Here is a 94,481-nt window from a genome sequence, read left to right as displayed (position 1 = left end):
ACCGCCGACGTCGCCAACGACGCCTCGGCAAACTCACTCCAGTAGAGTTCGAAGCAACCCATCAGACGGCCACCCAGGCCGCCTGACCCACCCCTAGAAATCTGTCAAGCAAACTGGGGGCAGTCCCCTTCGACGGCGACCGCACCAAGTACATGTCCTACCTGGAGACCTACAACAACGGCCAGAACGCCTACCTCGATGGCTCCGGCAACCAGCAGCTCGCCTACGACGGTGACCTGTTCTTCGCGCTCCAGAACACCCTCGGCTCCACCAACACCTGGTGGATGGTGGAGGCGTACGCCCGCGGCCAGGTCAACCGCACCCGTACCGGCCCGGCCCGACCCAACTGGTCCTTCGTGAGCAACCACGACCAGGAGAAGAACCGGGTCAACCGGATCATGATGCGCGACCTCGGCATCACGCCCAACACCCAGTGGGGCAACCAGACGCCGCGCAGCTTCGCGGAGGAGTACACCCGCGAGGGCGAGCGGGCTGCCCTCGAGAAGCACTGGAATGACCTCTCCGCAATCAACAAGCGCTACACCCCGGTCAACGTACCCTCGATGTACGCGGTGATCCTCACCAACGCCAACACCGTCCCGACCGTCTACTACGGCGACCTCTACCGGACCGATGCGGCGTACTGGTCGACCCCGACGCCCTACCACGCCGAGATCACGGCCCTGATGAAGGCGCGCAAGGCGTACGCCCGGGGCGCCCAGCGGGTGGATCTCTTCCGCAACGGCGGAGCGCCCGGTCAGGAAGTGGTGGCCAGCGTTCGGGCCGGCGACGGCCGCGGCACCGGACTGGCGACCGTGCTGAGCAATGTCCCCACCGTCAACACCACCGTGCGCGTCTTCATGGGCGCCAACCACGCCAACCAGGCGTACATCGACGTCACCGGCAAGAACTCCGGCCGCTTGGTGACCGATGGCCAGGGCTACCTCACCGTTCCGGTGAAGGGCATCAAGGACGCCGACGTCAACGGATACCTCGGTGTCTGGGCTCCCGCCGGCACCGAAGAGGTCGTGGCGACCCACGGCGCGATCCACGCCAAGTGGCTGACCGCTCGGTCCCTGGTGGGCAACCCGACCAGCCCCGAACTGTGCACGCTGCGCAACGGCGGCTGCTTCCAGTGGTTCCAGGGCGGCCGGATCTATTGGTCCCCCACCACCGGCGCCCACGTCACCCTCGGCGACATCGACAAGCGCTGGGCCGCACAGGGCTGGGAGAACGGTGCGCTGGGCTACCCCACCAGCAGCGAACAGTGCCGTGACGGCCACTGCATCCAGACCTTCCAGGGCGGCACGATCACCTGGCGCCCCGACGGCAGGGGTGGATTGGTGATCTGGGGCCGGATCCTGGCCCGCTGGCAGGCCGAAGGTGGCGTCGGTGGCACATTGGGACTGCCGACCGGTGAGGAACGGTGTGGCTGGCGTGACGGCGGCTGCTTCCAGGACTTCGATCGCGGTCACATCTACTGGTCGCTGCCCACCGATGCCCAGTTCGTGCGCGGTGAGGTCTTCAACGGCTGGGGCCGGTTGGGCTGGGAGAACGGTCGGCTGGGTTATCCGACCACCGGCGAGATGTGTGGGCTGGTCCGCAGCGGCTGTTTCCAGCGCTTCCAGGGCGGCTCGATGTACTGGTCCCTCAGCAGTGGCGCCCACCCCTCGTGGGGCCTGATCGGCGAGGAATGGGGCCGGACCGGATGGGAACGCGGCCGCTACGGCTATCCGATCGACATGGAGCGCTGCACTGTCGGGGCTCGCGGTCGCGACTGCCACCAGCGGTTCCAGGGCGGCACCATCCGTTGGAGCGATGCCCGCGGCTTCTACTGATCCGACCGGAACGGCAAACGGCGGGTCACCCCTGGTGGGTGGCCCGCCGTTCGGCGTGGTGCAGCTGTACGCGAGGTCAGCGGCGCAGACCGAGCTTCTTGATGAGCGCGCGGTAGTTCTCGATGTCCTGCTTGGCGATGTAGTTGAGCAGGCGACGACGCTTACCAACCTTGAGCATCAGGCCGCGGCGACTGTGGTGATCGCCCTTGTGAGCCTTGAGGTGCTCGGTGAGGTGGGAAATCTCGGCGCTCAGCACCGCGACCTGGACCTCGGCGGACCCGGTGTCGCCGGGGGTCGTTGCGTACTCTTCGATGAGCTTCTTCTTCTCGGCGGCGTCCATGGCCACTCCTTCTGTCCGTTGCGCGGCGCTTCCTCCCCGGATCGGGGTCGGTGGTGGGCACCGGTGGAAGCTCTTGGGTTTCCGCGGCCGTCCTGACGGCAACCGGGCAAGCATAGCCGCGACTCCCGTGCAAGAGCGAATCGGGGAGCTTGGGACCCCATCACAGGGCGCTCAGACATGTGCGGTGGGCAACAGTGCGGCCGCCGTCGGATCGGCGCCGACCAACTCCCGGGCAGCGTCGACGTCCTTGCCGATCTGGGTGATGAGCTGGTCCAGACCGTCGAAGCGGGTGTTGCCGCGCAGCCGGCGCACGAAACCGACCTCCACCCCGATGTCATAGAGGTCCAGGTCGTCACGGTCCAGCACGTTGGCCTCCACGGTCGTGACCGGGACATCGTCGAAGGTCGGGTTGGTGCCGACCGAGATCGCTGCCGGCAGTGCGGTGGTGGGCTCCTCGAGGCGGCGCAGGAAGCCGGCGTACACACCATCGGCGGGCACCGCCCGGTCGAAGGGCACCGGCAGGTTCGCGGTCGGGAAGCCGAGTTCGCGGCCCCGTTGATGCCCCCGCACCACCTCCCCCTCGTAGGTGAACCAGCGGCCCAGCTGCGCGGCGGCTCCGACCACGTCACCCTCGGCGAGCAGGGCTCGGGTGCGGGTCGAGGAGATCCGCGCGCCGCCCTGGTGCACCATCACATCGGCGCTGACCTGGAAGCGACCCCGGCCCAGTTCGGTGAGCGTGGTGATGTCACCGGCGGCCTTGTGGCCGAATCGGAAGTTCTCCCCCACCACGACATGCTCTGGCCGCGCGTGCATCAGCCAGGTCTCGACGAACTCGGCCGGCGACAGCTGGGACAGTTCGGGGGTGAACGGAATCACCACGACCCGGTCGGCACCACTGCGCTGCAGCAGGTCGATGCGACGTTCCAAAGTGGTGAGCAGGCGAGGTGCCCTGGCGGGCGCCACCACGCTGCTGGGGTGGGGCCAGAACGTCATCGCGACCAACGGCAGCTCCGGCGCCAACGCCGCGGCGTGCGCCAACACGGCCTGATGGCCCTGATGTACGCCATCGAAGTTGCCGATCACGACAATGCTCACCCGAGGTCTCCCCTCTCCCGAGCCGCTGGGCCCGCGCCGGACCGGTCTGGTCCCCCGCCGATCCTAGGCCCGCGCACTCGCCTGATAAAACTCAGCATCAACCGGCGAAAACCGCCACCGCGACGGCTGCTTCCTCAGCGGGTTCGTAGAGCGCCACCAGTTCCCCGTCGTGACACAGCGCGCTGATGCCGGTCAGCGACAGGCTGGGCACGGCACGACCGTGCTGCACCCAGCTCAGCTGCTCCTCGGTGAGGTCGACCACCGGGAAGCAGCGGGCCGCCACCTCGGCCAGGCCCAGCAGCGCCGGCGCCTGATCGTCGACCTCGGGCAGCGCGACTGCGTCATCGAGGGTGAAGGGACCGCTTCGGATCCGCCGCAGCGCGGTCAGATGGCCGCCGCTGCCCAGATCGGCCCCCAGGTCACGAGCCAACGCCCGGATGTAGGTGCCGGCCGAGCAGTCCACCTGGACATCGCAGTCGAGCACCGCGACGCCGTCCTGATCGGCCGTGCGGACCTCCAGCAGTTCGAAACGGCCGATGTGGACGGCGCGGGCTTTCAGCTTGACGTCCTCGCCCTCCCGGGCCAGGGCGTACGCCCGCTTGCCGTTGACCTTGATGGCCGACACCGAGGACGGGATCTGGTGGATGTCACCGCGGTACCGCGGCAGCAAAGCCACGACGTCGTCTCCGGTGATCCCGGCCGCACCCGGGGTCTGGACAATCTCGCCCTCGGCATCATCGGTGCTGGTGGTGATGCCGAATCGAATGGTGGCCGCATACCCCTTGTCGTGGCCGCTGAGGTGACCCAGCAGGCGGGTGCCACGCCCGATGCCGCAGACCAGTACGCCGGTCGCCATCGGGTCCAAGGTGCCGGCGTGGCCGATCTTGCGCAGTCCCAGCACCCGCCGCAGCCGCGCCACGACCTGGTGAGAGGTGAGACCAGCGGGTTTGTCGATGACGACGACACCCGCGAGGGCCTCAGCCACGGGCATCCTCGTCGTCGGACTCGACGTCATCATCGTCGGCCTCGTTGGAGAAGTCAGCCTCGTCGGGCTCCTCCTCGCGGGGCTTGCGGTAGGGGTCGGCCTCCCCTGCGTACGTCGCGCCTGCCGAACGTTCGGCCACCTCGGCGTCACTGGTCCGGACCCGCACCAGCAACTCCTCCAGCTCCCGCGCGGTCTCGGGGACCTGGTCGGGCACGAAGGTCAGCGTCGGCGCGAACCGCAGCTTGAGCTGCTTGCCGACCTGACTTCGGATCAGGCCCTTGGCCGACTCCAGCGCAGCGGCGGTGCCGGCGAGGTCCGCGTCGTCGCCGAGCACGGTGTAGAACACCTTGGCGTCACGAGTGTCGCCGGTGAGCTGCACATCGGTGATCGTCACGAACCCGAGCCGGGGATCCTTGACGCGCCGCTCCAACATCTGGGCGACGATGACCTTGATCTGGTCGGCGAGCTTCAACACACGGGGACTAGGCATGTCCGCCATTCTTTCAGATCTGCTGTTTCAGATCTGCTCCGCTTCAGATGCGCGGCTGCGGCAGATCAACCCGTGGCCACCGGCGTACGTGTGACGAAACCTCAACTTGTTGAGCAAACTGGCCCCGATTCCCGGATCTGGGCACCAGACGCTCAACTTGTTGAGGAAACGTACGCCCAGGGTGCGGGTCCACGGGAACGCAAACGGCGCCCGCGGAAATCCGCGGGCGCCGTCTGTCGCTGGTGTCGACCAGATCAGTCGCGAGCCTTCTCGCGCATCTCGTAGGTCTGGACCACGTCGCCGACCTTGAGGTCGTCGTAGTTCGACAGGGTCAAACCACACTCGAAGCCCTCGCGGACCTCGGTGACGTCGTCCTTCTCGCGACGCAGCGAGTTGATGTCGGTCTCCTTGACCACGACTCCGTCGCGCAGCAGGCGTGCCTTGGCATTGCGTCGGATCTGGCCGCTGGTGACCATACAGCCGGCGATGGTGCCCACCTTCGAGGACTTGAACAGGTTGCGCACCTCGGCCTCGCCGAGCTGCACCTCCTCGTAGATCGGCTTGAGCATGCCCTTGAGGGCTGCCTCGATCTCATCGATGGCGGCGTAGATCACCGAGTAGTAGCGAACGTCGACATTGTCGCGATCCGCCATCTCGGTGGCCTTGCCCTGGGCCCGGACGTTGTAGCCGATGATGACCGCACCCGACGCCGCAGCCAGCGACACGTTGGTCTCGGTGATGGCACCGACACCACGGTCGATGACCCGCAGCGACACCTCGTCGCCGACATCGATCTTCGACAGCGACTCCTCCAGGGCCTCGACCGAACCGGCCGAATCGCCCTTGAGGATGAGCAGCAGCTCCTCGGCCTCGCCCTTCTCGAGCTGCTCGAAGAGCTGGTCGAGAGTCTTGCGACGAGCACCCATCGCCTGCTGCGCAGCACGCTGACGTGCCTCACGCTGTTCGGCGATCTGGCGGGCCTTCCGGTCGTCACTGACGACCAGGAAGTTGTCACCAGCACCGGGCACCGAAGTGAGACCCAGGACCTGCACCGGGAAGGAGGGCGGCGCCTCTTCCACGGACTCGCCCTGGTCATCGATCATGGCGCGGACGCGGCCATGGGCCGAGCCGGCAACGATCGAGTCGCCCACCTTCAGCGTGCCACGTTGGACCAGCACCGTGGCAACCGGGCCGCGGCCCTTGTCCAGGTGCGCCTCAATGGCAACGCCCTGCGCATCCATGGTCGGGTTGGCCTGCAACTCAAGTGCCGCGTCAGCGGTCAGCACGACCGCCTCGAGCAGCTCGTCGATGCCGTCGCCGGACATGGCAGACACGTTGACGAACATGCTGTCGCCGCCGTAGTCCTCAGGCACCAGACCGAACTCGGAGAGCTGACCGCGGACTCGCTGCGGATCGGACTCGGGCTTGTCGATCTTGTTGACCGCGACCACGATCGGCACATCAGCCGCCTTGGCGTGGTTGAGCGCCTCAATGGTCTGCGGCATCACACCGTCATCGGCCGCAACCACCAGCACCGCGATGTCGGTCGACTTGGCGCCACGGGCGCGCATCGCGGTGAACGCCTCGTGACCCGGGGTGTCGATGAAGGTGACCTTGCGGCTCTCTCCTTCAACCTCGGTCGCGACCTGATAGGCACCGATGGCCTGAGTGATGCCGCCGGCCTCGGACACCCGCACGTTGCTCTTGCGGATCGAGTCCAGCAGTCGGGTCTTGCCGTGGTCGACGTGACCCATGACGGTGACCACCGGAGGACGCCGCGCGAGGTCGTCCTCGTCGCCTTCGTCCTCACCGAACTCGATGTCGAAGCTCTCCAGCAGTTCGCGGTCCTCGTCCTCGGGCGAGACGACCTCGATCTTGTAGTTGAGTTCCGATCCCAAGATCTCCAGGGTCTCGTCAGCGACCGACTGGGTGGCGGTCACCATCTCGCCCAGGTTGAACAGCACCTGAACCAGCGCTGCTGCATCCACGCCGATCTTCTCAGCGAGGTCAGACAGCGAGGCGCCACGGCGCAACCGAATGGACTCACCGTTGCCCTGACGGACGCGTACGCCGCCAATCGTCGGCGCTTCCATCTGGTCAAACTCTTGACGACGCTGCTTCTTGGACTTGCGACCACGACGCGGGGCGCCGGGGCGACCGAAGGCACCCTGAGTACCCGAACCGCCACGGCCACCACGGCCACCACGACCGCCGCCGGGCGGCGGACCCATCCGACCGCCGGCACCGGGAGGCCCGCCAGCGGGACCGCCGCCACCGGGACGACCACGACCACCGGGACGACCACGACCACCGGGACCACCGCCACGGCCGCCGGGGCCACCCAACGTCGTCTGCTTGGGCATCATCGCCGGGTTCGGGCGAGGCATGCCGGAGGTGCCGCCCGGACGGGGCAGACCCGCGGCACCGCCGCCTGGACGATCACCGCTGGGACGCTCGCCCGGACGCGGCGCTCCGCCACGACTGTCGGGACGCTCGCTGCCAGGACGCGGGGCACGACGCTGCGTACCCATGCCCTGGGAGCTGGCAAACGGGTTGTTCCCGGGCCGTGGTGCACCGGTACGCCGATCGCCACCAGCCGGGCGGGCACCGGGCTTCGGTGCCCCGCCGGAGGCGGGCCGGGCGCCGGGCGCCGAGCCAGGTTTGGGGGCCCCACCGGGCTTGGCCGAGGGGGTAGCGGGCTTGGCTGCACCGGGACGAGCGGTCGACCCGGAGGGCGCGCCAGCACCGGCTGCCGGGGTCGATCCCGGCTTCGGAGCAGGCTTGGCTCCGCTTGACGTCGGCTTCGCCTCGGGCTGATCGGCCGGACGGCTCTCCGGGGTGGCACGCGGGCTGGGAGCGCCGCTGCTGCGGGGACCGGGGACACCGCCGGAACGAGGGCCCGGGGCACCGCTGCTGCGGGGACCGGGCAAACCACCCGAACGAGGTCCGGGCAGACCACCCGAACGCGGGCCCGGAACAGCGCCGGGCTTGGGGGCGCCGGGCTTGGGGGCACCGGGCTTGGGGGCAGCCTTCGAGGCCGAGCTGCTGCTCGGCTTGGCAGGCGCCTTCGTCTCGCTCGCGGCGGGACTGCTGGCGGGGGACGGCTGTGCTGCCGGCTTCGCGGCCGGCTTGGCGGCACCCTTGTTGGTGTCTGAGCCACCTTCGGCATCGAGGCGATCACGCAGTCGGCGTACGACCGGGGCTTCGATGGTGGAGGACGCTGAGCGAACGAATTCACCCATGTCCTTCAGCTTGCTGAGGACTTCCTTGCTTTCGAGTCCGAGCTCCTTGGCGAGCTCGTACACGCGGACCTTGGCCACTCTTCTCCTTCAGGCCCGCCGCAGGACTCGGTCGGGCCAGCTAGTTGATGTTGGTGCTCATTGCTGAGTACTCATCGAGTCGTCATGAGCGCTAACCCACTTTCTGACTTCAGTGCTCACTTGCTGGGCATCGACCGCATCGATCCGAAGCGCCCGCCCCCACGCTCGCCGCCGAAGCGCTTGTTCCAAGCACCTGGTCGTCGGGTGAAGATGGGCACCGCGACCCGGCAGGGTCTTGTCCGGATCCACGACCACTTGCGCGGCCGCCGGATCCCATACCAACCGGATCAATGCGGACTTCTCGGACCTCTGGCGACAGCCGACACACGTCCGCACCGGGAGATCCACCCAAGGAGTCTAGCGAATCGCGGGCGGTCGTGCAGTTCGGGACCGGTGACCGGCCCCCGGAACCCTCAGGCGCCGGGCACCTCGTTGTCGGGATGGATGTCGATCCGCCAACCCGTCAGACGGGCCGCCAGTCGGGCGTTCTGGCCCTCCCGACCGATCGCCAGGGACAGCTGGTAGTCCGGCACGACCACCCGCGCGGCGCGCTGCTGCTCGTCGACCACCGTGACCGACACCACCTTGGCAGGCGACAGCGCCTCCCCGACGAACGTCGCCGGATCGTCGCTGTAGTCGATGATGTCGATTTTCTCTTCGTTCAGCTCGTGCATCACGGCGCGCACCCGCTGCCCCATCGGCCCAATGCAGGCACCCTTGGCGCTGACATCGGGGCTCTTGGAACGGACAGCGATCTTGGTGCGGTGACCGGCCTCGCGGGCAACCGCCTTGATCTGCACGATGCCCTGCTCGACCTCAGGCACTTCGAGCCGGAACAGCTTCTCCACCAGCCCCGGATGGGTACGCGAGACAACCACCTGCGGGCCGCGGGCCTCGCGGCGTACGGCCACCACGAACACCCGCAGTCGCCGGCCGTGGGAGTAGTCCTCACCGGGCACCTGCTCGGCCAGCGGCATGATCGCTTCGATCTCACCGAGATCGATTCGGACCGTACGCTTGTCGGCGTCCTGCTGGATGGTGCCCGAGACAATGTCGCCCTCCACCCCGGAGAATCGGCCGAACTTGCGTTCGTCCTCGGCGTCACGGATCCGCTGCACGATCACCTGGCGTGCGGTCGCGGCAGCGACCCGGCCGAAATCGGCCGGGGTGTGGTCATACTCGCCGATCTGATTGCCCTCATCGTCGAGCTCGGGGGCGAGCACCGTGACCTTGCCGGACCGAGGGTCGAGGTCGATCCGGGCGTCGTTCACCGCACCGTCGGTCTTCTGGTAGGCGTTCAGCAACGCATCCCGCAGGGCGTCGGTGAGCACCTGCATCGGGATTTCCTTCTCCCGCTCGATGAGCCGCAGCGCAGCCATGTCGATGTCCATGTCACTCCTCCTCGACCGGGCGGTTCAGTTCCACCTGCACCACGGCCTTGCTGATCTGCTCGAACTCCCAGCGCTGCTGCTCGCCGTCGACGTTGAGCACGACGCCGGTCTCATCGGTCTCGCTGATGCGGCCGGTGACCTTCGCAACGTCCTCGGATCCGGGCGTCTGACCGTCCACTTCGACCAAGCGGCCCCGGTTGCGGCGCCAGTGGGCGGGCCGGGTCAGCGGACGGCTGGTGCCTCGGCTGGAGACCTCCAAGGTGTACGCCCGATCCCCCGCCACGCCGGAGTCATCAAGCGCTTCCGACAGGCCACGGGTGGCTTGGGCAATGTCGTCCAACAGGGGTCCGTGACCGTGGGGGCCATCGCCGTCAACAGTGATGCGCAGCACCGAACGCTTGCCCGCCGGCACGATCTCCAGATCGTCCAACTCCAAGGCGTACTCGGCCAACAGTGGCTCCACCACAGCAGCGATCCGTTCCCGATTCATGAGCGCCTCGCTTCAGTTGTGGTCGTCTGGTTGGCCCATTATAGCCAGCACAGCGAGGGCACGTGGCCGCCGCTACCCTTGCTGCCATGCTGACCCGCCGCGCGCTCCTGTGGACCGGACTCGCAGCGGTGTCCCTGACCGGCTGCACGGTCAGCGAACCGCGGGTGTCCGGTAGCCCCCAACCGGTGCCGACCCCCGATCCGCAGGCGCTGGCCGCCAGCGCGATCGAGACCGAGTTGGCGGCCCTCTGCCACGCGGCCGGCAGCGAATGGGCACCGGCCGGGGCGGCGTACACCGCGCGGGCATGGGCGCTGTCTGGCCCCGAGCCGCTGGCCCGGCGCGGCCTGACCCACTCCCCCGCACCGTCGACCCCTACCACCGACCGCACTCTCGCCGGGGCCCTGCGCGCCGCCGCTGAGAGCGGCCGGGGGCGCGCCCTGGAACACGGCGGACTGCTCCGGTTGCTGTACGCCTCCGCGGCGGCCTTCAGCGCCGGCGCCCTGTCCGCCTTGCCAGCCGCACCTTCCGTGGCGCTCCGGGACCGCCGCCAGCCCGACCCGCCACAGGTCAGCGCCGAGCAGGCCCTTGCCGACGTCGTACGCCAGCTGCACGCTCTGATCGCGGTGCTGCAGCCCGCAATCCCGGTCGCCACGAGCGAGGCGGCACAGGTGCTGCGACCGGCCCTTTCCGCAGCCCGCCAGCTGCGCGACGACCTGACCTTGGCTTTGGTGGAGGCCGGCGCGGAGGCCCCTGCCGCCGCCCCGGCATACACACTGCCCGAGTTGCGGACGCCGGACCAGGCGCGTCAGGCCGGCGCCGACGGTGCAGCGGCACTGCTGCCGTGGGTCGGCCGGTGGGTCATGACCGCCGAGGACCCGTCCGAGGCGATTGCCGGTCTGGCGCAATGGTCCGCGATTTCGACCACGCTCGGTGGGGCACTGCCGGTATGGCCGGGGTATCCCCCGTCGTGATCGGCCGCCGCTGCCCGCACCTGTGCGAGCCACCGCGGAACAGCCGCCCTCAGAAGAACAACACCACGGTGTCGTAGGCGAGCTTCACCGACAGGACCGCGATCACGACCAGGAACACCCGGCGTACGAATCCGTTGCCGTGCTTCAACGCCATCCGGGCACCGACGAAGGCGCCACTGAGGTTGGCCAGCGCCATCATGCCGCCGAGCAGCCAGAGCACCTGGCCATGGACCGCGAAGACGCTGATGGCTGCGATGTTGGTGGTCAGGTTGGCAAGCTTGGCCAGCACCGTTGCCTGCAGGAAGCCGTAGCCGAGCACGGCAACGATGAGGATGACGAAGAAGGACCCGGTGCCAGGCCCCAGGAAACCGTCGTAGAGACCCACCGCCAGGCCGATGCCGCCGGCAATGACGGCTGCGGTGACTCGGCTGTGCCGAGGTTCATGCTCCAGGCCCATCTGGGGTTTACGGATCGTGTAGGTGCCGACCGCCAGCAGCGCGACCAGCACAAGCGGGGTGAACCAGTCCTTGGGCAGGAAGCGCACCAACTGCGCGCCGAGTGCCGATCCGATCGCGGAGCCGGCCATCAACGCCAACGCCAGCGGCCAGTGGACCGCGACCTTGCGCAGGTAGGTGATGGTGGCGATCAGGGTGCCGGCAGCCGAGGAGACCTTGTTGGTGCCCGAGATTTCGGCCACGGTGGTCTCAGCGGGCAGCCCGATCAGCAGGCTCGGCAGCTGGATAAGTCCACCGCCCCCGACGACCGCATCGACCCAACCGGCGATGAAGGCCACCACCACCAGCCCACCGACGACCAGCGGACCGATCGCCAGGAGTTCGGCCATCAGCGCCCGTTGATCTCGGTCAGCACCTCGGTCACGGCGTCGGCGACTGGCACGTTGCGCTGGTCACCGGAGGTGCGGTCCCGCACCTCCACGACACCGTCGGCGAGACCGCGGCCCACCACCACGCTGGTCGGCATGCCGAGCACCTCGGAGTCGGCAAACTTCACCCCGGGGCTGGCCTTGCGGTCATCGAGCAGCACCTCGAGCCCGGCGGCCGCCAGTTCCTCGGCGATCCGGGTCGCCTCGGCGAGCACCTCCTCGCCCTTGCCGGTCGCAAGCACGTGGACGTCATAGGGCGCCAGCGCCCGCGGCCAGGCCAGGCCCTTCTCGTCGCAGGTGCCCTCGGCGACGGCGGCCACGGCGCGGGAAACGCCCAGACCGTAGGAACCCATCGTGACCGGCGCCTGCTTGCCGTTGTGGTCCAGCACCGTCAGGCCGAGCGCGTCGGCGTACTTGCGGCCGAGCTGGAAGATGTGGCCGATCTCGATGCCGCGGGCCAGGCTCAACGGCCCCGAACCGTCCGGGGCCGGGTCGCCCTCACGGAGAGTGACGACGTCGATGAGGCCGTCGTGGCTGAAGTCGCGGCCGGCGACCAGGTTGATGCTGTGATGGTCGGCCCGGTCGGCGCCGCTGACCCAACTGGAGCCGTGCGTGACGGCCGGATCGACCAGGTAACGGATCCGGCCCGGCGCCGGCTCGTCGCCCTCTCCGAGCTCGCCGATGCCCAGCACCTTGGGACCGATGTAGCCCTTGACGAGGTCGGGGTACGCCGCGAAGTCCGCCTCGCTGAACGGCACCGCTTCGGCGGGCTGCACGCGCACCTCGAGTCGCTTGGGGTCGACCTCGCGGTCGCCCGGGATGCCGATCGCCAGCGGCTCCTTGCTGCCGTCGGGGTAGACCAACATGAACACGACGTTCTTGAGGGTGTCAGAGGCCTGCCAGGGCCGATCATCCCGCGGCGCATGGTCGTTGAGCGCATCCACCACAGTGGCGATGGTGGTCGCCCCGGGCGTCTCGATGTCGGTTGCCTCGGGCGCGAAGGGCGCCCCACCCTCGGCCTTGATCGTCACCTCGGCTGCGGCGAGCGCTGCCGGCACTCGGTCCACCGCCTCGACATTGGCTGCGTAGCCACCGGGCGAGCGTACGAAGGTGTCTTCACCGTTCTCGGCCACGGCCAGGAACTCCTCGGACGCCGAACCGCCCATTGCGCCGGCATCGGCGTGAACGATGACGTACTCCATGCCGAGGCGGTCGAAGACCTTGATGTAGGCGTCGCGGTGCTTGCGGTACGCCTCGGCCAGGCCTTCCTCGGTCAGGTCGAAGGAGTAGGCATCCTTCATGACGAACTCACGACCGCGCAGCAGACCGGCGCGGGGCCGCGCCTCGTCGCGATACTTCGTCTGGATCTGATAGAGCACCAGCGGCAGCTCCTTGTAGGAGCTGACCAGATCCTTCACCGCAAGGGTGAACATCTCCTCGTGGGTGGGGCCGAGCAGGTATTCGCCGTGCTTGCGGTCCTGCAGCCGGAAGAGATTGGGGCCGTACTCGGTCCACCGATTGGTTGCCTCATAGGGTTCGCGAGGCAGCAGCGCCGGGAAGCGGACCTCCTGGCCGCCCATCGCGGCCATCTCCTCGCGTACGATCTCCTCGACCCGCTGCAGCACCCGCAGCCCCAACGGCAGCCAGGTGTAGATGCCGGGGGCAACACGGCGGATGTAGCCGGCCCGCACCAGCCACCGGTGGCTGGGCAGTTCGGCATCGGCCGGGTCCTCCCGCAGGGTCCGGAAGAACAATTCCGACATCCGGGTCAGCACGCGAGATCCTCCTGAGTTTGTGGTCGACGCCACACTATCGCCTAGAGGCCATGCAGGACCGGATAGATTCCGGCGGCCCCCCATGAGGTGATGGCCCGATAGGTGCGCTCCCCCACCTCCACCCGATGCCGGTGGCTCACCTCGGGCGCGCCGAGCGGATACACGCGCCACGGTCGGGCCTGGATCAAGGTCGGCACGTACGCCGCGTGCGCCAGCCACCAACCCGCTGTCGGGTCGTGCCGGAAGGTGATCCGGGCGATCGCACCCTCGCGGGTGCGGGGTTCCTTGGTCGACTGGGCCGCCATTGCGTTGCCGAGCCCGTAGAGGATCCAGGTCCCGTTGTGGTCCTCCCACGGTTGGACCGCGTGGGCGTGGTGGCCGTAGACGAGATCGATGTCGGGTGACTCGGCGAGCCGATGGGCGACCTCACGTTGCTGGCTGGTCGGCTCCGTCTGGTATTCCACGCCGGCGTGGACCGCAGCGATGACCAGGTCGGCGCCGGCCGCCCGGCAGCGGGCGGCATCCGCCGCCATCAGGTCAGGGTCGAGCCCGTTCCAGGCCCACTGCTTGTCGCGGTCCAGACGATAGCCGTTCAGGCCGTACGCCCCGGCGACCAGCCCGATCCGTACCCCACTGGCCGTGGTCACGATCGACGGCGTGGCCTGTTCCTCGGCGCTGCGGGCGGTGCCGGCATGGGCGAGACCGGCCCGGTCGGCAGCATCCAGGGTCCGTCCCAGCCCGACGTGACCGCCGTCCATAGAGTGGTTGGACGCCGTCGTGATGGCGTGGAAGCCGACCCGGCGAAGCCCGTCCAGGGTCTGCGGCGGCACCACGACGGCCGGGTAGTTCTCGAACGGGCCGTCCGGTTCGCCGACCGGCACCTCCTGGTGGGCCACAGCCAGATCAGCCTCGGTCGCCGGTGACAGAGCCTCCAACTGTGGTGCGAAGTCATGGCTGCCGCCGCCATCGGTCAGCGCCTGCTGCCACAACAGGTCGTGCCACAACATGTCGCCGGTGAGCGCCACGGTCACCTCGGGGCGGGCGGACTCGGCGCTGGGGAGCCGACGTTCAGTAGAGAATAGTGGCGAACTCGCCGGTCTCCTGGAAGCCGACCCGCTGATAGGTCTTGCGGGCGGGAGTGTTGAAGTCGTTCACGTAAAGCGACACCACCGGGATCTGTTCGCGGGCCATCCGCACCACCGACGCCATCGCCGGCGCCGCCAGCCCCTGGCCACGGTGGTCGGGGTCGATCCAAACGCCCTGCACCTGACAGACGGCAGCGGTCACCGACCCCAGGTCGGCCTTGAAGACCGTGGCTCCGTTGTCGACGATCCCGAAGGCGGAGCCGGTGGCGATGAGGTTGCGGACATAGAACTTGTAGCTGTCGGGGTTGTCCGGGGTGACCGGGCTGGTGCCAACTTCCTCGGTGTACATCGCCACCGCAGCCGGATAGTAGGCGGCCAAATCCTCGTTGCCCATCCGGCGTACCCGCGGATCACCCTCGATGTGGGGATCCTCCTCGATCGTCATGACCGGCTGGTGGGCGCGGATCTCCCGCGGGTTGAGCCAGCTGCCACCCCACCGGTCGATCAACATCCGGTGGAACTTCAACGCCACCTCGGCCGGGCCGGTGATCGAGGAGCAGCGTCGCTGCGGACCGCAGCGTTCGACGTACGCCGCCAGTGCGGCGTCGCTGGCTTCCACCGGCACCAGGTTGGCGCCGGCATGACACAGCGACAGCAGTTGCCCGTCCTCCTCGTAGCCCCAGATCTGGGCGCCGAGCTGAAACTCCTCCAGCCCGGCACGCCGGATCCGCGACGCAACGAACACGCTGTCGACCGGCTGCTGCAGCAGCACCCGGATGACGTCACGCAGATCGTCGTTGTTCAGGATCCTGACCGTGCCGGTCTGGCTGGGGGCGCTCATCTGGTCAGCTCACCGACACCTGCGGCTTGCCCTCACCCAGGTCCATCTCCTCGGCGATCCGGTTGGCTTCGGCGATCAGCGTTTCGACGATCTGGTCCTCGGGCACGGTGCGGATCACTTCGCCCTTGACGAAGATCTGGCCGCGGCCATTGCCTGAGGCGACACCCAGGTCGGCCTCCCGGGCCTCACCGGGACCGTTGACGACGCAACCCATGACGGCGACGCGCAGCGGCACCTCGACGCCGGCCAGACCTTCGGTGACGTCGTCGGCCAGCTTGTAGACATCCACCTGGGCGCGGCCGCAGGAGGGGCAGGAGACGATCTCGAGCTTGCGGGGCCGCAGGTTGAGCGACTCCAGGATCTTGATGCCGACCTTGACCTCTTCGACCGGCGGCGCGGACAGCGACACCCGGATGGTGTCACCGATGCCGCGCGAGAGCAGCGAGCCGAAGGCGACGGCCGACTTGATGGTGCCCTGGAAGGCGGGGCCGGCCTCGGTGACGCCCAGGTGCAGCGGATAGTCGCACTGCTCGGACAGCATCTCGTAGGCGCGCACCATCACGACCGGGTCGTGGTGCTTGACCGAGATCTTGAAGTCGTGGAAGTCGTGCTCCTCGAAGAGGCTGGCCTCCCACAGCGCCGACTCGACCAGCGCCTCCGGGGTCGGCGAACCGTACTTGGCGAGCAGTCGCTGGTCCAGTGAGCCGGCATTGACACCGATCCGCAGCGAGGTGCCGTGTTCCTTGGCGGCGGCGGCGATCTCGCCGACGCGGTCGTCGAAGGCCTTGATGTTGCCCGGGTTGACGCGGACCGCACCACAGCCGGCCTCGATCGCGGCGAAGACATACTTGGGCTGGAAGTGGATGTCAGCGATGACTGGGATCTGCGACTTCATCGCGATGATCGGCAGCGCGTCGGCGTCCTTCTGGGTCGGCACCGCGACCCGGACGATGTCACAGCCCGACGCGGTCAGCTCAGCGATCTGCTGCAGAGTCGCGTTGATGTCGTGGGTCTTGGTGGTGGTCATCGACTGCACCGACACGGGCGCGTCGCCGCCGACCTCGACCTTGCCCACCTTGATCTTGCGGGTGGGGCGGCGCTCAGCGAGCACCGGCGGCGGCGTGGCAGGCATACCCAGGTTGACAGTCATCGCATTTCCTTTGCTTGTTGACCGGGACGTGTGTCAGAAGAGTCGAATGGGAGAAATCAGGTCGGCGAGGATCAGCACCGCACCCGCGATGGCGACAAACCCGCCGACGACGTACGCCACTGGCAACAGTTTGGCGGTATCAACATAACCCGGGTCGGGCCGACCGAACAGTCGGGCGCCGACCCGGCGCAACCACTCCCAGATGGCGCCGGCGATGTGCCCGCCGTCCAACGGCAGCAGGGGTACGAAGTTGAACAGCGCGACGAACAGATTCACCGAGCCGAGCAGCCGGAACAAGGTCGCGACCTTCTCCTCGGTCTGCAGCAGATCGGTCACCGCCACGTCACCGGCTGTGCGGCTGGCTCCGACGATACTCATCGGTCCGTAGACATCACGGGGTTGGCCGGTCACCAGGTCGGCGGCGGTGTTGTAGACCTTCACCGGGAAGCTGACCAGCGCGACCACGCTGGAGCGGGTCATGTCCCACATGTCGTTGGCCGTGGTGATGGGGCCACCGCGGATCAGTTCGGTGGTCGGCGACACGCCCAGGAAGCCAGCCTCGACCATCTTGCTGGGGTCCCACAGGTCGCGTACGCCGGTGATGGCCGTCGGCACGGTGGGCAACGTGACCTGTTGGCCGCCGCGTTCCACCACCACGGTCGCCGGGGCGTCACGATTGTCGCGGATCACGCTCTGCATCTGCTCCCAGTCGCGGATCTGGATGCCGTTGAAGGCCACGATCCGATCGCCGGGTTGGATGCCCATCTGGGCTGCCGGGGTGGCCGGGTCCCCCGCCAGGCAGGTCTGCTCGGCGCGGCCCTGCGGCACGATGCATTCGCTGACGCTCTGGACGGTGGTCTGGGAGCGATAACTGCCGAAGGCCAGGTTGACGCCGAGCAGGATCACGAAGGCCAGGAAGAGGTTCATCATCGGACCGCCGGCCATGATGATGAGCTTCTGCCAAGTCTTCTTCTGGTAGAACAGCCGGCCGTCGTCCTCGGGCTTGATGTCCTCCCACTCGACCTCACGGGCCGAGTCGGCCAGCGACTGGACGATCCCGGAGTTGGACTTGCGCATGTGGCCCTTGTCGTCGGGCGGATACATGCCGACCATCCGGACATAGCCGCCCAGCGGGATCCACTTGAAGCCATACTCGGTCTCGCCGCGCCACCACGACTTGATGGTGCCGCCGAAACCGACGAAGTACTGGGTGACCTTGACCCCGAAGGCCTTGGCCGGCAACAGGTGACCGATCTCGTGGAGGGCCACCGAGGCCATCACGAGCGCGAAGAACAGGACGGCAGCGCCAATGAAGATGACCACCGTCATCGGCGCTCCCCGATGAGGTCGGCGGCCAGGACCCGGGCGGCGCCGTCGGCCGCGAGCACCTGCTCCAGGTCGGGGCTGGCGATGTGGTCGGGCGAGTCGACGTGGACCTCCAGCACCCGCTGGATGGTCTCGACGATGCCGGGGAAAGTGAGTTTGCCGTCGCAGAAGGCGTCCACGGCGACCTCGTTGGCCGCGTTGTAGACCCCGGGTGCGGTGCCGCCGGCGGCGTACGCCTCCCGGATCAGTCGGATCGCCGGGAAGACGTCGTGGTCGATCGGTTCGAAGGTCCACGAGGTTGCCCGGGTCCAGTCCAACGGTTGGGCGGCATCGGCCATCCGGTCGGGCCACCCGAGCGCCAGCCCGATGGGCAGCTTCATGTCCGGCGGCGAGCACTGCGCCATGGTCGAACCGTCGTGGAACTCCACCATTGAATGCACGATCGACTGGGGATGCGCGACGGTGTCGACCTGCTCCAGGTCCAGCCCGTAGAGCAGCGCAGCCTCGAGGACCTCCAGCGCCTTATTGACCAGCGTGGCGGAGTTGATGGTGATGACCCGACCCATCGCCCAGGTGGGATGCTTCATGGCCTGCTGCGGAGTGACCGTGAGCAACCGCTCGGCATCCCAACCGCGGAACGGGCCGCCGGAGGCCGTCACGACCACCCGGCGTACCTCCTCGGCCCGACCGGCGCGCAGACATTGCGCAATCGCGGAGTGTTCGGAGTCGACGGCCACGAGCTGGCCGGGTGCGGCGGCGTCGGTGACCAGTCGGCCACCGATCACCAAGGATTCCTTGTTGGCCAGCGCCAGCCGGGTGCCAGCCGCCAGCGTCGTCAGCGTCGGCACCAGCCCGGCCGAACCGGTGATGGCGTTGACCACCGTGTCGCACTCGTACGCCGCCACCTCCGCGACGGCATCAGGGCCGCCGATGATGCGCGGCAGCTTCACCTCGCCGGCATTCCAGCCCTGATCCTTGACGGCGGCATACAGGGCAAGTTGGACGTCCTGGATGGCGCTCGGGTGGGACAACGCCACGGTGGCGGGGCGGTGCTGCAGGATCTGGTGGGCAAGCTCGGCCGGCCGACTGCCGCTGGCCGCCAGCGCCGCCACCCGGTATTGGTCGGGCCGGTCAGCGATCAGTTCCAGCGTCTGGGTACCGATGGATCCGGTGCTGCCGAGCACGATGACACTGTCCACGTCGGACAGGATACTCACGGCGCCAGCCGATGCCGGCGCCGTGAGTCCGACTCAGCCGCGGGGCCCGACGCGCGGGTTGCGCCGTCCGTCGATCGAAGGCCGCCAGAAGGCGTACACCTGGTGTCCGACGGTATCGGCGATCCAGTTGCGCGGCGCCCGCTCACCTTCGTAGCTGAACCCCTCCTCAAGGCTGTCCAGTTTGCTCGGCAGCAGACCGTAGACCCGGTTGTTGCTCAACGTGCGGTTGGTGGTGCGGAAGGAGGTTTCGTCGTTGGGATTGATGAAGACCGTCGCAGTGGTCGCCTCGTTGACCACGACGTTGTCGCGATAGGTGTAGGTCTGGTCCGAGGTGAAGGAGCTGCTGTTGCGGGTGTGGGTCTCCCAGATCAGTTGCGGGTAGCCACCGGCGGTCTCCCGGTCCGGGTTGACGTAGTCGGGGTGGGTGTCGGGATATTCGACCTCGGGCACCGGCTTGGTCCAGAACGCATTGCGCTCGAAGTTGACCTCGGTGAAGCCGTAGTTGAGGTTGACCAGTCGGCCTCGGCCGCCGATGTCGATGTTCTGGTGCACCTCGATGCCATAGTCCCGCGGCCGCGTACACAGGGTCATCAGGCCGTAGTTGTTGTCGTGGCTGTAGTTGTAGCGCCACACCGTCTCGGGGGAATCCAGATCGGGGTCGAAGGCGCACCCGTCTGCCGTCCCGGCGGACCGGTTCTGGAACACCTCGTTCCACTCGACCACGAAACCGAGGACGCTGACGGTGAACACCGAGTTGCCCGAATGCACCCGCCCGGTCGTGTGGGAAACGATGTTGTGGTGGAAGCTGCCGCCCTCGGCCATCCGGATGATCACGCCGTTGCGGCCGGTGTCGGTGACCCGGTTGTGGCCGATGTCGACGCCGGTGTACTTGACCTGGTCCCAGGTGTAGCCGCGATAGACGGTGTCGGTGCCCGGGGGCAGCTCCTTGTTGCGCAGGTTGCCGTCGATCCAGATGCCGGTCTGGTCGACGCGCTCGACGGTGTTGTCGGTGATGCGGATGTCGTGGATGCGCGAGACCGCCTCGGGAGTGCCGTCCAGCACCACGCCGATTCCGCCCGAACGCTTGCCGTCGTTGGCCGAGGGCTCGATCCGGCCCGCGACGTCGTGGATGAAGTTGTTCTCGATCCGATAGCCGGTGTAGATGGGCTGGGTCGGGTCATCGATCGCGACCAGGACGCCGTTGCGCATGCCCTCGTCTTCGGCGTCGTTGGTGAGTTCGAGATCGCGGACATGGACGTGTTCGGCGTTGTGCACCAGCACGGTCGCGGCCAGCACATCATCGGCGGGCAGCTGGGCATCGATGCGGGGGCGACCCGCCGACCGAGGCCCGTAGGCGCCGATGACGATGGGGGCGTCTTCGCTGCCCGAATCGGTGATGACGAGGTTGCCGGTCCAGCGGTCACCGCGGCGCAGCAGGATGCTGTCACCGGGCTGGAGTGACTCCTGGTTTGCCCGTTCCAGAGTCGCCCAGGCTCGACCGGGACCGAGGCCGGTGGCGTCATCGGAGCCGTCGGCAGCAACGTGGAAGGTACGCCCGGTGGGCGCTTGGGCCTGAGCGGTGAGGGAACTGTTGGTGGCCAGACCGGCCAGGGCAAGGCCTGCTCCGGTCCCGGCCAAAAGGGTGCGTCGGGGGATGGTCATCGGTACTCCTCAGCGTCGACGAGTGGGGTGGACGATGCTCTTTCCCGACACAACCTCTCACCATCGAGGCCGGCCGGCAAGCCTTTTCCCAATTTTGCTTCCGCTCTGGTCAGCGCTCTGCCGTACCATGACGTCATGCCTGAGCTGCCCGAAGTCGAAGGTCTGGCGGAGTTTCTCCGCGGTCGTCTGGTGGGGAGTTCAGTTGCGGCCGTGGAGGTCGGCTCCATCAACGTTCTCAAGACCTACGATCCCCAGCCGACCGCCCTCAACGGCTTGGAAATCACCGCCGTACGCCGGCACGGCAAGTGGCTCGATGTCGACGCGGATGGCCTGCACCTGGTGTGGCATCTGTCGCGCGCTGGCTGGGTGCGGTGGTCGGAATCGCTCAACCCGAAGCCGTTGCGACCAAGCGGTAAGGCGGTGGTCGCGTTGCGGGTCCGCATCGATGACGGCGAAGCCCCCGAGGACGGGTTGCCTGGCTTTGAGCTGACCGAGGCCGGCACGACGAAACGGCTCGCGGTCCACGTGGTTGCCGACTCGACCACGATCCCCCAGATCGCCTCGCTGGGGCCCGATCCCCTGGCTCCCGACTTCGACCGGGCCGCGCTGGCCGGGATCCTGGCCGGGCGCAACCAGCAGCTCAAGGGAGTGCTGCGCGACCAGTCGGTGATCGCAGGCATCGGCAATGCCTACAGCGACGAGATCCTGCACGCCGCCCAACTTTCCCCCTTTGCGATCGCCAGCAGGCTCGAGGAGGAACAACTGGACCGCCTCGACCGCGCCCTGCACGACGTGTTGGACAAGGCCGTTGCCGTCGCGAGCGGCAAGCCTGCCAAAGAGTTGAAGGACGCGAAGCGGCGCGGGATGGCGGTGCACGGACGTACCGGCGAGACCTGCCCGGTGTGCGGGGACGTGGTCCGCGAGGTCAGCTTCGCGGACTCCTCGCTGCAGTACTGCGCCACCTGCCAGACCGGCGGCAAGCCGCTGGCGGACCGGCGTACGTCCAAGTTCCTGAAGTAGGAAGTCTCGGACGTGCGCCGGCCAGCGCGGGGCTGTCGCGTGCCCCCTCAGGTGCCCTTGACGTTGACGATCTGCCGCAGCATGTGGCGCACGCGGACCAGATCGGCCGCATCGGCCATCACCTGGTCGATGTCCTTGTACGCCGCAGGGATCTCGTCGAGGAAGGCTTCGGAGTGCTCGTACTCCACCCCGACCATCGCCGTCGCCAGGTCCTCCAGCGTGAAGGTCCGACGAGCCTTGCTCCGCGAATAGACCCGGCCGGCGCCGTGCGGCGCCGAGTGCAGGGCGAGCGGGTTGCCCAAGCCCTCGACCACGTAGGACGCAGTGCCCATCGACCCGGGAATCAACCCGAGCTGACCCTCCCGCGCTGAGATCGCGCCCTTGCGGGACAGCCACACGTCACGGTCACCGTGCCGCTCCGGCTCGGTGTAGTTGTGATGGCAGTTGATCTCCTCGACCCGCTCGATCTCCACACCGGTCCAGCGGGCAAGCTGGTCGACCATCCGGTCCATCATTTCTTCACGGTTGAGCAGCGCGTAGTGCTGCGCCCACTGCATCTCGCGGATGTAGTGGTCGAACTCCTCGGTGCCCTCGACCAGATAGGCCAGATCGAGGTCACCATCAGGGAGTTCGACTCCCTCCGCCAAGCACTGCTCCCGGGCGACCTTGGTGTGGTGGGTCGCAATCCGGTTGCCCACTCCCCTGCTGCCGGAGTGGAGGAAGAGCCACACCGCACCGGTCTCGTCGAGCGTCACCTCGAGGAAGTGGTTGCCCGAGCCGAGGCTGCCGAGTTGATGCCGCCACGCGCCCGCGTACGCCGAGGGGTCCAGGTCAATGGCCGCAGCACGTGCCTCCAGGTCGGCCAGCCGACGCTGGGTGTGCTCGCGCGTGATCTTCTGGTTTCGACCGCCCGCCGACAGCGGAATGCTGCGGGCAATCTCCTGACGGATCCGTGCCCGATCCTCGGGCAGGTCTTCGGCCTGCAGTTGCGTACGGACCGCCACCATGCCGCAGCCGATGTCGACGCCCACGGCAGCGGGCATGATCGCCCCCTCGGTGGGGATGACCGACCCGACCGTCGCGCCCCTGCCCAGGTGTGCATCGGGCATCAGCGCCAGGTGCGGGTGGATGAACGGCATCCGTGCCGTCCGCTCCGCCTGCTCCCGGGTCTGCGGGTCGATGATCGAGGCCCACGACAGCAGCCTCGATGTGATCTCCTCCATGATCCCTTCGTCCTCTCTGTGATGTCGCCGGCGGCGGCGTCTCAGGGTACGACGACCCAGAACGGGTCGCACCTGATTTCTCGGGACCCATGCAGAAACCGCTCTCATTCCTCACGCGCCGCTTGTCATGATGCGCGAGGTCAGCGAGACTGGCCACGATCACCGCGACGAAACGCACTGAAGCGACACCCCGAAAGGCTTGATCATGTCCACCATCAATCGCCGCACGCTCCTCTCCCTCACCGGCGCCGCCACGTTCGGCATGGCCGCCTGCAGCACCTCTGGTTCCGGCAACGGAGGCACCGGCGGCGGCGCAGGAGGCGGCGATGTCGCCCCTCCCAACCACGTGCCGTTCGGCGATGTGACGCCTGACCTGCCGGGGAATGAGGCCGGCGTCATCAACGGCTACCTCAGCTATCCGCAGCCGCCGGTGGTGCGCGACGGCTTCCCGTTGCCCGAGACCGCGCCGGTCACCGCGCTGATCCAGGGCGATCCGCCACCTGTCCCGCCGGAGAAGAACCCGGTGTATGACCACTTCAAGGAGCAGGCCGGCAACGACTTCGATGCCACCGCCATCATCAGCACCGAATACAACGACCGCTTCCAGGTCACCATGGCCAGCAACGACATCCCTGACCTGGTCCAGATCGGCAGCGTCCCCGAGGTGGAGAAGCTGCTCGAGGCGCGGTTCACCGACCTGACCGAGGTGCTGGCCGGCAGCAGCATCGAGCAATATCCGGCACTGGCCAGCTTCACCGACGCCAACTGGGACGTGGGCCGGGTCAATGGCCGATTGTTCGGCATCCCGCAGCCCCGGCCGCCGGCCGGTCGAGTGCTGCTCACCCGTGGCGACCTGCTGGCCGAGCACGGCATGAGCAATGCCCCCGAACTCAGCGACGGCGAGGACTTCGTCGAGCTGTTGACCACCCTCAACAACCCCGGCGAGCAGGTGTTCGCACTGGGAGGTGACCCCCGCGTCTGGCTGCTGCAGGCACTGCGGGAGATGCACGGTACGCCCTACGTCTGGGATGTCCGCGACGGCAAGTTCGTCCACGAGATGATGACCGAGGAGACAACCGCGGCGCTGTCGGAGGGCGTGAAGATCGTCCAGGCGGGCCTCACCCATCCCAACGCCTTCACCGAGCCCGGCGCCAACCACGGCTGGTATCGATCCGGCGTCACGCCGCTGCTGTTTCAGGGCTTCGTGATGTGGAGCAACTACGCGCGCTCCAACCCCGAATTCGACACCGGCGTCATCCGGCTGCCCAACTGGGACGGCGGCGGCAAGGCCCCGGTCTTCCGTGGCGCGGCCGGCTACGGCGCGTACGTGGCCATCGCCCAGCAGGAGTCCGAGGAGAGGCTGCACGAGATCCTTCGGATCGTCGATTACATCGCTTCCCCGTTCGGCACCCAGCAATACCTCGACATCGCCTACGGCCTCGAGGGCCAGACCTTCGAGTTCGTCGATGGCGAGCCAACCTTCATTGAAGGCAAGTCGGGCGAAGCGCTCACCGGAATCCCCTACATCGGCGGCGGCTCCCAGAACGTGCTCTACATCCCGGGCCGCTCGGACGTGGTGGAGTTGCAACACGCCTATCTGAGCGAAGCCATCCCCAGCGGCACCTCGAACGCCTCCTCCGGACTGTTCTCGGAGACCTCGTCCAGTGACGGGGCCCCGTGGAACCGTCGCCGCAAAGATCTGGAGCGCAGCATCCTGCTCGGCGAGCAGCCCATTTCGGCCTGGGAGGAGTTCACCGCGCAGTGGCGGGCTGATGTCGGCGACAAGATCGCTGGCGAGCTGGAGGAGGCCGCCGCCGCGGGCTGATCGGGGTTGAGCCGCCGGCGTACGCCTGAATCAACGAGCGTGCAGAAACGACGGGCAGATCGAGCACTGTGCAGCTGAGAAGCAGAATGCTTGATCTGCCCGTCGTTTCTGCACGGTCGAGCCCAGCAGGCGCTCAGGCCCGGCTGGTGACCTGGCTCAGATCACACCCAGCGCCAGCACGGCGTCGGCAACCTTGGTGAAGCCGGCGATGTTGGCGCCGGCAACGTAGTCGCCCTCTCGGTCGTAGTCTGCGGCGGTGGTGGCGCACCGATCGTGGATGCCGACCATGATCTCTTCCAGGCGGGCGGCGGTGTCCTCGAAGCTCCAGGCATCACGACCGGCGTTCTGCTGCATCTCCAGCGCGGACGTGGCGACACCCCCGGCGTTGGCCGCCTTGCCGGGACCAAAGAGCACACCGGAGCGCTGGAACACTTCGACCGCTTCCGGCTGGCACGGCATGTTCGCCCCCTCGGCCACCGCCAGGACCCCGGACTCCACCAAGGACTTGGCGTCGGCCTCGTCGAGCTCGTTCTGGGTCGCGCACGGCAGCGCCACCTCGGCGCCGACCTGCCAGATCTTGCCGCCCGGCCGGAACTCCGCACCCGGGCGACGCTCGACGTACGCCGCGACCCGGGCCCGCTCGAACTGCTTGATCTGCTTGAGCAGGTCGAGATCGACGCCGGCCTCGTCGAGGACGTAGCCAGAGGAATCGGAGAACGCGACGACATGGGCGCCGAGTTCCTGTGCCTTCTCGATCGCGTAGATGGCCACGTTGCCTGATCCGGACACCACGACGCGCTTGCCCTCGAGGGTCTGGTTCTTGGTGGCCAGCATCTCGCGGGCAAAGATGACCGCGCCGTAGCCGGTCGCCTCGGTGCGCACCAGCGAGCCGCCCCAGTTGACGCCCTTGCCGGTGATCACACCAGACTCGTAGCGGTTGGTGATCCGCTTGTACTGACCGAACATGTAGCCGATCTCGCGGCCGCCCACCCCGATGTCACCGGCCGGCACGTCGGTGTACTCGCCGAGGTGCCGGTAGAGCTCGGTCATGAAGGACTGGCAAAAGCGCATGACCTCGCCGTCGCTGCGACCGTGCGGATCGAAGTCGGAGCCACCCTTGCCGCCGCCGATCGGCAGCCCGGTCAGCGCATTCTTGAAGATCTGCTCGAAGCCCAAGAACTTGATGGTGCCGAGCAGGACGCTGGGATGGAACCGCAGCCCGCCCTTGTAGGGACCCAGCGCCGAGTTGAATTCGACACGGAAGCCGCGGTTCACGCATACGCGGCCCTCGTCATCGACCCACGGCACCCGGAAGATGATCTGCCGCTCCGGCTCCACGAGCCGGTCAACAACCGCCTCATCGACGTACTCAGGGCGCTTCTGGAGCACTGGACCGAGGCTCGCAAAGACCTCGCGCACGGCCTGGTGAAACTCGACCTCGCTCGGGTTGCGCTTCACGACCTTGTCGAACATCGTCTGCAAGCCAGCGTCCACTTGGGTCCCCATTCTGTCGGTAACCCTGCGAACGTTAGTCCGGCTGCCACCTCCATGGCCACCCGTTGCAAGGGACTGAGACGATCCGCCGCCGGGGAACAGGGCACGCCGGAGCGAAGGCGCGCGCTCCGATCCGCCCTTCGTTCCTCAGATTCGAGCGTGCGGACGGCCGCATTAGGCTGGTGGCATGAAGATCGCCATCGGTTCAGACGCATCGGGCCTCGAGCTCAAGCGCTCCGTCATCCAGCACCTCCGCGACAGCGGCCACGAGGTTCTCGACCACGGTTACGTGCCCGAGGAAGAGTCGACCGCGGAGTACTCCTCGGTGTACGCCCGCAAGGTCGCCCAGAGCATCCTGGACGGCGAGTCCGAGCGTGGCGTTCTGATCTGCGGCACCGGGATCGGCATCTCGATCTCGGCCAACAAGGTCCGCGGCATCCGAGCTGCGGTGTGCTCCGAACCCTTCACCGCTCGTCACACCCGGGAGAACAACGGCTCCCAGATCATCGCCTTCGGCGCCTTCGTGGTCGGTCCGGACATGGGCAACGCCATCGTTGACGCCTTCCTGGGCGCCACCTTCAAGGGCGAGACTGAGCAGATGTACGTGGAGCGTTTCCAGAAGATCGCCGCCATCGAAGACGAGCAGTACGCCGGTTGACCGCCTGCATGACCGCCGGGCCCCCGACCGTCACGGTCGGGGGCCCGGCGTCTCCTCAGCGTCCATTGGGCTCGAGGACCATCAATCGTTGCCGAGCTGCTGCTCGACACTGACCACTCCCTGCAGGCCATCGCGAGCCGGCAGCGCCTTCGCGCTCAGCGCTGCGTACAAACGGCACTTCGGGCACTCACCCAGTGAGGTACGCCGCCGCGATCAGGCGCCCTTGGCAGCCAGCTGACCGCAAGCGCCATCGATCTCCTGGCCACGGGTGTCGCGCACCGTCACAGAAATTCCCTTGGCCTCGAGGCGGCGGACGAACTCTCGCTCGTCCTCCTTGCGGGAGGCGGTCCACACCGATCCGGGAGTCGGGTTGAGCGGGATCAGGTTCACGTGCGCCCAATTCCAGTTGCCGCGGGCATGGATCAGGTCGGCGAGCAGGTCGGCGCGGAAACCCTGGTCGTTCATGTCCTTGATGAGGATGTACTCGATCGACACCCGGCGCCGGGTCTTCTCGGCATAGGCGTACGCCGCATCCATCACCTCGGCGACGCCGTAGCGCTGGGTGATCGGCACCAGCTCGTTGCGCAGTTCCTCATCGGGGGCATGCAGGCTCAACGCGAGGGTGACCGGCAGCCCCTCGTCAGCGAGCTGCTTCATCCGCGGCACCAGACCGACCGTCGACACCGTGATGCCGCGCGCGGAGATCCCCAGTCCGTCCGGCGCCGGCGCATGCAGCGTGCGGACCGCCTGCATCACGGCCCGGTAGTTGGCCATCGGCTCACCCATCCCCATGAAGACGATGTTGCTGATCCGCAGCGGCTTGCCACCAATCTCGCCGGCAGCCAACAGTTCTGCGCCGCGGTGGGCCTGCAGCACGATCTCAGCGGCCGACAGGTTGCGCTGCAGACCGTTCTGACCGGTCGCGCAGAAGGGGCAGCCCATGCCGCAGCCGGCTTGGGAAGAGATACACATGGTGGTCCGGGCGGCGGACTCGCGGCCGTCAGCGGTACGCCGGGCCGGGTAGTGCATGATCACCGACTCGACCAGGTCACCGCCCCCGAGTCGCCACAGGATCTTGACGGTGTTGCCGTCGTCGCAGCTGATCCGGCTGACTTCCTCCAGCAGCGGCGGAAAGAGCGTCTCGGCGACCTGGTCGCGCAGCCCGGCGGGCAGATCGGTCCACTGGTCCGGGTCGGCGGCAAGCCGACCGAAGAACTGCCGCGAGATCTGGTCGGCGCGAAACTTCGGCAGCCCGAGATCGATGATCGCCTGACGGCGCTGCTCCGGATCCAGGTCACACCAGTGCTGCGGCGGCCGGTGGGCACGCTTGCGCGGCGCCTCCATCAACGGCAACGCCTTGACGTTCTGCTCGGTCATGTCTCTCCCTCACGCCACGGGTGGCACCAACAACGTGGTCAGTACCCACGCCACCGGCGCTGCCAACAACAGCGAATCCAATCGATCCATGACACCACCGTGGCCGGGGAGGATCGAACTCATGTCCTTGATGCCGACGTCGCGCTTGATCAGCGATTCGACCAGGTCGCCACAGACCCCGACCAGGACCAGGGCGACACCCAACACCAAACCCACCCACCATCGTGAGTCAAGCAACCAGATCGAGCAAATGACGCCCACCAGCATGCCGCCGACAAGCGACCCGGCGAAGCCCTCCCAGGACTTCTTGGGGCTGATCGTGGGCGACATCTGGTGTTTGCCGAAGGGCAGCCCGACGGCGTACCCGAACAGGTCGCCGGCGACCACGATCAGCACGAAGGTGAGCACCCGCTCCGGACCGTCCGGATGGGCAATCATCAGCGAGGCGAAGGAACCCAACAGCGGTACGTACGCGATCACGAACAGGCTGGAGGCGGCGTCGCGGACAAAGCCGTCGGGGCCTTGCGGCATCCGCCACACCAGGGCGGCGATCATCGTCAGGCCGATGACCGCCAGCATCACTCCGGTCGATCCCAGCGTGGTGGGCAGCGCCGGTGACAGATAGGTAACCAGCACGATCAGGGCAGTGCCGACCACCACCGGGATGCGGGCCGGCCGCATCCCGAGTCGGGCGACCGCCCCGCAGACCTCCCAGGCGCCCAGCGACAGTCCAACCGCGACCAACAGCACGAAGACCCAGTCGATGAGCAGCAAGCCCACCGCCAGAACGGCAACGAGGGACACCCCCACGGCGATCGCGGCCGGGAGGTTGCGTCCGGCGCGTTGGCGTGGGGGTGGCGGCGGGGTCAGACCGCTCGGGTCTACGGGCGGGTGACCGGTGGCGTCAGCTGTCACTCAGACCTCGAGAAGCTCGGCTTCCTTGGCCTTGAGCGCTTCATCCACCTTCTCGGTGTGCTCCTTGGTCACGGCGTCGAGCTGCTTTTCGACGCGCGCAATCTCGTCCTCGCCGGCTTCCTTGTTCTTGACCAGCTTGTCGAGGGCTTCCTTGGCGGTGCGGCGGGCACCGCGGATGGAGACGCGGGCCTCCTCGGCCTTGGTCTTGGCGACCTTGACGTATTCCTTGCGGCGCTCCTCGGTCAGCTCGGGGAGGACCACCCGGATGCTGTTGCCGTCGTTGGAGGGGTTGACGCCCAGGTCGGACTCCCGAATCGCCTTCTCGATCGCATTGACCGAGCTCTTGTCGAAGGGCGTGATGAGCATCATGCGCGCCTCGGGCGCCTGGAAGGTCGCCAGCTGCTGCAGCGGGGTCTGGGCGCCGTAGTAGTCGGCCGTGATCTTATTGAACATCCCAGGGTGGGCCCGGCCGGTGCGGATGGCCGCGAACTCCTCGCGGGCGAAGTCGACGGCCTGGCTCATCTTGGCCTTGGCGTCCTTCATGATGTCGTCAGTCACGATTGGTCCTCTCTGAAGATGCTTCGACGGTACACGAGCCCGTCGCGATGGGGTTTTCTGGGGCGCCCTGGCTGGCTGGCGTACGCCGTCAGGGCCGGACGAAAGTGCCGATCTCTTCACCATTGATGACCCGCATGATGTTGCCGGGCACATCGAGATTGAAGAAGACCATGGTCAGCGCGTTGTCGCGCGCCAGGCTGACCGCGGTGGCGTCGGCGACCTTCAAGTCACGGGCCAAGAATTCGTCGCAGCTCAGTTCGTTGAACTTGACCGCATCAGGGTTGGTGCGCGGATCGGCGTCATAGACACCGTCTGCACCCTGCTTACCCATCAGCAGCACCTCAGCGCCGATCTCGAGGGCGCGCTGCGCGGCCACGGTGTCGGTCGAGAAGTAGGGCATGCCTGACCCGGCACCGAAGATCACCACGCGTCCCTTCTCCAGGTGCCGTTCGGCGCGACGCGGGATGTAGGGCTCAGCGACCTGCCCCATCGTGATCGCGGTCTGGACGCGGGTCTCCAGACCGGCCTTCTCGCAGAAGTCCTGCAGCGCCAGGCAGTTCATCACCGTGCCGAGCATGCCCATGTAGTCGGCGCGGTCGCGATCGATGCCGCGCTGTTGCAGCTCGGCGCCGCGGAAGAAGTTGCCACCGCCGACCACGATCGCGACCTGGACGCCAGAGTTGACGACCTCGGCCAGTTGCTGGGCGATCGAGCCCACCACGTCCGCATCGACGCCGACCTGGCCACCACCGAAGACCTCACCGGACAACTTCAGCAGGACTCGTCGGTATGCAGGCATGGCAGGACTCCTCGTGCATTGAGTTGGGTTCGGTTGCGGTACTGACGACGCCAGTCAGCGCTGAACATTACCACTAGCTCGTCGCCGCGTTCTCGACCCGGAAGGTGGTTGCGCCGCTCCACTTCGTGGCCGGGAAGTAGACCAGCTCGGAGCTCTCCCCATCGACAACAAAACCGGGGTCGGTGTCGACCAGTTCGATCGCACTGCCCTGGTCGGTCGCCGTCACCCCGGCGATCAGGTACGGGTGGGTCTTGCCGTCCGGCCGGGTCACCACCAAGGTGTGCCCGGCAACCCAGTCGGGCACGGTCTGGTCGGTCACCACCGCGTTGGTGGCATCGCCGTTGTTCGTACGCGTGGTGCCGGTCACCGTGCCGGTCACCGGCCCCTCGCCCACCAGTTCGGCACCCGCCGCGGTCAGTTTGGTGCCGCCGACCAGATGCAGTTTGGTGCCGCTGCTGGTGATGCGGGCGAAGCCAAGCTTGCCGGTCAGGGTCACTCCCCCGGCCGTCACGGTGGCATCGGAGTCCGGGGTCGAGATGACGACGTCGATGGTGCCGTCCAGGTGCACCACCCGGGCGGCGAGCGTGCCCTCGGGTCCGTCGTTGTCGAGTCGTTCGATTCGCTCGATGCGGGCCTGGCCGTCGGCCGGGGTCGGCTCGATGGCGGTGACGAAGTCGCTGGCCAGGTCGGCGCCCTCCCTGCGTACGACCAGACGTGGCAGCCAGTACTTCTCCGCTTCGTCGTTGGTGTCGGCGGAGGTGCCGTTGAGACGGGTTGCCCGCATCGAGGGCGAGATGCCCAGGAACAGTTCAGCGCTGCCACCGGCGGACCCGAAGATCCTGGCACCGGCGCCTGCCTGCCCGTCCTCGGTGGTGGTGGTCAGGTCGACCACGTACTCGCCCTCGGCCAGCTCGGCACGCTTGACGCTGCGGACGTAGATGTAGCCGTAGTAGTGGCCTTCCGCGTCGCCGTAGTCGTTCTCGGTCTCCGGCTCGGTGACGGTGACACCTTCGGGCAGCAGGTACTGGCCGTAGGCGGTCAGGGTCGCCTCGGTGGCCATCTCCGCGTCGTGGTTGGCGTCGCCCGCCAGCACGTACTCGTGACGCTCACCGCCGCGTACCCGGAAGAAGTCCAGCAGATAACCGTGGTCCTCCTCCCCCGGATGCTGGATCAGCCAGTTCTCTCGCTGATAGACGCTGGTCTGCGGATAGGCCGTCCCGAACGAGGCTCGGGTGACCTGACAGGCCGCATCACTGGCATCAAAGATCTCGATCGAACCGCCGTGCTCGCCGCCGCTGTCGAGGTCGCTGGAGTCCACTGTGACGGTGTTGTGACCCAGCGTCGAGGTGGTGTGGCGGCGGAATCGGGTGTGGGTGTAGCCGACGTCGGGGAAGAGTTCCTGACCCTCGGCAAACATCGCCAGCCCGAGCTGGTCGTTGTGGTTGTGGCCGTACTTCGGGGTGTACTCCAGATAGGACTGAGTCTCGCCGCGGGCCAGCCGGGCCACCCCGGCGGCGCCGTAGAAGACCGGCGCGGACGGTTCCGGGTCCTTGGTGGTGCTGGACGCCCAGGTGTCGGCCAACGGGAAGTAGTGGCCGTCGGGATAGACCAGCACCTTCGCAACCCGGCTCGCCGCGCCGAGCGCCGGCATCTGGGCGCGCAGGTCCACGTCCTCGAAATGGAAGCCGGTCCGGGGCGACTCGTAGCCCTCCGGATCGGTCCAGCCGGCGATCTCGTTGGCCACGATCTCCATGCCATTGGTGGACTGCTGGTGGTAGGAGATCGTGGTCTCGCGCCAGAAGCCGTCGAAGAGATAGCCGCGGGCCATGTACTCCTGTGCCCACTCGGCCACCTCGTGCATCCAACTCGCATCCCCCAGCGCCCATCCCAGCTGCACCAGACCGCGATAGGTCGGATAGTCCATGTTGTGATAGCGACGGTTGAAGCTGGCCCGGTACGCCACCGAGGGCAGCAGGGTCTGCTGCACCAGCAGTTCCCGGACGTCAGTGCCGACCTCCTCGGAGAGGACGTCGAGGGCGTTGGTCTGCTCGACCTTCTGCATGGTCTGGGCCAGCAGCCCCACCGGACGTAGGTCGGACACCGACCAGCGGGTCCACACTCCACCCCACCAGTAGTTGCGCGGCACCGATCCCGGCTCCACCGGACGACTCAGCCACGGATACTCGTTGGTCGGCACCCAGCCCTGGTAGACCTCCGCGAAGCGGTGCAGGATCCGTGCCGCGCCCAACGGGTCCGTCTCGGCAATGTCAGGCAGGTTGGCGTACACATGTTCCCGCTTACGGAACCAGACATGGCCACTGAGGAAGTAGCGCTTGCCATCAGCGTCCTCGTGGTAGGGATAGCTGACCTGCTCCCCCAGCCGGTTGGTCACGGCCAGCTCGCGATCCTCGGGATAGTCCGCGTTGGGATAGACGGTGCCGGTGGACTTGGCGGTGATGTGGTCAGGGTCGTCAACAGTCCAGTCGTAGAGGTTCTGCGGATGCAGATGGGCCGCATCCGGCACGCCGCAGAAGGTGAACCCGGTCCGCTCCGGGATCAGGTCCAGCAACGCCGCGACCGTCGGGCTGGGCGGTGCTGCCGCCACGGTGCCGGTGCCGCGCGGCGGCTGTGGCTGGTGTGCCGGCAGCGCGTCACCAGCGGCGATGAGGGCGTCCCGGTCGAAGGTCGCGATGATCACCTGGTCGGCGTCCCGGGTGCTGTTGGTCAGGGTGATTCGCAGCTCATACTGGCCGAAGGCCACCGGCCGCGGGTGTTCGAACGTGGCGGTGAAGGACCGGATCCGGCTGCGGGCCGCGACCTGCACGTCGGCGGCAACGCTGGCCCAGTCACCGCCCGGCTCGCGCCAGTCCAGGGTCACGGCATCACCGTCGACCAGCAGCGCGCTGCCGAAGGCCACCTGTTTGCGGGTGTAGCTGAGGTAGGTCAGGGTCAGCCCCTCACCGGTGCCGAGCTCGACCGGGGTAGTGCCGCGCATCGGCGCCAAGGAGCCGAGCACCACGGTGGCGACCCGGTCCTGGTTCACGACCTCGCTGGTCGCCGTCGCGCCGCCGCCCTGATACATGTTGTCGCTGGTGCGAATCGGTGCCGTCGAGGAGGCTGACGCGGTCTGTTCCTCGTGGTCGACCACCACGTTGAGTCCCAGCTGTACGCCGACCGGGTCGCTGATCCCCAGGTCGGCCAGTGCGATCGAGATCTCGACGATCGTTTCGTCCTCGCCCGGGGTGACCGCGCTCTCCGCCTCGACGCTGGTGGACACGCCACCCCAGTTGAACGACGGGGTCGGTGTCGTGCTGCGGGCGGTCGCGGTGACGCTGCGATAGGCCCGATCCGGCTGGCGGATCAGGAAGGACACCCTGGTGACGGTGGCGGCATGATCGGTGATCCGGGCGGCCAGATAGAGATGTGTCTGGTCGTGGACTGCGTACACCCCGGTGGGGCGGGACTGCAGGTCGAAGAAGGAGACCGCGTGCTCCCAGTGCGGGGAACCCCAACGGTCGTCCTGGAGCGTGCCGCTCAGGCTGATGCCAGCCACGGTCGCGGCGACGGCGACCAGATCGGTACGGCTGGCGACCACCGGGGAGGGCACGCCGGGCGCAGCCATCGGCTGACGGGGCGGGGTCACGGGGGCTCCGTGGGCAGGTGCGCCCAACAGGCCGGCAGCGCCGGCCGACAGGACGCCGGTGGACAGAAGGAACGTACGTCGCTTCATCGCGTGGACTCCGATCTGGTGCGGCAGCTGTGCCGCTTGGGGGTGCGCCCAGTCAAGCAGGCCGGTACGCCGAGGTCCACCCCTCCGGACGACTCATTCCGTCGAATGTCGCCCACGAACGACTCGACGCCGCCGGATGATCCGGCGGCGTCGAGTGGTGGTCAGACAGGTGCGGTGATCAGCTGCCCGCAGCGAAGCGGACGAACCGGGTCACGGTGGCACCGGCGTCCTTGAGGGTCTGCGCGACCGACTTCTTGTCGGCGTACACAGCCTCCTGCTCGAGCAGACAGACGTCCTTGTAGTAGGCCTTGAGGCGACCCTGGGCGATCATCTCGAGACGATCCTCGGGCTTGCCCTCCTCACGGGCCTTCTCGATGGCGATCCGCAGCTCGCGGTCCTTCTCCTCCTGCGGCACGTCGGCCTCGGTGAGGTAGCTGGGCGACATCGACGCGATCTGCATGCAGATCTGACGGGCGAAGGCGGCGTCGGCACCGGTGTACTCCAGCATCACACCGACCTGCGCGGGCAGGTCGCTGGAACGACGGTGGAGGTAGACCTCGGTGGTGCCGGTGAAGGTGGCAGCCGCGACCAGCTCGATCTTCTCGCCGATCTTGACGGCGATGGCCTCGACGGCCTCGCCGACGGTGCCGTTCTCGAGGGAGACCTTCTTGGCCTCCTCGACGCCGTCCACGTTGGCCTGCGCCACCGCGGCAGCGATGGTGTCGGCCAGGGCGACGAACTCCTCGTTCTTGGCGACGAAGTCAGTCTCGGCGCCGAGCTGGATCAGGGTGTTGCCCGACGCAGCCACGATGCCGTTGGAGGCCTCACGGTCGGAACGCTTGGCAGCCTTGGCCTGGCCGCTCACCCGCAGCAGCTCGACCGCACGGTCGAAGTCGCCGTCAGCCTCGGTGAGGGCCTTCTTGGCGTCCATCATGCCCGCGCCGGTCTCGTCGCGGAGCTTCTTCACATCGGCAGCAGTAATCGCCATAACAGTCCTGTCTGGGTGGTGGGTGATCAGTTGTCGGTGCTGGCGGTGTCGGCGGCGGCCTCGTCAGCCTTGGCCTCGGCGGCTTCCTCAGCCTTGGGCTCCTCGGCAACCTCGGCCTTGGGCTCCTCGGCAACCTCGGCCTTGGGCTCCTCGGTCTTCGCCTCAGCGGCGGGGGCCTCGTCAGCCTTGGCCTCCTCTGCCTTGGCTTCGGCGGCGGGCGCCTCGGCGACCTTCTCCTCGGCAGGCTTCTCGGCCTGCTCGGCCTTCTCACCCTGGGCGAGCAGCTCGCGCTCCCAGTCAGGCATGGGCTCGGCCTCGCTGGCCTCGGACGAAGCGCCGGAGCGAGCCATCAGGCCCTCGGCGACGGCGTCGGCGACCACGCGGGTCAGCAGCGACACCGAACGAATGGCGTCGTCGTTGCCCGGGATCGGGAAGTCGACCTCATCGGGGTCACAGTTGGTGTCGAGGATGGCGACCACCGGGATCTTCAGCTTGCGCGCCTCGTCGACAGCCAGGTGCTCCTTCTTGGTGTCGATGATCCACACGGCCTGCGGCGCGCGGGGCATGTCGCGAATGCCACCGAGGGTCTTCTCGAGCTTCTCCTTCTCGCGGCGCATGCCGAGAAGTTCCTTCTTCGTCATCCCGGAGCCGGCGACATCATCGAAGTCGACGGCCTCCAGTTCCTTGAGTCGCTGGATGCGGTTGACGACGGTGTGGAAGTTGGTGAGCATGCCACCCAGCCAACGCTGGTTCACGTAGGGCATCCCGACTCGGGTCGCCTGCTCGGCGATGGTCTCCTGCGCCTGCTTCTTGGTGCCGACGAAGAGCAGCTGACCACCCTTGGCGACGGTGTTCTTGATGAACGCGAAGGCCTGATCGATGTAGGTCAGCGACTGCTGCAGGTCAATGATGTAGATGCCATTGCGCTCGGTGAAGATGAAGCGCTTCATCTTGGGGTTCCACCGACGGGTCTGGTGCCCGAAGTGGACGCCGCTCTCCAGGAGCTGGCGAGTGGTGACGACGGCCATGGCCGGTCCTCTCGATCGTGCAGGCGGGATGTCTCCCGCCGTCGGTTGGGTCGGACCCGCGACGCGGGCCCCCTGACGCGACCGTTCCGCCTCGCCCGGCGCCGTCGATGAGAGGTGCTGGGACCGTGAGTCGGAACCCGAAGAATCGGGATGATCGCATGCGAAGTCAACTCGTTGAACGAGCTGCTGGGTGTCACTATACGCCGCGGGCGCGAGCCCTTGCCAGTCGAGGATCTCCTCGAGTTGCACGGCTGTGGCGGGCGAGGTTGTCCACAGCCCCGCGGACCGCAGAAGTTGTCCACAGATGCGGTTTCCGCCGACACATCTGAGCGCTGGGTGACGCTGGTGAAGGCATGACTCGCCACGCCCACGCCCGTCTTGCCCCACCTGCCCGTGCAACCCCATCTGCCCGTGCAACCCCATCTGCTCGTGTTGCTGTCCTGGCTCTCGCCACCCTGTGCGTGCTGCTCAGCCCGCTGCTGCCGTCGGCATACGCCGTGGCGCCAGGCTCGCTCGGCCAGACCGTGTGGCCGATCCCCGGCGCAACGGTGGCGCGGGGCTTCGACCTGCCTGATGAGAACTGGCAGCCGGGGCATCGGGGCGTGGACCTGGGAGTACCCGCGGGCGCAGGAGTGACCGTACGTGCGGTGGCCTCGGGTCGGGTCAGCGTGGCCCGGGTCATCGTCTCCCGCGGCGTGGTCACGATCGACCACGGCGAGCTGCGCACCACCTACGAACCGCTGCGGCCGCTGGTCGCCGAGGGCGACTGGGTGGAGACGGGGCAACCGATTGGCGTGCTGGAGGGCCAGCATCTGGGCTGCCAGGCCAGGGCCTGCCTGCACCTGGGACTGCGGCGTGGCGAGGACTATCTGGACCCGCTGGCGTACCTCTCGCCTGACGCCGCCCTGGGCGGGCCGGTGCGGCTGTTGGATGCCGATGCGCCGCGTCGTGCCCGCGAATCAGCAGCCGACCGTCGCGCCAGTCTCAGCCCCGGGATGCACGGTTTCGTCTGGCCGGTCGAGGGGCCGGTGACCTCGGGGTACGGGATGCGCACCCACCCGGTGACCGGCGTGCACAAACTGCACGACGGGCTGGATCTGGGTGCCGCCTGCGGGACGCCGGTGACCGCCCCCTATCCGGGGACGATCACCCGAGTGGAGTGGCATGACGCCTATGGCTGGCGGGTCTTCGTCGACCATGCGCTGGTCGGTGGCCGGATGGTGGTGACCAGCGTCAACCATCTGCAGAGCACCGCCGTACGCCCCGGCCAGCAGGTGGAGCTGGGAGAGCCGCTCGGACAGGTCGGCAGCACTGGCCTGTCAACCGGCTGCCACCTGCACCTGATGCTGTGGCTGGACGGCGAACTCACCGATCCGGCGAGCTGGTGGTGAGCCCGATGACCACCGACGCCAGGCGATTCGGGTCAGGCGCGCGGATGGGCCTGCTGGAATGCGCTCCGCAGCCGGTCCTGGGTCACGTGGGTGTAGAGCTGGGTGGTCGCCAATGAACTGTGGCCGAGCATCTCCTGGACGCTGCGCAGATCCGCACCGCCCTCCAACAGATGGGTTGCCATCGCATGCCGCAGACCGTGCGGACCGGAATCGGCGCCGGGCACCACGCGGAGCCGTTCGTGGACCACCCGACGCGCCACCCGCGGATCGAGCCGACCGCCGCGCTCCCCCAGGAAGACCGCCGTGCGGACCTGACTCAGGTCGGCCCCGCTCGGCAGCCAGCTGCCGCGTACGGCCAACCATGCCTGCAGCGCATCCATCGCCGGTCGTCCCACCGGGACCACCCGTTCCTTGTCGCCCTTGCCGAGCACTCGCACCGTGCGGCGTTCCGCATCGACGTCGGACAGATCCAGACCGCACAGTTCGGAGACCCGGATGCCGCCGGCGTACAGCAACTCCATGATCGCCTGGTCGCGCCGGCCGCGAGGGGTGTCCTCCAGATCGCCGACGGCCTGGTCGAGGACGCGTCGAGCCTGCTCGGCGGTGATGGTGTGCGGCAGCCGGCGACTGGCCCGGGGCGCTCGCAGCACTGCGGCCGGGTCCTGGTCACGGGCACCACGTTCAGTGAGCCAGGCGAAGAATCCGCGAATGCAGGCGATCCGGCGCCGCATGGTGCTACGGGCCATGCCGGTCTCCTGTTGCTCGGCCAGCCAGCGACGCAGGTCGGCGGTGGTGACCGCTACCAGGCTCACGTCGGCGGCGTGCAGGTAGTCCCCCAGCGCGGCCAGATCGGTGCGGTAGGCCCGCACGGTGTGCTGGGAGAGGTTCCGACCGGCGCTCAGGTGCCGCAGATAGGCGGCAACCTGGTCGGCGTACGGATCACTCATGTGGTTCATGGTTGGCCGGCGCACCCGTTACGGCAAGCCGCCACCCCGCACGGCGGCCGAAAGGTGCAAGACTGGCCCAGCAGTTGAGTCACAACGCCGCATCGTCGGCGGAGGAGGACAGATGGCCACCACCCGAGGTTCCCAGCTCGGCCCCGGAACGAGGGTCTTCGTCGGGGGTTACACCACCGAGTCCCAGCCTGCTGGTCTGCACTGCCTGGACTGGGCCGAGGACGGTCAGGACGAGGTGCGCTTCACCGAGACCGATCCGCTGCCGGTCCCTTCGGCATCATGGCTGGTCGCCCATCCCCATCATCCGATCCTCTACGCGCTCAGCGAGACCGACGAGACGATGATCACCCCGATCCGGATCGAGGACAACGGTGACCTGACCGCACTCGACCCGGTGGCCACCGGTTCCAGCGGCGGCTGCCACATGGCGCTCTCGCCGGACCAGCGCGCCATCGTGGTGGCGCACTACACAGGTGGGGCGGTGTCCTCGATCTCGGTCGATCCCAACGGTGACCTCGGTGCGATGGTCGATCTGTACGCCTTCCCCGGCTCGGGCACCGATCCGGAACGACAGGAAGCCTCCCATCCCCACCAGGTCGTTTTCCGCGAGGACAAGCTCTATGTCCCCGACCTCGGTCTGGACAAGGTGCATGTGATGACGCTCGGTTTCGACCGACGCCTGCGCACCGAACATCCGGTCGACCTGCCGGCCGGCGCCGGCCCTCGTCACATCGCCTTCCTGGACAAGTTGATGGTGGTGGCCTGCGAGTTGAGCGCCGAACTGTGGCTCGGCAGCGAGGGCCTGTTCGGCTGGCGCGAGGTGGAGCGGGTGCCCTCCACCAGTCTGGTGGACGGGCCGCGCTGTTATCCCTCAGCGCTGCGCATCATCGGCAATGAGGTGTTCGTCGGCAACCGCGGGCCCGACACCTTCGCCGTGTTCGACCTGGACACCCAGGCCGACCGTCTCCAGTTGCGCGTCGAGGTCCCCACCGAGGGTGAATGGCCCCGCGACATCGTGCACGTCGGCGGCATGGTGTGGGTCGCCAACCAGAACAGCGACACCATCAGCGTCTTCCGACGTGGCGACGGCTCCGACCCGAATCGCACGTGGATCCACGACTTCCGGCTCAGCACCCCGCAGCCGGCCTGTATTCTCATTCGTCGCCCCCGCTGACCTGCTCACTGCCAAGGATCCTGTTCGATGACTGAAGACCTGACCGCTGGTGGAACTGTGCTGCCGATCACCCGGTGGGGTGAGCCGGTGATGCACGCCAAGACCGAGCCGGTGACAACGTTCGACGACGAGTTGCATGCCCTGGTGCGCGACATGTTCGCGACCATGGAGGCCGCCGACGGTGTTGGTCTGGCCGGCACCCAGGTCGGTCGCAGCCTCGCGGTCTTCGTCTTCGACTGCCCCGATGCGGATGACGTCCGCACCGTTGGCGTGGTCTGCAATCCGGTGGTGGAGCTGCCCGAGGGCAAGGACCGCAAGCTCGAGGCCGCCGAGGAGGGCTGCCTGTCGTTGCCGGGCGCCTTCCAGAGCCTGGCCCGTCCGGACCGCGCGATCTGCCGGGGGCAGGACGCGCACGGCAATGACATCGAGATCGTCGGCACCGGTCTGCTGGCGCGCTGCCTGCAGCACGAGACCGACCACCTCAACGGCACCGTCTTCGGTGACCGGCTGTCGGCGCGGTCCCGCAAGCAGCTCTACGCCACCCACAACAACGCCGCCGCCCGCTATCCCGAGGACTGGCCGGTCTCCCCCAAGCTGCTGGTGAAGCCGACCCCGGCCGACGATGAATGAGATCGAGGCGTTCTGGGCCGATGCCCAGGTGCGCGCCAAGGTGAACCCATTGCGGACCATCACCGGCCCCAACCTGCGCGACACCGTGCCGCCGCCGGCGTGGTCGTTCGGTGCTGATCCGCAGCAGGCCGACGAGTTGTTGGCGTTGGTGCTCGCCGGCATCAAGACCGCCACCGCCAGCTCCCGCTGGGACTACGACGCCGAGGACGAAGCTCTGCCCGAGGTGGGCGAATTGAGCATCGTGCTTGACGGCGCCGGCCACCCCCGGGCCCTGGTGCGCACCACCGACGTCGAGGTGGTCCGATTTGGCGACGTCGATGCCGACCACGCGTACGCCGAGGGTGAGGGCGACCGGAGCTTGGCGTACTGGCGCGAGGTGCACGAGGCCTTCTTCACTGAGCACGCCAGCCACGACCACGGTTTCAGCGACGACCTGCCGGTGGTGTTGGAACGCTTCGAGGTGCTGGTCACGAATCCTGGGTCTGCTTCTCGGGCCTGAGGTCCAAGCGCCGCAGCAGTTGGGCGTTGAGCGCGACGATCACCGTCGACAGGGACATCAGGATCGCGCCGACACTCATCGGCATCACGAAACCGACGGGTGCCAGGACGCCGGCTGCCAACGGCACCGAGATCAGGTTGTAACCCGCCGCCCACCACAGGTTCTGGACCATCTTGCGGTAGCTGGCCCTGGACAGTTCCAGCACTGACAGCACCGCACGCGGGTCCGAGGACGCCAGGATGACCCCGGCTGATCCGATCGCAACGTCGGTGCCGGCACCGATCGCGATGCCGACATCGGCCTGCGCCAGTGCCGGAGCGTCGTTGACGCCGTCGCCGACCATGGCGACCTTGACGCCATCGGTCTGCAGGGCGGAGACGTGGGAGGCCTTGTCCTCGGGACGTACGCCCGCGAACACCTGGTCGATGCCGAGCTGACCGGCCACGTTGTCGGCAACCGCCTGGGCATCACCGGTGATCATCACGACCTTGATGTCGGCCTCGTGCAGCGCGGCCACCGCGGCAGTGGACTCGGGACGGATCTCGTCGGCCAGCCGCAGGACCCCTGTCGGCTCCCCGTCGACCAGGACGTGCAGGACGATGGCGCCCTCCTGGTGCCATGCCTGCGCGGCGGGAAGTTCGTCGCGGCCATGATGCTCGAGCAGGTACGGGCCGCCGACCTCGACGACCGTGTCCTCGACCACCGCGCGTACGCCGGTCGCAGGCTCTGAGGAGAAGTCGCGGGCGGCCGGAAGGGACAGCTCACGCTCCTGGGCCGCGGCCATGATGGCGCGCGCCAGCGGGTGTTCACTGTCGGACTCGGCAGCTGCGGCCAGGCGCAGCAGCTCGTCGGCCCGGTCGCTGGGTTCGATCGCAGTGACGGTTGGTTCACCCCTGGTCAAGGTGCCGGTCTTGTCGAAGATCACGGCGCCGACGTTCCGCATCGATTCCAGCGCCAGCCGGTCCTTGATGAGGACGCCGGCCTTGGCCGCGCGTTCGGTGGCGATGGAGACCACCAGGGGGATCGCCAGGCCCAGGGCGTGCGGACAGGCGATCACCAGCACGGTGATGGTCCGCACCACCGCATCTTCGGGGACACCGGCCAGGGTCCAGACCACCGCGGTGATGACGGCGGCGCTGAGGGCGAACCAGAACAGCCATCCGGCGGCGGTGTCGGCGATGCGCTGGGCACGTGAGGAGGAGGACTGGGCGTCGGCGACGAGGCGCTGGATCCCGGCCAGTGCGGTCTCCTCACCGGTGGCGCTGACCCGCACCCGCAGGCCGGAGTCGGTTGCGACGGTGCCGGCCACCACGGCGTCGCCGACCGTACGCCGCACGGTCTGCGATTCGCCGGTGATCATCGACTCATCCATCGAGGCCGAGCCATCGACGACCTCGCCGTCGGCTGGGACAGAGGCGCCCGGGCGTACCACGACGACGTCGCCGACCTGCAGGTCGGACGGTGAGACCTCTTCGACCTGGTCGCCGTTGACTCGTTCGGCGGTGTCGGGCAGCAGGGAGGCCAGCGAGTCGAGCGCGGAGGTGGTCTGCGCCAAGGATCGCATCTCGATCCAGTGACCCAGAAGCATGATCACGACCAGCAGCGCCAACTCCCACCAGAAGTCGAGCTCGGGCGACAACAGGCCCAGGCTTGAACCCAGGGAGGACAGGAAGGCGACCGTGATGCCGAGCGAGATCAGCAGCATCATCCCGGGCTTGCGGCTGCGCAACTCGGAGGCACCGCCGGTCAGGAAGGGCCAGCCGCCCCAGAAGTACATGACGGTGCCGAGCACCGGGGACACCCATGCCACCCAGGCCGCATCGGGCAACGAGTAGCCCAGCAGATGCGCGAACATCGCGTTGAATCCCACCACCGGGACCGCGATGGCGAGCATGATCCAGAACAGGCGGCGGAACTGCTTCACGTGGTCGTGGTGGCCATGGCCACCATGGTGTCCGTGGCCGTCCTCCTGACCGTGCTGAGATCCGTGTTCCTCGTGCCCGTGCTCGTGGTGCCCGTGTTCGTGGTGGCCGTGTTCGTGGTGGTCTGGGCTGTGATCCTGCTGCGGTTCATCGGACTGGTGCTGGTGCTGCATGGGTGTCACGCTCCTTCATGGGTGTCACGCTCCTTCGCGACCCACCATACCCCTAGGGGGTATGTCGGCGCGCCGGGGGCTCAGCCCCGACTGTCATCTGGTCGCCCAGAACGCCACCGCCGAACTCGCGGCCACGTTGAGCGAGTCAACACCGTGCATCATCGGGATCGTCACCCGCGCATCCAGCAGGCTGTCCGCCTTCGGCGTCAGGCCGTCCCCCTCGGTGCCGAACACGAGCGCCAGCTTCGGATGGTCAGCCGCCACCAGCTCATCCAGCGTGATCGCACCCTCCCCCAACGTCATGCCAGCCACCACGTAGCCGGCATCCTGGAGCTGCCCGATCGCCGCGGGCCAGGGATCGGCCCGCACCCACGGCACCTGGAACACCGTCCCCATGCTCACCTTGATCGAGCGGCGATAGAGCGGATCGGCGCAGCGGGGCGTCCCCAGCACCGCATCGACGCCCAGGGCGGCCGCCGAACGGAAGATGGCACCGACATTGGCGTGGTCCACCAGGCCTTCCAGCACCGCGATCCTGGAGCGCGTGCGCCCGGCCAATTCCCCCGCCAGCAGGTCCGCCACCGTACGCGGCTCGGGCCGCTCGAAGCAGGCCAGCGCTCCGCGGTGCACGTGAAATCCGGTCAGCCGCTCGATCATCGCCTCGTCGCCGACGTAGACCGGCACCTGCGGCCACTGACCCAACACGTCGGACAGGCCCGATAGCCAGCGGCTGGCCAGCAGGAAGGACCGGGGCGTACCGCCGGCCTCGGCGGCCCGGCGGATCACCTTCTCACCCTCGGCGATGTAGACCCCGCGCTCGGCCTCCAGGTGGTGTCGCAGCTGGGTGTCCCGCAGGCGTACATAGTCCGCCAGCCGCGGATCCTCAGCTGTCGTCACCGCGATCTCCATGGTCGTGAAGCCTATCCCGCAACGACCCTCACAGCTCGGTCTCAGCGCCCATGACCACGGTTCGAGAGGTCGGCAGGTGCATCGCCTGGGTGCGGTTGGCCGACCCCCGCTCCAGCGCCCTCACCAGCAGTTTCTGCCAGCGCGGCATCACCGGCTCCTTGCCCAGCTCGATCCGGAACACCGACAGCACATACATCGCCTGCTCCGGGTCCAGCGCCAACTCCGGCATCGTGTCGCCGTAGCGCCCGATCGCGTTCCGCAGTGCGGCCGGGACGTCCTGGGAGTCGTGGAAGCCGACCAGATGCACGACCTGGACGATGCCGGGGCCGAGCACCCGCGCGGTCACCCGCTCCCCGCGGCGGGCATGGGGCACGCCGATCTGCTTCAGGGTCAGGATCACCACGTGTTCATGCAGCACCCCGTTCATGGCGACGCCGGTGCGCAGGGCCAACGGCACCGTCGCCGGATCGGCGTGGGGATAAACCACCAGCCCGGGCACCCGCGCCACGCGCTGTTCCGCCACCTCCGCCAGGAAGTTCTCGATCGGTCCCTCCATCGCCCGCCGGCGACCGAAGAGGATTCTGGCGCCGCGATGCCACACCAACATCACCGTCACCAGCACCGCCGCGATCACCAACGGGATCCAACCGCCTGCCGGCACCTTGACGATGGTCGCTGCCAGCAGCACCAGTTCGATGCCGCCGACCACCACCGCCAACCCGACCACCCGCCACAGCGGCCAGTGCCGGACCCTCAGCAGGTACAGCAGGAACAACGACAGCACCAACACGATCGTGGCCGTCACCGCCAACCCGTACGCCGCCGCCAGCGCCTCGGAACGCTGGAACACCAGCACCAACGTGACGACACCGGCGTACAGGATCAGGTTGATCGACCCGATGTAGATCTGGCCGCCGTGCTCGGGTGAGGTCTGGGTGACCTTCAGCCGAGGCAACAGCGACAACCGGCTCGCCTGCCGGGCCACCGAGAAGGCACCGGAGATGACCGCCTGGGATGCGATCACCGTCGCGATCGCCGCCAACGCCACCAACGGGAGTCGCAACGGATCAGGGACGAGGGAGAAGAACGGATTGACGATCGTGGCCGGGTCCTGGAGGATCATGGCGCCCTGGCCGTAGTAGTTGATCAGCAACGCCGGCAGCACCAACGCCAGCCACGCCAGCGCGATCGGTCGCCGCCCGAAGTGGCCCATGTCGGCGTACAACGCCTCGGCCCCCGTGATCGCCAACACCACCGCACCCAGGGCAATGAAAGCGACCACGGGCCGGTCGATCAGGAAGACCAGGGCGTAGTGGGGCGACAGCGCCCGCAGGATGCCCGGATTCGCCAGCAGGTGCGGCAGTCCGGTGATCGCCAACACCAGGAACCACACGATCATCACCGGTCCGAACAACCGACCGATCCCGCCCGTGCCGCGCCGCTGGACGACGAACAACAGGCTCAGCACCACCACTGCTCCGGGCAGGATCACCGAGTTGGACACCGAACCGGTCACCTCGATGCCTTCGAACGCCGACAGCACCGAGATCGCTGGGGTGATGACCGAGTCGCCGAAGAACAGACTGGCCCCCACCACCCCGACCACCAGCGCCGCCGAGGCCTCGCCTGGGCCCACGCCACCTGGGCCGTGCAGCTTGCGCAGCACCAGCGCGGTCAACGCCAGAATGCCGCCCTCGCCCTGGTTGTCGGCGCGCATGATCAGCCCGATGTAGGTCACCGTGACGATCACAATCAGGCACCAGGTGACCATCGAGATCACCCCCAGCACGTCCAGTTCGGTGGGCGCAACGGCATTGTGATTGAGGCTGAACACGGTCTGCAGCGCATAGAGCGGGCTGGTGCCGATGTCGCCGAACACCACCCCCAGCGCGCCGACTGCCAACGCCGTGACGGGTGTGAAGGGGCGCGGTGCGCCACTGCTGTCCAGGGCTCGGCGGGCTTGTGGGGCCTGCGGCGGGACGGTCTCGCCAGTACCGGACGAGCGCGGGATGTCCATCACCACTCCGACAATCCTGCCACCACTGCAGCCGATAGGGTTGCCGGGTCCCCCACGACCGGAGCATGGAGTTCACGTGCGCAAGTTTGGCCTTGACGGCTTCATGTCGGCGATCATCATTGCCGCCATTCTCGGCTCGGTGCTGCCGGCCACCGGATGGGCTGTGACGGGCGTTGACTGGGCGACCATTGCCGCCATCGCGGTGCTGTTCTTCCTGTACGGCGCCCGGCTCTCCCCCCAGGAAGCGCTCGCCGGCCTCCAACACTGGAAGCTGCACCTGACCATCCTGTCGCTGACCTTCGTGGCGTTCCCGCTGCTGGGCCTGCTGTTTTCGACGGTCGCCTCACCGTGGCTGTCAGCCGGTCTGACAGCCGGTCTGTTGTACGCCACTCTGGCCCCCTCGACCGTGCAGTCCTCGATCGCCTTCACCGGTCTGGCCGGCGGCAACGTCGCCGGCGCCGTGGTCAGCGCATCCGCCTCGAACCTGCTGGGCGTCATCCTCACCCCACTGTTGGCGATGGCGCTGTTGACCACGACCGGGGATGCGGGCAGCGCGGTCGACCCGGGTTCGATCATCACGATCATGTTGCAGCTGCTGCTGCCCTTCGTGATCGGCCAGCTGTCCCGGCGCTGGACCGCCGACTTCGTCACCCAGCACAAGAAGCCACTCAAACTGGTCGACCAGGGCTCGATCCTGCTGGTGGTCTACGCCGCCTTCTCCGAGGGCATCCGGGAAAACGTCTGGTCGGCGGTGGCACCGATGCAACTGGTGGTCGTGGTGGTGGCGTGTGTCGTGTTGTTGGCGGTGGTGCTGGCCGGCACCTGGTTCCTGGCGCGGGCGCTCGGTTTCGACCGTGCCGACTCGATCGCGATCCAGTTCTGCGGCTCGAAGAAGTCCTTGGCGACCGGGCTGCCGATGGCGGCGGTGCTGTTCGCTGGACCTCAGGCAACCCTGATGGTGCTGCCGCTCATGATCTTCCACCAGATCCAGCTGATGGCCTGCTCATTCCTGGCTTCGCACTACGCCCGCACGGGCGCGCTTCCTGACCAGCCGACGGCGGAGCACCAGCCAGCAGCCGAGGCCGACCAGGACAGCAACAGCTAGCTGCACCGGCCCCCAGGTGGGCAGGAACGCCGCCACCACGCCGCCGGCAGCGAATCCAGCCACCAGCCACCAACGGCGTACCGCTCCGGGGATCGCCATCAGGCCGAGGCTGAACACCACCAACACGACCCACAGCGACCAGGGATGGTCGCCGAGCAGGTCCGCCAAGTTGACCGACATGACCTCAGCGGGCCATCGCAGTGAAGCGGCCCCCGGCGGTCCGCGCCAGCCGCAACTCCAGCCCGAAGGTGTCCGACAGCGAGGCGGAAGTCACCGTCTCCTGGATCGGACCAGCGGCAACCACCTCGCCCTGGCGCAACAACATCGCGTGCGTGATGCCGGGCGGAATGTCCTCCATGTGATGGCTCACCATCACGACGGCAGGTGAATCGGGATCTTGGACCAGTTCGGTCAGCGTCGCGAGCAGGCCCTCTCGGCCGGCCAGGTCCAGGCCGGCTGCGGGCTCGTCCAGCAGCAGCATCTCCGGATCCGACATCATCGCGCGGGCCAGCTGTACGCGCTTGCGCTCACCCTCGCTGAGGGTGCCGAACGTGCGCTGTGCGAGGTGGCCGACGTTGAGCTGGTCCAGCAGCGCCTGGGCTCGGTCGTGGTCCAGCGCGTCGTAGTGTTCGCGCCACCGGCCACTGACGGCGTACGCCGCCGACACCACGACGTCGCTGACGATCTCGCTGCGGGGCAGCCGTTCGGCCAAGGCGGCGGAGGTGACACCGATCCGGGGCCGCAGTTCGAAGACATCGACCGCGCCGACGATCTCGCCGAGCAGGTCGACCATGCCCTCGGTGGGATAGAGCTGAGCGGCAAGGATCTGCAGCAGGGTGGTCTTGCCCGCCCCGTTGGGGCCGATGATGACCCACCGCTGATCCTCATCGATACGCCAGTTCACGTCGCGAAGAAGGTGTTTGCCGCCCCTGACGACGCCCACCCCGACAAGTTCGGCCACTGCGCTCATGGCGAGCAACCTACCAGCCGCCGCCGCAGGATTTCGGCATTGCCGGGTAGGGTCCCAGCGACTGAGGAGGTGCTCCATGTCCGTGTCCGCCATGCCCGATGAGGTGGCCGTTGCCGCCGCCATTCGGCTCTGCCGCGGTCTGCTGGCGCTCACCGCCCACCGCGGCAGCATCGAAGGGGTCGCGCACCTCATCGTGGGCCCCGAGGTCGCCCACCACGTGCATGACCCGGACGGCCTGGTGGGCAGCGGCGAAGGTGAGGAACTGCGCGTGGTCCTGCCCGCCCTGCTGGCCCACCAGATCCACGGGTCGCACCGCAGCCCGTGGCAGCTGGCGCTACCTCAGCCCGGCCAGTTGGGCGGGCTGCGCGGACCAGCTTCCCTCACCCAGCAGGCGCTGGCTGCCGGGGCGGCAGTGCTGGGCAACGACCTGGCGTTGCTGCCGCATCCCGTCGGTCCGGCGCTGCAGTGGGTGGTGCTGCCCGCCCAGCTCCCGAGCCCACCCGAGGGGCCGCGGGAGGCCGAACAAGCCCTGCAGCGACTTCTGCTCGAATCGGGAGATGCCCTGGGCGAACGCCACGGCACGGCGGCCGATCGGCCGCAACCGAGCGAAGCGCCACACTTCCCGGTGACCAGCGCGCCGGCTCAACGGGCGCTGGATCGGGCGTGGCGGTGGTGGTGGCTGGCCGAGGCCGGTTTGGCGGCCGACCCGGCGTACAGCTCGCACGGCTCGGCGCAGCGCGATCAGGTGCTGCGTCGGCTGCGCGACGCAGCACGGGCCGCGGTGGCCGCAGCCGCCAGCACCCCGGTGGTCAGTGCTCCCGACGGTCCTTGAGGAACTCGTTCTCCCCGACCGGTACGCCAGCATCGGCGTCGGCGTCACGCTGCCGGTAGCCACCGGCCTGGTTCTCCAAGGAGCCGGTGCTGCCGTACTGCTCGCCGGCCGCCTGGTGGCTCAGCCGGTCCGACTCCCCGAACTCGCCCAGATCGTCGAAAGCGGGGTCCTCGTCCCGCTCCCCGCGATAGAGCGGGTTGGTGGGGATCTCTTCGGTCGTGCCGTCTTCGGTCGTACCGTCTTCGGTCATGACAACCTCCTTGGTTGCTCGAGCACCCGCGTTTGCCGATTCCCGTTGGTCGATTCCCGATGTGGTCCCGACAGTGTGCCTCATTGAGCCACACCGCACCGACAATTGCTGCTGGCTCAGGCTCCGGTGGAGTGAATGCCCCCGTCAACGTGGATCATTTCGCCGGTGGTGGCAGGGAACCAGTCACTCAGCAGGGCCACCGCTGCCTTGGCAGCGGGCTCTGCGTCCTTGGCGTCCCAGCCCAGCGGGGCTCGTTCGGTCCAGACCTGGTTGAACTGGTCGGCTCCGGGAATGGCGGTCTTGGCGATGGTGTCCAGCGGCCCGGCAGCCACCAGGTTGGAGCGCACGCCCTCAGCGCCCAGATAACGAGCCAGGTAGCGCGAGGCGGATTCCAGCGCCGCCTTCGACACGCCCATCCAGTCATAAGTGGGCCACGACACGGTCGCATCGAAGGTCAGACCGACCACACTGGCGCTCTCCCCGAACAGCGGCTGGCAGGCGCGCACCAAGGAGACGTAGCTGTAGGCGGAGATGTGCAGGGCGGTCGACACATCGGACCATTCGGTCGACATGTACGCCCCACCCAGAGCGGTTTCAGGATTGGCGTACGCGATCGAGTGCACCACACCGTCGAGCCGGTCGACCCCGGCTGCGCGCAGCGCATCCGACAGACCGGCGAGCTGGTCGGCATCGGTGACGTCGAGCTCAATCACCGGCGGTTCGGTGGGCAGCCGCCGCACAATCCGCTTGGTGAGGCCCAGCGCCCGCCCGACGTTGGAGACGACGACCGTGCCGCCCTGCTCCTGGATGATCCGGGCGATCGAGAAGGCAATCGAATTGGGCGCCGTGACACCTGTGACGAGGAACGTCTTGCCCTCCACCAGTCCGCTCATGTCTGTCCTTCCCGCGCTGACGCGCTCCTGTGTGGGGTGTTGGGGGTGATGGTCAGTGGCCCATGCCCAGGCCGCCGTCGACCGGGATCAGGGCTCCGCTGATGTAGCCGGCGTTCTCGCCGACCAGGAACTCCACCGTGCGGGCGACGTCGTCCACGTCACCGAACTTGCCGGCCGGGATCTGCTTCAGGTAGCCCGCCGCGATGTCCTCGGGCAGGGCCGCGGTCATGTCGGTGTCGATGAATCCGGGCGCCACCACGTTGCTGGTGATGCCGCGGCTGCCGAGCTCGCGGGTGAGGGAGCGTGCCATGCCGATCAGGCCGGCCTTGGAAGCGGCGTAGTTGACCTGCCCGGCCGACCCGAGCATCGCCACCACCGAGGAGATCAGCACGATCCGGCCATACTTGGCACGCACCATCGCGCGGCTGGCGCGCTGCACCAGGTTGAAGGTGCCACCCAGGTTGGTGCCGACCACCTCGTCGAACTGATCACTGGACATCCGCAGCACCAGACCGTCACGGTTGATGCCGGCGTTGGCGACCAGCACCTCGACCGGGCCGAGTTCGGCCTCGATCTGCCTGTACGCCGCATCCACCTGGCCGGCATCAGCGATGTCGCAGGCCACGTTCAGGGCACCGTCCGGCCCGGATCCGCTGCGGGAGGTGGTGGCCACCCGATAACCGGCTGCCATCAGCCGTTCAGCGGTCCGCACGCCGATGCCGCGGCTCGCTCCGCTGACCAGCGCAACCCGGCCGGTGGTGTCGTGGGATTCAGCTGACTCCATGACTGGTGACCCTATCGCGCCGGCCCGGAGCCGGTGAGCGGCGCGCGTACAGTGTCGGACGTGGCCGGCCATCCTCACATCATCACCGATGCGCGGGTGAGCCATGCCGTCGATCGACGCCGTCGCCAAGGTCTGTACTACTCGATGATGGCAGTCCGCGTGCTGTGCGTGATCGGGATGATCTTCACGCCGCTGCCGTGGGCCTTGCTGCTGTTGACAGGTGCGGCGCTGCTGCCGGTCATCGGGGTGGCGATCGGCAATGCGGTTGACCGTCGCGGTGAACGAGGGACCGCGCCGCTGGGGCGTACGGATCCGGGGACGCCGGCATTGACCGACTCCCAGGTGGTGCCCGGTGAACTCGACGACCCCGGGCCGAAGCCCCGACCTCAGGACTCCTGAGCGATCGCCGGGTCGAAGGGGACGGTGTCGCGCAGAAAACCCCGCGCCGACAGGAACGAACCCAAGGTGTCCTTGTGGTCCTCGCAGGCCACCCAGTGCTTGCGTCGCTCCGGCGCGTGGATGCGGGGGTTGTTCCACTGCAGGTCCCACACCGGATGGGCCGTGCAGCCGCGCGAGGAGCAGCGGGCGGGCGGTCGGTCGTCGGTGGTGGGACTCTGCGGACTGGTCATGTCGCCAGTCTAGGGAGCTGGCGCTGCTGGACTAGTCTGGACGGGTGCCCGGCCGAGGTCCCCGGTGGGCGCAGCCGAATGGTGCAGGAGGTGCCGTGTCCCGGGTCTGGCAGCGATGGATCGCGCTCGGCGTGTTCGTGGTGGTGCTGGGCACCGCCTTCGTACTGCTGGGTCGCTGGCAGCTGGACCGGTTGGACGAACGCCGGGAACGCAACGCAATCATGGTCGCCCACCGCGATGCCCCAGTGGTCGACTATCGCGAGGTCTTCACCCGCCCCATCACCGAGGAGGACCAGTGGCAGCGGGTTTCGGTGACCGGCCACTACACCGGCGAGCAATGGCAGGTCCGCTATCGCAGCAATGACGGCCGCACCGGTTTCGAGGTGGTCGCGGTGATGGAGACCACCAACGGTGACCTGATCCTCATTGATCGCGGCTTCATCGCTGGCAACAACGACCAGGTCGCCGTTCCTCCGCCGCCCGAGGGCGAGGTGACCATTGTGGGGCACGTCCGCCGCAACGAGCAGGGCCGCAACTCGGCAATGGAGCCCAGCCAGGGGGGCGTACGCCTGATCAACTCCGATCGGCTGTCAGCCGCCTCAGGGCTGCCGTTGATCAACGGCTACATCGGCGCCCTCGAATCCGATCCGGCCGACCATGCCGACTTCACCGCGGTGCTGTTGCCGGAACTGTCCGACGGACCGCACTTCTGGTACGCGGTGCAGTGGTTCATGTTCACCGGCATCGCAGTCACCGGACTGGTGGTCTTCATCCGTGGTGACATCCGGCAGCGCAAGGGGCTGCCGAAGAAGAGCCGGTTTGCCGGCTTCCAGCGCAACGCACCGCCGCCGCGGCCCGAGGAGATCGCCGCCCATGAGGCCCTGTGGGGCGGACACCATGACGGAGCCAGCCTGGACTCCGAGGCCACCGCGACGAGCGCTGAGGACACCGAGAAGGCCGCACGATGAGTGTCGCGGACATCGCTGCCCACCTGCGCTGCCCGGTGTGCAGCGAGGATGTCACCGCTGAACCGCGTCGGCTGGTCTGTGTCAACGGACACAGCTTCGACATCGCCAAGCAGGGCCACATCAATCTGCTCAACGCCGGCCAACCTCGCAACGCGGACTCCGCTGACATGGTTGCGGCGCGACTGCGCTGGCTGGAGACCGGGGCGTACACCCCGATCCTTGAGCTGGTCGCCGACATGGCCGGCGAGGGCCCCGGGCCGTTGCTGGATGTCGGCGCCGGCCCCGGCTGGTACGCCGGCAAGCTAGCCGCGCGCTTGCACCGTCCCGTCATCGCCGCCGATGTGTCAGTGCCGGCCTGCCGGACCGCAGCTCGGTTGCATCCCGAGCTGGGGGTGGTGGTCGCCGACACCTGGAAGGGCCTGCCGGTGCGCAGCGGAGCGATCCGGACGCTGGTGTGCATCTTTGCGCCGCGCAGTCCCTTCGAGTTCACGCGGGTGCTGGAGCCGGGCGGTCAGCTGGTTGTCGTGACGCCGCTGCCGGAGCACTTGGCTCGGCTGCGCGAGACCGCCGGCCTGCTCGGCATCGACCCCGACAAGGACCGCCGCCTGGCGGACCTGGCCGAGCGCGGCTTCACCCTGGTGGCCGAACGCGAGCACCGCGCCACGGTTACCGCCGAGCCGGCCCGGGTCGCCGACCTGATCGCGATGGGACCGAATGCCTTCCACGACCACGGCGACCTGACCGAGGCCGGCGACGATCTGGTGCCGGTGGAGGTCGCGGTCAAGGTGACCAGCTGGCGCCGGGACTGAGGTGCTCGGGTCAGTAGACCCGCACCTCGTGTACGCCGACACCGCCGGGCTGCTGGTCGAACTCGACCCGCACCGCCGTCACCTCGGTCGCCTCGAATCGGTGCACCCGGCATGGCAGCACGTTGTCGCTCACCGCCTCGGCCTCCCGCCACTCTCCCCCGGCCCGGACCAGGATCCGGTAGTTGGCGGGGATACCGGGGTCGCGCCACAGCGGCGGGGTCCGGTCGTACTCGCGCAACAGCTGCCCAGGAAAGGACAGCTGCAGCTCGCTGACCGTGATCGGCTCGGACCAGGCCAGCGACAGCGACGGCTGCGGGTCGGTCGGTTCACTGAGCCACAGGTTGGGTGCGCGGTGCGGCCGCGCGGCGCCCCGGATGGCCGCGTCGGCCGGATGCACCGGCTGGGGCGGGCTCACCCGATGGCTCATCGTCACCCCGTCACCGAACCGTCGCAGTCGACCCGGCGTGTGCTCGAAGGCCGACACCGCGTACGGCACGGTCCGGCCTGCGCGGACCCAGTCGAGGTCGGGTGAAGCAGCCACGTCGACGCGCAGATAGCTCTGCGGCGCGTCGGCCGGAATCGTCGGCACCGGCACGTCGATCCAATGGTCACCGGGGTCGACGACGACCTCGGCGGTGGCGGAGTCGGGCACGGTGACGCGGTAGTCCCAGACGTGCGTCACCGGGCTGACCGCCACCGGCACGGTGACGGGCTGAGCACCGCGGTTGCGCAGCAGCACCTGGATCGACTCGACACCGGGTGCGTCCGGCCCGGCCGCCACGGGCAGCCACTGGGACCGCAATTGGCTGAGCTCTTGCTTGGCGCCGGCCGTCTTCTCCCCCGGCAGCGCGACCGGTGGCTCGTCGTCCGGGCCGGCCCCGACGAAGGAGGTCTCGCTGGAGGCAGTCAACTGCGCTGCGCGCGCATGGTCGTCGGGATCCTGGTTGACCACCCCGGTGAGGAAGCAACCGTCGCGCAGCAGCCGCTGCTGCACGGTCTGGATCGCCGTGTCGCTGATCTGGTGCAGGGGCACACCGTCGCGCAGGCTCACGGCCGCGGCGGTGCCCGCGGCCTGCCCCATCAGCGCGGTGGTGGCCTGGACCCGGATCGAGCCGAGCGCCACGTGGGTCGCCGACACGTTGCGGCCGGCCATCACCAAGTTGTCGACGTCCTTGGCGATCAGGCTGCGCAGCGGAATCCCGAACGGGCCCACATAGGCCCGGGTCGCCGCCGGCGCAGTCAGGATGTAGCCCTCGGCAGCGGTGGGCTCGCTGGTCGCGGCCAGCATGCCGCCCGGGGTGTGCAGGTCGATGTTCCAGCCGCCGTACGCGACCTCGTCGGCGGGCGGTTCGGTGGCCAGCAGGTCATGTTCGGTCATCAGGTGCAGCCCCATGATCCGGCGGCTCTCCCGCTTGCCCGGGAGCTGCCCGATCCAGTCCAGCGCCAGGTTGGCGGTCCGGTCGCGGAGCTCGGGGTCCTTGTTCTTCATCCAGTCCCACACCCCCAGCGTGTGGCGGGTCAGTTCGTGGCGCAGCTTCTCGGCGTCGGCGATGGTGTCCCACGGCTTGCCCAGTTCGATCCACCAGAACCCACCGCGTACGTCATTGGGTCGCCGACCACCCTCGTAGAAGAAGGCCGGGTCGGTGTACTCGTGCGCCCACTCGGGCAGGTCGAAATCGACCGGACGGCCGACGTCCTTGGTCTTGAAGTGCAGCGAGTTGCCCATGGTGTCGGCGCTGGCCTCGGGCAGCGCATGGGGCTCGTCGAACTCCGACTGGGCCTCGGTGCCGTTGCGGATCTCACAGCCCGCCCGTGCGCCGACGATCCCGTCACCGGTCGCGTCCAGGAACACCCGTCCCGAGATGCGCGACCAGCGCTCCTCCGAGGGGGTGTAGGCCCGCACCGCCGCGATGGAATCGCCCTCGCGCTCGACGTCCATCACCTGGGTGTTGAGGTGCAGCGTCAGCCCCTCGGTGCGCTGGGCGATGTCATAGAGGGTGAGGTCCCAGACACTGTTGGTCCAGCCGTTCTCGAAGAGCTCCTCGTGGTTGCGGGCGCGCTCCAAGGCCATCGCCTCGGCCAGCACGCCGCCCTCGCGGGCACCGGCGTGATAGGTGGTGCTGCCGCGCGGCACCACCCGCACCTCGGAGGACGAGTTGCCGCCCAACACCGGCCGGTCCTGCACCAGCGCCACCCTCACCCCGATCCGGGCGGCGGCAATCGCAGCGCAGTAGCCGGCCAGGCCACCGCCGCAGACGACGAAGTCGTAGTCGGCATGGGTCAGGTCAGTTTCTTGCATCGGGTTTCTCTCCTAGTTGGGGCGACTCACGGATCGGTCAGCCCTTGATGCCAGTGGTGGCGATGCCCTCGACGAGCCGCTTCTGCAGCAACAGAAAGACGATGAACACCGGGACCAAGGTCAGCGCCGACATCGCAAAGAGCTGGCCGTAGGCCGATTGCCCCATGGAGTTGACGAACATGCGCAGCCCCAGCGGCACCGTGTAGCTGTTGACGTCGCTGAGATAGATCAGCGGGCCCATGAAGTCTTCGTAGGTCCAGATGAAGGTGAACACCGCGGTCGTGGCCAGGGCCGGCGCGGTCAGCGGCAGGATGATTCGGAAGAAGATTCCGAAGTAGCCACAACCGTCGAGCTCGGCTGCCTCGTCCAGCTCGATGGGCAGGCCGCGGATGAACTGCACCAACAAGAAGATGAAGAAGGCATCGGTTGCCAGCAACTTGGGCACGATGAGCGGCAAGTAGGTGTTGACCCAGCCGAGGGCAGTGAAGACCGTGTACTGCGGGATCAGCGTGACCTGGCTGGGAATCATCACCGTCATCAACATCGCCGCGAAGAAGAAGGCCCGCAGCGGAAACCGCAATCGCGCGAAGGCGTACGCCGCGAGCGTGCACGACACCAGATTGCCGACCACTGCACCGAGACAGACGATCATCGAGTTGGTCAGGAAGGCACCGAAGCCCGGCGGGTTCGCCGACCAGCCGGCCACATAGTTCGACAGCGTCGGCGAGGACGGTAGCAAGCTGGTCGAACTGAAGATTTCCGAGTCGGTCATCAGACTGCTGCGCACCAGCCACAGCAACGGATAGATCGTGACCACGCACACCAGGATCAGAAATCCGTGCCGCAGTAGCCCGCTGACGGACGCCGCGGGCGCGGGGCGCCTGCGGCGAGAGTTGAGTCGTGAGGAGTCCAAGATCATCCGTCCGAGTAGTGCACCCAGCGGCGCGAGGCAGCAAAGTTGACTGCGGTGACGACGGCGATGACCGCCACCAGCACCCACGCGAGCGCCGAGGCATAGCCCATGTCGTACTCACGAAACGCCCGCTGGAAGATGTAGAGGGTGTAGAACAGCGTCGATCCGACTGGTCCACCCTTTCCGTCACTGATGATGTACGCCGGCGTGAAGGCCTGGAAGGCAACGATCGACTGCATCACCAAGTTGAAGAAGACCATGGGCGTCAGCAGTGGGAAGGTGACTCGCCAGAAGGTCTGCCATCGACTCGCGCCGTCCACCCGAGCGGCTTCGGTCAGTTCGGCGGGAATGTTCTGCAGACCCGCGAGGAAAATGATCATGGGCGAACCGAACTGCCAGATCGCCAATACGACCAACGTCCACAGCGCTGTGTCGGGGCTGGCGATCCAGTTGCGGCCCTCAATCCCGACCAGTGCCAGGGCCTGATTCACCACGCCTTCACCGCCGAAGAGATAGCGCCACAGAATCGCCACGGCGACACTGCCTCCCAGCAGCGACGGCAGATACATCACCGCCCGGTAGACCCCGATCCCCCGCATCGCGCGGTTCAGCAGTACTGCCAGAGCAAGCGCGACCATCAATCGCAGCGGCACCGATGCGACCACGTAGACCGCGGTCACCTTCATGGACTGGGCGAAATCAGGGTCGCGGGTGAAGATCGTCTCGAAGTTCTCCAACCCAATCCATCGGGCAGCAGTGAACAGGTCATACTCCGTGAACGCCAAGTACGCCGACGTGGCCATCGGCCCGACGACCAACCCGAAGAAGCCCACCAGCCACGGCGCCAGGAAGAGGTAGCCAGCGACCGCCTGCCGGCGTGCCCGCGTCTTCACCCGTACTCGCGTACTCACGATCGAGCGTCGGCAAAGAAAGCCTGGACCGCTTCGTCAACGGTGGTCTGCCCGAACCGCAGCGCCTCGGCCAGATCCTCGATCTGGGTCCGAGAAGTCGCGAAGCCCTTCGGCCACAACCGGTTGAGGGGCTTGGAGTTGTCCGCAACGAAGTTCATGTAGTCGATGGCGTTCTGCTGAGTCTCGTCCAAGCCCGTGAGCTGATCACGGGCGGCCTGGCTGGGCGGCGTACCCAAGGAGACTCCGACCGCGCTGATGGCCTCGGGATCGGCGAGCAGGAAGTTGATGAGTTCGCCAGCGCCGGCAGGATCCGGACTGGTGCTCGAGACAGACCACAGACTGGCCGCGTTCATCCACAGGCTCGGATGCTCCGCCCCGTAGGGAGGCAGGTCGATGGTCCACCCCACATCGGCCAGACCGGCGAGGTTGACGTAGTCCTGGGTCCACGCGGTGCCCATCACGGCGCGCTGTCGCGCCAGGTTTGAGTTCTGCAGGCCACCGGACGATTCGGCCGTCTCCTCTGCGGTCGGCACGACGCCGTCCGCGCGCAGCCCCTCCCACATCGTCAGCCACTCCCCCAGCTCGTCCTCGAGCGGGTTGATGGAGCCGTCATCGGCGTACAGCTCCTGCCCCATCGAGCGGATGTGCAGGATGAAGGAGATCAGGTCGCCCGAGTTGTCGACCAAGGGTCGGACCCCGTTGTCCAATGCCGGCAGCAGCGACCGCGCCAGGTCCGCCAGATCCTGCCAGCTGTAGGCGCTGTCCGGAATCTCCAGATCGGGGGCAAGCTGTCGGTTGACGGTGATCCCGTACGCATTCGCGGCGGCGACCACGCCGAACAGTTCGTCGCCGACCGCGCCGAAGGACTGCAGACCTTCATCGACGACCGTGGTGTCGAGACCGTCGAGGGTGTTGAGATCCAGCAGTGCGCCGCGCTCGGAGTAGTCCGGGATCTGACTTCCAGCCTGCATCACGACGTCCGGAGCGTTGCGAGCAGCGGTCGTCGTCGCCAGCTTCTCCCAGTAGCCGTCCCACGGCAGCGTCTCGCGGGTGGTTTCCCGGCCATCCTCGCGGTCGGCGTAGAGGTCGAGCGCCGCAGTCAGTGCCCGGTTCTCGCCCTCGCCGCCCCACCAGGTGATCCGCAGCGTGCCATCACCACCGCCTCCGCCACCGCCGGGGGTTCCCACGGCACAGCCCGCGGCCGAGAGCGCCGCAAGAGCAGCGCTGCCCGCAAGCATGTGCCGCCTCGACATGGTCATTGAACTCTTCATCGAGCACCCCGAATTCTAACGCTAGAATTTCTGTTCTCACGTTAGAATGCATGATCTCCGCGACCAGCACAAGACCATCCAGCCCATCAGTAGGATTTGGTGTCATGCCCGCCGACCGCAAGCGACCCAGCATCAAGGATGTGGCCGCGCGCGCCGGGGTTTCCTGGAAGACCGTGACCAACGTGATGCACGGCCGCGCCAACGTACGCCCGGAGACCCGCGACCGGGTGTTGGCGGCCGTCGACGAACTCGGCTATCGCCCCAACCCGGTGGCTCGACAGCTCCAGGAGGGGCGTTCGCGTGTCATCACCTTGGCGATCCCCGACATCACGTCCTCCTACTTCAGTCGTCTCGCAGCAAGGATCATCGAGTTGGCTCGCGGACAGGGCTGGATGGTCGTGATCCGAGAAACCCGCGGCGACACTGCGATCGAAACGGCCGTTCTCGAGGACGGCGACCTTCACTACGCCGATGGGGTGATCCTCGCCGCCGTCTCCCTGAGCAACGCCCACCTGCAAACCATCGCCAGGACCCGGCCCTTGGTGGTGATCGGTCAACGGGATGATCCGCCTGGCCCGAACCACGTGATCATCGACAACATTGGGTCCGCCGTGGTGGCCACCCAACATCTGCTGGATTTGGGGCGGCGCCGACTTGCCTTCGTCGGTGGCACGCAACACGGCCCGGGCCACCTGCGCCAAGTCGGATTCCTGAGGAAGCTTGCAGCGGCCGGTCTCGAACCCGCCGGGCTGATCGGCGTACGAACCTTCGACCGCAAGTCCGGGGCTGATGCCGTGACGACTGCCCTCGATCAAGGACTTCGCGCTGACGCGCTGGTATGTGCGGTCGACTCCGTTGCACTCGGCGCCATGTTCGCATTGCGGCAGCACGGGGTCCAAGTGCCGGACGATGTCGCGGTGCTCGGCTGGGACAACATCGAGGACGGGGCGTACTCCAACCCCACCCTCACCACCATCGCCCCTGACGTGGACCGGGTCGCCGAGGCAGCGGTGACGGGAGTGCTGCAGCGCATCCGCGAGCCGAAATCCGACCATCTGGACACCGTGCATGTCCGCTATGAACTCATCCATCGGGAGAGCACCGGCGGGCCGTTGGCCGCATCGGACTGATACTCAGCCCTTCAGCGCACCCTCCATCACGCCCTTGGAGAACTGCCGCTGGAAGATCAGGTAGATCACGATCGAGGGGATGAACATGATCAGCGCTGCCGCGACGGCGGTGTTGAAGGTATAGTCGGGGTCGGAGGGGCCTGGCTCGAAGAACCGGATGCCCAACGACATCGGGACCACGTCGGTGCCGGCGAAGGTGAAGGCAAACATGTACTCACCCCACGCGAAGACGAAGGTCATCAGCGCGACGATGACGGCGCCACCGCGGGCCAGCGGGAAGTAGATCCGCCACAGCACCTGCCACATCGAGGCCCCGTCCAACCGGGCAGCCTCCTCCAACTCCCCCGGCAGGGTCGAATAGATGCCGCGCATGATCAGCAGTCCGATCGCCAGGTGCCAAGCGGAATAGACCAGGATCAGTCCCAGTTGGGTGTCCAGCAGTCGCATCTCGAAGAGCTGGATGTAGAGCGCCGCGATCGCGGTGGTCGAGGGGATGAACAGGGTCGCCACGATGGTCCAGAAGATCAGTTCCCGGCCCGGGAACCTCAACCGCGTGAACGCAAAGCCGCCCATCGCTGCCGTGACGGTCACGATCACGACGGTCGCACCGGTGATGATGAAGCTATCGATGATGTAGCCCACCATGCCCGGCACCCGCTGGACCATCGCCGGGATCAGTACCACTCAGAGGTGTCGACGTACCAGCCGTCCTCGAGCTGCACCAGATAGATCTCGCCCCAGGTTGCACCGACCACCTCGACCTCCTTCATGGTCACCATGGCCTTGCCCTCACCAGTCGACTGGGACCCAACGACCTTGGCCTCGGTGAAGGGTTCGTACTCCTCGCTGGCGTATCGGTTGAGGAAGGCGACGCACTCCCGGTGCCCGGCCGAATCCTCGGTGTTGGGCTGGCCGCCGGTGGCGGTGTGGAGGCAGGCCGCCGGAGTGTCGCCGCCACCGAACGCCTGCAGCCACTCCTCTGCCGCAGCCTCGGGGCTGTCGGAGGGGCCGCCACCGCTCGAGCAACCGGCCAGCAACACCATGCCGGCAGCAATGGCCGCGCCGGTCCGAACTACGCCTGTGATCCTACGCATGACTCCCTCTCGACTGGTGGGCGGATTCACTCGCACCCTAACCAGCAGGCGGTTCACACGCCCCGGCATTCGGGCCCAGCCGCACGGGATCCGGCTCATTCGTGGAGGGCGAACTGGGTCCGATGCAGCGTCGCGTACACGCCATCGGCGGCGAGCAGGTCGTCGTGCCGGCCCCGCTCGACGATCTCGCCGTCCTTGACCACCAAGATCTGGTCGGCCTGGCGTACCGTCGACAACCGGTGCGCAATGACGATGCTGGTGCGGCCTTCCATGGCCAGATCGAGCGCCTCCTGCACGGCCCGCTCGGAGTCGGAGTCGAGGTGCGCGGTTGCCTCGTCGAGGACCACGATCGGCGGAGCCTTGAGCAGCAGCCGAGCAATCGCAAGTCGCTGGCGCTCGCCACCGGACAGTCGATAGCCCCGGTCACCCACCACGGTGTCCAGACCGTCGGGCAGCCGGCGGACCAGATCATCCAGCCGAGCCGAGGCCAGCGCTGCGTACATTTCCTCGTCGCTGGCGCCGGGCTTGGCGTAGTCGAGGTTGTAACGCACGGTCTCGTGGAACATGTGGGCGTCCTGGGTGACATAGCCCACGTACGCGTGCAGGGACTCCAGCTGCAGGTCCCGGACGTCGACGTCGCCGACCCGGACGCTGCCGGCGTCCACGTCGTAGAGCCGCGCAATCAGGTGGGTCATCGTCGTCTTGCCCGAGCCCGAGGGCCCGACCAGTGCGACCGTCTGGCCCGGCTCGGCCCGCCAGGTCACTGACCGCAAGACCGGCTCGCCGTCGCTGGACTCGACCTCGGGGTGCACCTCCAGACTCGACAGCCCCGTGGCGTCGGGGTACTGGAAGGTGACGTCATCGAACTCGATCCGCGCCGGACCGCGGACCTCGACGGCATCCGGCTTGTCGTGGATCGGGATCGGCAGGTCCAGCACCTCGAAGACCCGCTCGAAGCTGACCAGCGCCGACATGATCTCGACCCGCAGGTTGACCATCGTCACCAAGGGTTGGAAGAGCCGGCCCACCAGCACCGCCAGGGCCGTCAACGCGCCGACCGTCAGCCCGCCGTCGATGGCCATCACGCCACCGAAGCCGTAGATGATCGCGGTGGCCAGGGCCGCCACGAAGACCATCGCGGTCAGGAAGAAGCGCTGCGTCAGGGAGAACTGGACGCCGAGGTCGGCCAGCTTGGCGGCCTGGCCCCGGAAGTGACGGCGCTCGTCCGCGGTACGCCCGAAGAGCTTCACCAGCAGGGCGCCCGAGACGCTGAATCGTTCGGTCATCGTGGCGCCCAGGTCACCGTTGGCCTGCATCCGGTCCCGGGTGATGCCGGGCAGTCGACGACTGGCGTAGCCGGAGGCCAGCCACAGGATCGGTGCCAACACCAGCGCGCCCAGGGTCAGCTGCCACGACAGGCTCACCATCGCCACCAGCACCAGGACCAACGACAGGACGGTCGACAGCGCCACCGACAGGGTCTGGGTGAAGGCCTGCTGGGCGCCGTTGACGTCGGAGTTGATCCGGGTCACCAGCTTGCCGGTGTGGCTGCGGGTGAAGAACGCCAGCGGCATCTGCAGCACCCGGTCGAAGACGGCGACGCGCATGTCCCGGATCAGGCCCTCGCCGATCCGGGCGGAGAACCAGCTCTTGACCAGAGTGGCACCGGCGCCGAGCAAGGCGACGCCCACCAGCACCAAGGTCAGCGTGATGACGGCCTGGCGGTTGCCGGCCAGCACGCCGTCGTCGATGATGCGCTGGAAGAGCAGTGGCGGCACGATGCCCGCCACCACCTCGGCGGCGATCGCGATCACGAAGACCGTCAGGCTGGCCCGATAGGGCTGCGCGAAGCCGAGCACCCGTCGCCAAGTGCCGGGCTGCAACTTGCTGTCCTTGACCGATCGGTCCTTGCGGAAGGAGCCCATCGGCCCCATCATCATGCCGCCGCCACCCATGCCCATCGGTCACGCCCCATCTCTCAGCCACCGGCCGTCCCGGCGGCCCCGGGGCGTACGCCTCAGGACTTCTTGGACTTCTTCTTGCCCTTCTTGCCGGACTTCTTCTTGCCGCTCTTGTCCTTCTTGGACTTGCCCGACTTCTTTTCCGTCGGCTCATCATCCTTGATCGTCGGCACGGACTTTACGGCATCTGAGGCGGACTCGAGAGCATCCGCGTCGGCCTCGAAGCCGCCGGCCTTGAGGTCAGCAACTGCTTGGGCCACCTCTGCCCGGCGCTGCTGCGCCACCGGACCACGCATGACGCCGCCGCGACTCCGTCGGGTCACGTCGCTCTCGGCGAGCAACCCCTGGACGAACCCGAAGGACCGTCCCAGATCGTCGGCGATCGATCGGATCGACTCTCCGACTCCGTAGCGGCGTGCCACCTCGGCGGCAAGGTCGATACGCGCCTGTCCAGCGATCCGTTCGCGGCGGCGCCAGCGTGGGTGTTGTGTCATGGTCCTCCTCATCGACCCGACAGCCTACGCCCAAGATTCCAGCTGTCGCGATCCGACCCCGACCTCAGACCAGGACACCAGTGATATTGGCCAGCTTGGTCCTGGTCAGCAGCCCGAAGACGCCGTCGACGGTCAGGCCAGCGCGACGCTGGAACTCCTTCAGCGCGGCCTCGGTGGCCGGCCCGAACGAGCTGTCGACCACCAGCGGCATCCCCGGATAGCTCGGGAACCACGTGTTCAGGGTCGTCTGCAGAGTCTTCACCCGGGTGCCCTTGTCACCCCTGCGCAGCGTCGGGGCGGTCTCTTCGCCTCCCCCGCCTTCGCCACCGAAGTCGTGGTGGCGGATGAAGCCGTCGATGTCATCGACGTTGCGCACCCGGCGCCAGCAGCCATTGCCGTTGGTCTGGCTGCCGCCATTGCCCTCGCTGGTGTTGTATTCGATCGTGGTGATCGTGCCGTTGTCGTTGTTGCGTTCCAGGACGCCGACGTGACCCAGGTTGAACAGGCACACGAAGTCACCGGGCTTGGCGGAATTGAGCGACAGCCAGTGGTTGTTCGCGGCCGCGTACTGCTTGAGGCTGGGCACGTAGTAGGGCAGCTCGGCCGGGTAGCCTTCCAGCCCCAGTCGCCACCGGTTCAGCTGCATGCCGCCGGCGCAGTAGGGGGCGTCTTGGGCGGCCCAGTCCTTGAGGTAGGCATCGCCGGTGAAGTCGGCGAGGCCGAGCCACACGTAGTCGTCTCCGGTCTTGCCGATGTCGGCTGCGCAGCTGTCGAGGAACTGCTGGGCGGTGACGCCCGCCTTGGTCGGGTCAGCGAGGCTGGATTTCTCCTGGGAGACCGGCACGTTGGTGCGCGGGTCATCCAGGTTGGCGACCTCGGGCAGGCGCTTCAGCTTGTCGAGCTCGGACTCCTCGGCGTACGCGAAACCACCGGCCACTCCGACGAACGGGGCGGCCACCAAGCCCATGCCGGCGGCGCGGAGCAGCGTACGCCGGCTGGTGCCGGGCGGCGGTGACGTCGGTGACTGGTGCACGCTCTGATCACGCTGGGACATTGTGTTTCCTCCTGGGGGTGTGAGGGTGTGCGACGGATGTCGCCCCTCCAACCGATCAAGGAAGAGGTCCACCCGTCACCGCCATGAGGTTAACAATCGGCAAACTTCGCTCACCCTCTGGTCACCTCAGCCGCCGTGCAGCACCGCCGCCACATCGCGCCGAAGCCGGGCCACCCGGCCGTACAGCCAGTCACCCGGGCAGTCGGTGTTGGTGACGTCGCGGTGCCCCACGATGCCGGAGGGCTGCACTCGGTGTTGGGTGCACAACCATGCCGTCAGCGCCACCAACGCATCCCATTGCGCTGCCGGCATCTCCTCAGTGTTGTAGGTGCCCTCGTTCTCGATCCCGACCGAGGCGTCGTTGGCGCCGTACGCATGGGAGCCCTGCACGAACTCCGATCCGGTCCGGCTCGCGTCGAGGCTGCCCACCCGCCCCTCGAGGACGGAACCGCCCCGGGAAACGGTGAAGTGCTGGCCGCTGTCGGACCAACCCTGGGATTCCATGTGGAATCGCTGGATCGATCGCGCCAGTTCCTCGGCATGTTCCTGGGACAGGTCGTCGGTGTTCGGCCCGGCCGTGTGATGGATGACGATCAGGTCCGGGCGTCGATGGACGACCTCCGGCGGGCCCTGCGGCGACATGGCGCCCCACTCGTCGGCGGAGATGATCACCGGCTCGGCCACCGGCACCGTGTTCACCGGGTCCCGGTCCGGCGCGATCGAGCAGCCGGCGATGCCGGCGCCCAACAACGCGATCCCACCGCCCAACATCGATCGTCGATCCAAACGCGGCAGGTGGGTCATGCGCGGAGCCTTCCTCAGGCCAGGGTCACCAAGTCAAGGTAGTCATCGTTCCACAGGTCCTCGTCCCCGTCGGGCAGCAACAGCACCTTGTCGGGCTGCAGTGCCTGCACCGCACCCTCGTCGTGGGTGACCATGATCACCGCCCCGGCGTAGGTGCGCAGGGCGCCCAGCACCTCTGCCCGCGAGGCCGGGTCGAGGTTGTTGGTGGGCTCATCCAACAGCAGGACGTTCGAGGCCGAGACCACCAGCATGGCCAGGGCCAGCCGAGTCTTCTCACCACCGGACAGCACCCCGGCGGGTTTGTCGACGTCGTCGCCACTGAAGAGGAAGGAGCCCAACACCTTGCGTACCTCAGTGTCGTTGAGGTTGGGCGAGGCCGACTTCATGTTGTCGAGCACCGACCGGTCATCGGCCAGCGTCTCGTGTTCCTGGGCGTAATAGCCGGCCTTGAGGCCATGGCCCGGGATCACCTTGCCGGTGTCGGGCTCCAACTGGTTGGCCAGGATCCGCAGCAGGGTGGTCTTGCCGGCGCCGTTGAGCCCCAGGATGACGACCTTGGCGCCGCGATCGATCGCCAGGTTGACGTCGGTGAAGACCTCCAGCGAGCCATAGGACTTCGACAGCCCCTCGGCGGTCATCGGGGTCTTGCCGCACGGAGCCGGATCGGGGAAGCGGATCTTGGCGACCTGGTCGACGACCCGCTCGCCCTCGATGGAGGCCAGCAACTTCTCGGCGCGGCGCGCCATGTTCTGGGCGGCGACCGCCTTGGTGGCCTTGGCGCGCATCTTGTCGGCCTGGGTGAGCAACTGGTCGGCCTTGCGTTCGGCGTTGACCCGCTCCCGCTTGCGGCGCTTCTCGTCGACCTCACGCTGGGTGAGGTAGCGCTTCCAGTTCATCGCGTAGACGTCGACCTCGGCCCGGTTGGCATCCAGATGGAAGACCTTGGTGATGGTCTGCTCCAGCAGCCCGGTGTCGTGGCTGATCATCAGGACGCCACCCGGATAGCTTTGCAGGAAGCCGCGCAGCCACACGATCGAGTCGGCGTCCAGGTGGTTGGTGGGCTCGTCCAGCAGCAGGGTGTCGGCACCGCTGAAAAGGATCCGGGAGAGTTCAACCCGGCGCCGCTGGCCGCCCGAGAGCGTCCGCAGCGGCTGGTCCAGCACTCGTTCGGGCAGGCCCAGGTTGAGGGCGATCCGGGCCGCCTCGGCCTCGGCGCCGTAGCCACCGGCAGCGGAGTGCTCCGCCTCGGCACGGGCGTACCGCTCCATCGCCTGCTCCCGCTCGGCGTCAGTGCCGTCAGCCATCGCCTCAGTGGTGGACCGCATCCGACGCAGCACCGAGTCCAGTCCACGAGCCGACAGGATCCGGTCCCGCACGATCGCGTCGAGGTCACCGTCGCGGGGGTCCTGCGGCAGGTAGCCCACTTGCCCACTGCGGCGCACCTGCCCGGCGGCGGGCTGCCCCTCCCCGGCCAGGATCCGGGTCATCGTGGTCTTGCCCGCACCGTTGCGGCCCACCAGTCCGACCTTGTCGCCGGGGGCGATCTGAAAACTGACGCCCGCCATCAACAGGCGGGCGCCGGCACGAACTTCAAGGTCATGGACAGACAGCACCGATCAATCATTCCCCACCCCCGACAGGCAGCCAAATCATTTGTGGCCCGGCGGGCCGGCCCATCGGACCAGGTGTTGACCGAGGTCGCGCCACAGCTCGACCAGGTCAGCCGGTTTCGCGTCGACCACCTCGGCTCCCAGGTGCCACAGCGTCCAGCCCAGATACCAAGCCAGGGCGGTCCATTCCGATGCTCCAGCCTCCACCAGGCAGTCTCCCTGCGGCAGGGTGGTCACCGTCACGTACGAACCGAGATGCCGTTCCAGGTCCGCGGCGGTGGTGCCACGAACCCTCAGCCGGGCGACGTTGGGCCACGGCCTGCGCTCCCCGAGCAGACTCACCGGATCGGGTGCCTCACGTGGCGTGAAGGTCCAACTCGTCACGTACACCTCGCTCATCCGATCGAGCCGAAACGTACGCCAGTCCTGCCGCTCCGGATCGTCGGCGAACAGATACCAGAGCCGGCCACTGGTGAGCAGCCGATACGGCAACACGTCACGTTCGGTGACCCGATCCTCGCCGCTGCGATAGCTGAATCGCACCCGTCGGTGCCCTCGGACCGCGGCCGCGAGGTCGGTCAGCAGCGCCGCCGCCACCTCCGGATGGTCGCGGCGCGGGAGCCACGAGGTGGCGTCGGTCAGCGCCTCCACCTCGACTGCCAGTCGCGCCGGCAACACCTGATCCAGCTTCGTCAGCCCTCGTAGCGCGCTCTCCCCCAGCCCTTCGACGCCCGAACCGGCGGCCTGTCGCAATGCCACGGCGATCGCAACAGCCTCATCATCCTCGAGGACCAACGGTGGCAGTCGGGCGCCGGGGCCGAGCCGATAGCCACCCACCGCGCCCTGCTCGCCGGTGACCGGATAGCCAAGCTCCCGCAGCCTTTCGACGTCTCGACGGATGGTGCGGTCGGTGACCTCGAGGCGTTCCGCCAGCTCTGGTCCGCTCCAGACCGGCCGCGACTGGAGCAGGCTGAGCAGCCGCAGCAGGCGGCGCAGGGTGTCGGCCATGCCCCCCAGTGTCGCGCACCGCGCTGATCCTGCGGCTTTGCCGGATCCGGCAGGATGGCGGCATGGCGTTTGTGGGCACCGGCCTGGTCTTGTTGGCCATCGTGGCATTCCTCACCGCAGCGTTCCTGACGTCGTGGTCCCAGGGCCTGCTCGTGCTCGGTGGAGCGATCACCCTCGGCGTGGTGCCACTGCTCGTCTTCGGGTCCTCGCTGGCCCATCACCTGAGGCTGCAGCCCGCTGAGGATCGGATCATGCTGGCCGGTCGAGGGCGTGGGCTCGGCTGGTTCGGCGTCGCCGTGATCGGTGCCGCCCTGCTGGCCTCCGCCGCCGGAACGCTGGTGATGGTGCAGGACCGCGACGAGCTGTGGGCCGGCCTGGTGTTCCTCTCCCCCGTTCCGCTGCTGCTTCTGGGCGTCGGACTGCTGGTCCTGTCGCATCGGCGCCGCCGCGGCGGACCCTCGTTGGCGCTGCTCGGCCCCGGCCAGCCTGACGGCACCGACGGACGGGAGAAGGTGCATCTGGATCAGCTCCTGTTGTCCCCCTCGGGTGCCCTGCTGCCGCTGGCAGACCACGGTCCGGATGGGATCGCCCTGCCCGCTGGTGCTCGCTGGCTGCCCGGCGGGCGAAGCGCGCTGACGGCCTGGTCCCGCGACGGCTACCGGCCCACGGTGGCGCAGGCACGCCGGCTGCGGATCGCCGCTCGCTTGCTGCCCGGCGAGGTCAAGGATGCCGTCGACCCGGGGCACGGCCTCTCGCTGTTCCTGTTGGGCTGGCTGACGCTGCTTTGCGTCCTCATGACCGCGGCGCTGGCATGGGTTGCCCTCGTCAATCCGCAGGACGAATCCGGTCTCGCGCGCCTCATCCCCGCCGTCCTGGCGGTCTTCCCCGCCGTCGGAGGCCTGATCCTCGGCCAACGTCTGCTCCGCGCGCTGCGTCCGGATGCGACTGGTTCGATGGCCATGCCTGCGTCCGTCGAGCCGGCGGGCTGGCGGGACCACCTGTTCGGCGCCGGCCTCATTCCGTGGCCGGCCATCCGCCATCTCGCGATCCGCCCCGACGGCATCGTGCTCATCGTCCGCGACGGCTACCGGCTGCCGAAGGGGCATGGCGACCTCGGCACCTGGCTCAACGGCTTGGTCTACGCCGTCCAGGGACAGCCCGGCCCGCGGCGTACCCTCACCTATCCCCCGGCCAGCGGGATCCACCCACTCCTCCCCGCCGCGGAGAACGCCGCAGCGCGGGAAGGCCGGAATCTCGCGGAGGATCCGCTCGTGGTGAGGTGGCCACCACCAAGCTGAGGAAACGTTCGAGACAGCGGTGCGGCCGGGATCAGGCTCGGGTCCGCTGCCCGCCCATCAGCGGCCACACGGTCCCAAGGACCAGACCCACGCCGGTCACGGTGAATGCCAGCTGCGGGGACACCTCGGGGCCCGGCAGGTCGGCGTACGCGAACAGCAGGCCGAGCAGGCCGACGAGCATCAGTAGGCCGCCCACCACGACGGTGGCCGGCGCCAGTACCCGGGGCCACAGGTTCACCACGTGCGCCAGCCCGAGCACGAGCAGGATGCCGAGGAAGAGGCCGCCAAAGCCCAACCCGAGGATCGCGAACAGCTGGACCAGATCGCTGCCGGAGCCGACCCAGGCGATCATCCAGGGCCAGGCGATGAACATGCCACCCAGGGTGGCGATCGCAATCAGCCATTGACGGCCCAAGCCCACCCGGGCAGGCCGGGTGGGCTTGGTGGCAGGACGACTCATCGTCCCAGTATCCGCTGTGCGGGGTCGCTCAGATGTTGAGGCCCACCGCGCGCAACTGCTCGCGGCCCTCGTCGGTGATCTTGTCCATGCCCCACGGCGGCATCCACACCCAGTTGATGGCCACGGACTTGGCCAAGCCATCCAGCACCATCTCCGACTGGTACTCCAGGTGCGGGCCGACCGGGCAGGTCGGCATGGTGAGGGTCATGTCGAGGGTGACATTGTTCTCGTCGTCGATGGCGACGCCGTAGACCATGCCCAGGTCAACAACGTTGACGCGCAGCTCGGGGTCGATGACATCGCGCATCGCCTCGAGCACCTCGTCCTCGGTGAGCTGCGGCGTCGTGGTCTCGTCCGCCTCGTCCTGGGGACCCGAGGGCAGGTCGTCCTGCACCAGGTCCGACGGGCGCTGATCGGTGGATTCGGTCATCGTGCCTCTCCCTTGCCTGTGATGTCGTCAATTGTGCCAGCGGCTTCTGCCGGCAGTGCCTTGGCCAGTGCGTCGGTGAACGCCGCCCAGCCCAGCAGCGCGCACTTGATCCGCTGCGGAAACTGTGCGACGCCGACGAAGGCGACCCCGTCCTCCAGAGTCTCATCGTTCGGTTCGTACTTGCCCTGGCTGTGCATCATCTCGCTGAACTCGCGCTGCCGCTCGAGCGCCTGCGACCACGGCTTGCCGATCACCAGATCGGTCATCACCGAGGTGGAAGCCTGCGAGATCGAGCAGCCGACGGCGTCATAGGAGACGTCGGCGACAGTGTCCCCGTCCAGGTGCACCCGCAGCTCGATCTCGTCGCCGCAACTCGGGTTGACCTGATGGCTGTTGCCCTCGTAGGGCTCCCGAAGGCCGGAGTGATGGCGCTGCTTGTAGTGGTCCAGGATGATCTCCTGGTACATCGATTCGACGTCCATGGGTCCTCCTGTGTCAGCGGTTGAAGAAGTGGTGGGTGTACGCGATCGCCTCGACCAACTGGTCAATCTCGGCGGTGGTCGTGTAGAGGTAGCCCGACGCGCGCAATGAGGACTGTACGCCGCAACGTTCATGCAACGGCCGGGCACAGTGGTGACCACCGCGCACCGCCACACCCCGGCTGTCCAGGAACTGTGCGCCGTCGTGGGGATGGACACCGGCGATCGTGAAGCTGATCGCACCGCCCCGGTCCGTGATCTCGGTCGGCCCGAGCACAGTGACGAAGTCCACCTCGGCAAGCCGCCCCAGCGCATAGCCGGTGATCTCACGTTCGTGGGCGGCGATGTTGTCCATCCCCAACCCGGACACGTAGTCCAGCGCGGCAGCCAGCCCGACCGCCTGAGCGATCGGCGGCGTACCGGCCTCGAAGCGAGCCGGCGGCGGCATGAAGGTGGAGCCCTCCATGCGTACGATCTCGATCATTTCGCCACCACCCAGGAAGGGCGGCAGGCTGGCGAGAAGGTCGTACCTCCCCCACAGCACCCCGATCCCGGTGGGACCACAGATCTTGTGACCGGTGAACACGAGCAGGTCGGCGCCCAACTCGGTCACATCGGTGGGCAGCTGGGGTACCCCCTGGGCGCCGTCGACGACCATCACCGCGCCGACCGAATGAGCCCAGTCGGCGATCCGGCGGATCGGGTTGATGGTGCCGAGCACGTTCGAGGCCCACGCCAACGAGACCACCTTGGTGCGCTCGTTGATGAGGCCCTCGACCTCGGCCTTGGCGATGTCGAGGCGACCGTCCTGCGTGATGTCGAACCAGCGCAGCGTGGCGCCGGTGCGTTCACAGGCCAACTGCCACGGAACGATGTTGGAGTGGTGCTCCATCACCGACACCACGACCTCGTCACCCTCGGTGAGCGGGAGCGTACGAGCGGCGAGATTCAGCGCCTCGGAGGCGTTCTTGGTGAACACCACCTCGTCGCGGCGGCCGCCGATGAAATCAGCCACCCGACTCCGCGCACCCTCGTACGCCTCGGTCGCCTCGGCTCCCAACAGATGCATGGCGCGGGCCACGTTGGCGTTGTGCTGCAGGTAGTGCTCGCTGATGACATCGACGACCTGCTGAGGCTTCTGCGAGGTGTTCGCCGAGTCGAGATAGGCCAGCGGCCACTTCCCCACCTGCCGCTGCAGGATGGGGAAGTCACCGCGTACCTGGTCGAGGTCGTACACGCGATCAGGCCTGGACGGCAGCGCGCACGTACTTGTCGTAACCCTCGGCCTCGAGTCGTTCGGCCAGCTCCGGGCCGCCCTGCTCGGCAACCTTGCCGTCCACGAAGACGTGGACGAAGTCGGGCTTGATGTAGCGCAGGATGCGCGTGTAGTGGGTGATCAGCAGCAGGCCGCGGTCGCCCTGACCGGTGTAGTGGTTCACACCCTCGGAGACGATCCGCAGCGCGTCGATGTCGAGGCCGGAGTCAGTCTCGTCGAGCACCGCGAACTTCGGGTTGAGCAGCTCCAGCTGAGCGATCTCGTGGCGCTTCTTCTCGCCGCCGGAGAAGTTCTCGTTGACCGAACGCTGCGCGAAGTCACTGCCGAGCTGGACCCGGTCGAGCGCGGTGTTGACCGACTTGACGAAGTCGCGCAGCTTCGGCGACTCGCCATCGATAGCGGTCTTGGCGGTCCGCAGGAAGTTGGACACCGAGACACCAGGCACCTCGACCGGGTACTGCATCGCCAAGAACAGGCCGGCACGGGCCCGCTCGTCGACGGTCAGCTCCAGGATGTTCTCCCCGTCCAGGAAGACCTCACCATTGGTCACCTGATACTTGGGGTGACCCGCGATGGAGTAGGCCAGAGTCGACTTGCCCGAGCCGTTGGGGCCCATGATGGCGTGCACCTCACCGGAGTTGATCGTCAGATCAACACCCTTGAGGATCTCCTTGGGTCCGTTCTCGGTGTCCACGCTGACGTGGAGGTTCTTGATCTCAAGCTTGCTCATGTGTTTCAGGACTCCTGGGTGTTGGCCGGGGCAGGGGACGTGGTGGTGACAGGGGCGCCCACCTCGGTGGCCGCCAGCTCCTGCTCGATCGCCTCGAGCAGACCGGCCTCGACGTCAGGGACGCCGATCCGCCGGATGATGTCGTTGAAGAAGCCGTGCACGACGAGGCGCCGGGCCTCGGTCTCGTCGATGCCGCGGCTACGCAGATAGAACAGCTGCTCGTCATCGAAACGACCCGTCGTGGAGGCGTGACCGGCGCCTTCGATCTCGCCGGTCTCGATCTCCAGGTTGGGCACCGAGTCGGCCTGGCAGCCATCGGTGAGCACGAGGTTCTTGTTGGACTCGTAGGTGTTGATGCCCTCGGCGACCGGCCGGATGATGACGTCACCGACCCACACCGAGTGGGCACCGACACCCTGCAGGGCGCCGCGGTAGTCAACATTGGAGTTGGTCTTCGGCGCGTTGTGGTCGACCAGCAGGCGGTGCTCGATGTGCTGACCGGCGTCCACGAAGTAGAGGCCGAACTGCTCCACCGAACCGCCGGGGCCGTCGTACTCAGCGGTCTCCAGCAGGCGTACCAGGTCACCACCCAGGGACACCGAGACGGTCTTCACCTGGGCATCGCGACCGATGCTGAAGGAGGTCTGGCCGGTGTGCACCGCATCATCGGCCCAGTCCGCGACCGACACGAAGGTCAGCTCGGCGCTGTCGCCCACCAAGATCTGGGTGAGCGCGGCGTACGTCGCTGAACCGGTGTGCCGCAGCACGATGGTGGCCTTGGCGTGATGCCCGATTTTCACGACCGTGTGGCCGTGCACGACCTGGTCGGCGGACTCGCCGGACAGGTCGATGACGATCGGTTCGCTCAGCTCGGTCTCGGCAGGGATGTCGAGGTGGACCGCATTGGTCGCATTCGCGGCAGCCTGGACCGCAATCCGGTCACCGGGCGGACGACCGCCGAAGGCACGAGCCTCCTCAGCGGAGATGTCCTTGAACTCGATGCCGGCCGGCAGCTGGGCCTTCCAGTCCAGCTTGGCGCCGGTGCCGGCGGCCTCGAGCAGACCGCGCAGCCGCTTGAGCGGGGTGAAACGCCACACCTCCTCGCGGCCGGTGGGCACCTCGTGGTCGGTCACCTCCCACGACGGGGTCGGGTGGAGGTGGGAGACGATGGTGGTCTCGACGGCGTCTGCAGCAGCCGGTGTGCCGGCCTCTGGACGCAGGGCAGTATCAGTCACCTGTGGGGCTTTCTTTCTCGTACGAAGGCTGGTTGGGGTGGGCGGGGTCGGTCAGCCGACCGCTCCCTCCATCTGCAGCTCGATGAGCCGGTTGAGCTCAAGGGCGTACTCCATCGGCAGTTCCTTGGCGATCGGCTCGACGAAGCCGCGCACGATCATCGCCATGGCGTCGTCCTCCTCCATGCCTCGCGACATGAGATAGAAGAGCTGGTCGTCGGAGACCTTCGACACGGTTGCCTCGTGTGCCATCGACACGTCGTCCTCGCGGACGTCCACGTAGGGATAGGTGTCGGAGCGGGAGATGGTGTCCACCAGCAGGGCGTCACACTTCACCGAGGAGGCGGAGTGGCTGGCGCCCTCCTGGACCTCGACCAGACCGCGGTAGGAGGCGCGGCCACCGCCGCGGGCCACCGACTTGGAGATGATCGAGCTCGAGGTGTGCGGTGCGCAGTGCACCATCTTCGAGCCGGTGTCCTGGTGCTGGCCCTCACCGGCAAACGCGACCGACAGGGTCTCTCCGCGAGCATGCTCGCCCATCAGGTAGACGGCCGGGTACTTCATGGTCACCTTGGAACCGATGTTGCCGTCGATCCACTCCATGGTCGCGCCCTCCTCGCAGGTGGCGCGCTTGGTGACCAGGTTGTACACGTTGTTCGACCAGTTCTGGATGGTCGTGTAACGGCAACGAGCGTTCTTCTTGACCACGATCTCCACCACCGCCGAGTGCAGCGAGTCGCTGGAGTAGATCGGCGCGGTGCAGCCCTCGACGTAGTGCACGTAGGCGCCCTCGTCGACGATGATCAGGGTCCGCTCGAACTGGCCCATGTTCTCGGTGTTGATCCGGAAGTACGCCTGCAGCGGGATCTCGACATGCACGCCCTTGGGGACGTAGATGAACGAGCCACCCGACCACACCGAGGTGTTCAGCGCAGCGAACTTGTTGTCACCAGTGGGGATGACGGTGCCGAAGTACTCCTCGAAGAGCTCGGGATGCTCCTTCAGCGCGGTGTCGGTGTCGAGGAAGATGACGCCCTGGCGCTCCAGTTCCTCGTTGATCTTGTGGTAGACGACCTCGGACTCGTACTGGGCGGCGACGCCGGACACCAGGCGGGCCTTCTCCGCCTCCGGGATGCCGAGCTTGTCGTAGGTCTCCTTGATGTCCGCGGGCAGGTCGTCCCAGGTCTGGGCCTGCTTCTCGGTGGAGCGGACGAAGTACTTGATGTTGTCGAAGTCGATGTCGTCCAGGTGGGCGCCCCACGCCGGCATCGGCTTGCGGTCGAACAGGCTCAGGCCACGCAGGCGGCGCTTGAGCATCCACTCGGGCTCGTCCTTCATCGCGGAGATGTTGCGGACGACGTCCTCGTTGAGGCCACGGATGGCGGTGGAGCCGGCATCGTCGGAGTCATGCCACCCCCAGCGGTACTTGCCCAGCGCCTCCAGGTGTTCATCCTGGCTGACGCCGGTGCCCGGGGCCGCGGTGCGCTGCGGTTCAGTCTGGGTCATGAGTTCCTCTCCTTGACAGGCTCGGGGTTCTGGGTGGTCTGGGTGGTCTCGGACCGGTCGCTGGCCGAGACGAAGTCATCGGCGAAGTTGGGGGCGGACACGTGCGTGGTGCACACGCCGTCGCCGTGCGCGATGGTCGCAAGTCGGCGGACATCGGTCCCCAGGATTTCCCCGAAGACCTCGGTCTCGACCTGACACAGCTCCGGGAACTGCGCGGCGACCTGAGCGACCGGACAATGATGTTGGCACAACTGCTCACCGAGTGGGGCGGGCCGCCGATTCGCGACATAGCCGAATTCGTTGAGCGCCAGGGTGAGCGCCTCCAGCTTGTCGATCTCGGGATCGTCAGCTCGGATCCGTTCGAAATACGGCACCAATTGCGACATCCGCTCCTCGGCGAACCGTCGCACTGCCACCGACCCCTCGGTCTTGGCCAAGTACTCCAACGCCTGGATGGCGAGCTGGTCGTAGGCCTGGTGGAAACCGGTACGCCCGCGGTCTGTGAGGAAGAACACACGAGCGGGCCGACCACGGCCGCGCGGGCCGTAGACCCGCTGCTCGCGGGAGTCGACCTCGCCGCGCTCGTCGAGAGCGGTCAGGTGGCGGCGCACGGCTGCGCTGGTGAGCCCCAACCGCTCGGCCAGTTCACGAGCGGTGGACGGTCCTTCGCGCAGGATCGACTCCGCCACCCGGCGACGGGTGGAGTCCTCGGGATCCGGAGCTGGGACGTTTTTCACAACACCATTCTTGTCAAAAGAACTGCAAACGCAAGTAAGGTGCACCACACATGCGCCCTGCAGGCTCGATTCCCACGCGGTCCTACGGATCGAATGGGCCGACGTCACGCGCAACTGAGCCTACAATGCCGGGGTGACTTCATCCTCCGCCACCCCTGCTGCCCCGATCCTGTCGGTGCGAGGGTTGGGGGTCGAGCGGGCCAATCGCTGGATCGTCGACGGTGTCGATCTCGAGGTCCGGGCCGGGGAGTTGCTCGCCTTGCTCGGACCGAACGGGGCAGGCAAGACCACCACGATCCGATGCTGCACTGGGGTCTGGCAGCCCGACCGCGGCGACGTGGCCGTCGCCGGCGAAGCTCCGAGCCGGGCCGCGGCGGCCGCCGCGATCGGATTCATGCCGCAGTCGGCCGGCGCCTGGAGCGGCATCAAGGCGGGCGAACTGCTGCGCTACTTCGCCGGGCTGTACGCCGACCCGCTCCCCTTGCCACCGCTGGTGGAAGCGCTCGGCCTGACGGCGGTGCTGCGGACGCCGTATCGGCACCTCAGCGGCGGCCAGCAGCAGGCGACCAACCTCATCGCCGCCGTGGTGGGCCGGCCCCAGTTGGCGCTGCTGGACGAACCCACCGCCGGCATGGATCCTCGGGCCCGACGCACCACCTGGGAACTGATGGCACAGCTGCGGGACGCCGGCGTCGCCGTGCTGCTCACCACCCACGCCCTCGACGAGGCCGAGGAACTGGCCGACCGGATCGCCATCATGGATCGCGGTCGGATCCGGCTCACCGGCACGCCCGCCGAGCTGCTCGCCGACCGCACCTTGGAGCAGCTCTATCTGGACCACACCAGCGAGGCCGCCGCATGAGAAGCAGTGGCATGAGAAGCAGTGACATGAGCGTTGACCTGGATCTCTCCCCCGCCCCCGCACCCGCGCCGCGAGGCGCACTGATTCGGCTGCATGCCGCAACCGAGGCGATGCTGTTGCTGCGCAACGGCGAACAGCTGCTGCTGGCACTGGTGATCCCGGTCGCCGCGCTGCTGCTGGGCCAGTACTGGGGACCGTTGATCGGTCTCTCGCTTGCCGAACTCGCCCCCACGGTGCTGGCGCTGGCGGTCTGGTCGACCGCCTTCACCTCGCTGGCCATCGCGACCGGCTTCGAGCGTCGCTACGCCGTGCTGGAACGGTTGGCCGCCACCCCACTGCGGCGCGCCGGCATCATCGTCGGCAAAGCACTCGGTTTTGCGGTGGTCGCGCTCGGCCAACTGGCCCTCCTGGCGGTGATCGCGTTGGTGCTCGGCTGGCGGCCACAGCCGCACCCGGCACAGGTCCCCATCGCGCTGCTGGTGCTGGTGCTGGCCGCCCTGGCGTACGCCGGTGCCGCCCTGTGCCTTGCCGGCACGTTGCGCGCCGAGATCACCTTGGCGCTGGCCAACCTCATTTATCTGGCAGCCCTGCCGACGCTGGTGATCGACACCGCGTGGCTGAGCGTGCTGCCGACCACTGCGCTGGCTCAGGCGCTGCGCGGACTTGCCCTGGGACAGCTCACCTGGCTGCCCCTGATCGTGACCGCAGTATGGGCTGCGGCAATGGGCCTGCTGGCCCGAAAGGTGTTCCGATGGACGTCATGACCTCGCGGAGCGTGGCCAGGCTGGGATGGCTCTCCTTCCTCTGCCAGACCCTCATCATCGCTACCGGCGGTGCGGTGCGGTTGACCGGCTCCGGCCTGGGCTGCAGTGAATGGCCACTGTGTACGCCCGAGTCCCTCATCCCGACCCCCAGCCTGGGCATCCACGGCATCATCGAATTCGGCAACCGCACCCTGACCGGCGTGGTCGGCATCGTTGCGGTGGCGGTGCTGCTGGCCACCCTCGCCAAGGTCGGCGGCCGACGCGACGTCCTGCATGCGGTGTGGTTTGCGCTGGGGGGCTTGGCCCTCGCCATCGTCGGCTTCGCCGCCCAACTCCCGATCTGGATCCCGTCGGCACTACTGCTGGTGACGGTGCTGGCAGCGGCGGTGTACTCGCTGGCCACGCTGCCGGAACGCCGCGACCTGACCTCGCTGGCCTGGACCGTGCTGGCCGGCGTGATGGCGCAGGCCGTGGTCGGCGGCATCGCGGTCATCACCGACCTGAATGCCTTCGTGGTGGGCTTCCACTACACCGCATCGCTGGTCCTGGTGTGCGTGACCGCCGCCTTCCTGGTCCGGCTCCGCACTCGGCCGGGTCCGCGTGAGTTGGCAGTGCCCGGCTGGTACGCCACGCTGGCCCGCGTCACGGCCGCGGCAGTCGCCGTGACGGTGTTCTTCGGGGTGCTGACCACCAGCAACGGCCCCCACTCCGGTGATGCCGACATCATCCGGGAGGGCTTCGACGCCACCCTGCTGTCCCACATTCACTCATGGCCCGGCTACCTCACCTTTGCGCTCACCCTTGGGTTGGCCATCGTTGCGGTCACCCACCAGCTCCCCACCCGCCGGTGGGCGGTGACGCTGCTGGTGTTGATGATCGTCCAGATCTGCGTGGGCGTTTGGCAGGCCAACGCCTCGCTGCCACCGCTGTTGGTCGGGATTCACATGGTGTTGGCCGCGCTCACCAGCGCCGCCTGCACGGTGCTGGTGTTGCGGCTGCCCCAGCCGACGACGGCACCGGCCGGCCACGGGGAGCATCCCCATGACCGGCCGGCTTCCGTGCTGCAGGCCTGATCAGCCGTACGTGGTGATCAGCCCTGGCTGTTGATCAGGATTCATTGGCGGCGTACAGCTCCTGGTAGAGCTCCCGCGCCTTCTCGAACTCCTTGGTCCACTCCTCCACCGCTGCGGGCCAGTCACTCATCGGCTGGCGACCCTGGATGATGTTGTTCTTGACGTCCAGGATCCGGGTGTCGGCCGGCTTGGCGTTGACCGCGTGCTCGTTGTAGAGGCCGTCGGCGGCGTTCTTCTCGCCCTGGTCCATGATCTTGTTGGCCACGTCGAGCTGCATCTGGCCGATCTTCTCCGGGCCCTTGAAGACCGCGGAGCTCTGAGCGCCCAGGTAGGAGGTCATGCCCGGCTCGTTCTTGTTGGCCTCGGTGATCGCCGTCGGGCCGGCCTCGGTCATCTCCCAGTGGACACCCTCGACGCCGGACACGGCCCGGCAGTATTCCTTGGTGCCGTAGGGCGAGGCGAGGTAGTCGGCGACCGCTAGCAGCTCGCGGATCCGCTCCTCGGAGTCCTGCTTGGAGATGCCGATCGGGGCGTAGTACGCCGCCGCGCCGAGGTGCTTGATCGGAACGCCGCCTCCGTCGAACTTCGGGTTGACCATCAGGCCGGTCTCCCGGTCGGCGCCGAACTCCTTGAGCTGAACACCGCCCAAGAAGCCCTCGACGTAGAAGGTGGTCACCTCGGCCTTCCACCACTGACCGTTGTTCTGCGGCTCGGAGAAAGAATTGGGGTGGAAGTAGCCGGCATCCCAAATCTTCTTGACGTACTCGAGCGCCGCGGTGCACTCCTCGGTCTCGTTGCTGTGGACGAAGGTGCCGTCATCGTTGACCCGCCAGCCGTTGGGCGCGCCCATCGCCTCCAGCACCAGATTCATGAACCACGAGACCGGTTGGGCGCCCATGGCGAACTTGTTGCCCGCCTTGTCGGTCACCTCGGCGAACATCGCCTCGAGCTCCTCGTAGTTCGAGGGCTCCGGCATGAAGTCGATGCCTGCGGCGTCCAGGTTGGCCTTGCTGGTGCGCATCACGCGACCGGCAGGGATGCGGGCCTGCGGGATGCCCCACAGCCGACCGTTGAGGATCGAGACGTCCCAGGCGGTCGAGGGAATGGCGGCCAGCCCCTCGTACTCCAGCACCTTGTCACCGGCCAGATATTCGGTGAGGTCGACGAACTGCGACTCGAGCAGCTCAGGCTGACGGGGCACCGAGACGATCTGGACAAACTCGGGCAGGTCGCCGCCGGCCACCGTGGTCTGGAACTTGGCGTCGTACTCGGTGTAGCCACCGAAGGTGATGTTCCACTCCGCGCCGGTGGCCTCCTCGAGGTCCTTCCACCGACGGTTGTTCTCACGTGCGGTGGGCGGAGCATTGCCCTGGGTGAGGAAGCTGATCGGCGCGATCTCCGGCAGGCTCAGACCCCGCTCGGGCACCGGATTCGGGAAGGTCCAGTAGGCATCAGCGATGCCCTTCTCCGGGTCACCGACGACGTCGGGCTCGGTCTGAGAGTACGCCTTGTACGACGGGCGTACCTGTTCTGCCTGCTTGGCCGGCGGCTCCTGCGAGGTCGGCTCGGTGTCGGTGCTGCATGCGCTCAGCGCGAGTGCACCGGTGGCGAGCGCCGCGGCGCCGCCGATGAATGACCGTCGGTCAAGTCCTGACATGTGAAGGCTCCTTTGCTTCAACAACCCTGATGGCAGCAAGCTAGGTCCCGCACGACACGCGGGTCAACAGAACGCGGTTTCCGTTGCCAATTCGTCACAAACCGACCGGGTCGCCGGTCGCTCGAGGAACGGGTCAGCCGAGCCGCACCAGCGGGTCGATCGCCATCGCCAAGAAGATCAACGCCAGATAGCTGTTGGACCAGTGAAAGAGCCGCATCGGACGCAGCGAGGCGCCGACCTTGCCGGACTGGGCCCGGCGCAGCAGCATCACGGCCTCAACGATGAAGGCGGCACCGGTCAGCGCGGCCACGATCGGATAGATCAGCCCGGTGTCGGCCACCGGCCACAGCACCAGCGAGATCGCCACGGTGACGACGGTCCACACCAGGATCCGGACGGCGACCGGCACCGGCCCCATCACGACCGGCAGCATCGGCACCTTCGCAGCGGCATAGTCGTCCTTGTAGCGCATCGCCAGCGCCCAAGTGTGCGGCGGCGTCCAGGCAAAGACAATCCCGAACATCACCAGGGGCGCCCACGCCAGCTCATTGGTGACCGCCGTCCAACCAATCAGCGGCGGGAAGCAACCGGCGATCCCGCCCCAGACGATGTTCTGCCACGTGCGGCGCTTGAGCCACATCGTGTAGACGAAGACATAGAAGGCGTTCGCGGCGAGCGCAAGCCCGGCCGACAGCCAGTTGGCCCCCAACCCGAGCACCAGCGTGGAGACCACCCCCAGCACCAGTCCGAAGATCGTCGCGGGCACGGCACCGACCTGGTGTCGCGGCATCGGTCGCTGCCGGGTGCGACGCATCTGCTCATCGATGTCGCGGTCCAGCACGCAGTTGAAGACATTGGCCGAGCCAGCGGCTAGCATGCCGCCGATCAGCGTCCACAGCACCAAGTCCCACGCGGGCAGGCCACCGCTGGCCAGGAACATCGCTGGCAGGGTGGTGATGAGGAGCAGTTCGATGATCCGCGGCTTGGTCAGCGCGACATACGCCTTGAGGACGTCCATCGCTCGCGGGGCACTTTCGGTGCGGGTCGAACCCTTGTGGACCGTTGCGCTCACATCGGTCTTCGACACCAGTCCATCACTCCTGCACCATAACGCCGGCCGGCTCGATCCGGTCCGGGCGGGACGCCGACAGCCCACCTGGCGCGGCACTTTTCGCAGTCTACGTCCTGATCTCGAACCTGCCCAATCTGACCCTGTGGTGCGGCAGTAGGGTGGGCCGTACAACTGAAGTCGCCACGTCGAAAGGACCCCATGATGAGCGCCACTGAGCGGACCGTCTCTGCGACCACCCTGCCCACCGGCTGGAGTGAGCTGGACCAGCGGGCCATCGACACTGGCCGCCTGCTCGCCGCTGACGCCGTGCAGAAGGTCGGCAACGGCCACCCGGGCACCGCGATGAGCCTCTCCCCCGCGGCGTACCTGCTCTTCCAGGACATCATGCGCCATGACCCCAGCGATCCGGAGTGGATCGCCCGTGACCGCTTCGTGCTGTCGGCCGGTCACTCCAGCCTGACCCTGTATGTCCAGCTCTTCCTGGGCGGCTTCGGTCTGGAACTGTCCGACCTCGAGTCGCTGCGGACCTGGGGGTCGGCCACCCCGGGCCACCCCGAACACGCCCACACCCCCGGAGTCGAGACCACCACCGGCCCCCTCGGTCAGGGCGTCGGCAACGCCGTCGGCATGGCCATGGCGGGCCGCCGCAAGCGCGGCCTGCTCGACCCGGATGCGCCCGCCGGCGAGTCGATCTTCGACCACCACATCTACGCCATCGCCTCCGACGGCGACCTGCAGGAGGGCGTCAGTGCCGAGGCATCCTCGCTCGCCGCGACCCAGCGACTGGGCAACCTCACGGTGATCTGGGACGACAACCGGATCTCCATCGAGGACGACACCAACATCGCCTTCACCGAGGACACCGCCGCTCGCTACGAGGCGTATGGCTGGCACGTCCAGACCATCGACTGGATCGGTGATGGCGACTACACCGAGAACCTGGCCGCCCTCAAGGACGCCGTCGTGGCGGCCCGCGAGGTCACCGACCAGCCCTCCTTCATCCGGCTGCGCACCATCATCGGCTGGCCCGCCCCGACCCTGCAGGGCACTGGCAAGGCCCACGGCGCCGCCCTCGGCGAGGATGAGATCGCCAACACCAAGAAGGCGCTCGGCTTCGACCCCGAGGTCAACTTCGAGGTCGCCGACGAGGTGCTGGCCCACACCCGCAAGCTCGTCGAGCGCGGCCAGCGGGCCCATCAGGCCTGGCAGCCCAAGTTCGACGCCTGGCGCGAGGCCAACCCGGAGCGCGCCGCGCTGCTGGATCGGCTCAGCTCCCGCGAACTGCCCGAGGGCTGGGACGCGGACCTGCCGGTCTTCGAGGCCGACGAGAAGGGTGTCGCCACCCGCGCCGCCAGCGGCAAGTTCCTGTCGGCTGCCGCCAAGCAGCTGCCCGAGTTGTGGGGCGGCTCGGCTGACCTGGCCGGCTCCAACAACACCACCCCGGACGACGAGCCCAGCTTCCTGCCCGAGGACCGGCAGTCGGAGATGTTCTCCGGCAACCCCTACGGCCGGGTGCTCCACTTCGGCATCCGCGAACACGGCATGGGCGCCATCGTCAACGGCATCGCCCTGGACGGCCTGACCCGCCCGTACGCCGCCACCTTCCTGGTGTTCAGCGACTACATGCGCGGTGCGGTCCGACTCTCGGCGCTGATGAAGGCCCCGGTCACCTACGTGTGGACCCACGACTCCATCGGCGTCGGCGAAGACGGCCCCACCCACCAGCCGATCGAGCACCTGACCGCCCTGCGCGCCATCCCGGGCCTGGACGTGGTCCGGCCGGCCGACGGCAACGAGACCGTCGAGGCCTGGAAGGCCATCCTGGCCAACAATGATCGTCCAGCCGCCCTCATCCTCACCCGTCAGAACGTGCCTACGGTCCCCCGGGGCACCGACGGCTACGCCACCGCTGACAACGTCAGCAAGGGCGGCTACGTCCTCAAGGACAGCGACGGTGAGCCCGAGGTCGTTCTCATCGGCACCGGCTCCGAGGTCCAGCTCGCACTGGCCGCCCAGACCCAGCTCGCCGAGCAGGGCATCCAGGCGCGCGTCGTGTCGATGCCGTCGCGGGAGTGGTTCGACGAGCAGGACGACGACTACCGCACCTCGGTGATCCCGCCGCAGGTCAAGGCACGGGTCGTCGTCGAGGCCGGTCTGGCCACGAGCTGGGCCGACCTGCTGGGCGACGCCGGCCGCGCCGTTGCCATCGACCACTACGGCGCCTCCGCCAAGGGCAGCGACCTGTTCACCAAGTTCGGCTTCACCGCCGAGGCTGTGGTGGCCGCCGCTCACGAGAGCCTTGACGACGTCAAGACTCCGGCGCTGCGTCTGCCCCGGGCCGCCCACGGCCCCGTCGGCCCCGCCGACGCCAGCAAGTTCTGAGTCCTCAGATCATCGCGAAAGGAACTGACATCATGGCCAACTCTCGCCTCAAGGCCCTCCACGACGCCGGCGTCTCCATTTGGCTGGACGACCTGTCCCGCGACATGATCAACTCGGGGACCCTGGCTGACCGCATCTCCGAGTCGTCGGTGGTCGGCGTCACCACCAACCCGACCATCTTCGCCAAGGCCCTGGCGACTGGCGACGCGTACGCCGCGCAGCTCGCCGAGCTGTCGGGCTCCTCGGCCGACGAGGTCGTCCGCGCCCTCACCACCCGTGACGTGGCCTCCGCCTGTGACGCATTCGCGCCGCTGGCCCAGGCCACCTCCGGTTACGACGGCCGAGTCTCGATCGAGGTCGACCCGGGTCTGGCCCACGACACCGAGGGCACCGTCAACCAGGCGAAGCTGCTCCACAAGCTGGTCGCCAAGGACAACGTCCTCATCAAGATCCCCGCCACCAAGGAGGGGCTGCCCGCCATCACCGAGACGATCGCGGCCGGCATCAGCGTCAACGTCACGCTGATCTTCTCCCTGGATCGCTACCGCGAGGTCATCAACGCCTACCTCGACGGACTCGAGAAGGCCCAGGCCAGCGGCATCGACCTGTCGACGCTGCACTCGGTCGCCTCCTTCTTCGTGTCCCGGGTGGATTCCGAGGTCGACAAGCGCCTCGAGGCGATCGGTTCCCCGGAGGCGCTGGCGCTGCGTGGCCGCACCGCCATCGCCAACGCCCAGCTGGCGTACGCCCTGTTCGAGGAGACCATCGCTGGCAGCCGTTGGGAGGCACTGGCTCGCGCCGGCGCCAACCGGCAGCGGCCGCTGTGGGCCTCGACCGGGGTGAAGAACCCCGACTACCCCGACACCATGTATGTCTCCGAGCTGGTCGGCGACGGCGTGGTCAACACCATGCCCGGCGCCACCATGGATGCCTGGGCCGACCACGGTGAACTGACCGGTACGCCGCTGGGTGGCCCGGCCGTCGCCGCCGAGGCCACCAAGGTGATGGAGGCCGTGGCCGCGGTCGGCATCGACATGGACGATGTCGTGCAGCAGCTCGAGGACGAGGGCGTGGAGAAGTTCGTCGACTCCTGGCGTGAGCTGCTCGCCACCGTCAAGAACCAGCTGGAGAGCTGAAGCGTGGCCGAGTGGACCAACCCGCTGCGGGATCCGCAGGACCGGCGACTGCCGCGGATCGCCGGGCCCTGCGCCCTGGTGATCTTCGGCGTCACCGGTGACCTGTCGCGCAAGAAGCTGATGCCGGCGGTCTATGACCTTGCCAACCGTGGGTTGCTGCCGCCGGGCTTCGCCTTGGTCGGTTTTGCCCGACGGGAATGGGCCGACCAGGACTTCGCCAAGGTGGTGCATGACTCGGTCAAGGAGCATGCCCGTACGCCCTTCCGCGAGGAGGTCTGGCAGCAGCTGCTGGAAGGCATCCGGTTCGTTCCCGGCGAGCTGACCGACGATGCCGCCTTCGAGCGGCTCAAGACCACCATCCTGGAGTTGGACGAGGTGCGCGGGACGGGCGGCAACCATGCCTTCTATCTGTCCATCCCGCCGGGGTTGTTCGACGACGTGGTGGACCAGTTGCGTCGTCACGGTCTTGCCGAACAGTCCGACTCGCACTGGAACCGGGTGGTCATCGAGAAGCCCTTCGGTCATGACCTCGAATCCGCCAAGGAACTCGAGCGGACCGTGTCCTCGGTGTTCCCCTCCCAGTCGGTCTTCCGCATCGACCACTACCTGGGCAAGGAGACCGTCCAGAACCTACTGGCGCTGCGCTTCGCCAACCAGATGTTCGAGCCGATCTGGAACAACCGGTTCGTCAGCCATGTCCAGATCACCATGGCCGAGCACATCGGCATCGGTGGTCGGGCCGGCTACTACGACGGCATCGGTGCGGCCCGGGACGTGATCCAGAACCACCTGCTGCAGCTGCTCGCTCTGACCGCGATGGAGGAGCCCAACTCCTTCGACGCGCGCCAGCTGCGACTCGAGAAGCAGAAGGTGCTGGAGGCAGCCCGGCCGCCGAAGGACATCGCGGCCCACACGGCCCGGGGCCAGTACGCCTCCGGCTTCCAGGGCGGCCGTTGGGTGAAGGGATACCTGGAGGAGGACGGCATCGATCCGGGCTCCACCACGGAGACGTACGCCGCCATCCGGGTGGACGTCGACAACCGTCGCTGGGCCGGGGTGCCGTTCTACCTGCGTACCGCCAAGCGGGTCGCCCGACGGGTCACCGAGATCGCGCTGAACTTCAAGAAGGCACCCTTCCTGCCGTTCACTGACACCGACACCGAGACGTTGGGCACCAACGCCTTGGTGATGCGGATCCAGCCCGATGAGGGCATCACGCTCCGGTTCGGCGCCAAGGTGCCGGGCACCCAGATGGAGATCCGCGAGGTGAGCATGGACTTCGCCTACGGCGACTCCTTCACCGAGTCCAGCCCGGAGGCGTACGAACGACTCATTCTGGACGTGCTACTCGGCGATCCGCCGCTGTTCCCGCAGCACCGAGAGGTCGAACTGTCCTGGCAGATCCTCGATCCGATTCTGGACTTCTGGGCTGACACCGGCGAGCAGCCGCAGCCCTACGCCCCCGGTTCGTGGGGTCCCCAGAGCGGCATCGACATGCTCGCCCGGGACGGCTTCACCTGGCGTCGGCCCTGATTCGGACTGCGAGGAAGAACCAATGATCATCGAACTCACCGACACCACCACCGCCGACATCGCCCAGGCCATCCTGGAGGCCCGGGCGAAGCTCGGCAATCAGGCCAACGGCATGGTGCTGACCCTGGTCCTGGCCAGCAATTCCCGGGACTACAAGGATGCTCTGGACGCGGCCCTGCAGGCCAGCCGGGAACACCCCAGCCGGATCCTGCTGGTGATCCAGAGCACCGCCAAGGCGGATCGGCTCAATGCCGAGATCCGGATGGGCGAGGACGGCCCCGGCGAGATCATCACGCTGCGGCTGTCGGGCGAATTGGCCGATCACCCGCAAAGCGTCCTGTTGCCGCTGCTGCTGCCCGACTCCCCGATCGCGCTCTACTGGCCGGGCAAGGCACCCGAGGTGCTGCGGGACACCGCGCTGGGCTCGATCGCGACCCGACGCATCACCGATGCGCAGGCCTCGGCCAAGCCGCTGGACACCCTGCTGGAACGGGCCAAGGGCTACGAACCGGGCGACACCGACCTGACCTGGACGCGGCTCACGCGGTGGCGGGCGCTGCTCGCGGCCTCACTGGACCAGTGCTCCACCTACAAGGTCAATGGCGGTGTCATCGAGGCGGAGAAGGACAACGCCTCGGCAGTCCTGCTGGCAGCCTGGTTGGAGGACAAGCTCGGCGTGGACATCGACGTCGTCACCTCCGACGGCCCGGCCATCAGCGCCGTCCGGCTCTCCACCGTCGCCGGCGAGATCGTCATCGAGCGGGACCATGACCCGCTGGCGACCTACTCGATCCCCGGCCAGCCGAAACGTTCGGTCGCCTTGGCGAGGCGTCCCCTGACCGAGCTCCTCACCGAGGAACTGCGAAGGATGGATCCCGACGACGTGTACGCTGCCGCAACCCAGCAGCTACTGAAGCGGGCCGGGTCAAAGAAGAAGAAGTCGACGTCCGCGAAGGATTGATCTCGCTCATGCCTCGGTCTCCACGGATCCACCGCTATCGCGATGGCGACGAGTTGGTGGCTCGCGCGGCCAACATGTTGCTGCAGCGCCTCATCAGCCTGCAGGCCGGCGGCACGCACGTGCCGCAGTTGGGGCTCAGCGGCGGCCGGATCGCGAGCCAGGTGTACGCCGCGTTCGCCCAGGTCGCACCGCTGACGCCGTTCGATCCGGCATTGCTGGAGTTGTGGTGGACCGATGAGCGGTTCGTACCCTTGCATGACGATTTCCGGCACGCCGGCCAGACCCTGTCCAGTCTGGCCGGCGCGCTGGCTTTCGACCCGGCTCGGACCCATCCGATGCCGGCCGCCGATGGTCAGGTCGAGTTGGACCAGGCGGCCCGCGTGTACGCACAGGAGCTGGGCGACACCGTCTTCGACATCTGCATGTTGGGGATGGGGCCGGACGGTCACGTCGCTGCGATCTTCCCCGACCATCCCTCCTTCGAGCCGACCTCCCAGACGGTGATTCCGGTGCGGGACTCCCCCAAGCCTCCCGGCGAACGGCTCACTGTCAGCCTGTCGGTGTTGAACCGGTCCCGCGAGGTGTGGTTCGTCGTCAACGGCGCCGAGAAGGCCGCTGCCGTACGCGAGGCGCTGTCCGGCAACCCGGATGTGCCCGCGGCGCGGGTGGGCGGCTCGGTGAGGACCCTGTGGCTGGTCGACGAGCCCGCCGCCGCTGAACTCCCCTGGCACATCTGCGACCTGTGACATGAGTCGTTACGCCCACGAGCTGGCCACCGACATCGATCGGGACCACTACCAGCGGGCGGTCACCCGAGCCCACAGTCACGGCACCCTCACCACCGACCAGATGATTCGCCGGGTGCAGCAGATCGGCAGCGCTGCCACTCTGGGCGAGTTGGAAGAACAGATCGTCGACCTGCCCCGTCCCGACATCCCCTTGCCGCTGTACGAGTATGGCCAGCCGTCACGGTCCGCCGAGTCGGACGAGCAACCGCAGTCCGCGTCGTCCGCGGCCAGCGCGGATGAACCCATCGGGAGTGGTGCCAGCATCGGGCAGCCGGCCCGCATCGGCGAGACGGCGGCAGCGACCTTGCTCGACGGCGCCGCGGAGGAGCCACCGCGCCGCGGCCGTCGCGGCGCCCTGGCCTTCATCGCGCTGGTGGCGGTCGGCGTACCTGCCTGGTTGATGTTCACCCGCAACGACGACGCCGACCCGGCACCCGGTGCCGGGGCCAATGTCCCGGGATCCACGCAGAGCACCACCAGCAGCGCCACCACGACCAGTGTCGAGGAGACCGACACCCCGAGTGCGACCACGATTCCCGCGGCAACCGGATTCGGCCCGGACCGGACCACCGAGCTCTGGGAATTGCTGACCGGGGCAGGTATCGAGCGTGTCCACACCTTCACGATGCACGAGGACAACGCCGGGGTGATCGTGCCGGTGGAGGGACGTGACGACGCCCAGGACCAGGTCAGCATCAGCGACGGCGAGGTCACCCGCTCCCCCAACGGCCAGATCCCGACCGCTTGGTTTGACGACCCGTTCTTCCTCCTCAGCGACATCGACCCGGCCGTGGTGGCTCAGGTCGCCGCCGACTCCCCGGCCCGGTTGGAATCAGCAGGTGCGGTGAGCCACCTCATCATCGACAAGCAGGTCGAGTCGGCGTCTGCCCGGGACGGCGACGTCATCATCCGGGTCTACGTCTCCGGCGACGACTACGACAAGGGATCTGGGTCGGTGGCGTGGCAGACCGACGGCAGTCTCCACGAGGTCTACCACGGCTGACCGCGTACGCCGGCTCAACGGCGTACGCGGTCAGCTGCGTGTCGATCAGACGCGAACCGGATCAGGCGCGGGCCCGAATCAGTAGATGACCTCACCGCGAGCGCGACGGGCTCGCAGCAGCTCCAGCGCCTCGGCGAGGATCGCGTCGGCTTCGGAGTCGCTGCGGCGCTCCTTCACGTACGCCAGGTGGGTCTTGTAGGGCGTGATCTTCGGCGGCGGCGGCGGGTTTTCCGCATCCATGTTGGCCGGCAGCCCACAGCGGGGGCAGTCCCAGGCCTCAGGTGCCTGCACATCAGCGGCAAAGGCCGGGCGGGTCTCGTGTCCGTTGGAGCAGAAGTACGACACGTACAGCCGCGGGGCGGTGTCGCCACGCTCCGCTTCGCCCATGGGACCGGCACCGACACGGCTGCCTCGGATGGCGCTTCCACCGAGCACGTTGGACCTCTTTCGCTTGTGTTGGGGTTGTTGGAGAGAGCCGGAGGCTCAGATACCGAAGCGGTACATGAACAGCAACGCGATGATGCAGCCCACCCACAGGATCGACATCCCGATGGTGAACTGGTCGAGTCGCCGCTCTGCGATCGACTGTCCGCCCATCGAAGTGCTCATGCCACCGCCGAACAGGTCCGAAAGACCGGCCCCTCGACCTTTGTGGGCAAGGACCAGCAAGGCAATGATCACGCTCAGCACGATCAGGGCGATGGAAACCGCGAAAATCGGAACACTCACGCCGCAAAGAGTAACTGAAACACCGAAAAATCCCCACCCGAGCCGCCCGGTGAACGCCCGGGACAGCTCGGATGGGGATCTGCTCTCGCGTACCCGCTCAGCGCTGGTAGCCGGCGATCGCCGCGAACTCCTCGACCTTCAGGCTGGCGCCTCCGACCAGTGCGCCGTCGACGTCGGCCTGGCCCATGATGTCGGCCACGTTCCCGGCCTTCACCGAGCCGCCATAGAGCACGCGTACCGAGTCGGCCACGCCCTCGCCGTGATCCTCACGGATCGCGTCACGGATCGCCGCGCAGACTTCCTGGGCGTCCTCCGGGGTCGCCACCTCGCCGGTGCCGATGGCCCAGACGGGCTCGTAGGCCACCACGAGCGAGCCGACCTGTTCGGCGTTGATGCCCGCCAGCGAGCCACGCAGCTGGGTGACGGTGTACGCCACCTGCTCGCCTGCCTGGCGTACCTCCAGCGGCTCCCCCACACACACGATCGGGGTCATGCCGTGCGCGAGGATCTGCTTCGTCTTGGCGTTGACCACGGCATCGTCCTCACCGTGGTACTCACGCCGTTCAGAGTGACCGGCCAGCACGTAGCCGCAGTCCAGCTTGGCCAGCATCGCCGCGGACACCTCTCCGGTGTACGCCCCGGACTCGTGTGCCGAGACGTCCTGGGCTCCGAAGCCCAGGCTGAGCTTGTCGCCCTGGATCACGGTCTGCACGCTGCGCAGAGCGGTGAACGGTGGCAGCACCACCACCTCGACGGCGCCGTGGTCATGCTTGGCGTCGGCCAAGGTCCACGCCAGCTTCTGCACCAGGCCGGTGCCCTCGACGTGGTTGAGGTTCATCTTCCAGTTGCCCGCCATCAGCGGGGTGCGCTGTGCCATGCTCATGCCTCCAGGACGCTCAGGCCGGGCAGTTCCTTGCCCTCGAGGTATTCGAGGGAGGCGCCGCCACCGGTGGAAATGTGGCCGAAGTCATCATCGGCGAAACCGAGATCACGGACCGCAGCTGCGGAGTCACCGCCGCCCACCACGGACAGGCCGTCAACCTTGGTGAGGGCCTCGGCCACGGCACGGGTGCCGCCGGCGAAAGCCGCCATCTCAGCGACACCCATCGGGCCGTTCCAGAAGACGGTTCGGGCCTGGCCGATCACCTCGGCAAAGCGGGCCGCCGACTCCGGACCGATGTCGAGACCCATCTGGTCGCCCGGGATGGACTGCACCGCGACGGTGGTGGCCGGGGCGTCAGCCTTGAACTCCGGGGCGACGATGGTGTCGGTCGGCAGCAGGATCTCCTTGCCCAGCTCAGCCGCCTTGGCGAGGTAACCCTTGACGGTGGCGACCTGGTCCTCCTCCAGCAGGCTGGAGCCGACCTCGAAGCCCTGAGCCTTGAGGAAGGTGAACATCATGCCGCCGCCGATGACGACGGTGTCGGCCACGTTCAGCAGGTTGTCGATGACGGCCAGCTTGTCGGAGACCTTGGCGCCACCCAGCACCACCACGAAGGGCCGCTTGGGATCCTCGGTGAGCTGCTTGAGCACGTCCACCTCGGCCGCGACCAGCGAACCGGCAGCGGCGGGCAGCAGCTTCGCCACGTCGTAGACCGACGCCTGCTTGCGGTGTACGACACCGAAACCGTCGGAGACGAAGACGTCACCGAATTCGGCGTACTTCGCGGCCAGTTCCTGGCGCTCAGCCTCGTCCTTGGACTCCTCGGCGGGCTCGTAACGGACGTTCTCCAGCAGTGCGATCTCGCCCTCGGCCAGCGACGCCACGGTCGCGCGGGCGCCCTCTCCAACAACGTCGGAGGCCAGCTTGACCTCGGCGCCGAGCAGTTCGGACAGGCGCTTGGCGACCGGAGCCAGCGAGTACTCGGGCTTGACCTGACCCTTGGGGCGGCCCAGGTGGGCCATCGTGGTCACCTTCGCTCCGGCCTCCAGCAGCTTCTTCAGCGTGGGCAGCGCGGCGCGGATGCGACCGTCGTCGGTGATGGTGTCGCCGTCGAGCGGCACATTGAAGTCACAGCGGATGAGTACGCGCTTGCCGCGCAGATCTCCGAGGTCCTGAATCCCCTTCACGGGACCGTCCTTTCTTGGTGGGCTGGAAGAAGAACGGGGCGGGGTCGCTTGCGCGCCCCGCCCCGTACGCCAGTCTGGGTCGGGCAGCTCAGAGCTTGCCGCCGACGAGCACGGTGAGGTCGACCAGACGGTTGGAGTAGCCCCACTCGTTGTCGTACCAGGAGACGACCTTGATCTGGTCGCCGATCACCTTGGTCAGGCCGGCATCGAAGATGCTGGAAGCCGGGTCAGTCTCGATGTCCTTGGAGACGATCGGGTCCTCGGTGTAGGTGAGGATGCCCTTGAGCGGGCCCTCGGCGGCCTTCTTGACCGCTGCGTTGATCTCCTCGACGGTGGTCTCACGCGCGGCCTGGAAGGTGAGGTCGGTGGCCGAACCGGTGGGGACCGGAACGCGCAGCGCGTAGCCGTCGAACTTGCCCTTCAGCTCGGGCAGCACCAGGGCGACCGCAGCGGCAGCACCGGTCTTGGTCGGCACGATGTTGAGGGCAGCGGCGCGAGCGCGACGCAGGTCCTTGTGCGGGCCATCCTGGAGGTTCTGGTCAGCGGTGTACGCGTGGATGGTCGTCATCAGGCCCTTGACGATGCCGAATTCGTCATTGAGGACCTTCGCCAGCGGCGCCAGGCAGTTGGTGGTGCAGGAGGCGTTGGAGATGATGTGGTGCGCGGCCGGGTCGTAGTCGCCCTCGTTCACGCCCATCACGATGGTGATGTCCTCGTTCTTCGCCGGAGCGGAGATGACGACCTTCTTGGCACCCGCGTCGATGTGCTTCTGCGCGTCGGCGGCGGTGGTGAAGCGGCCGGTGGACTCGATGACGATGTCAACGCCGAGGTCGCCCCAGGGCAGCGCGGCCGGGTCCTTCTCCTCGAAGACCTTGATGGTCTTGCCGCCAGCGGTGATGCTCTCGGCGTCGGCGGTGACCTCACCGTCGAAACGGCCGAGGATCGAGTCGTACTTCAGCAGGTGGGCCAGAGTCTCGTTGTCGGTGAGGTCGTTGACGGCCACCACCTCGACGTCGGCGCCGGCGGCGACCAGCGCACGGTAGTAGTTGCGGCCAATGCGGCCGAAGCCGTTGATGCCAACCTTGATGGTCATGAAGTGAAACTCCTCAACTGGGTCGCGGCCGCCGGAGTCCGGGCGAACGAACCTGCCGAATCTCCCGATCGGCGACCAATGGACAAGGCCCATCCTAGCCCTGCCGGTAGGGGGCTCCGCGATCGGACCGGACCCCCCACTGGTCTGCTCAATGCCCGTCCGGCCAAGAATTTTCGGTCCTGAGCCGGTCAGTCCTCGAGCATGTCAGAGGTCAGGTTTGCCTCGGTGCCGGGGATGCCCAGCTCCGCCGCCCGCTTGTCTGCGGTGGCGAGCAGCCGACGAATCCGCCCAGCAATCGCATCCTTGGTCAACGGCGGCTTGTGGAGCTGACCCAGTTCCTCCAGCGACGCCTGCTTGTGCTCCACCCGGAGCATGCCAGCGGCCCGAAGGTTGTCGGGCAGGTCATCGCCCAGGATCTCCAGGGCGCGCTCCACCCGAGCACCCGCCGCGACGGCGGCACGAGCCGACCGGCGCAGGTTGGCGTCGTCGAAGTTGGCCAGTCGGTTCGCCGAGGCGCGGACCTCCTTGCGCATCCGGCGTTCCTCCCAGGCCAGCAGGGATTCATGTGCCCCCATCCGCGTCAGCAGCGCCGAGATGGCGTCACCGTCCCGGATCACCACCCGATCCACCCCGCGTACCTCGCGGGACTTCGCGGTGATGCCGACGCGCCGGGCGGCACCGACCAACGCCAGCGCGGCCTCCCCGCCGGGTGCGGTCACCTCCAGCGACATCGAGCGGCCCGGTTCGGTCAGCGAACCGTGGGCCAGGAACGCGCCCCGCCAAGCGGCAACAGCGTCGCAGTCGCCGCCGCTGACGACCTGGGGCGGCAGTCCCAGGGTGGGACGACCGCGGCCGTCGACCAGTCCGGTCTGACGGGCCAAAGATTCGCCGTCCTTGATGAGACGCAGCAGATAGCGAGTGCCGCGGCGCAACCCCGAACCGCTCACCACCACCAGTTCGCTGTCCAAGCCGTACAACTCGGTGATGGAACTGCGCAGTCGTCGAGCAGCGGCACCGGTGTCCAACTCAGACTCAACCACAATCCGACCACCGGCCAGGTGCAGGCCGCCGGAGAAACGCAGGGTCGCCGCGATCTCAGCGCGGCGGCAGCAGGGCTTGGTGACCTCGACGGTCGACAGTTCCGCCTTCAGCTGCTGAGTCATCGCCATGGCGCAATCTTGGCACATGCGTTCCAGCCGCGGTGGGCGTCAGTTGAGACCCATGACCTCGGCGTACGCCGAGGCCAGCCGCAGCGGGTCGTGGCGGGGTGAGCCAT

At 67.7% G+C, this 94,481-nt stretch carries 88 protein-coding genes (1 of these 88 running past the window's edge); 25 read left to right on the top strand and 63 right to left on the bottom strand.

The features are described from left to right. The first annotated feature begins 152 nt into the window (after positions 1-152). The gene (locus CGZ91_RS10605; RefSeq protein ID WP_094454964.1) at positions 153-1,838 is read left to right on the top strand and encodes a glycoside hydrolase family 70 protein; all 1,686 of its coding nucleotides are present in this window, start codon (positions 153-155) and stop codon (positions 1,836-1,838) included. Between the two features lie 76 nt (positions 1,839-1,914). Here the strand turns inward: CGZ91_RS10605 and rpsO are convergent, their stop codons facing one another. From rpsO to rimP, 8 genes are all read right to left on the bottom strand, one after another. Next, a complete protein-coding gene (gene rpsO, locus CGZ91_RS10600) occupies positions 1,915-2,178 on the bottom strand; it encodes a 30S ribosomal protein S15 (protein ID WP_094450219.1) in 264 nt (87 codons plus the stop codon). A gap of 171 nt (positions 2,179-2,349) precedes the next feature. Beyond that, positions 2,350-3,273, bottom strand: a complete 924-nt coding sequence (locus CGZ91_RS10595) for a bifunctional riboflavin kinase/FAD synthetase (protein WP_094454962.1) — start codon at positions 3,271-3,273, stop codon at positions 2,350-2,352. Positions 3,274-3,370: 97 nt separating this feature from the next. Continuing rightward, positions 3,371-4,258, bottom strand: coding sequence for a tRNA pseudouridine(55) synthase TruB (truB, locus tag CGZ91_RS10590; protein ID WP_229116572.1), 888 nt, complete (start codon positions 4,256-4,258; stop codon positions 3,371-3,373). Beyond that, the gene (gene rbfA, locus CGZ91_RS10585) at positions 4,251-4,748 is read right to left on the bottom strand and encodes a 30S ribosome-binding factor RbfA (RefSeq protein WP_229115961.1); all 498 of its coding nucleotides are present in this window, start codon (positions 4,746-4,748) and stop codon (positions 4,251-4,253) included. The genes truB and rbfA overlap by 8 nt, the downstream gene beginning before the upstream one ends. Positions 4,749-5,002: 254 nt before the next feature. Further along, complete coding sequence (infB, locus tag CGZ91_RS10580; RefSeq protein ID WP_094454960.1) at positions 5,003-8,068, bottom strand: translation initiation factor IF-2; 3,066 nt, start codon at positions 8,066-8,068, stop codon at positions 5,003-5,005. A 57-nt stretch (positions 8,069-8,125) separates the two neighbouring features. Next, positions 8,126-8,404 carry a YlxR family protein gene (locus CGZ91_RS15005; RefSeq protein WP_094454958.1) on the bottom strand — a complete coding sequence of 93 codons (279 nt, stop codon included), beginning with the start codon at positions 8,402-8,404 and terminating at the stop codon, positions 8,126-8,128. A 77-nt stretch (positions 8,405-8,481) separates the two neighbouring features. Next, on the bottom strand, positions 8,482-9,459 hold the full coding sequence (gene nusA, locus CGZ91_RS10570; RefSeq protein ID WP_094454956.1) for a transcription termination factor NusA: 978 nt from the start codon (positions 9,457-9,459) through the stop codon (positions 8,482-8,484). A gap of 1 nt (position 9,460) precedes the next feature. Further along, on the bottom strand, positions 9,461-9,949 hold the full coding sequence (gene rimP / locus CGZ91_RS10565) for a ribosome maturation factor RimP (protein WP_094454954.1): 489 nt from the start codon (positions 9,947-9,949) through the stop codon (positions 9,461-9,463). Between the two features lie 86 nt (positions 9,950-10,035). Between rimP and CGZ91_RS14340 the strand changes: the two genes are divergently transcribed. Continuing rightward, the gene (locus CGZ91_RS14340) at positions 10,036-10,920 is read left to right on the top strand and encodes a DUF4439 domain-containing protein (RefSeq protein ID WP_094454952.1); all 885 of its coding nucleotides are present in this window, start codon (positions 10,036-10,038) and stop codon (positions 10,918-10,920) included. Between the two features lie 49 nt (positions 10,921-10,969). Here CGZ91_RS14340 and CGZ91_RS10555 read toward each other — a convergent pair whose 3' ends face one another. From CGZ91_RS10555 to CGZ91_RS10520, 8 genes are read right to left on the bottom strand one after another with little or no spacing between them, the layout of a single operon-like run. Continuing rightward, positions 10,970-11,764: a TSUP family transporter gene (locus CGZ91_RS10555; protein WP_094454950.1), complete on the bottom strand. Its 795-nt coding sequence runs from the start codon at positions 11,762-11,764 to the stop codon at positions 10,970-10,972. Next, positions 11,764-13,566 (bottom strand): proline--tRNA ligase, encoded by a 1,803-nt coding sequence (locus CGZ91_RS10550; RefSeq protein ID WP_094450344.1) that lies wholly within the window; start codon positions 13,564-13,566, stop codon positions 11,764-11,766. The genes CGZ91_RS10555 and CGZ91_RS10550 overlap by 1 nt, the downstream gene beginning before the upstream one ends. Before the next feature lie 53 nt (positions 13,567-13,619). Beyond that, entirely contained in the window at positions 13,620-14,603 is a 984-nt protein-coding gene (locus CGZ91_RS10545) for a CapA family protein (protein ID WP_094450229.1), read from the bottom strand. A 43-nt stretch (positions 14,604-14,646) separates the two neighbouring features. After that, positions 14,647-15,504: a GNAT family N-acetyltransferase gene (locus CGZ91_RS10540; RefSeq protein ID WP_094454948.1), complete on the bottom strand. Its 858-nt coding sequence runs from the start codon at positions 15,502-15,504 to the stop codon at positions 14,647-14,649. Between the two features lie 4 nt (positions 15,505-15,508). Next, complete coding sequence (gene ispG / locus CGZ91_RS10535) at positions 15,509-16,654, bottom strand: flavodoxin-dependent (E)-4-hydroxy-3-methylbut-2-enyl-diphosphate synthase (RefSeq protein ID WP_094450231.1); 1,146 nt, start codon at positions 16,652-16,654, stop codon at positions 15,509-15,511. A gap of 33 nt (positions 16,655-16,687) precedes the next feature. Next, positions 16,688-17,983 (bottom strand): M50 family metallopeptidase, encoded by a 1,296-nt coding sequence (locus CGZ91_RS10530; protein WP_094450232.1) that lies wholly within the window; start codon positions 17,981-17,983, stop codon positions 16,688-16,690. Further along, positions 17,980-19,179 carry a 1-deoxy-D-xylulose-5-phosphate reductoisomerase gene (gene dxr / locus CGZ91_RS10525; protein WP_094455011.1) on the bottom strand — a complete coding sequence of 400 codons (1,200 nt, stop codon included), beginning with the start codon at positions 19,177-19,179 and terminating at the stop codon, positions 17,980-17,982. Before dxr ends, CGZ91_RS10530 begins: the two co-directional genes overlap by 4 nt. A 51-nt stretch (positions 19,180-19,230) precedes the next feature. Further along, on the bottom strand, positions 19,231-20,859 hold the full coding sequence (locus CGZ91_RS10520; protein ID WP_094454946.1) for a right-handed parallel beta-helix repeat-containing protein: 1,629 nt from the start codon (positions 20,857-20,859) through the stop codon (positions 19,231-19,233). A gap of 135 nt (positions 20,860-20,994) precedes the next feature. Here CGZ91_RS10520 and CGZ91_RS10515 point away from each other — a divergent pair, with 135 nt between their 5' ends. Continuing rightward, positions 20,995-21,879 (top strand): Fpg/Nei family DNA glycosylase, encoded by an 885-nt coding sequence (locus CGZ91_RS10515; protein WP_094450234.1) that lies wholly within the window; start codon positions 20,995-20,997, stop codon positions 21,877-21,879. Between the two features lie 47 nt (positions 21,880-21,926). On the opposite strand, the gene CGZ91_RS10510 is transcribed toward CGZ91_RS10515, so the two are convergent. After that, positions 21,927-23,102: an RtcB family protein gene (locus CGZ91_RS10510; protein ID WP_094450235.1), complete on the bottom strand. Its 1,176-nt coding sequence runs from the start codon at positions 23,100-23,102 to the stop codon at positions 21,927-21,929. 205 nt (positions 23,103-23,307) lie between these two features. Here CGZ91_RS10510 and CGZ91_RS10505 point away from each other — a divergent pair, with 205 nt between their 5' ends. Next, positions 23,308-24,927: a type 2 periplasmic-binding domain-containing protein gene (locus tag CGZ91_RS10505; RefSeq protein ID WP_094454944.1), complete on the top strand. Its 1,620-nt coding sequence runs from the start codon at positions 23,308-23,310 to the stop codon at positions 24,925-24,927. A 156-nt stretch (positions 24,928-25,083) separates the two neighbouring features. On the opposite strand, the gene gdhA is transcribed toward CGZ91_RS10505, so the two are convergent. Next, a complete protein-coding gene (gene gdhA, locus CGZ91_RS10500; protein WP_407670866.1) occupies positions 25,084-26,433 on the bottom strand; it encodes an NADP-specific glutamate dehydrogenase in 1,350 nt (449 codons plus the stop codon). A gap of 175 nt (positions 26,434-26,608) precedes the next feature. Here gdhA and rpiB point away from each other — a divergent pair, with 175 nt between their 5' ends. Then, entirely contained in the window at positions 26,609-27,079 is a 471-nt protein-coding gene (gene rpiB / locus CGZ91_RS10495) for a ribose 5-phosphate isomerase B (RefSeq protein ID WP_094454942.1), read from the top strand. A gap of 213 nt (positions 27,080-27,292) precedes the next feature. On the opposite strand, the gene rlmN is transcribed toward rpiB, so the two are convergent. The 7 genes from rlmN to rpsB form a co-directional block, all read right to left on the bottom strand. Then, positions 27,293-28,456, bottom strand: coding sequence for a 23S rRNA (adenine(2503)-C(2))-methyltransferase RlmN (gene rlmN / locus CGZ91_RS10490; RefSeq protein WP_094450239.1), 1,164 nt, complete (start codon positions 28,454-28,456; stop codon positions 27,293-27,295). A gap of 9 nt (positions 28,457-28,465) precedes the next feature. Next, on the bottom strand, positions 28,466-29,326 hold the full coding sequence (locus tag CGZ91_RS10485; protein WP_094455009.1) for a phosphatidate cytidylyltransferase: 861 nt from the start codon (positions 29,324-29,326) through the stop codon (positions 28,466-28,468). A gap of 45 nt (positions 29,327-29,371) precedes the next feature. Beyond that, complete coding sequence (frr, locus tag CGZ91_RS10480; RefSeq protein ID WP_094450347.1) at positions 29,372-29,914, bottom strand: ribosome recycling factor; 543 nt, start codon at positions 29,912-29,914, stop codon at positions 29,372-29,374. A gap of 103 nt (positions 29,915-30,017) precedes the next feature. Next, positions 30,018-30,728, bottom strand: coding sequence for a UMP kinase (gene pyrH / locus CGZ91_RS10475; RefSeq protein WP_094454940.1), 711 nt, complete (start codon positions 30,726-30,728; stop codon positions 30,018-30,020). 73 nt (positions 30,729-30,801) lie between these two features. Further along, positions 30,802-34,458, bottom strand: a complete 3,657-nt coding sequence (locus tag CGZ91_RS10470) for a heparinase II/III domain-containing protein (RefSeq protein WP_094454938.1) — start codon at positions 34,456-34,458, stop codon at positions 30,802-30,804. Positions 34,459-34,636: 178 nt separating this feature from the next. Continuing rightward, entirely contained in the window at positions 34,637-35,446 is an 810-nt protein-coding gene (gene tsf / locus CGZ91_RS10465) for a translation elongation factor Ts (RefSeq protein ID WP_094454936.1), read from the bottom strand. Positions 35,447-35,472: 26 nt separating this feature from the next. Beyond that, the gene (gene rpsB / locus CGZ91_RS10460) at positions 35,473-36,474 is read right to left on the bottom strand and encodes a 30S ribosomal protein S2 (RefSeq protein WP_094454934.1); all 1,002 of its coding nucleotides are present in this window, start codon (positions 36,472-36,474) and stop codon (positions 35,473-35,475) included. Positions 36,475-36,935: 461 nt separating this feature from the next. On the opposite strand from rpsB, the gene CGZ91_RS14645 reads away from it, so the two are divergent. After that, a complete protein-coding gene (locus tag CGZ91_RS14645; protein ID WP_229116571.1) occupies positions 36,936-37,865 on the top strand; it encodes a peptidoglycan DD-metalloendopeptidase family protein in 930 nt (309 codons plus the stop codon). A gap of 32 nt (positions 37,866-37,897) precedes the next feature. Here the strand turns inward: CGZ91_RS14645 and CGZ91_RS10445 are convergent, their stop codons facing one another. Further along, the gene (locus tag CGZ91_RS10445) at positions 37,898-38,812 is read right to left on the bottom strand and encodes a tyrosine recombinase XerC (protein ID WP_229116570.1); all 915 of its coding nucleotides are present in this window, start codon (positions 38,810-38,812) and stop codon (positions 37,898-37,900) included. A 121-nt stretch (positions 38,813-38,933) separates the two neighbouring features. On the opposite strand from CGZ91_RS10445, the gene CGZ91_RS10440 reads away from it, so the two are divergent. From CGZ91_RS10440 to CGZ91_RS10430, 3 genes are read left to right on the top strand one after another with little or no spacing between them, the layout of a single operon-like run. Then, positions 38,934-39,995: a lactonase family protein gene (locus CGZ91_RS10440; protein ID WP_179228982.1), complete on the top strand. Its 1,062-nt coding sequence runs from the start codon at positions 38,934-38,936 to the stop codon at positions 39,993-39,995. 27 nt (positions 39,996-40,022) lie between these two features. Continuing rightward, complete coding sequence (def, locus tag CGZ91_RS10435; RefSeq protein ID WP_094454930.1) at positions 40,023-40,625, top strand: peptide deformylase; 603 nt, start codon at positions 40,023-40,025, stop codon at positions 40,623-40,625. Then, the gene (locus CGZ91_RS10430; protein WP_094454928.1) at positions 40,618-41,124 is read left to right on the top strand and encodes an ASCH domain-containing protein; all 507 of its coding nucleotides are present in this window, start codon (positions 40,618-40,620) and stop codon (positions 41,122-41,124) included. Before def ends, CGZ91_RS10430 begins: the two co-directional genes overlap by 8 nt. Here CGZ91_RS10430 and CGZ91_RS10425 read toward each other — a convergent pair. The 3 genes from CGZ91_RS10425 to CGZ91_RS10415 form a co-directional block, all read right to left on the bottom strand. Next, positions 41,093-43,219 carry a heavy metal translocating P-type ATPase gene (locus CGZ91_RS10425; protein ID WP_094454926.1) on the bottom strand — a complete coding sequence of 709 codons (2,127 nt, stop codon included), beginning with the start codon at positions 43,217-43,219 and terminating at the stop codon, positions 41,093-41,095. The two genes, CGZ91_RS10430 and CGZ91_RS10425, sit on opposite strands and share 32 nt — an antisense overlap. A 93-nt stretch (positions 43,220-43,312) precedes the next feature. Then, positions 43,313-44,128: a TrmH family RNA methyltransferase gene (locus CGZ91_RS10420; protein ID WP_094454924.1), complete on the bottom strand. Its 816-nt coding sequence runs from the start codon at positions 44,126-44,128 to the stop codon at positions 43,313-43,315. Positions 44,129-44,156: 28 nt separating this feature from the next. Further along, positions 44,157-46,145, bottom strand: a complete 1,989-nt coding sequence (locus tag CGZ91_RS10415) for a potassium transporter Kup (RefSeq protein ID WP_094455003.1) — start codon at positions 46,143-46,145, stop codon at positions 44,157-44,159. Between the two features lie 103 nt (positions 46,146-46,248). Between CGZ91_RS10415 and CGZ91_RS10410 the strand changes: the two genes are divergently transcribed. Beyond that, on the top strand, positions 46,249-47,250 hold the full coding sequence (locus tag CGZ91_RS10410) for a bile acid:sodium symporter family protein (RefSeq protein ID WP_229116577.1): 1,002 nt from the start codon (positions 46,249-46,251) through the stop codon (positions 47,248-47,250). Positions 47,251-47,434: 184 nt separating this feature from the next. Here CGZ91_RS10410 and CGZ91_RS10405 read toward each other — a convergent pair whose 3' ends face one another. Beyond that, positions 47,435-48,220 (bottom strand): ABC transporter ATP-binding protein, encoded by a 786-nt coding sequence (locus CGZ91_RS10405; RefSeq protein WP_094450255.1) that lies wholly within the window; start codon positions 48,218-48,220, stop codon positions 47,435-47,437. A 76-nt stretch (positions 48,221-48,296) separates the two neighbouring features. Between CGZ91_RS10405 and CGZ91_RS10400 the strand changes: the two genes are divergently transcribed. Further along, positions 48,297-49,052 (top strand): hypothetical protein, encoded by a 756-nt coding sequence (locus CGZ91_RS10400; protein WP_094454920.1) that lies wholly within the window; start codon positions 48,297-48,299, stop codon positions 49,050-49,052. Here the strand turns inward: CGZ91_RS10400 and CGZ91_RS10395 are convergent. From CGZ91_RS10395 to CGZ91_RS10385, 3 genes are all read right to left on the bottom strand, one after another. Further along, entirely contained in the window at positions 49,030-49,302 is a 273-nt protein-coding gene (locus CGZ91_RS10395) for a hypothetical protein (protein ID WP_094454918.1), read from the bottom strand. The two genes, CGZ91_RS10400 and CGZ91_RS10395, sit on opposite strands and share 23 nt — an antisense overlap. Positions 49,303-49,418: 116 nt before the next feature. Next, the gene (gene fabI, locus CGZ91_RS10390; RefSeq protein WP_094454916.1) at positions 49,419-50,195 is read right to left on the bottom strand and encodes an enoyl-ACP reductase FabI; all 777 of its coding nucleotides are present in this window, start codon (positions 50,193-50,195) and stop codon (positions 49,419-49,421) included. 52 nt (positions 50,196-50,247) lie between these two features. Next, on the bottom strand, positions 50,248-50,979 hold the full coding sequence (locus tag CGZ91_RS10385; protein ID WP_094454914.1) for an SDR family oxidoreductase: 732 nt from the start codon (positions 50,977-50,979) through the stop codon (positions 50,248-50,250). Positions 50,980-51,039: 60 nt separating this feature from the next. Between CGZ91_RS10385 and CGZ91_RS10380 the strand changes: the two genes are divergently transcribed. Continuing rightward, positions 51,040-51,378 (top strand): DUF3099 domain-containing protein, encoded by a 339-nt coding sequence (locus CGZ91_RS10380; RefSeq protein ID WP_229115966.1) that lies wholly within the window; start codon positions 51,040-51,042, stop codon positions 51,376-51,378. Here CGZ91_RS10380 and CGZ91_RS10375 read toward each other — a convergent pair. Next, on the bottom strand, positions 51,366-51,608 hold the full coding sequence (locus CGZ91_RS10375) for a hypothetical protein (RefSeq protein WP_094450260.1): 243 nt from the start codon (positions 51,606-51,608) through the stop codon (positions 51,366-51,368). The genes CGZ91_RS10380 and CGZ91_RS10375 overlap by 13 nt on opposite strands. A 95-nt stretch (positions 51,609-51,703) precedes the next feature. Between CGZ91_RS10375 and CGZ91_RS10370 the strand changes: the two genes are divergently transcribed. Both CGZ91_RS10370 and CGZ91_RS10365 read left to right on the top strand, forming a co-directional pair. Beyond that, positions 51,704-52,576 (top strand): SURF1 family cytochrome oxidase biogenesis protein, encoded by an 873-nt coding sequence (locus CGZ91_RS10370; protein WP_179228983.1) that lies wholly within the window; start codon positions 51,704-51,706, stop codon positions 52,574-52,576. Continuing rightward, positions 52,573-53,385, top strand: coding sequence for a putative RNA methyltransferase (locus tag CGZ91_RS10365; RefSeq protein WP_094450262.1), 813 nt, complete (start codon positions 52,573-52,575; stop codon positions 53,383-53,385). Before CGZ91_RS10370 ends, CGZ91_RS10365 begins: the two co-directional genes overlap by 4 nt. 10 nt (positions 53,386-53,395) lie before the next feature. Here the strand turns inward: CGZ91_RS10365 and CGZ91_RS10360 are convergent, their stop codons facing one another. The 4 genes from CGZ91_RS10360 to CGZ91_RS10345 are packed head-to-tail and all read right to left on the bottom strand — an operon-like array spanning position 53,396 to position 58,695. Continuing rightward, the gene (locus CGZ91_RS10360) at positions 53,396-55,684 is read right to left on the bottom strand and encodes an FAD-dependent oxidoreductase (protein WP_094454912.1); all 2,289 of its coding nucleotides are present in this window, start codon (positions 55,682-55,684) and stop codon (positions 53,396-53,398) included. A gap of 37 nt (positions 55,685-55,721) precedes the next feature. After that, the gene (locus CGZ91_RS10355) at positions 55,722-56,603 is read right to left on the bottom strand and encodes a carbohydrate ABC transporter permease (RefSeq protein WP_094454910.1); all 882 of its coding nucleotides are present in this window, start codon (positions 56,601-56,603) and stop codon (positions 55,722-55,724) included. Then, positions 56,600-57,490: a carbohydrate ABC transporter permease gene (locus CGZ91_RS10350; protein ID WP_229116569.1), complete on the bottom strand. Its 891-nt coding sequence runs from the start codon at positions 57,488-57,490 to the stop codon at positions 56,600-56,602. The genes CGZ91_RS10355 and CGZ91_RS10350 overlap by 4 nt, the downstream gene beginning before the upstream one ends. Before the next feature lie 14 nt (positions 57,491-57,504). Then, positions 57,505-58,695: an ABC transporter substrate-binding protein gene (locus tag CGZ91_RS10345; protein ID WP_179229316.1), complete on the bottom strand. Its 1,191-nt coding sequence runs from the start codon at positions 58,693-58,695 to the stop codon at positions 57,505-57,507. Between the two features lie 188 nt (positions 58,696-58,883). Here CGZ91_RS10345 and CGZ91_RS10340 point away from each other — a divergent pair, with 188 nt between their 5' ends. Continuing rightward, entirely contained in the window at positions 58,884-59,909 is a 1,026-nt protein-coding gene (locus tag CGZ91_RS10340) for a LacI family DNA-binding transcriptional regulator (RefSeq protein WP_179229315.1), read from the top strand. Between the two features lie 3 nt (positions 59,910-59,912). On the opposite strand, the gene CGZ91_RS10335 is transcribed toward CGZ91_RS10340, so the two are convergent. The 8 genes from CGZ91_RS10335 to CGZ91_RS10300 all read right to left on the bottom strand — a co-directional run bounded on the left by CGZ91_RS10335 (position 59,913) and on the right by CGZ91_RS10300 (position 67,934). Continuing rightward, a complete protein-coding gene (locus CGZ91_RS10335; protein WP_094454904.1) occupies positions 59,913-60,593 on the bottom strand; it encodes a carbohydrate ABC transporter permease in 681 nt (226 codons plus the stop codon). Next, positions 60,584-61,003, bottom strand: coding sequence for a hypothetical protein (locus tag CGZ91_RS10330; protein ID WP_144276869.1), 420 nt, complete (start codon positions 61,001-61,003; stop codon positions 60,584-60,586). Before CGZ91_RS10330 ends, CGZ91_RS10335 begins: the two co-directional genes overlap by 10 nt. Positions 61,004-61,098: 95 nt before the next feature. Next, on the bottom strand, positions 61,099-62,964 hold the full coding sequence (locus CGZ91_RS10325; RefSeq protein ID WP_324252661.1) for an ABC transporter ATP-binding protein: 1,866 nt from the start codon (positions 62,962-62,964) through the stop codon (positions 61,099-61,101). 56 nt (positions 62,965-63,020) lie between these two features. Continuing rightward, positions 63,021-63,458, bottom strand: coding sequence for a helix-turn-helix domain-containing protein (locus tag CGZ91_RS14640; protein WP_229115967.1), 438 nt, complete (start codon positions 63,456-63,458; stop codon positions 63,021-63,023). Positions 63,459-63,522: 64 nt separating this feature from the next. Next, positions 63,523-64,512: a peptidoglycan-binding protein gene (locus CGZ91_RS14060; protein ID WP_144276868.1), complete on the bottom strand. Its 990-nt coding sequence runs from the start codon at positions 64,510-64,512 to the stop codon at positions 63,523-63,525. A gap of 126 nt (positions 64,513-64,638) precedes the next feature. Further along, the gene (locus CGZ91_RS10310) at positions 64,639-65,316 is read right to left on the bottom strand and encodes a peptidoglycan recognition protein family protein (protein WP_094450265.1); all 678 of its coding nucleotides are present in this window, start codon (positions 65,314-65,316) and stop codon (positions 64,639-64,641) included. 14 nt (positions 65,317-65,330) lie between these two features. After that, complete coding sequence (locus CGZ91_RS10305; protein ID WP_094450266.1) at positions 65,331-66,929, bottom strand: ABC-F family ATP-binding cassette domain-containing protein; 1,599 nt, start codon at positions 66,927-66,929, stop codon at positions 65,331-65,333. A 36-nt stretch (positions 66,930-66,965) separates the two neighbouring features. Then, positions 66,966-67,934 (bottom strand): helix-turn-helix transcriptional regulator, encoded by a 969-nt coding sequence (locus CGZ91_RS10300; RefSeq protein ID WP_094454900.1) that lies wholly within the window; start codon positions 67,932-67,934, stop codon positions 66,966-66,968. Positions 67,935-67,996: 62 nt separating this feature from the next. Between CGZ91_RS10300 and CGZ91_RS10295 the strand changes: the two genes are divergently transcribed. Further along, positions 67,997-69,232 (top strand): hypothetical protein, encoded by a 1,236-nt coding sequence (locus tag CGZ91_RS10295; RefSeq protein WP_094454898.1) that lies wholly within the window; start codon positions 67,997-67,999, stop codon positions 69,230-69,232. A 31-nt stretch (positions 69,233-69,263) separates the two neighbouring features. Here CGZ91_RS10295 and CGZ91_RS10290 read toward each other — a convergent pair whose 3' ends face one another. From CGZ91_RS10290 to CGZ91_RS10255, 8 genes are read right to left on the bottom strand one after another with little or no spacing between them, the layout of a single operon-like run. Beyond that, positions 69,264-69,692 carry a hypothetical protein gene (locus CGZ91_RS10290; RefSeq protein ID WP_144276867.1) on the bottom strand — a complete coding sequence of 143 codons (429 nt, stop codon included), beginning with the start codon at positions 69,690-69,692 and terminating at the stop codon, positions 69,264-69,266. Between the two features lie 28 nt (positions 69,693-69,720). Next, complete coding sequence (locus CGZ91_RS10285; RefSeq protein WP_094450270.1) at positions 69,721-70,122, bottom strand: metal-sulfur cluster assembly factor; 402 nt, start codon at positions 70,120-70,122, stop codon at positions 69,721-69,723. Further along, the gene (gene sufU, locus CGZ91_RS10280) at positions 70,119-70,604 is read right to left on the bottom strand and encodes a Fe-S cluster assembly sulfur transfer protein SufU (protein WP_094454894.1); all 486 of its coding nucleotides are present in this window, start codon (positions 70,602-70,604) and stop codon (positions 70,119-70,121) included. The genes CGZ91_RS10285 and sufU overlap by 4 nt, the downstream gene beginning before the upstream one ends. A 13-nt stretch (positions 70,605-70,617) precedes the next feature. Continuing rightward, positions 70,618-71,838 carry an aminotransferase class V-fold PLP-dependent enzyme gene (locus CGZ91_RS10275; RefSeq protein ID WP_094454892.1) on the bottom strand — a complete coding sequence of 407 codons (1,221 nt, stop codon included), beginning with the start codon at positions 71,836-71,838 and terminating at the stop codon, positions 70,618-70,620. A gap of 4 nt (positions 71,839-71,842) precedes the next feature. Beyond that, on the bottom strand, positions 71,843-72,607 hold the full coding sequence (gene sufC / locus CGZ91_RS10270; RefSeq protein ID WP_094454890.1) for a Fe-S cluster assembly ATPase SufC: 765 nt from the start codon (positions 72,605-72,607) through the stop codon (positions 71,843-71,845). Positions 72,608-72,612: 5 nt separating this feature from the next. After that, positions 72,613-73,842, bottom strand: coding sequence for a Fe-S cluster assembly protein SufD (gene sufD / locus CGZ91_RS10265; RefSeq protein WP_229116568.1), 1,230 nt, complete (start codon positions 73,840-73,842; stop codon positions 72,613-72,615). Positions 73,843-73,893: 51 nt separating this feature from the next. After that, positions 73,894-75,345, bottom strand: a complete 1,452-nt coding sequence (gene sufB / locus CGZ91_RS10260; protein ID WP_094450274.1) for a Fe-S cluster assembly protein SufB — start codon at positions 75,343-75,345, stop codon at positions 73,894-73,896. Next, positions 75,342-76,082 (bottom strand): helix-turn-helix transcriptional regulator, encoded by a 741-nt coding sequence (locus CGZ91_RS10255; protein ID WP_179229314.1) that lies wholly within the window; start codon positions 76,080-76,082, stop codon positions 75,342-75,344. Before CGZ91_RS10255 ends, sufB begins: the two co-directional genes overlap by 4 nt. Positions 76,083-76,215: 133 nt before the next feature. On the opposite strand from CGZ91_RS10255, the gene CGZ91_RS10250 reads away from it, so the two are divergent. Genes CGZ91_RS10250 through CGZ91_RS10240 form a run of 3 tightly spaced genes read left to right on the top strand, consistent with a single transcriptional unit; the run spans position 76,216 to position 78,781 of the window. Then, a complete protein-coding gene (locus tag CGZ91_RS10250) occupies positions 76,216-76,944 on the top strand; it encodes an ABC transporter ATP-binding protein (RefSeq protein WP_229116567.1) in 729 nt (242 codons plus the stop codon). A gap of 26 nt (positions 76,945-76,970) precedes the next feature. Continuing rightward, the gene (locus CGZ91_RS10245; RefSeq protein ID WP_094454886.1) at positions 76,971-77,708 is read left to right on the top strand and encodes an ABC transporter permease; all 738 of its coding nucleotides are present in this window, start codon (positions 76,971-76,973) and stop codon (positions 77,706-77,708) included. Continuing rightward, positions 77,705-78,781, top strand: a complete 1,077-nt coding sequence (locus tag CGZ91_RS10240) for a COX15/CtaA family protein (protein ID WP_229116566.1) — start codon at positions 77,705-77,707, stop codon at positions 78,779-78,781. Before CGZ91_RS10245 ends, CGZ91_RS10240 begins: the two co-directional genes overlap by 4 nt. A 34-nt stretch (positions 78,782-78,815) precedes the next feature. Here CGZ91_RS10240 and CGZ91_RS10235 read toward each other — a convergent pair whose 3' ends face one another. Both CGZ91_RS10235 and CGZ91_RS10230 read right to left on the bottom strand, forming a co-directional pair. Next, on the bottom strand, positions 78,816-80,438 hold the full coding sequence (locus tag CGZ91_RS10235; RefSeq protein WP_094454882.1) for an extracellular solute-binding protein: 1,623 nt from the start codon (positions 80,436-80,438) through the stop codon (positions 78,816-78,818). Positions 80,439-80,571: 133 nt separating this feature from the next. Continuing rightward, a complete protein-coding gene (locus CGZ91_RS10230; RefSeq protein ID WP_267490244.1) occupies positions 80,572-81,510 on the bottom strand; it encodes a heme o synthase in 939 nt (312 codons plus the stop codon). 198 nt (positions 81,511-81,708) lie between these two features. On the opposite strand from CGZ91_RS10230, the gene tkt reads away from it, so the two are divergent. From tkt to CGZ91_RS10200, 6 genes are read left to right on the top strand one after another with little or no spacing between them, the layout of a single operon-like run. Next, a complete protein-coding gene (tkt, locus tag CGZ91_RS10225) occupies positions 81,709-83,892 on the top strand; it encodes a transketolase (protein ID WP_094454880.1) in 2,184 nt (727 codons plus the stop codon). 32 nt (positions 83,893-83,924) lie between these two features. Further along, complete coding sequence (gene tal, locus CGZ91_RS10220; RefSeq protein WP_094454878.1) at positions 83,925-85,028, top strand: transaldolase; 1,104 nt, start codon at positions 83,925-83,927, stop codon at positions 85,026-85,028. A 3-nt stretch (positions 85,029-85,031) separates the two neighbouring features. Continuing rightward, positions 85,032-86,561 (top strand): glucose-6-phosphate dehydrogenase, encoded by a 1,530-nt coding sequence (gene zwf, locus CGZ91_RS10215; RefSeq protein WP_094454876.1) that lies wholly within the window; start codon positions 85,032-85,034, stop codon positions 86,559-86,561. 22 nt (positions 86,562-86,583) lie between these two features. After that, the gene (locus CGZ91_RS10210) at positions 86,584-87,522 is read left to right on the top strand and encodes a glucose-6-phosphate dehydrogenase assembly protein OpcA (RefSeq protein WP_094454874.1); all 939 of its coding nucleotides are present in this window, start codon (positions 86,584-86,586) and stop codon (positions 87,520-87,522) included. 8 nt (positions 87,523-87,530) lie between these two features. Further along, positions 87,531-88,268: a 6-phosphogluconolactonase gene (pgl, locus tag CGZ91_RS10205; protein WP_094454872.1), complete on the top strand. Its 738-nt coding sequence runs from the start codon at positions 87,531-87,533 to the stop codon at positions 88,266-88,268. A gap of 1 nt (position 88,269) precedes the next feature. After that, positions 88,270-89,313, top strand: coding sequence for a DUF1707 SHOCT-like domain-containing protein (locus tag CGZ91_RS10200; protein ID WP_094454870.1), 1,044 nt, complete (start codon positions 88,270-88,272; stop codon positions 89,311-89,313). A 78-nt stretch (positions 89,314-89,391) separates the two neighbouring features. Here the strand turns inward: CGZ91_RS10200 and CGZ91_RS10195 are convergent, their stop codons facing one another. The 7 genes from CGZ91_RS10195 to CGZ91_RS10165 all read right to left on the bottom strand — a co-directional run. Further along, positions 89,392-89,748, bottom strand: coding sequence for an RNA polymerase-binding protein RbpA (locus tag CGZ91_RS10195; RefSeq protein ID WP_094454868.1), 357 nt, complete (start codon positions 89,746-89,748; stop codon positions 89,392-89,394). Positions 89,749-89,796: 48 nt separating this feature from the next. Continuing rightward, the gene (gene secG, locus CGZ91_RS10190; protein WP_229116564.1) at positions 89,797-90,042 is read right to left on the bottom strand and encodes a preprotein translocase subunit SecG; all 246 of its coding nucleotides are present in this window, start codon (positions 90,040-90,042) and stop codon (positions 89,797-89,799) included. A 97-nt stretch (positions 90,043-90,139) separates the two neighbouring features. Beyond that, positions 90,140-90,925, bottom strand: coding sequence for a triose-phosphate isomerase (gene tpiA / locus CGZ91_RS10185; RefSeq protein ID WP_229116563.1), 786 nt, complete (start codon positions 90,923-90,925; stop codon positions 90,140-90,142). Continuing rightward, positions 90,922-92,112 (bottom strand): phosphoglycerate kinase, encoded by a 1,191-nt coding sequence (locus CGZ91_RS10180; protein ID WP_094454864.1) that lies wholly within the window; start codon positions 92,110-92,112, stop codon positions 90,922-90,924. The genes tpiA and CGZ91_RS10180 overlap by 4 nt, the downstream gene beginning before the upstream one ends. 88 nt (positions 92,113-92,200) lie before the next feature. Next, entirely contained in the window at positions 92,201-93,205 is a 1,005-nt protein-coding gene (gene gap / locus CGZ91_RS10175; RefSeq protein WP_094450288.1) for a type I glyceraldehyde-3-phosphate dehydrogenase, read from the bottom strand. A gap of 188 nt (positions 93,206-93,393) precedes the next feature. Next, positions 93,394-94,374, bottom strand: a complete 981-nt coding sequence (gene whiA, locus CGZ91_RS10170; RefSeq protein WP_094454862.1) for a DNA-binding protein WhiA — start codon at positions 94,372-94,374, stop codon at positions 93,394-93,396. A gap of 39 nt (positions 94,375-94,413) precedes the next feature. Continuing rightward, positions 94,414-94,481, bottom strand: the 3' end of a protein-coding gene (locus CGZ91_RS10165; protein WP_229116562.1) for a gluconeogenesis factor YvcK family protein. Its footprint extends 877 nt past the window's final position; the window shows 68 of its 945 coding nt (coding positions 878-945); its start codon lies off the right edge, out of view — the gene reads right to left on this strand; the stop codon is at positions 94,414-94,416.

The organism is Parenemella sanctibonifatiensis (assembly GCF_002250565.1).
Taxonomy (GTDB): domain Bacteria; phylum Actinomycetota; class Actinomycetes; order Propionibacteriales; family Propionibacteriaceae; genus Parenemella; species Parenemella sanctibonifatiensis.
Note: the sequence above shows the minus strand (reverse complement) of the source record. Positions and strands in the feature narration are given on the sequence as shown.

What these genes read in the sequence shown, in the direction of transcription:
- CGZ91_RS10520 (WP_094454946.1), bottom strand. Translation starts at nt 20,859, where the DNA reads ATGACCATCCCCCGACGCACCCTTTTGGCCGGGACCGGAGCAGGCCTT.
- CGZ91_RS10425 (WP_094454926.1), bottom strand. Translation starts at nt 43,219, where the DNA reads ATGCAGCACCAGCACCAGTCCGATGAACCGCAGCAGGATCACAGCCCA.
- tpiA (WP_229116563.1), bottom strand. Translation starts at nt 90,925, where the DNA reads ATGAGCATGGCACAGCGCACCCCGCTGATGGCGGGCAACTGGAAGATG.
- CGZ91_RS10375 (WP_094450260.1), bottom strand. Translation starts at nt 51,608, where the DNA reads ATGACCAGTCCGCAGAGTCCCACCACCGACGACCGACCGCCCGCCCGC.
- CGZ91_RS10430 (WP_094454928.1), top strand. Translation starts at nt 40,618, where the DNA reads ATGAATGAGATCGAGGCGTTCTGGGCCGATGCCCAGGTGCGCGCCAAG.
- CGZ91_RS10360 (WP_094454912.1), bottom strand. Translation starts at nt 55,684, where the DNA reads ATGCAAGAAACTGACCTGACCCATGCCGACTACGACTTCGTCGTCTGC.
- CGZ91_RS10410 (WP_229116577.1), top strand. Translation starts at nt 46,249, where the DNA reads ATGTCGGCGATCATCATTGCCGCCATTCTCGGCTCGGTGCTGCCGGCC.
- fabI (WP_094454916.1), bottom strand. Translation starts at nt 50,195, where the DNA reads ATGAGCGGACTGGTGGAGGGCAAGACGTTCCTCGTCACAGGTGTCACG.
- CGZ91_RS10330 (WP_144276869.1), bottom strand. Translation starts at nt 61,003, where the DNA reads ATGCGTAGGATCACAGGCGTAGTTCGGACCGGCGCGGCCATTGCTGCC.
- CGZ91_RS10515 (WP_094450234.1), top strand. Translation starts at nt 20,995, where the DNA reads ATGCCTGAGCTGCCCGAAGTCGAAGGTCTGGCGGAGTTTCTCCGCGGT.
- CGZ91_RS10210 (WP_094454874.1), top strand. Translation starts at nt 86,584, where the DNA reads ATGATCATCGAACTCACCGACACCACCACCGCCGACATCGCCCAGGCC.
- CGZ91_RS10445 (WP_229116570.1), bottom strand. Translation starts at nt 38,812, where the DNA reads ATGAGTGATCCGTACGCCGACCAGGTTGCCGCCTATCTGCGGCACCTG.
- CGZ91_RS10290 (WP_144276867.1), bottom strand. Translation starts at nt 69,692, where the DNA reads ATGAGTCGTCCTGCCACCAAGCCCACCCGGCCTGCCCGGGTGGGCTTG.
- rbfA (WP_229115961.1), bottom strand. Translation starts at nt 4,748, where the DNA reads ATGCCTAGTCCCCGTGTGTTGAAGCTCGCCGACCAGATCAAGGTCATC.
- CGZ91_RS10440 (WP_179228982.1), top strand. Translation starts at nt 38,934, where the DNA reads ATGGCCACCACCCGAGGTTCCCAGCTCGGCCCCGGAACGAGGGTCTTC.
- sufB (WP_094450274.1), bottom strand. Translation starts at nt 75,345, where the DNA reads ATGACCCAGACTGAACCGCAGCGCACCGCGGCCCCGGGCACCGGCGTC.
- CGZ91_RS10550 (WP_094450344.1), bottom strand. Translation starts at nt 13,566, where the DNA reads ATGTCGGAATTGTTCTTCCGGACCCTGCGGGAGGACCCGGCCGATGCC.
- CGZ91_RS10325 (WP_324252661.1), bottom strand. Translation starts at nt 62,964, where the DNA reads ATGGGCATGGGTGGCGGCGGCATGATGATGGGGCCGATGGGCTCCTTC.
- tkt (WP_094454880.1), top strand. Translation starts at nt 81,709, where the DNA reads ATGATGAGCGCCACTGAGCGGACCGTCTCTGCGACCACCCTGCCCACC.
- rpiB (WP_094454942.1), top strand. Translation starts at nt 26,609, where the DNA reads ATGAAGATCGCCATCGGTTCAGACGCATCGGGCCTCGAGCTCAAGCGC.
- CGZ91_RS10235 (WP_094454882.1), bottom strand. Translation starts at nt 80,438, where the DNA reads ATGTCAGGACTTGACCGACGGTCATTCATCGGCGGCGCCGCGGCGCTC.
- CGZ91_RS14640 (WP_229115967.1), bottom strand. Translation starts at nt 63,458, where the DNA reads ATGACACAACACCCACGCTGGCGCCGCCGCGAACGGATCGCTGGACAG.
- CGZ91_RS10240 (WP_229116566.1), top strand. Translation starts at nt 77,705, where the DNA reads ATGACCTCGCGGAGCGTGGCCAGGCTGGGATGGCTCTCCTTCCTCTGC.
- CGZ91_RS10385 (WP_094454914.1), bottom strand. Translation starts at nt 50,979, where the DNA reads ATGGAGTCAGCTGAATCCCACGACACCACCGGCCGGGTTGCGCTGGTC.
- ispG (WP_094450231.1), bottom strand. Translation starts at nt 16,654, where the DNA reads ATGACTGTCAACCTGGGTATGCCTGCCACGCCGCCGCCGGTGCTCGCT.
- CGZ91_RS10510 (WP_094450235.1), bottom strand. Translation starts at nt 23,102, where the DNA reads ATGGAGGAGATCACATCGAGGCTGCTGTCGTGGGCCTCGATCATCGAC.
- CGZ91_RS10505 (WP_094454944.1), top strand. Translation starts at nt 23,308, where the DNA reads ATGTCCACCATCAATCGCCGCACGCTCCTCTCCCTCACCGGCGCCGCC.
- CGZ91_RS14060 (WP_144276868.1), bottom strand. Translation starts at nt 64,512, where the DNA reads ATGTCCCAGCGTGATCAGAGCGTGCACCAGTCACCGACGTCACCGCCG.
- CGZ91_RS10530 (WP_094450232.1), bottom strand. Translation starts at nt 17,983, where the DNA reads ATGACGGTGGTCATCTTCATTGGCGCTGCCGTCCTGTTCTTCGCGCTC.
- CGZ91_RS10355 (WP_094454910.1), bottom strand. Translation starts at nt 56,603, where the DNA reads ATGATCTTGGACTCCTCACGACTCAACTCTCGCCGCAGGCGCCCCGCG.
- CGZ91_RS10540 (WP_094454948.1), bottom strand. Translation starts at nt 15,504, where the DNA reads ATGAGCGCCCCCAGCCAGACCGGCACGGTCAGGATCCTGAACAACGAC.
- CGZ91_RS10300 (WP_094454900.1), bottom strand. Translation starts at nt 67,934, where the DNA reads ATGGCCGACACCCTGCGCCGCCTGCTGCGGCTGCTCAGCCTGCTCCAG.
- CGZ91_RS10400 (WP_094454920.1), top strand. Translation starts at nt 48,297, where the DNA reads ATGTCCGTGTCCGCCATGCCCGATGAGGTGGCCGTTGCCGCCGCCATT.
- CGZ91_RS10310 (WP_094450265.1), bottom strand. Translation starts at nt 65,316, where the DNA reads ATGACCCACCTGCCGCGTTTGGATCGACGATCGATGTTGGGCGGTGGG.
- CGZ91_RS10415 (WP_094455003.1), bottom strand. Translation starts at nt 46,145, where the DNA reads ATGGACATCCCGCGCTCGTCCGGTACTGGCGAGACCGTCCCGCCGCAG.
- CGZ91_RS10365 (WP_094450262.1), top strand. Translation starts at nt 52,573, where the DNA reads ATGAGTGTCGCGGACATCGCTGCCCACCTGCGCTGCCCGGTGTGCAGC.
- CGZ91_RS10245 (WP_094454886.1), top strand. Translation starts at nt 76,971, where the DNA reads ATGAGCGTTGACCTGGATCTCTCCCCCGCCCCCGCACCCGCGCCGCGA.
- whiA (WP_094454862.1), bottom strand. Translation starts at nt 94,374, where the DNA reads ATGGCGATGACTCAGCAGCTGAAGGCGGAACTGTCGACCGTCGAGGTC.
- CGZ91_RS10555 (WP_094454950.1), bottom strand. Translation starts at nt 11,764, where the DNA reads ATGGCCGAACTCCTGGCGATCGGTCCGCTGGTCGTCGGTGGGCTGGTG.
- sufC (WP_094454890.1), bottom strand. Translation starts at nt 72,607, where the DNA reads ATGAGCAAGCTTGAGATCAAGAACCTCCACGTCAGCGTGGACACCGAG.
- gdhA (WP_407670866.1), bottom strand. Translation starts at nt 26,433, where the DNA reads ATGGGGACCCAAGTGGACGCTGGCTTGCAGACGATGTTCGACAAGGTC.
- CGZ91_RS14340 (WP_094454952.1), top strand. Translation starts at nt 10,036, where the DNA reads ATGCTGACCCGCCGCGCGCTCCTGTGGACCGGACTCGCAGCGGTGTCC.
- CGZ91_RS10420 (WP_094454924.1), bottom strand. Translation starts at nt 44,128, where the DNA reads ATGGAGATCGCGGTGACGACAGCTGAGGATCCGCGGCTGGCGGACTAT.
- rpsO (WP_094450219.1), bottom strand. Translation starts at nt 2,178, where the DNA reads ATGGACGCCGCCGAGAAGAAGAAGCTCATCGAAGAGTACGCAACGACC.
- CGZ91_RS10285 (WP_094450270.1), bottom strand. Translation starts at nt 70,122, where the DNA reads ATGACCGAATCCACCGATCAGCGCCCGTCGGACCTGGTGCAGGACGAC.
- tal (WP_094454878.1), top strand. Translation starts at nt 83,925, where the DNA reads ATGGCCAACTCTCGCCTCAAGGCCCTCCACGACGCCGGCGTCTCCATT.
- CGZ91_RS10605 (WP_094454964.1), top strand. Translation starts at nt 153, where the DNA reads ATGTCCTACCTGGAGACCTACAACAACGGCCAGAACGCCTACCTCGAT.
- nusA (WP_094454956.1), bottom strand. Translation starts at nt 9,459, where the DNA reads ATGGACATCGACATGGCTGCGCTGCGGCTCATCGAGCGGGAGAAGGAA.
- def (WP_094454930.1), top strand. Translation starts at nt 40,023, where the DNA reads ATGACTGAAGACCTGACCGCTGGTGGAACTGTGCTGCCGATCACCCGG.
- CGZ91_RS10200 (WP_094454870.1), top strand. Translation starts at nt 88,270, where the DNA reads ATGAGTCGTTACGCCCACGAGCTGGCCACCGACATCGATCGGGACCAC.
- gap (WP_094450288.1), bottom strand. Translation starts at nt 93,205, where the DNA reads ATGACCATCAAGGTTGGCATCAACGGCTTCGGCCGCATTGGCCGCAAC.
- tsf (WP_094454936.1), bottom strand. Translation starts at nt 35,446, where the DNA reads ATGGCGATTACTGCTGCCGATGTGAAGAAGCTCCGCGACGAGACCGGC.
- CGZ91_RS10405 (WP_094450255.1), bottom strand. Translation starts at nt 48,220, where the DNA reads ATGAGCGCAGTGGCCGAACTTGTCGGGGTGGGCGTCGTCAGGGGCGGC.
- CGZ91_RS10395 (WP_094454918.1), bottom strand. Translation starts at nt 49,302, where the DNA reads ATGACCGAAGACGGTACGACCGAAGACGGCACGACCGAAGAGATCCCC.
- pgl (WP_094454872.1), top strand. Translation starts at nt 87,531, where the DNA reads ATGCCTCGGTCTCCACGGATCCACCGCTATCGCGATGGCGACGAGTTG.
- rpsB (WP_094454934.1), bottom strand. Translation starts at nt 36,474, where the DNA reads ATGGCCGTCGTCACCACTCGCCAGCTCCTGGAGAGCGGCGTCCACTTC.
- CGZ91_RS10295 (WP_094454898.1), top strand. Translation starts at nt 67,997, where the DNA reads ATGGCGTTTGTGGGCACCGGCCTGGTCTTGTTGGCCATCGTGGCATTC.
- rlmN (WP_094450239.1), bottom strand. Translation starts at nt 28,456, where the DNA reads ATGACCGAGCAGAACGTCAAGGCGTTGCCGTTGATGGAGGCGCCGCGC.
- pyrH (WP_094454940.1), bottom strand. Translation starts at nt 30,728, where the DNA reads ATGCCTGCATACCGACGAGTCCTGCTGAAGTTGTCCGGTGAGGTCTTC.
- CGZ91_RS10340 (WP_179229315.1), top strand. Translation starts at nt 58,884, where the DNA reads ATGCCCGCCGACCGCAAGCGACCCAGCATCAAGGATGTGGCCGCGCGC.
- frr (WP_094450347.1), bottom strand. Translation starts at nt 29,914, where the DNA reads ATGAAGGACGCCAAGGCCAAGATGAGCCAGGCCGTCGACTTCGCCCGC.
- rimP (WP_094454954.1), bottom strand. Translation starts at nt 9,949, where the DNA reads ATGAATCGGGAACGGATCGCTGCTGTGGTGGAGCCACTGTTGGCCGAG.
- sufU (WP_094454894.1), bottom strand. Translation starts at nt 70,604, where the DNA reads ATGGACGTCGAATCGATGTACCAGGAGATCATCCTGGACCACTACAAG.
- CGZ91_RS10470 (WP_094454938.1), bottom strand. Translation starts at nt 34,458, where the DNA reads ATGAAGCGACGTACGTTCCTTCTGTCCACCGGCGTCCTGTCGGCCGGC.